Raw genomic sequence first — 107,917 nt, forward strand, 5'->3', positions numbered from 1 at the left:
GACACCTACGTATACAGCACCGACTGAACAAAAAAATACGGCTGATTTTGATGCACTCATGAATACTGCTGCTCCATCCGGGACAGCAAATAATGTATCTTTCGATCAGTTGCAGCAAGAATCTTATTCGGCCAAAACAGAAGCAGCTGAAGAAATTCAGCCCTTAGATTTCAATACCCTTTCCTTAGATACAACAATCAAAGCAGAAGTACCTGCCGCTCCTATTGAAGAAATCAAGCCTTTAGACTTCAGTACATTCTCTTTAGACCCGAGTCCTGCGGCAACCGCTCCCAAGCAAGAAGCGACTCCAGTAGCAGAGGAAATCAAGCCTTTAGATTTTTCTTTTAGTTTAGATAATCCGGCAGCAGAACAAAGCACAACAGCTGATGCAGCGGTTACGGCTAAACCTGTGCTTGATGAGAAGCCTGAATTTAATTTTGATTTCTCGGCTGCAGAAACTGTTGCAGCGCCTGAAGCAAAAATTACAGTCGAAGAAACCAAGCCAAGTTTAGATTTAGACTTTAATTTAGAACCCGTAACGAGAACTGAACAACAACCTGTAGAACCCGTTCCAGCAAAAGCTGCCGGTGTGAGTTTTGATATTAGTAATATCAGCCCATCTGCATCTAAAGCAGATCAAAATGATCCGCTGGTTCAATCCTTCCCGGAACTGATTGAAGTCAATGAAATCAGCCTGAATTTAGATCTTGCACAGCAATACATCCAATTGGGTGCTTTTGAGTCGGCACGTGAATTATTGGCAGAACACGAAGCTGAATATACAGCTGAACAACGCCAGCAAGCCGATCAGTTGCGCAATCAGATAGCTTCTTAAGCTATTTCGCTCTACTATAAAGCAGTCATCCTTGGCTGCTTTTTTTATGATGAAAAAAATAGCGTTAATTTATATGGGCGGTACATTTGGCTGCATTGGCGAGCCATTGAGTCCCATGCCTGCTGAAAATTTTATTCCCCAGTTACAACGCGTTCTTCCTTTGCATCTTGATATCGAATGTTTTGTTGCGCCCAGCATAAAAGACAGCAGTGCAAGTACTGCAACTGACTGGCTGCAACTGATTCAGTTGATTCAAAGCCTACAACTTAAAAATTATCAACATTTCGTCGTGATTCACGGCACTGATACCCTCAGCTATGCCAGTGCAATAGTTGCACGATTTCTGGGACAATCCGCACATGTTGTACTCACCGGTAGTCAATATCCTTTATTGAATGTAAGTGGAAGCAATACCCGTGAATTTACCGATGCTATCGATAACCTTAATTTTGCCCTCGATGCGGTGGCAACATGTTCTGTCGGTGTATATTTAGCTTTTCATCACCAGCTTATTCATGCCCAAACAGCGCTGAAACAACATACGACTGCATTAGATGCATTTGCTGGAATAAACGCTAAAGAAAACCTCATCACCCATCAGCAAAGCTATGTCCTCCATGAATCTGATATTGAGAAGGCACGCTCATTTAACTGCTTAAGTTTAATGGCACAGCCAATAGATATAGAACAGCAAATTAAAAACCTGAAAAATTTACAGCAACATCCCCCTCACGTTCTAATCTTACAGGGCTTTGGTACGGGCAATTTGGCGGTCAACGAAGAATTCATTGCTACGCTTCAGGATCTACACGCTCAAGGCTGTGCCATTATTCTCACCACCCAAGTGCCTTTTGGCACGATTGATCAACGCTATGCGATAAATGAATGGATACCACATGCCAATATTATGATGAGTGATTGTCTAGGTCATGCAGATCTTTATGCAAAAGCACTGAAAATGTATTTACAATACGACAGCGTAGACCAGTGGCAGGCCCACTGGCATGATTCAGTATAAATAGAGGTAAATATGCAGCGTCTTGCGGTCGGTATTGAGTTTTCTGGAGTTGAGTATCGAGGATGGCAAACCCAGCAAACTGGCGTGCGTAGCGTGCAAGAAACGATTGAAACCGTCCTCAGCAAAATTGCCAACGAACCCATTATTTTACATGGCGCTGGACGTACTGATGCTGGTGTACATGCCACCAATATGGTTGCACATTTTGACACCTCTGCCATTCGTCCATTGCGTGGCTGGCTGATGGGCGCAAATAGCACTTTACCCAAAGACATTGCCATCCAGTGGATTAAACAGATGGATACGGATTTCCATGCCCGTTTTAAAGCGCAATCACGTCGTTATCGCTATGTCGTCTACAATTCACCGAGTCGCCCTGCACTGCTCTATAAACAAGTCACCCACGTCTATTATCCGCTTGATGTAGACAAGATGATTGAGGCTGCAAAGAAATTTGAAGGCACACATAACTTTGAGAGCTTTCGTGCTGCATCCTGTCAATCGAATCAACCGGTTCGTCATGTCAGCCATTGCCGTTTAATCCGTCACGGCTGTTATTTGGTATTAGATATTCAGGCAGACGGTTTTTTACATCATATGGTACGCAACATTATGGGATGCTTGCTTGAAATCGGTCAGAGCATGTATGAAATTGACCATATTGACCAGATTTTTGCAGCTGAAGACCGTAAAGCTGCGGGGATTACCGCGCCGCCCGATGGCTTATATTTTATTCATGCTGACTATCCGGCGCAGTTTGAATTACCTGCGTTGCCCTTAGGACCGCATTGGCTGAATATGCCGGAATAATGCTTAGCTTACATTTTTTTAAAATATATACCTCCCCTAACCCCTCCTGAAAGGAGGGGAATTCCTCTCTTTTAAAAAGGTAGGTTAGGAGGATTCTTTTAAATATTAATCTTAACGCTGCTTACGCTTTCTATATTCCACTGGCGTTTCATTGGTCCAGCGCTTAAAGGCACGATAAAAAGTACTTGGCTCGGAAAAACCGGTGAGATATACAATCCGTTCTACACTTTCCGCTGTATTGGCCAACAATTTTTTTGCCAAACGACAGCGATAATCAGACAAGATTTGCTGGAAACTGGTATTGGCCTCAGACAGCTGAGTACGCAAACGGCGCGGCGTAATATTCAAATGCGTCGCAACGGTTTCTAAAGTCGTTTCACCACTTTCTAGTGTTGAACCGATGGCACGGCGAACCTCACCGACCAAGTCATAACGTGCGAGTTCTTGCAGCTTTTCAAGCGCCAGTTGCTCATGTAACTGTAATAACTCAGGTTCTGCTTGCCATAACTGATAATCCAAAATGGCAGGATCAAAATATAAACGTGTTTCCTTTTGCCCTAAACTGACCGGACATTCGTAAACCCGAAAATATTCCTCATCAAACGCACCCTGGCTAAAATTGAAGTCGATATAAATCGGCTGAAAACGGCCTTCGGTAATAAATTTAAAGAAGCGCAATACCCCAGACATCGCACATTCAGAAAAATGACGATTGACCAAATTGTCCGACCAGGCACCCTGCTCCCCATTGGTGAGATAGCAACGGTCATCTTCAATAATCAGTTTGGCATGAAATGCATCACTGATCAGTCGTTGATAGGCCAAGGCCCGTTTTAGCCCTTCACCAAAGTTTTCACTCGAAATAAATAGGTGTTCAATCACCTGCCCACGATATAAAGGCAGGTGTTCACCTAAATGCAAACCGATGTCAGGATCTTTACTCACCTCCTCTGCAGCCACCCAAAACGCATATTGGGCACTGAGCGGCGTACGATCATTGGTTTCGACCTGATTTAAGGCCACACCAGCTTTCGTTAAAATTTCTTCAGTTGGCAAACCTGAACGACGAATGGCCTGGTAGCCCAATCGCAAAATAACCGATGCATCAGTTAACTGACCCACGCAAAGACCTTCCTTATATATTATTCATTTATACTTAAAAAGATTAATTTTAGATTAACTGCGATTGACCAAACTGACAACAGAACAATACGATTTTTTGTAGAAAAAATTTATACCCATGGTTCGCTTATTTAACTGACAGATGATCGAGCAAAGCCGCATTGTGCCTTGTTTTATGCAAAAAAATTGACTATAATTTGCGCCTTTCCAATTTATTCATTCAGGTAGGCTATGGCCAATAAAGAGGAACTCATCGAGTTCGAAGGCGTTGTCACCGAGACGCTTCCTAATACTATGTTCCGTGTACGTTTAGAAAACGGTCATGAAGTGATTGCTCACATCTCTGGTAAAATGCGTAAACACTATATTCGTATTTTAACTGGCGACAGTGTTAAAGTAGAAATGACTCCTTATGATTTGACCAAGGGTCGTATTACTTATCGTGCACGCTAAGTTTTAGCGAAAGCAAAAGCCACTTTACAGTGGCTTTTTTATTATCTGCAAAACGCAATCTTGACTCAAAAATCGACTTAAAAATTGACTTTAAATACAGATCCAATCTATAAGTAAATGGATTAAAACCTATTAGAAATTTAAAAATATCACTATAAAATGACATTTAATAGAAAACATCTTTCTCTAGCCAATATGCTCGCCTGTCTAATTTTTCTCATGGCATGTTCGACAGGTGGCAATCATCGTCTTGATCAGTCTCTACAACACTATGGGGGTCAAATTGCAGATCAAGTTCGCAGCCAGCTTGACCTGAATAAATGGGATTTAAGGCCACGCAAGAACCGACTCAGACAGCAGAATTGCTCAGCTACACCATTGTTCGTGATATGAATATCCGATGGGTACGCCCAATATTAGCCCCAGCATCTCGATGGGTGCACCGATGCCGCCCCCTCAAATGGGGGGTTATAATCTCGAGATGAAATGTCAGATAGGGTTTGCTCTAAAAGAAGGAATTGTTCAATCCATTGGTTATGCTGGTAGAGCGTGCTAATGCCAGAGTACAGCCTAAAGCCTGTGTCAGGTTTTAGATAATAGGCTTTGATCTCCAGTCCCCCATCTGTACCGTGTATCAAATAACAACGTTCATTGACAGTTTATCCATCTAAAATAAAGTTTTATTCAATGGAGAAAGCCATGTCATTTCTTCCCTCCGTTGGTCTGTTTACCACGCTTTGCTTATTGTATGGATGTGCTACCTCCCCAATCACCACCGCACAACAACGTGAAGCTTACTTGCAGCAATTCATTGGGCAGACCAGCCAAAGTATTCAAGCCAACCTGGATTTGAGCAGTATCGATTATCAGCAAGTACAATCACCTGCCCTAGATAATCAGACACTCACTTATACCGTGATTCGTCCTATCACCATTCCTGCACCCATGGCACAAAATCCTGCTGACATCGATTCTGGTGCAGTCCCCATACAAATCACGCCTCGAGCGCAAAGCTATGATGTGAACTTGCAATGCAAAATTATCTTCCGTTTAGAAAACAACATTGCCAAGTCTGTTCATTACTCAGGACGAACCTGCTAAATCAGGCCAAAATATCCATAAAAAACGCAGCTCTTTGGCTGCGTTTTTTTATTTAGATCTTGATGGCTTAGTTCAGAGCTGTAACCACAGCTTGACCCATTTCAACAGTACCCACTTTGCTCATGCCTTCAGACATAATATCTGCTGTACGCAAACCTTGGTCTAATACATTACCTACAGCATCTTCAATGGCTTGTGCAGCAGTTTCTTCACGGAAAGTATAACGAAGCATCATGGCAACCGAAAGAATGGTTGCAAGTGGATTTGCCAGGTTTTGACCTGCGATGTCTGGTGCCGAACCGTGGCAAGGTTCATACATGCCCTTACCATTTTCATCTAAAGATGCAGATGGCAACATACCAATTGAACCGGTTAACATTGCCGCTTCATCCGACAGGATATCACCGAACAAGTTAGACGTTACAATCACGTCAAACTGTTTAGGCGCACGTACCAATTGCATAGCGGCATTGTCCACATACATGTGTGACAGGTTGATCTCTGGATATTCTGCTTCTTTCATTGCAGTAACTGTTTGTTTCCAAAGCTCAGTCACTTCAAGGACATTGGCTTTATCGACAGAACATACTTTACCACCACGTAAGCCTGCAAGCTCAAATGCTACTTTGGCAATACGCTTGATTTCAGATTCTGAATAAACGTCAGTGTTAAAGCCTTGTTTTTCACCGTTTTCGAGTTCACGAATACCGCGTGGTTGACCGAAGTAGATACCACCGGTCAATTCGCGAACGATGAGAATATCTAAGCCAGATACGATTTCCGGTTTTAAGCTTGAAGCATCTGCCAATTGTGGATACAAGATTGCAGGACGCAAGTTAGCAAAAAGATTGAGTTCACTACGTAATTTTAATAGACCACGTTCCGGGCGAATTGAGCGTTCGATCGCGTCCCATTTAGGACCACCGACCGCACCCAGTAAAATTGCGTCTGCTTTTTTTGCCTGTTCAGATGTTTGTTCAGGATATGGAGCACCATACGCATCAATCGCGGCACCACCCAATAAACCTTGTTCCCAAGTCAAACCTAAATTGAATTTTTCATTTACGCGTGTGAGTACTTGCTCTGCGGCTTTAACAATTTCAGGACCGATGCCGTCACCAGCTAAAATCAAAATATGTTTAGACATGAGATTTTCCATTTTTCAATTCAGTCATTTGACTGATGGGGATTTTAAATTTTTTTGTTCTACAAACTCGCCTAAGCCATTCAGGACATTATAAGGTTTGCAGAAACGCCGAATGGTCATTTGCTCTTGCTGAAGCTCAACACAGAGTGGATCAGGTGCAGAGGCATTCAACAAATTACCTTTATGATGGGTTCGGTCACGATACATCTTAAAGGTATAGTGTTTTTGCGACATGAAATTGTGGAATACATGCAAAGTTTCAGCGCGGTCTGTCGAGATCGGATAGAAGCGAATCACCAATTCATGCGGTCCTTTCGGTACAGACAAAAACAAGGGATTAGCGTCATTTAATGACTTCTCTTTTAAACGGACAATCCCTTGCTGAATGGCTTCACGACCCACCCGATGACTTTGAGCATCGACAATGTGAATCTGATCCAAACGTTCAAATTCACATTGTTCTGTACCGCTACAGAAGATCAAGGCATTCAATTCTGTCGATTTTGTTTCTTTCACATGTTTAATGCGTACGGTATCAATGCTTTGGCATGCACTTAAGGATGCGACCATAAGACCAAGTACCGCAAGCTGACCATAAACTTTTGCCACTGTTCGAGCCCCCTCACCAATTAAAGCCAACGAGATATTTTTATGGACTCGATATTAGCAAGAGTTAAGCTCCGATACTACTAGCGCTGAAAATTCAAACAATTAACTGCGAATTTCCTGAAATACCCAAGGACGCGATTGCTTGGTTTTCTCTTCATAGACACGAATATCATCTGCGGCTTGAAGAGTTAAACCAATATCGTCCAAACCATTCAATAAACAATGTTTACGAAATGGGTCAACTTCAAATTTAAAGCTTTCGCCCGATGGTGTACGTACTTCTTGGGCTTCAAGATCAATAGTTAACTGGTAACCTTCAGTCGCAAAGCATTCTTTAAATAATTGATCCACAATCTGTTCAGATAAGATCACCGGCAACATGCCGTTTTTAAAGCTGTTGTTAAAGAAGATGTCTGCATAACTTGGTGCAATCACGGTACGGAAACCGTATTCTTCCAATGCCCACGGTGCATGTTCACGACTTGAACCACAACCGAAGTTGGCACGAGAAATCAAGATTGAAGCGCCTTGATAACGCGGTTGGTTCAACGCAAAATCAGGATTTTTTGGGCGTTTTGAGTTATCTAAACCCAAATAACCTTCATCCAAATAACGCAATTCATCAAACAGGTTTTCACCGAAACCGGTACGTTTAATCGATTTCAAAAACTGTTTTGGAATAATTAAATCTGTATCGACATTGGCACGGTCTAATGGTGCAACGATACCTTGTTCAACGGTATATTTTTTCATGTTGTTTACTCCTATTAGCCGAAATTAGAATGAACGTACGTCAACGAAATGACCTGCAATTGCAGCTGCTGCCGCCATGGCTGGACTCACCAAGTGCGTACGACCGCCATTACCCTGACGACCTTCGAAGTTACGGTTAGAGGTTGAGGCACAGTGCTCGCCCGGTTGCAATTTGTCAGCATTCATCGCCAAGCACATAGAACAGCCTGGTTCACGCCATTCAAAGCCAGCTTCCAAGAATACTTGATCCAAACCTTCCGCTTCGGCTTGCTGTTTCACCAAACCAGAACCCGGAACCACCATCGCCTGTTTAATTGAAGATGCAACTTTACGGCCTTTAATCACTTCCGCAGCAGCGCGAATATCTTCAATACGCGAGTTGGTGCACGAACCAATAAATACGCGGTCTAACTGAATGTCAGCCAATGCCTGACCTGCATTTAAACCCATATATTGATAAGCACGAGTCCAGTCCTTGCGTTGCACGTCGTCTTTGGCTTGCTCTAAAGTCGGCACGGCTTCAGACACCGGAATCACCATTTCAGGCGATGTTCCCCAAGACACTTGCGGTTCAATTTCTTCACCTTGCAACACCACGACAGTGTCAAAGTGTGCGCCCTCGTCCGAATGCAAGGTATTCCAGTATTCAACGGCTTGATCCCACTGCTCAGCTTTTGGTGCGTAGTTACGACCTTTGACATATTCAATCGTTTTGTCATCGACAGCGACCATACCCACACGTGCACCGGCTTCAATCGCCATGTTACACACAGTCATACGACCTTCGATCGACATGTCACGGAAGACCTGACCACCGAATTCAATCGCATGACCTGTACCACCCGCCGTACCAATTTTACCAATGATCGCTAACACCACATCTTTTGAAGTGACGCCTTGACCTAATACGCCATCCACACGCACTAACATGTTCTTCATTTTCTTTTGAATTAAGCATTGAGTCGCCAATACATGTTCAACTTCTGAAGTACCAATCCCGTGTGCCAAGCAACCAAATGCACCATGCGTCGCCGTATGTGAATCACCGCATACCACGGTCATACCCGGCAAAGTCAAACCCTGTTCAGGTCCAACCACGTGCGCGATCCCTTGACGGATATCATTGATTTTAAATTCAACGATATTGAAAGCTTCACAGTTGTCATCCAAAGTTTGAACCTGGATTCGTGAAGTTTCATCTTCAATACCTGCAATACCTTGATCACGTTCAGCTTTTGAGGTCGGCACATTATGGTCTGGAGTAGCGATATTGGCACTTAAACGCCAAGGTTTACGACCGGCAAGCTGTAAACCTTCAAAAGCTTGGGGTGAGGTTACTTCATGCAATAAATGACGATCGATATAAAGTAAGGCTGAGCCATCATCTCGTTGTTTTACTAAATGGTCATCCCACAATTTGTCATATAAAGTCTTTGCTTTTTGGGTATTGCCTGCCATGTCGACGCGCTCCATAGAACTGGGTAATGCTTTTATTAACTTCGATTATAACCACGTATTCGCATAAATCTAATTTATCATTTTTATTAGTTTGAAAACTTTTTGGAATTAGTTATTAGTCTATCTAAAGCTGCACTTTTGCAAAATTTTATCTGCATACTTTTCAAATCAAGACGCTATTTACGCATGGTTTTTGAACCCATCAAAATCGATTATTTCGTTACCGAGCAGCCTCAACTTTGCATAAAATGATCGAGTCTATGCTGCATAGGCAACTTCAATTTACCTACACACTGAATGATTTCAAAACTTGTCAGTAACTAACCAAGCACCTATTTCGCAGAATACTCTTTACTCTGTGCCAGTTGCTCAATCGCCTTGATTAATTCAGCCCTGGCCTGATTACACTCAGCAGCGGCTCTGTTTTCATCACCTTCATCGTCTGCAAGCTCGTAGACACCCATCCTTTTTTCGACCGCTTCTTCGAATATATCCAACAAGTATTTAATATGTTTAATGTCCATGATTTATCTCCTGCTAGAAATGCATCAGTAATTGATACCGTGCACTTGTTTTTATAATTGACCCACTTTCCAATTCGTAAAACCGATTTAAAAATACAATATATTCGTTTTTACAAATTAAATAAGACTGATTATCATTTAGCCATATCCCGAGTAAAGATTGAGGACTTAGCCCATGGCTCATATTCAAAAATTCGTTGACAACAACCAGCGTATGTTTAAGAAAACCTTTAGCTATTACATTATGCACATCACCATTGCCATGTTGGTAGGCTATTTCGTGACAGGAAGTATCTGGATGGCTTTAACCCTAAGCTTACTTGAGCCCACCATTCAGGCCTTTGCCTTCTTTTTCCATGAAAAAGTGTGGGAAGCAAAAGCAGCTAAAAATACCCGACAGCAAGAATATAACCAGTTAAACGCAAGTTAAACTATATGAGTCTTGGGTTTAGGTGTGCTCTTCTTTATTAAAATCACTCTCCTTTATAGAGTGATTTTTTATTTCCATGATTCAAATTTACATCTTTATACATTTTTATGTATATATTTTAGGATTAGATTCACTATTAATATAATAATATTTTATAATTATCTTAATATTGTATAACCAGACTATTACTATGAATCTTGCTGCTTTTGAAGCGTTTGTTAAAGTCATGGAAACCGGCTCTATTTCACTGGCTGCCGATCTGTTATTTATTACCCAACCGGCAGTGACTAAACGAATTCATAGTCTAGAAGAATATTTTGGAGTGAAACTTTTTGAATCTGCAGGTCGTGGCGTTCAAGCGACCCATGCCGCACATTCGCTGCTACCCAAAGTTAAAAACTGGTTAAATGAACTGGGTGATATTCACCACACCCTCAGTCATGAACAGGGACAAGTTCAGGGCAAACTCAAAATTGGCACCAGTCATCATATCGGCTTGCATCATTTACCCAGTCACCTGCGTAATTATGTTCAGGAATTTCCGAATGTAACCTTGGATGTGCATTTTGTCGATTCTGAACAGGCGCATGAAAAAGTGCTTGCCGGTGAATTGGAACTGGCATTTTTAACGCTTCCCCCACAGGGCGATGATCGCCTGCGTTATGTCACCATCTGGAATGATCCTTTGGTGTTTGTGGCTGCGCCTTTTCATCCTCTAGCCAATCAGAAAGATTTGCAACTGGAAGATCTGACGCTCTATCCAAGTTTATTGCCCGCTGCCCAGACCTATACCAGTCAAATCACCTTGGCTGAATTTGAAAAACGCGGTCTGAAACCAAAAATTAGCATGAGCAATAACCCGCTCGAATCCATCCGGATGCTGGCTTCCATTGGTCTGGGCTGGTCGGTATTGCCCAAGACTTTACTGAATCAAGATTTACAACAGCTCGATATTAATTTTGAGATGAACCGTCAATTGGGTATGGTCTGGCATCCTGGACGCACTCAGTCTAAAGCCGTTTTAGAACTGATTAAAATGATGAACGGATAAAAACAAAAAGCCGTCTTAGCGACGGCTTTTTCATATTAAACCAGCGAGTTCATCGTTAATTGCTGATTTCAAGTTGAGGCAAAACTCATTTGTATCTTTCACCTCAACATAAAACTATTTCTTAACTGAATCTTCATGTAAAGATTCATTCAACTGATCGACAACAATAGCCCAAGAGCCATCGGATTTAAGTTTTTCCGATAATAACTGGTGTTGTGATTCGGTCCAGAAACCCGCTTCGGTAATTTTGGTCTCGGCAGGAAGCTGATGTGCGGCAATGAACTGTGCAATGGCCTCATCACTTGAGTCTAGTCCGAGTTGCTCAAAAAGGTTGGTCATTCGTGGTCTTACATTACTCATTATCATCCCTCTACGGATCATTAATCACTGATATCAGCATAGCATCATTCAAAACCTTTAAAAGCATCCGAGACGATTTAAAAATCTATAACATCGCAGCAGGTTTGATAAAAAAAGCCTGACTGATCTTTTAATCAGTCAGGCTTTAAGTCTTTATTTAAAAAAGATTTAAAGTTGAATTAAATCGACCAGTCCTGAATTTCCCAATCTTGTTCTTTGGCAAGAGCTGCTAAACGTTCATCCGGATTCACCGCAACCGCATGGTCGGCATACTCCAACAAGAAACGGTCATTGATTGAATCTGAATAAGCCCAAGATTCTTCCACCTTTCGCCCCGAAAGCCATTGTTCCAAACGGATCAGTTTACCTTTTTGGTAACATGCGGTATTGATGACTTTGCCGGTATATTTACCGTCAATGACTTCTGCATTGGTGGCAATAATTTCAGTAATGCCAAACTCATGAAAAATCGGTGCAGTAATAAAATCAGAAGTGGCGGTAATGCCGACCAGCTCATGCCCCGCCTGTTTATGTTTTTGAATCGCGGCAAAACCTTCGGGACGCATTTGTGGGCGAATCACTTTTTTCATGAATAATTCATGTAATTCAGCCAAATAATCATGGTCATGCTGGGTTAAAAATTCAAATACAAATTCGTTATAAGCAATCGGGTCCAGTTGCCCGGCTTTATAGTCTTCATAAAACTTGTTATTCATTTGGCGATGTCGGATCGGATCGACTAAACCTTCGTTAACTAAAAACTCACCCCATGAATAATCCGAATCGGTGTTTAGCAAGGTGTGATCGAGGTCAAATAAAGCCAATTTCATGAAAATACTCGTAAAAACTGCAATTTAAGAAAAAAATTGTAAATCTATCTCCGCTAGTCGATAGAAATTCGTTAAGATCATAGCAATTTTTAACATTTAAGCTGTGCTTTTTTTCGAGATGGATATAGAAATAATAATCCCCGAACAAAAAGCTACACATTAAACATGATTTAGGTAGCCAAATGATCGACTCAGAAGGTTTCCGACCGAATGTCGGGATCATTTTGGCAAACGACGTTGGACAGGTTTTATGGGCAAAACGCATTGGACACAATGCTTGGCAATTTCCACAAGGAGGTATCCAGTATGGAGAAACCCCTGAACAGGCACTTTATCGTGAGCTGAGAGAAGAAGTTGGCTTATTGCCCGAACATGTTCAAATCGTAGCGCAAACAAAAGGTTGGCTACGTTATCGTTTGCCTCAACGGTATATACGCTCGGATTCAGACCCGGTATGTATTGGTCAAAAACAAAAGTGGTTCTTGCTCAAACTGACGGCTTCAGCAAAAAATATTCAGCTGGATTTGTCTGATCCACCCGAGTTTGACCAGTGGCAATGGGTAAGTTACTGGTATCCATTAGGACAGGTCGTGAATTTTAAGCGCGATGTATACCGAAAAGCGATGGTGGAACTGTGTAACCAGTTACCGTCTATATAAGCATAAAAAAATCGCATGAAAATGCAGATTTTTTAGTAGCATGTTGTTATAAATAAAATAGATTTATACTTTTTTTGGAGCAGATTTTATGTCGAATATGCAACTGGACACCTTAAGACGCATCGTGCAGGAAATCAATGCGTCCACCAGTTTGCATGAATCACTCGACATTATGGTCAATCAGGTGGCAAATGCCATGCATGTTGATGTCTGCTCCATTTACCTGCTTGACGAACGTAACCAGCGTTATCTGCTCATGGCTTCTAAAGGTTTAAAAGCGGAAGCTGTAGGCCACGTTTCCCTGCATACAGGTGAAGGCTTGGTCGGTCTGGTCGGGCAACGTGAAGAAATCGTCAATCTGGACAATGCACCCAAGCATGAACGCTTTATCTATCTTCCGGAAACCGGTGAAGAGATTTACAACTCTTTTCTTGGCGTTCCGGTGATGTACCGTCGTAAGGTGATGGGTGTACTGGTCGTTCAAAATAAAGAATCCCAAGACTTTAGCGAAGCGGCAGAATCTTTTCTGGTCACCTTATGTGCCCAGCTTTCTGGGGTGATTGCCCACGCACATGCGGTCGGAAATATTGATGTTTTCCGTAAACCCAACAACCTGCCCGCGTATAAAACCTTCCAAGGCGTGTCTGGTTCTGGAGGCATTGCCTTAGGCCGCGCCGTGATCCTGTATCCCCCTGCGGATTTGGCTTCTGTACCGGACCGTGAAGCAGATGATATCAGTGAAGAACTGGAACTGCTGGATCATGCAATTAATTCGGTTCGTGAAGAAATCAAATCTCTTGATGAAAAAATGCAAGATGCCTTGATGGCGGATGAACGTGCGCTATTTAGTGTGTTTCTACGCATGCTGGATGAAAATGCACTTCCTGCCGAAATTAAGGCCGAGATTCGCGATGGCAACTGGGCACAAGGTGCGGTTCGTATTGTGATCGACAAGCATATTGCCCTGTTTGCGCAAATGGAAGATGGCTATTTACGTGAACGCGTTTCCGACCTTAAAGATCTGGGGCGCCGTATTTTAGCCTTCTTGCAAGAAGCAGATGCCAGCCATCGGGAACTGACCGATGAAAGCATTCTGATTGGTGAAGAAATTTCCACGGCGGCACTGGTAGAATTGCCGGTAGATAAAATTGCCGCGATTGTCACCACTGAAGGTGCGATGAACTCGCACATGGTGATTGTGGCACGTGCACTTGGTATTCCAACTGTAGTGGGTGTCACTGAACTGCCGATTAATACCCTGGATGATGTCGAGATGATTGTCGATGCGCATCAGGGTCGGATTTTTATTAATCCACCACGTCGCTTACGTAGCCGCTATAAAGAAATTCAAAAAGAAGAAGAACAACTGGCCAAAGATTTAAAACAGTATGAAACCAAAGATGCCATTACCCCGGATGGTGTTGCGGTTAAACTGTTCGTCAATACCGGCTTAATGATTGATGTGGTCCGTGGCGTACAACGGGGTGCCAAAGGCGTCGGCTTATACCGCTCTGAAATTCCATTTATGCTACGTGACCGCTTCCCTGGCGAAGAAGAACAGCGTGCCATTTACCGTCAGCAGCTGAGCCACTTTGCCAATAAACCAGTGGTGATGCGGACTTTGGATATTGGTGCAGATAAGGATCTGCCTTATTTCTCGATTGAAGAAGATAACTCGGCACTCGGCTGGCGCGGTATCCGCTTTACCCTGGATCATCCTGAAATTTTCTCATCACAAATTCGTGCCATGTTAAAAGCCAGTATCGGTCTAAATAACCTGCACATCTTGTTGCCGATGGTGACCAGTGTCAGTGAAGTTGAAGAAGCTTTATATTTGCTGGAACGCGACTGGACAGCGGTGCAAGAAGAAGAACAGGTTAAAATCACCAAGCCGAAAATAGGCATTATGGTTGAAGTACCCAGCGTACTTTTACAAATTGAAGAATTTTCAGAGTTAGTCGATTTCTTCTCGGTCGGTTCCAATGACTTGACCCAATATTTACTGGCGGTTGACCGTAATAATCCACGGGTTGCCAATGTCTATTCGCACTTCCATCCGGCGGTATTACGTGCCTTAACCCGTCTGGTTAAAGAATGTCATAAGTATGATAAACCGGTCAGCATTTGTGGTGAGATGGCAGGTGATCCATTAGCGGCAATATTATTGATGGCAATGGGCTTTAATACCCTGTCGATGAGTTCGAGCAATATTTTGCGGGTACGTAAAGCGATTTGTCATGTGCCGATGAGCGAGGCACTGCAACAACTGGAACATGTTTTAAAAATGGATAATCCATTGATTGTGAAAAGCTGGATGGAATATTACTTTAAGACCCATGGTCTGGCGGATATGGTGAAATCTGCAACACGCATTGTCGGTGCTTAAGCTCACATTCAAATAAAATTCAAAGCAGAGAAACTAAAAGGGCGATAATCATCAGAATATCGCCCTTGCTTATGTTTGCTATAACCACGTTTTGCATTTTTCTTTCGGTCTACAAACACTTGGCTTTTGTTGACCTCATGCATGTGTTTTGCCACAAAGTTGTTGATCACAACCTCTGGCTGTTGCTTTTGTTTCGCCATTTTATTCACCTTTTAAGTCAAGATTTTTTGTACTCTTTTCCACCAATTACGTGGGAAAGTGATCATATACCTTTTAGAACAGTTTACAAGCATATTTATGGGGATGGGTTTAGAGATTTAAAGGTTAATTAAAAATCCTCTCCCTTGCATAGCAAGACTGCTCAACTCTCACAGAGAGAAAACTTCATTACTAATTCAATCCTTGATTCTCTAACTTAATATTCTCTCTCCTGTGAGGAGATGAAGAATCTCAAAATATATTTTGATTCCTCAAGGCAAAGGCTCATTAAACCCAAGCTTATAAATACCCTCCCTCTGAGGGAACATTTCATTTTTAAATCAGGGCTGAGAAAGAAATTATAAATGGAAAGTTCCCCCTCTCCTTTTAGAAGAGGGCTAGTGAGAGATCAATTCAGAAACAGACCTATAAATGCTTACCCTGCATTGCGGAATATATTCCTCATTTCCGAGGGTACACGGATTTAAATGATGCTCTACAAATTTAAAAAGTGTCCTTCTCTTTTTTCAGGAGAGTAACAGCATTGCCACGTCAGGGAACGCGTGAAAGTCAAATTAAGATGCGAATGCCCTTTGCAGCAACTGTTCCACATCCACATCTCTAGAGTTCAGCATACCGACCACTTGTCCATGAAAAGCTCGATAGCGGGACTGGATAAATCCGTGAGCAACAAAATCAGGCGCATGACGCTTCAATAAAACCGCTTGTGCCAAAATCACCAGACGGCTGACCAGACTGCGGCCCATAAACTGTAAATCTTCTGGTGATTGCTGGAACAATTTAAACAGGCTTTGTAATTCATTTTGCAAGGTTTCATCCTGCAGCGCAGTAGATGCCAAATCTTGAAACAGCACCTCGATGGATTCAGGTTCACGCTGAATGGCACGCAGTACATCCAGACACATCACATTGCCCGAACCTTCCCAGATCGTATTGACTGGCGCTTCTTTGAAAATACGCGCCATGATGCCGTTATCGACATAGCCATTGCCGCCAAAGACTTCCATCATCTCACCGGACAGCTCGACTGCACGCTTGCAAATCCAGAACTTGGAGGCTGGCGTCATAATCCGTTTCCAGGCTTGAGATAAGGCATCTTCAGATTCATAGCAATGTGCCAAATGAAAACTTAAATGCATGGCTGCTTCGGTTTCCAAAGCTAAATCGGCCAGTACAGCGCGCATCAAAGGCTGTTCGGCCAAGTGTTTACCAAAAGCCTTGCGCTGACGGGTATAGGCAATACATTGCACCAAAGCCTGACGCAGCATGGCTGTACTGCCAACTGAACAGGTCAGGCGAGTGTAATTGGCCATTTCAATAATGGTCGGAATCCCGCGCCCCGCTTCGCCCATCATCATGCCCCAGGCATTGTGAAACTCGACTTCGGAACTGGAGTTGCTGCGGTTGCCGACTTTGTCTTTAAGCCGCTGAATGTGAATCCTGTTTTTGCTGCCATCTTCCAGCCAGCGCGGTACAAAGAAACAGGCCAAGCCATCCTGCTCTGTTTTGGCAACCACCAAATGCGCATCGCACATCGGTGCCGAGAAAAACCATTTATGTCCGGTCAGCAAATAGGCTTTGCCACGGCCTGACTCAGCCACAGGAACGGCAACAGTTTCATTGGCACGCACATCCGAGCCACCTTGTTTTTCGGTCATGCCCATGCCCAGCCAGATTGATTTTTTCTGGGCAATTGGCAGGTCACGTTCGTCATATTCACTGGACAGCAGTTTTGCGCCAATTTTGCTCCACAGTTCAGGTTCACGCTGAATTAAGGGAATACTTCCAAGCGTCATGGAAGTTGGACATAAACTGCCACATTCAACCTGTCCGCTTAAGTAAAAACGGGTCGCCCAGTCGACCCATTTGCTAGAGAGTTCAGGCGCTACAAAAGGATGGGCATAGGTATTAAATTCACGGTTGAGCCTCATCCACTGATGCCACGATGGATGAAATTCGACAAAGTCTTTACGGCGGCCTCGCGCATCAAAGGCATGCAAAATCGGCGTGTGATGATTGGCAAGGTCTGCATATTGATAATATTCAGATGAACCGGCCACTTTGCCCATTTGCGCCAGGCTTGCCTGATCCTGGCTGCCATAACGGGACAGGATTTCCTGCAACACCTGATCGGTTTCAAACAGGTTGTAGTCTTGCAGTTCATCAAACTGGTTGCTGATCTGATGGGTCGTCCATGCCTGATTCGATATATGCATCGTCTAAATTTCCTGCTTGTTGTTCTGGGCGTTTCACTTCAGTATAGAGAAAAAATAGCCACAGGATGTTCGGCTTTCTTATATGAAAATTTCAGCAGTCCAAGCACGTCGAAAGCCGCGTCAATCCAGAGCAAAGCTGACTCAGGAAGCCTTGCAGGAAAGTTTTGTTCGGCTTTTGTATGAACGCAATGCAGACGAGATTACTATTCGGGAAATTACCGATCTGGCGGGTGTGGGTTTGGGCACTTTCTATGAATATTTTTCAAAAAAGGAAGACTTGATCGCGCTGACCATTCACAGGCAGGTAAAACACAATGCCGAGAACTTAAAAAATTATGCACAAAGTCTGATCAGGTTATCCACAAATTTAAGTCTGGAAGATTATTTAGAGCAGATCGTTCATTTTCAGATTCAGCAGATTCAGGCTCAGCAATTTTTATGGGCGCAGACATTTTTACTGGAACGGCAAGTGTCGAGTCAGGATGCCTATCAAAAACATTATCAGCTGATGACAGAACTCTGGAATGACATTCTGAAACCTTTTATTCAACAAGAACAGCTCCGACAACGTAGCGCATTAAACCTGCATCGCATCAGTTATGGATTCATTTCTCAAACACTGCTTGTCAATTGTCATTTCAAAGACTGGGAGGGTTTAACCCAAGATATTTTAGCCGCTGCGCAATCTTTCGTCGGCAATCTGAATCCGGCTGTGATTTCTCATGAGGTGAGCAGAAAGCCAGATATTTGAATGATCGAATATTCCTTTTAGCAACAGCAGATTAATCCATTTGTTTTTATTGAGGCTGCGCTTTACAGTCTTTAACCATCAAGAACGTTGTTTATCGCTACTCATTTCCTGTTTAAGCTTTTAATTTTCATGGAAAATGAATGTATTGGCAAATGACAGATGAACTGAAATGGCTATGCTGTAAGTCTGGATAAATAAAACGGTTAATCACAGCGTTGAAATTCCATAACGCGACCGGCTTCCCCCTTGCTGCTCCTACTGGAGAAATACAATGAGCCAAGACCCTAAAAAATGTCCCGTCTCCCACCTCACCACTGCTTTTGGCGCGCCGGTTACGGACAACCAGAATAGTTTGACGGCAGGTGCACGTGGTCCGCTACTTGCCCAAGATTTATGGCTGAATGAAAAACTGGCGAACTTTGTCCGTGAAGTGATTCCAGAGCGCCGTATGCATGCCAAAGGTTCAGGTGCATTTGGTACTTTTACCGTAACGCATGACATTACCCCATATACCCGCGCGAAAATTTTCTCTGAAATTGGTAAAAAAACCGAAATGTTCGCCCGTTTCACCACCGTTGCAGGCGAACGTGGTGCAGCCGATGCTGAACGTGACATCCGTGGTTTTTCTTTAAAATTTTATACTGAAGAAGGCAACTGGGACTTGGTCGGTAACAATACCCCGGTGTTCTTCTTGCGTGATCCACGCAAATTTCCCGACTTGAACAAAGCGGTGAAACGCGACCCGAAAACCAATTTACGCAGTGCCACCAATAACTGGGATTTCTGGACCTTGCTGCCAGAAGCCTTGCACCAAGTGACCATTGTGATGTCAGACCGCGGTATTCCAAAGTCTTACCGTCATATGCATGGTTTTGGTAGCCATACTTACAGTTTCATTAATGCCAATAATGAACGTTTCTGGGTCAAATTCCATTTCCGTACTCAACAAGGTATTCAGAACCTGACCGATACAGAAGCGGCAGCCGTCGTTGCAGCAGACCGTGAAAGCAACCAGCGTGATTTGTTTGATGCCATTGAAAAGGGTGATTTCCCGAAATGGAAACTGCAAGTTCAAATCATGCCGGAAACCGATGCTGAAAAAGTGCCGTATCATCCGTTTGATTTAACCAAAGTCTGGCCACATGGGGACTATCCGCTGATTGATGTCGGTGAGTTTGAATTAAACCGCAATCCGGAAAATTTCTTCCTGGATGTTGAACAGTCGGCATTTGCGCCAAGCAACCTGATTCCGGGGATTAGTGCTTCTCCAGACCGTATGTTGCAGGCACGCTTGTTTAACTATGCCGATGCGCAGCGTTACCGTTTGGGTGTGAATTATCAACAAATTCCAGTCAATGCCGCGCGTTGCCCGGTTCATTCTAACCATCGTGATGGTCAAGGGCGTGTCGATGCCAACTATGGCGGTTTGCCGCACTACGAACCAAACAGCTTTAGCCAATGGCAGGAACAGGCTGAATACAAAGAACCGCCTTTGAAAATTTCCGGCGATGCAGCACATTGGGACTTCCGCGCAGATGATGCGGATTATTTCAGCCAGCCACGTGCCCTGTTTAATTTAATGACCCCTGAACAACAGCAGGCATTGTTTAACAACACCGCGGGTGCGATGGGCGATGCGCTAGATTTCATCAAATACCGTCATATCCGCAACTGTTATGCCTGTGATCCTGCCTATGGCGAAGGCGTAGCAAAAGCTTTGGGCATGACTGTTGCTGATGCTCAAGCTGCGCGCGCAACTGATCCAGGTCAAAACAATCCGGGCTGGCTTTAATCCTTTAATTTAAGCTCATGAAGAAACCGCCTTCGGGTGGTTTTTTTATTCATTTAAAAAGATATATTAAAGAGAACTCAAAAAAAGAAGTATTAAAAATGGAGCAGAAAATTGAAGATATCATTCAGCAATATGACATTATTTTGTTTGATGCCATTTGCGTGATTTGTAATGGGTGGGCCAAATTTTTAATCAAATACGATAAACCTGCAAAATTTAAACTGGTTTCCGCACAATCCCCTTTAGGTGAGGCAATCCTAAAATATTATGCGATGTCGACCGAGCATTACAGCACGATGCTGGTGATTAAAGATGGGCAACTTTATACGGAATCCACTGCGCTGCTTAAAGTCATGCAGCATCTCGGACTGCCATTTTCCCTCATGAATTCAGGTTATCTGATACCGCGTTTTATCCGGGATTTTCTTTACAGACGTGTGGCATTAAATCGCTATCAACTTTTTGGAACCACCGATAACTGCCTGCTTCCATCCGCTGAAAATAAAAGTCATTTTCTGGATTATGCCATCCGTGAATCATAAGCTTCAGTTAGATCAGCCCCTTCGGCTGATTCAAATCACACTGGCTGGACTTTGGATTTATCAGGGATTAATCCCTAAAATACTGTTTCAGTCGACTGCGGAAATCACCATTTGGCAGAACATGGGCCTAGAGCTGCCTCTGGCAAAAATGTGTGTTGCTCTATCTGGCCTGATTGAAATCATGTTTGGCTGTACTTTTCTGATTTGGCAAAGAGCAGTCTTCCTCCATCAGCTGAACATTGTCGGCTTGAGTGGATTATTACTGCTGATTATGCTTACAGATCCCATACAGCTCAGCACTGCATTTAATCCAGTGGTGATGAATACTGCCATGATCGTCATTTCAATGCTTGCCATTCAACTTTTCAAGCTTAGCCAACAGCAAGCTTAAAAAAAATCAGACCACCAAACGCCGTCCTTCACGAATACAGACAAAAGGATTCATCAGCTTTGAGCTGTTCTTCATTGCCACTTTTAAATCGATTTCCGGTTGTTCACGACTTTCATCGGTCAGTTGAAAGGTTCGATAATGAATCGCCAGCGAACATTTTGAATGTAAATCCTGATGCGCCTGAAAAGCTTCCTGCGGATTCATATGCATATAGCTCATCAGTTCACGCGGTTCATAAGCACCTATTGGTAACAATGAAATACGCGGTGCACCCAAACGGTTTTGAATTTCCTTAAAATGCGGTGCATAGCCAGTATCTCCGGCAAAGAAACAATGATCTTTTCCAGCAAGCACTGAAAAACCGCCCCACAGTGCCCGATTATGATCACGCAAGCCTCGGCCGGAAAAATGTTGTGCCGGGGTATAAATAATTTTTAAGTCATGCAATAAAGACGATTGCCACCAGTCCATTTCCAGCACGTGGAAACTTTTTGGTAAATACCATGAATTGCCCAGTCCGGTATAAATCGGCATGGCAAATTTGTCATGCAACCAGTTTAAGGTAGCCAGATCCATATGGTCATAATGGTTATGACTGAGCAGCACCGCATGGATGGTCGGCAGCTCTTCTAAAGCTATCCCGGCAGGGATGACCCGTTTCGGACCCTTGCCCTGCTTGGGACTGACATATTCGCACCACACCGGATCGGTGAGCAGGTTATACGGACCAATCTGTAGCAGCACCGTGGCATGCCCAACAAACCACACTTGCCAGTCATCAATACTGGCCTCGGGACGGTCTTGCGGAATCGCCCGTTTAGTGGCATGGAATTCGGCATATTCTTTATCAATATCCACATTCCAGGTCGATGACTTACGGGTGAGCAGCCATTTGATCAGGTCTGCACGGCCACGCCCCGAAGGACGTGGTAATGCATTAAAGAATCGATCACCATCATGATGATTCGAATGCATAAATTGAAATGAAGGCTGACGCCAGGTATGTGACCAGCATTCTTTAGTCGGGAGTCGAAAGTGTAATTGCTCGGGCTTTTGCTTCATGTACATTCAATTTCTTAGTGTGACGTAAATATTCAAAATCCGATATTTTGAATATTGCGCCATATATATCACGTTTTTTATTCCAAACGTCCTTTCATACGTTCCAACCACACTTTTTTAGTTTGCGGTTTAATAAACAATGCCACAATTTCAGGATGAATCTGTTTAATTTTCGCTTCAATTCTGTTGACGCAGGCTTCGATGTCATCTGAACTTAAATTGTCTTCAAATTCCAGACTGAGCGATGCAATCACCTGATGGGCGCCCATCTGCTCGGTCAGCACGCCATTGGCAGAGAGTACAGCGACATCTTCCTGGGCAATCAGCAAGATATTATTACGTAACTCAGGAGCCGCCGTTTCACCCAGTAACAAGCCCTTGGTTTCCCGTCCCAGCAAAATCGCCGAAACCGCCAATACAATCCCAATCAGGATGGAAGCAACCCCATCCAACTCTGGCATATTTAACTTGTGGGCTAAATAAATCCCGATCAAGGCAATGAACAGGCCACATAAAGCTGCGGTATCTTCAAACAATACGGTAAATGTGGTCGGATCTTTACTGCGTCGAAAAGCCTCGAAATATCCCTCCTTGCCTTTCACTTTACGAAAAGCTTTTAAGGCAACCAGCCAGGAAGCCCCTTCACAAAGAATCGCGACAATTAACACCACATAATTAATGGTGGGATTGAGCATTTCTTCAGGATGGCGCACATGTTGTATGCCCTGATAAATAGACACGATTGCACCCAGTGCAAACACCATCAGCGCCACAATAAACGCCCAGAAATACAGTTCACGCCCATAACCAAAGGGGTGTTTAACATCCCCCGGCTGTTGTGATTTTTTCATGCCATAGAGCAATAAAATTTCATTTAGCGTATCAACCACCGAGTGAATGGCTTCACTGAGCATGGCCGAACTATTGGTAATATATGCAGCAATGAACTTGACCAAGGCAATCGCCAAATTGCCTGCCAGCGCAGCATAGACCACCACTTTATTCGAATCAGACATTCAAATTTGTCCTAAATTTATTGTTATCAAATAGATCTATTTGATTTTTCTGTATATCCAATTTTCATATTAACTAAACTACGCTGATAAATTCTTTACATTTTGTTGTTGCCTGCTTTAAATGGCGAATCGTTAGGCAAGGCGCATCGGCATATCCCGGCCATGAATCATGACATCAGATTTAGCCATTCAATTTTTAAGACGAAGAACCACTGTAAAGCCGATCGCGAATAGAATCCCTACCCGATTTTACATTTCGAATTTAAGAATCAAAGAAGGAAGCCAAGTTTCCTTTCATGTTCAAATTCCCGATTTAAAGTTTGGAAAAATACTGCTCGCGCCATTCTTTCCAGAAATACATCACAATCCCGAACATCACCACTGCAATGCCGAGGAAAGCATTCGGACTGATATGTTCATGATTTAAAGTTGCACCCAGTACCAGCGCAATGATGGGCGTCATCACGTTACTCAGCGACACGGTAGAGGCTGCCAGACGGTGAATCAGCCAGAAGTAACACAGCATCGCCACAATGGATGACATGATCATGGTAAACACAAAACCAATCATGGTTTGCATACCCGGCATCTGAGTCGGCATGTGCTGCCAGATAAAGGGCAATAAACACAAGGAGCCGAGCGCTGAAATGATCAAAGAGCCGGTGGCTTGTGACATTGGACTTAAAGGCGCATTAATCTGCTTTACCCAAAAGATCGAGCTGATATAGGACACCATACTGATCAGCATTAACACCACACCAATCGGATTGATCTTGCTGTCTGCTGAATCGGCAAAAACGAAGCTTAAACCGGAAACGGCAATCGCCATACCCAGCCATTGCAACCCGATCAGCTTTTGGGTTTTTAAAATGACGTGTCCAATTAAACCGGCAATTAAAGGTGAAAAACCGAAAATCAGTGCCATTAAACCTGAGGTCAGATAATTGGCTGCAAGATAGATAAATAGCTGTGCGCCAATTAAATTTAAGCTGCCTGCCAGATAGCTTTTCATCGAGGTATGATCGAATGGCAAGGGATCACGCATCAGCTTGAGTAAAAACAGCGCAATGATGGATGCCCCGAAGTAACGGATGATCAACACCCACATCGGGTGAATTTCCTGCACACTCCAGACAATCGCCAGTGGCGTCGTCGCCCAAATCAAGACCAGTAAAGCGTAGATACTTGCCGTGACCAGCATGGAAGATGAATTTGAATTCATAAATAACTCAATTAAATTTTATTAGGGAGAGTTGAACTAAATTCTTGTTCAAATCCACTATCAACAATACTAAGGGCGACAGGAATGTCGCTGCTAAACGGGGATATAGGAACATCTTGCGAAGTAGTACTTCTCATCATCTTCGAAAAGTAAAAAACACCTGCGCAAAGGTATTTAAATTCATAATGTGATTTATGGTTGTGATCTCAATATTATAACAACCATAAAAAAACAGACCTATGCAAAGCACAGGTCTGTCCATAAATAGTTCAGCAAGATTTAAGCAATTTTGCGTAAGTCTTGTGCCAAATCTAAATGCTTTTCAGCTTCAAAAGCGGTATTTTTGCTGATCATTTTTTTCAAATGACGCATTTCTTTCGCAGCATTAACAGTAATACCGGCAACAATTTGACCATCAGTCACACCGTACATCACGAATGAATTGTCTGCACCTTTGGCTACATCCATTTCACCGCGAACCAGCCATTGCGCCGCTGCCATATCACCGACGAACTGGAAGTTGATATCCAGTTGATCTGTCCAGAACCACGCTGGATTGGCTTTTGGATGTTCAACGCCCATCACGTGACGCGCAAAAATACCGGCTTGCAGATTGGCATTTTCCCAAGTTTCGACACGGCGGTGATTACCACAGTCACGAATTTGGGTGGCTACATCGCCTGCTGCATAAATATCAGCATTTGAGGTCTGGCAGTTCTCGTTGACTTTAACCGCAACATCAACGTCAAGACCCGCATCGACTGCAAGCTGAGCATTGGGTACGATCCCAATACCGTAAACCACAGCATCAGCACGAAGTTCTTCGCCATCAGCCAAAGTTACCACCACTTCTTCGCCATCAAGTCGGCAACCGGCAATCTGGGTTGAAAGACGAACATCTACACCTTTGGCACGGTGCTGTTCAAGCAAAAATTCGCTCAGGATCCGTGGTGAACAACGGCCCATCACCATTGGACCCATTTCAATCACAGTCACATCACAATCTTTGAAACGTGCAGATGATGCAAGTTCAAGACCGATCACACCACCGCCAATCAAAATTAAACGACGACCGGCTTGAAGTACAGGAACCAGCGCTTGAGAATCTTCAAGGTTACGCAAGGTGTAAACGTGTTTACCCAAAGCATCGAAGTTTGGCAAACGACGCGCTGCACCACCGGTTGCAAGAAGCAATTTGTCGTAGGCAACCACTTCACCATTTTTTAGAACCACGTTGTGATCTTCAGCGTTGATTTTCACCACGCCATTGCCACGAATCACGTCAACATTCAAATCAGCCAGTTTTTGTTCTGACAGGATTTCAATTTTGGTATCTTCAGGTTTAAGAATCACATCTTTAGATAACGGCGGACGTTCATAAGGCAGATGAGTTTCATCGCCTACAAGAATAATTTTGCCTTCGTACTTGTTGCCACGAAGTTCTAAAATAGCGCTGGCACCGGCTTGACCTGCACCTACAATAACGATGGTTTCGATGTTACTCATGTGCTTTACCCTTTTAATTCTGCAGATACAATGCCGAAGCCTGCAATCCATTCACTGATTGCTTCATAGACCTGGGTGGTCATTTCGTATTCGCCCAATTCAGACAGTGCTGCAAATGCGGCAATCCATGAACGAACTTCCTGACCACCACGGCCACCTTCACGGCGAATGTCTGCTTCAGTCATGGCTTCAATTGCTGCGAAATCGGCATTCTTGAAGGTTTCAAGCAATGCAATATCCCATTCAGCATTTAAAGGCACGGCTACAGAGGTATCCCCTGCTGCCAGCTTTTGACCGACTGCAATAATTTTTTCCTGACGTGCTGTACGTGCTTCAGGACTAGGATTACGGCCACAAATCAGGAATTCTTCCACTGCAGGTGGAACTGAACCCATTTGCGGTGTCGGTGGATCATGTGAAAGACCACCTGTTCCTAAAATAAGAACACGTTCATTTTCAAGATTTAAAGATTTGATAAACTGGCCAATCGCACGACCTAAAGCTACGGTACGCTTGGTGGTTGGCATAGGCGCTGCGGCACCATTAATAAAGACCGGAATCGTTGGATAACGATCGAGTTGACCACTGCACAGGAAATGCAAAGGTTGAGTCACGCCATGGTCGGCCTGCATGCGGTAAGAGTAAGCAACATCTACACCTTCATCCAATACGCGGCGCACCAGGGCAAGCGCAGTATCTTCAGGCACGTTAATCTTGTTGTTCTCTGCACCATAATTCCAGTCCCCTGCGGCTGTGGCACGAATACCCACGCAGAAACTTGGCATTAAGTCGTAAAAGAAACCGTTAAAATGGTCGGGTCCAAAAGTAATAATTAAAGTTGGATCAAAGGCTTTGACTTCAGCTGCCATTTTTTCAAACGCGGCACGAACATTGGTTTCCTGTTCTGCACGTTGTGGCGAAGCAAATTCCATTAATGGGCTGTGTGAAGCACAAATAAGTTTAACGGCCATGTTTGACTCCTAAACGGAAGGCAGCCAAAAGGCTGCCGAGTATAGTTCTTTGTATTTAAACGCTTTAATCTTTTAAAGACCTAGTCTTCAAAGAAGCCTGCGCGCGGCTGACGTAAACCGCGAATACCCAAACCACATTCAGCGTTAATTAAAACACCAGTCAGCGGACGGTTATTGGCACGAGACGCCAGCAATACATAAGAACCAGTCATATCTTCAGGTTCTGGTAAGAAATTCAGTGGCATGCCACGGGCAATTTTCTCAGGATCACGTGCATCAAGCAGACCAAGATTTTCCTGACCGAGTGACGCCGCACCTTTGATATTCACATTCATGCCAGATGGCGCAACTGCATTGACCCGCACTTTCGGTGCAAGCTCGTAGGCAAGCTCTTTCATGATGCCCACACCGGCATGTTTAGATGCGGTGTAAACTGGACCACCACCTGCTGAATACAACGCAGAGTTAGACAAGGTGAAGATGATTGAACCTTCAGATTTCACTAACTCGTCCAGCGCAGCTTTGGCACCAAGAATAAGAGACTTGGTGTTAATGCCCATGATTTCATCAAAGGCTTTTTCCAGCTGCTCGCCAGAGGTATTCACGATATCAGCGTAATGATCCCAGATGCCTGCATTACCCACGAAACAGTCAAGTTTACCAAAACGCTCAACGGTGGCTTGAACAGCACGGACATTGTCTTCATAGTTGGCAACATCACCAGCGATCGCAAGAACTCGACCACCAAAGTGTTCATTTAAAGCATCGACTTTCGATTGTGAACGCTGAAGAACCGCAACTTGTGCCCCTTCTTCAAGAAAACGTTCAACCAAAGCCCAGCCTAAGCCTGAACCGCCCCCGGTAATAAGTGCAACTTCGCCTTGTAGCCAGCCCATGATTACTCTCCTGCCATTTCTACGAACAATTGACCATCTTCAACAATCACAGGGAAAGTCTTGATTGGATCAGTTGCAGGTAGACATAAAGCTTCACCTGTTTTCAAGCAGAAACGTGCTGAATGCAATGGGCATTCAACCGTACCATCATCTTCAAGATAACCTTCAGACATAGAAGCATTACCATGTGAACAACGGTCATTCATGGCGAAGAATTCTCCGCCATTGTTGAACACTGCAAGCGCTTCAATACCATTTACGCCGCAATCTACTTTTAGCGCTTCGCCTTCGTCCAATTCGTCAACTTGGCAAACAAAAATCTTATTCATTAGAAAAATACACTCAGGTTATGTGAGTTATAGGTCACTTGATCTAACGTAATTTTACGGTTGAAGATCTGGAAGCCCAAATCAGTTTCAACTTTACGGATCTTGTCGTGACGCTTACCACAGTAAATCGTTACGTCTTTCTCTTTTTGCGTACGGTATAACAAATACGTTACGTACACGTCATATTCGCCTTCAACTTCAGTCGGCTCTACAATCACGTTGCTCACCATGTGAGTGGTACGTGATGGAGGCTCTTCAGCCCAGGCCATACCGGTTTCTAGACGCGCAACACGACGTTCGAGCAAGTCTTTGGTGTCGTTAAATACCCAAGTCGTCGGTGGCTCAATTGAACGGCGACGGTCACGGGTTTGTGCATTTGGCGTGGTACGTAGCGTGTAAGAGATGTCTTCTGCCAACATGTCCAGCCAATCGCGGAATTTCCAGTCGTCTAGTGCTTTGCCTTCACGATAGAGAAACTGACTAATTTGATGATGAAGTTCTAAACTGATCTGACTCATTTCATTAGCTCCTTCTCGTATTCGTCAGCGGCTTTCTCTACGTCTTCCCATTTTTCATGGATCAACAGGTCTGCCCAACGGCGGTATAGGCCACGTGCTGCAGTTTCAGAAAAAATGTAGTTGGTAATCCCCGGGATACCATCTTCACGTTTTTTCTCGTTACCCAAGCCCATTTCCATAATCAGTTTGTTGTTACGCGCTTTATAACCACGTAATACTTTTTGAATCTCAATCCAGTTCTCAGAGTCATCTTGCTCAAGGAAACCGGCAGGACCGAAGGCGCGGGTTGCAGAACGTTCAAACGCTTCTTTCACTTCTTGAGACGCTTCAGCATCGGCAATACAGAATGCCCACACTTCAGTTTTGTTTGGACCACGTGGGTGCCATACGCGAAGTGTTGCTGTACCGTTCAACCAAGACATGGTCGGGAACATGTTGTTATGACCTGCAAGACGTAAAGCACGTGTTTCGCCTAGACGCTCTTTTACTTCCTCGTAAGTTTCACGGAAGTAGTTGGCAACTTCACCATCAACCCATACGTTTGCATCTGGTTTTTCAGTAAAGAAGAAGCCTGAACCATGACCACGTGAACCGTACTGGATCGCGTCTTTAGCGGTTTCCCAAACTGGACGGGCAGTTTGAGCAGCACCTAATTTCTTAGAGCCTTCGTCATCTGGTTTTGCACCCAAAACCTGGATCGCAGATGCGTGAGAGAACAATGCGTGATACTGGTCAGATGCAAACTGTTCAGCTGCAAATTTCCAGTTACATTCGATTTCCCACTTGTGCACACCACCGATGATTTCAGTACCACCCGGACGACGGTCTAATACGCCATCAAGATACCAGGCGATATCACCCATGTATTCGATTAAATCTGGTGTGGTTTCATCCCAACAAGCAAAGATCAAGCCTTTGTAAGATTCAACGCGGTTAACTTCAACCAGACCCCATTTTTCTTTGCATGCGCCTTGCGGGAATGCACGCTCTTCTAATGGAATGTCTTTGAGTGAACCGTCAATACCGTAAGACCAGCCGTGGTATGGGCAAGTGAATGCACGCGTATTACCACAGTCTGCGAAGCTCACACGCATAGAGCGGTGACGGCACTGGTTTAAAAATGCTTTGATTGAGCCATCTTTTTGACGGGCTACAATAATTGGGTCTTCACCCATATAGGTATTGAAGAAGTCGCCCGCTTTAGGAATTTGGCTTTCATGACAAAGGAATAACCAAGTACGGCCAAAAACGCGTTCAAGCTCTAATTCATATAAATCTGGATCTGTGTAGATATATGGCGAGATACGACCATTTTGTGCATCGACCAAAGCGTCGATTTCGCGCACATCAATTTTTCCACTCATGAGAAGCTCTCCTGTGACGTACTCTGTCACAAAGTAAATAGACTCAACTTTTAGTGGATGATGGTTTTATAGCGGCTTTTAGTGAAATATTTTTTTTGTTTCAATTAAGATATTTTAGAGATTATTAGCAGCCATTTTTCTTATATTAAAATGTTCATGAAAAATGCAAGACCATTTATTTTCTAAATGGCAGAATCATCTTCACGGAATAGTTGTTTATAGATTATACTCTCATCAAATTATAGTAAGACATTTTTTGGATTACTCATGGGACTGGTTATATGGAATTACGACATCTTCGATATTTTGTCACCGTTGCAGAAGAACTGAACTTTAGTAAAGCTGCGTTAAAGCTCTATACCGCCCAACCCTCTTTAAGTCAGCAAATCAAAGACCTTGAAGAAGATGTAGGCGTGCAGCTGCTCTATCGTACCAAGCGAAAAGTTGAACTCACGGAAGAAGGTGCAGTATTTCTAGAACAGGCCCGTTTGACCTTGGCACAGGCAGACAAAGCCATTGCCATGGCGCGTCAAGTCTCGCAAGCCAAACAGCAAATGCTGCGTATTGGCTTTGTACCTGTGGCGGAAATGAAGATTTTTCCCTATGTACTCCCGAACTTACGTGTACAAAACCCTGATTTAAAAATTGAATTGCTCAGCTTAAACAATACTGAGCAAATGAAAATGTTGAAAAAAGGTGAACTGGATGTCACCTTTACCCGCCACAACTCCAATAGTGATGAAATAGAAAGTTTATTTGTTTTACGTGAACCACTTATCTTTATTTTGCCGGAAAACCACCCTTTGGCGAAGTATGAACGCATTCCGGTGAAGGCATTAAATGGCATCGATTTTATTATTCCTGCTGCCGAACAGTCTCTGACGCTACACAATGCGATTCTGGATTTTGCCAAAGCCAATGGGATTGAATTTAACATTGTGCAAAAAGCCGACAATATTCTGTTTAATATCAACTCGATTGGTATGGGCTTAGGTTGCACGATCTTACCGGGCTATGTTGCTCCATTGACCACAAGTAATTCTGTCATTCGCACGCTAGATGTTGAGCTTCCTTACCTCGACCTCTATGTCAGTTACCATAAAAACAGCAGTTCTGTGGCTGTGCAGAAATTTATTGAATTACTGACCCGTGTGTTTTATCTGAATATCAATCGCGATTGATCATTTTTTTACAACTTTAGCTTTCCAATTGAACACACCATTATTTTCTTGGTAAATAGTAGTGTGTTTTTTTGGTCCATTTTGATTATTTTTCTACCACATTAGACTGAAGTCTTATAAAAAATCACCATTTTAAAGCCGCTCATGATGGGAAATAACGTATAACTTATATTTTTATCATTTATAAAAATATCTCATAATCAAAAAATTACAACTTAAGTCTAATAAGTCCCGCCCAATCTTTCTAAAATATTTGTAAAAAATAATAACCAAATAATGACTATAGGCAAGATTATGCAAATTCAGCCGCTGCATCGGATAAAAACCGGTGTCCGATATCACCCCTATTTCTTTTTTATCTTCCCGGCAATCGCTGTTTTCTATTATTTTTTTCATTTGCTCACCCCATGGAGCTGGTCTACCTGTCTTTTAATCAGCTGGAATATCGCGATCTATGGCTATTTATTGCTAACCCTAAGAAAACTGTGGCGTACAGAGCACGACCATATTTTGCAGCGCGCGCAACAACAGGATGCCAGCAAATGGCTGATTCTATTTTTAGTGATCCTGACCTTAGTCATCTGCTTCATTGCCATCGTGATTGAAATTAATCATTTGCCCAAAGATTCTGCCATTCCAATCGGTCAGTTAAGCTTGTCCATTCTGACCCTGATTGCGGCCTGGTTTTTTATGCATACCATCTTTGCCATTCACTATGCGCATGACTTTTATCTGGCATTGGAAAAAGACAAAGATGGCGGCCTGGATTTCCCCAAGACCTCACACCCGACTTATCCGGATTTTATTTATTTTAGTTACGTGGTCGGAACCTCGGCGCAAACCGCAGATGTATCTACCACCTCCCGCCCTATGCGGGTGTTACTTACTTTACATCTGCTATTGGCCTATGGATTTAATACCACTATTTTAGCCATCAGCATCAATGTGACGGCTAACTTTATTAGTCCTTAACGATTAGCCCTTAACTATTCATCCTTGATTATGAGTCTTTAATCCTTAATTAAAGACATAAAAAAAGGATGACTTTCGTCACCCTCTTTTCATTTTATTTGGGCAGCTGGATTAAACACCACGAGCTGTTAAATAATTTTTAATTACAGTATTAAATTCTTCAGATTTTTCAACTTGAGACCAGTGACCACATTGGCTGAAGATGTGTGCATCAGCATGTGGAACAATGTTCAAGATATCCCATGAACGAGATACAGGAATGACCACGTCTTGTACGCCATGAATCAAAAGTACAGGAACCTTGATTTCTTTCATTTTTTCGAAATCAAGCGGGAATTCGAAACGGTCACGGTCACGTGCGCCAACCACATCCATCAAACGGTTTGATGCGTAGTCATTTGCTGCAGAATCAAAACGTACTTTCACCAGTTCATCGGTGATCAAGTCTTTATTCACGACAAACATAGACAGGGTTTTCTTGATCCCTTCTTCAGTAAGCACAGGATTTGCATGCGCTTTAAGTGCAGCAGTCTGTTTCGCACCGCCAGTACCCATAGACACGATACCCAAAACACGTTCAGGGTAATCAAGTACCATCTGGAATGCTAACCAGCCACCCAAAGAGTTACCTACGACCCAAGTTTTTTCGATACCTAAAGCATCTAAAGTACGGATTGCGTGATCAACCCAAGCACGGATACCGTAAGCAGTGTTTGGCGCAACCACACTTTGACCATAACCAATGGTGTCAATTGCGATACAACGCGCTTGCTCACCAATTTGTGGCAAGTTTAACCACCAGTTTGCAGCAGCAGATACGCCTGTACCTGAACCGTGTAAAAATAGAATAGGTGTACCTTCACCAATTTCGTGGTAATGCGTCAACTCGCCTTCAGCGGTTTCAATCCATTTGTCTTCTAAGCCAAAGAATGGATCTGTTTGATAGTCAGGGATTTGAACAGTGCTCATATTGATTCCTCTTACAGTCTTTAGCTTGCGTGTCCCTCTATTACAAGAATTCGACGTCAAGTTGACTCATTAAAATGACTTTTTACAGCTTTATATTAACCGTTCAAGACCTGCAAACTGATACAAATTTACGATCAAACCCTATAAAAAAACGATTATTTATGTCTTTGTTTTTATACAATTAAAATAAAATCATACCCATAATTTGCTTAAGGTATTTCAAGCCAAAATATTGTGAGCTCAAAAAAAAGAGCGACTGATCAACAGGCGCTCTTTTTTGATTCAATGATTTAGAACTTATAGGTATAGGTTGTCGCTACACGATATTCCTTAAGGTCAGATTTATAATCGAAGTCAGCATCGATATACATCGCCTGGAAGCCTAAACCTTTCAACTGACCTTCAGGCACTGTGTAGTTCACGATTAGATTAAGCTCATCCGAATCCTGGTTTTCCTTGCCATTTGTGTCAGCATCAAAGCCCATCATGTAGACTGCAGTCGCATTTAAACCTTTTGCACCCAGTTCAGAGAAGTCATAACCGTAAGTTAAGCCTACTGATTTCTCATCAACAGCAGTGAAAGTTGCTACCCCCCAGTTTACAAGATAAGGCTGTGGTACCCAGCCGCCCAATGTAGGGAATGCTGAATCACCAAACATTTGCTGATAACCCAAACCTACTGTGTGTGGGCCATAATTGACTTTTGCGCCTGCAGATAATGCCTGGTTATCAATGTCGCCATATAATTTGTTGCCTGATTCTGAGTTATCAAAGTAACGTGCATGGCTGGTGAGTTTGGTTTTTTCACCTAATGTTGTGCTGTGATTTAAACCCACATAGTGTTGCTGGTAAATATCTTGAACATTTGCATACCAGTAACTTGCACCAATCTCTTTATTGAATTGATGATCTACTCCGGCAATCCACATACCGTCAGATGCTGGACCATTATCAAAATGCCCCATTTTATTATTTGGCAGTTGTTTATTTGGTGCAGTAAATAAAGTCAAATCACGAAACTGGTTGTCATAGCGGTTATTGATCTTATCAATATAAGCCAAGGTCAATTTAGTATCTTTAATGTCTTTAGACTCTAACCACGCACCGCTGAAAGTCGTCAGCAACTGACGCGATGGATCGAAGACCAATACCGGAGATACCGGTAATAACTCACCCACTTTCAATTCAGTTTGTGAAACTTTGGCTTTTAAAGTCGCGCCCACTTTACCAAAATTATCTTTTTGCCCTTTGCCCGGTCCTTCATGCGGTAAAACCCAGTCAGGATTATTGTCACGGCCATTCAATTTAAATGCATGCTGTACCAAAAGGTCTGCACCCACCTGAATGCCAGCGCCGATATCCTGATAACCCGATTTTGCATCCAGGGTAATGCCTTGTGACCATGAACCCCAGTTATTTTGTGGAAGATCCGCATACTGACGGTCTAAATAAAAGTTTTTAAATTTTAATTGGACATTACTGTCGTCGATAAATTCTGCATTCGTTGCAGTTGTACCTAATGCTAGAGTTACAGCACAGATGGCTTTCCATAAAGTTTGACGACGCATGGCCTATTCCCAGTAATCAAATTAAGCTATGACGCCATCATGCTCAACAATACAGCCAAAAAAAATCAGACCAGAGTATTAAGATTTAGTACATTCATCAGGCTTTTTTGTTTTTTAAGATTCACCATCAACTCTTGTTAAGAACTTTAAACAATAAGATATTTGCGCTTTATTTTATGGCATTATTTTTAAGCCCTTGTTGCAGTGCTTATTTTTAAGAAAATTTCACTTTTTTGGATTTAAATTATTTTTATTAATCGTTTTTAGGTTTAAGCAGCTTTTAAGGCATCTTAAATAATTGATTATTTTGATATATTTTAAATATCACATGATCTTTTTTATCTATAAATACAACTGTTTAGCCATAAAAAAAGCACCCTCAATGGGATGCTTTTTTAAAACTTAATTTAAAAGAAGACTTTAAAATTAAGCTTGTAGCTCACGTGCTTTAGACATGGTTAATGCCAAGTCTTCAATCATGTCTTCCTGACCGCCAACTGTACCACGGCGACCCAATTCCATCAGAATTTCACGTGCAGACACACCATATTTCGCTTCAGCGCGTTTAGCAAACAACAGGAACGATGAGTAAACACCGGCATAACCTAAAGTTGCTGCATCACGGTCGGCACGAATCGGTTGCTGCATCATTGGAACAATCAGTTCTTCAGCAATATCCTGAACTTTGAACAAGTCCACACCGGTTTCCATTTGCATACGGTTCGCCACCGCAACAAACAATTCAAGTGGTGTATTACCTGCGCCTGCGCCTAAACCGGCAGAAGCCAAATCGACACGCGTTGCACCGGCTTGAACCGCTGAAACAGAGTTGGCAACGCCCATACCCAAGTTATGGTGACCATGGAAACCGATTTCGATCTCTGAAGCCAAGTTGGCACGTAAAATACCCACGCGGTCAGTTACGTCATTCGGCAACATATAGCCCGCAGAGTCAGTCACATAGATACAGTTTGCACCGTATGACACCATTTTATTGGCTTCTTCCAAAAGTTTTTCTGGAGTCGCCATGTGAGCCATCATCAAGAAGCCCACAGTGTCCATACCCAGTTTGCGCGCAGCAGTAATGTGCTGTTCAGAAACGTCTGCTTCTGTAGAGTGAGTTGCAACACGAATTGTTGCCACACCTACATCGTGCGCCATTTTTAAATGGTCAACCGTACCAATACCCGGAATTAAAAGCGCAGATACTTTTGCCTGTTTAAGCTTTGGAATAACCGCGGTTAAATATTCTTCGTCTGTTGCAGCTGCAAAACCGTAGTTCACAGAGTTACCGCCTAAGCCGTCACCATGTGTCACTTCGATTAAAGGCACACCAGCATCATCAAGTGCAGTGGCAATCGCAACCATTTGCTCTGGTGTAGTTTGATGGCGCATTGGGTGCATACCATCACGTAACGTCATATCATTAATAATAATTTTTGACATGGTCTGCTCCTTAAGCTTCTGCTTCAGCTTGCGCTGCTTGGTTCGCGATGAGACGTTCTGCAAACATTTCTGCAGTACGTGCAGCAGCTGCAGTCATAATGTCCAGGTTACCGGCATATTTAGGCAAGTAATCGCCTAGGCCTTCCACTTCCAGGAACATTGAAACACGGTTGCCGTCAAATACTGGACCATTTACAAGTTTGTAACCTGGTACGTATTTTTGGACTTCCTTGATCATGGCATGTACAGATGCTGTGATGGCAGCCTGATCCGGCGTACCTTCAACCAGACAGTGCACAGTGTCACGCATCATCAGTGGTGGCTCAGCAGGGTTGATAATGATGATGGCTTTACCTTGTTTCGCGCCGCCCACCTGCTCGATTGCACCGGCAGTGGTACGTGTAAATTCATCAATGTTTTTACGTGTACCCGGACCAACAGACTTAGTTGATACCGTTGCGATGATTTCACCGTAGTTCACAGCTTGAACACGTGAAATCGCTGCCACCATAGGAATGGTTGCCTGGCCGCCACATGTCACCATGTTAACGTTTGGCAATTCACCCTGTTCAAGCAAAGCTTCCAGGTTTACCGGCGGTACGCAGAATGGACCAATCGCTGCAGGCGTCAAGTCAATCATCTGTACGCCAAGCTCATTTAACTTGCGGCTATTTTCAGCATGTACATAAGCAGAAGTTGCATCAAAAGCAATTTGAATATTGTCTGCTAAAACGTGCGGCAATAAACCGTCTACGCCTTCAGCAGTGGTTTTTAAACCCATTTTCGCTGCACGCGCCAAACCTTCAGAGGTTGGGTCAATCCCCACCATCCATACAGGTTCTAAAACTTCACTACGTTGAAGTTTGTAAAGCAAATCTGTACCGATATTACCCGGACCGATTAATGCACATTTAATCTTTTTCATTAACGTACTCTCTTAAAATACAGACTTATTCAGCAGCAAATGCAGCAACAACAGAACCAAAGCCTTCAATTTCAACTTTGAATTCATCACCCGGATGTGCAACAACCATAGGACCCAATGCACCGGTCAATACGATGTCACCCGCCAACAGTGGACGACCACGGCGAACCATTTCATCCGCCAGCCAAACTGCAGCGTTGAGCGGGTTTGCGAGGCAGGCTTTACCTACACCAGTGGATACCACTTCATCACCACGGGTCATGGTCATTTTGCAGTTCACCAAATCCAGGTTTTCAAGTTTCACCGGTTTTGAACCCAAAACGAAAGCTGCAGAAGATGCGTTATCGGCAACGGTATCAATCAAGGTAATTTTCCAGTTTTCGATACGGCTATCCACCACTTCTACCGCTGGCAAGGCATATTCAGTCGCACTGATAATGTCTGCATAGGTATGATGTTCTTTGGTCAGATCTTTGTTGATGATTAATGCGATTTCTGCTTCAACTTTAGGCTGAATCAATAGACCTGCCGGGATAGCTTCGCCATCACCATACGACATGTCTGCAAACAGCATACCGAAGTCAGGCTGATCTACACCAAGTTGAGCTTGTACAACTTTTGAAGTCAAACCAATTTTGCGGCCAGCTAAACGACGTCCTTCGCTTAAGGCACGTTGGGTATTTAATTCTTGAACTGCGTAAGCAATATCTACATCAGCACTTTCACCACCCAACTGTGGGCGAACCGGTGCAATCGCAGTTTGTGACAACTCAGCTTCTCTAAGCGCCAATGCGACTGATTTAACAACAGCAGAATTCGACATCAATGTTTCCTTAAACTGCAAAAAATTGGACTTATACCGTGATCGATGGAAATGGAATGAACAATCAGAAAAATTCTATGCAAATGATCAAACCCATCAGCAAATGGGTGCTGCCCATCTTGGGAAAACGTGTATATGTATAAACTGATTTAGAATCTAAAAAATGCGGTTTTTATGCCAATACTTATTTTATTTTTTACAATAGCTATTAGCTATAAATGGCATTCTATTTTTTAAGTGAAACAAAGCACTTAGCCTAGATATTTCATGATATCCGAGTAATCAACTCTGCAATACAAGCGATTCATTTTAACAATCAATCACGCCTACGACTAAAAGATGAGATGACAATTATATTTTGAGTAAAAACAATATATTCATTGCTCAATCAACATGATATTTTTAAATAATTAAAAACAAGGACTTAAAATATTAGCAATGAAAATTAAAACCCTGATATTGATGGCTTTACTGAGCACCTTATGTAGTACAAGCTTTGCACAAAGTTATCAAAACCAACTTAAAAACAAATATCTCATTTTAAATGGCGCAAGTTGTGCCGGACTAAAATTTAATCCTCAAGCGACCGCTGCTGCCTGGCAAAATGAAATGGACTGTAGCCGTGGCGACTCCAATAGCGATGCATGGCGCATTACCTGGATTACACCAGAGATTTTTATGATGACTGAAGTCATTCGTCCCAATGAAATTTCACCGCCACGTAATAATCTTTATAAAATCATGAGCATTGAAAATAAAACCGTCACTGTAGTCAATTACTGGACTGGTTGGGACAACCACAAACCTGATCTGCAAAAATTTAGAATCCAGTAAGTCAATTTAGAACTTAATACGTATAAAAAAAGGGCGATTTTAAATCACCCTTTTAGCATCAGATATCTCTTAAACCGCCTGTTTCAAATTCACCTGATTTAATAATAGCTGGTGCAGACTTGCGACATCCTCAGCAATGGCAATTGGATGAAACTGTGCCAGCGTTTCAGGTGTATGCACGCCATAACTCACCCCAATACGTGGCATGGCAATGTTCTGCGCCATTTCCAGGTCATAGGAGGTATCACCGACCATAATCGCATTTTCAGCATTGACACCGGTAAGGTGCAAAATCTCTGCGAGCATCAGTGGATCAGGTTTGGATTTGGTTTCACTTGCCGCACGGGTCACGACAAAAAGCGCATGACTCTGGGTTTGACTTAATACCCGGTCCAAACCTTTACGGCTTTTTCCGGTTGCCACTGCAAGTTTGATGCCTTCAGCTTTTAATGTTTGCAGCATCTCAGCTACACCTTCAAACCATGCATCACTTTTCGAATTTTCAACATAGTGCGTCGCATAGCATTGCAAAATATCAGCGTGCAATTCCGGCACCTCTGGAAATAACACTTGCGCGACTTCCGGCAAACCCAAACCAATAATGCTTTTTGCAGCGTCTTCGGTTAAAGGTTGCTGATATTCTTTGGCAGCAAATTGCAGGCTTTGAACAATCTGCCCGACTGAATCAAATAAAGTACCATCCCAATCAAAGATAATAAGTTCTAAAGTTTTTTTCATGAATTAATCCAATATTTGATTCAGGGTGAATAACAATTTGAAATTGACCTCTCCCTTGCGAACTCAGAATATATTCTGAGGATTCTCATCTCCTAAGACGAGGGAGTTTCTATTATTTTTCAAGCTCAAGGAACGAATTAAATATGGTGAGATAAGTTTAGCAAAATTTAATTTATTCCTCTCATTCGTTATCGTGACATTCCCTCTCCTGTAAGGAGATGAGCAGCGCAAGGGAGAGGTCAAAGTTATTCATCAAATAGTCCCGCTACTTGAGAGAAGACTATTCAGTCTTCATCACGATCAGTTAAAACCGGTTCTTTATCTTTCTTCTGTGCACGCAACTGTGCCACCAGACTTTGCATGTCTTCAGGCAAAGGCGCTTCAATGGTTTCATAACCTGGAATTTCCAGACGCAGTGCATGCAAACATAAACGACGTGCTTTCGGACCTTTGTATGCAGTTTCATGACCATATTTTTCATCGCCAATTAAAGGATGACCAATACTTAAACCGTGTACACGAATCTGATGGGTACGGCCTGAAAGCGGTGAGGCATATACAAGCGTTGCATGCATAAAGCGCTCAGCCACATTCCACTGCGTCTTAGACTCTTTACCTTCTTTCGGTGATACGCATACACGACGCTCACCATTGGCCAGCTCATAACGGTGTAAAGGTGCATCAATCAGTTGACGATCGATCACGACATTGCCTTTCACAATCGCCGCATAGGTTTTTTTGATCTTGTGTTCACGCAATAAATCTTGCAGGGTTTTTAAGGTGCTGCGTTTTTTACTGATCATCACCAGACCGGAAGTATCACGGTCAATACGATGAATCAGTTCCAGATATTTCTTCCCGGTTGCTGCGCGTAAGCCTTCAATCAGGCCATACGCCACGCCACTGCCACCATGCACGGCAATCCCTGAAGGTTTATTCACCACCATCAAGCCTTCATCTTCATAAATCACACGGCTGAGCAGGCTTTGAGCGACTTTGTCCGACACCGGTACTGGCGTTTCATCTTTAGGCTCATAACGAATCGGCGCAACGCGAATCTGGTCGCCAATGGCCAGTTTGGTTTCCGCTTTGATCCGCTTTTTATTAACTCGAACTTGCCCTTCACGCATCAAACGATAAATACGACTTTTAGGCACGCCTTTAAGTCGAGAAAATAAAAAATTATCGATGCGCTGGCCTGATTGATGCTCGTCAACTTCAAACCAAGTGACACTTTGCCATTCTTGCGTAGAATTCATACAGTTACGATGACCCAAAAAATACTAAAATTGATTAAAAACTGATCACTTAGGCTATGCTTTACACAAGAAACATAAGCTTAACCCATAGGCAGATGATGCAAGGTTTGATATAGTCAGCGCACGGATACCACCGTTAGTGTGAAAAAATTTAATCACTTCAATATTTTTGAAGCTGAATATTAAATTTGACTATTCACATTAAACACGGAAAGGTCCCTAAAGAATATGCCGACGCCGAAGGCTTATTATATCGGCAAAAAAGCAAACTGTTGCGTTTAATTGTACTTATGTACATAAATCAGTCTGCCCTAAAAAATATGTCGCCAACTTAAAGTTGGTTTTTAAACGTAAACTGATACACATCAGATTAGTCGCACCCTGAAGTCGCATTCAGGCTACAACGTTGATGCATTGGATCTGCACATAAAGCAAAGATACGATGATAATTCCGTATCAAGACGCTCTATCTTAATGAAGGGATGATCTTCAAGCTGCATGACAGTGAAAGTTACTCACATCCAATGCACCGTTTGTCCGCCAGTGAAGCGCTCAGGTGACTTTAATCGTTTAAGGATTGAAGCCGTATTGCCATCATCAATACGTGAATCAAACACCGAAGCCCAAAAAAAGGCCGGTAAAAAAGCTCAGACCACAAGCGTTTATTTGAGATCTGGGTATTGATCCGTAATGTGTGATGTTCGCTACGTGAATAGCGATGTTTTGTTGTGTATCACTATTAGGTGTTACACCCATGAAACGTATGTTGATTAATGCAACACATGCCGAAGAGATTCGCGTTGCACTTGTCACTGGTCAGCGTCTTTACGATTTTGATTTAGAAAATCGTACCCGTGAACAAAAGAAATCCAATATCTATAAAGGTCACGTAACTCGCGTTGAACCTTCTCTAGAAGCTGTATTTGTTGAGTATGGTGCAGGTCGTCAAGGCTTCCTGTCTATGCGTGAAATCGCAAACTCATACTACAAGGCAGACCCTCGCCAAACTTCGAATATCCGCGAATTGATCACTGAAGGCACAGAACTTCTTGTTCAGGTGGAAAAAGAAGAACGTGGCAATAAAGGCGCGGCCCTTTCTACCTTTATCTCGCTTGCCGGTCGTTATTTGGTGCTTATGCCAAATAACCCTAAAGGTGGCGGTATCAGTCGTCAAATTTCAGGTTCAGTTCGTGAAGAATTGAAAGAAATGTTGTCGTCACTGAATATTCCGCGTGGCATGAGCGTGATTGTTCGTACTGCCGGTATTGGCCGTTCACAAGAAGAATTGCAACTTGACTTGCAACATCTGATGGATCTTTGGGCACAAATCCAAACCACAGCAAGTTCTGGTCCATCACCAATGCTGGTGCATCAGGAAGCGGGCGTGGTGACTCGTGCGATTCGTGACTATTTACGTGACGATGTTGCAGAAATTTTAATTGACTCTGAGCAAGCCTATACCGAAGCCTATAACTTCGTGAAAGCCGTGATGCCGCGTCAGTTAGACAAACTTAAAACCTATACGTTAAATGAGCCATTATTTGCTCACTTTGCCATTGAAAGCCAAATTCAAACAGCTTATGAACGTGAAGTAAAACTTCCTTCTGGCGGTTCAATCGTAATCGACCAAACCGAAGCTTTAGTGTCAATCGACATTAACTCGGCGAAATCGACCCGTGGTCATGATGTTGAAGACACCGCTTTAAATACCAACCTGGAAGCTGCTGAAGAAATTGCACGTCAACTGCGTTTACGTGATATCGGTGGTTTGGTAGTGATCGATTTCATCGACATGACCAAAGACCGCAACCAGCGCATGGTTGAAGCAAAACTTCGTGAAGCAACCCAAAGCGACCGCGCACGTATCCAGTTCGGTCAATTGTCACGTTTTGGCTTGATGGAAATGAGCCGTCAACGCTTACGTCCATCGCTAGAAGAAGCAACAGGTTATGTATGCCCACGCTGTCATGGTACCGGCATGGTACGTGACTTGCGCTCTTTATCCCTTTCAATCATGCGTAAAGTGGAAGAAATTGCACTGCGTGAACGTCAAGGTGAAGTTCAGGTCGAAGTTCCGGTTGAAATCGCAGCATTCATGTTGAATGAAAAGCGTCATACCTTGGTGTATTTAGAACAAACTTCAAATGTCCGTGTAACCGTGTTGCCCCATCCGCACCTGGAAACACCCCATTACGAAATTACTTTTAATGCTGAAGGTTTTGCGCCAACCAGCTACGAACGTACCGAAGCAACCCGTTCAAGTGAAAAAGAGCTGGGTTACGAATCTTCTGACTGGCATTTGGAAGGTGAGCAACAGGCTGCTCAAGCTGCTGCACAGCAGGCACCTGCTCAGCAACAGGCTAAAAACCAGAACAACAAGCCACAACGTCGTCCACAACAAGCGGCTCAAGACGTACAGCAAGCACAGCCAGCTCAAGTTGCGCCTGCTGCTCAAGCTTCAGCAAGCCCATGTGCATGGCTAGAAAACCTGTTTGTGCAAAAGCAAGCTAAAACCGTTGATCAGGCACGTACTGCAAACAATGCTGCTGCTGCCATTGAACAAATGGTCAATGGTGGTGCTGTGAGCCGTGGCCAATTCGGTCAGGTTGCAACAGCTGCACCAGTTGTAAGCGAACCGGTGGCGACTACAAACAACAATATTTATTTAACACCAAGTGCGCCTGTAGCAGCAAAACAGGAACAGCATGAAGTTGCGGATAAGTATTCTGACCGTGAAGAAAAAGCGCAACGTCACAATAAAAAGCGTACGACAAAGCCGAAAGAGCAACGTGAACAAGTTCAGCACGACAATCAACAAAATCAAGTGCATGAAGAAATTGTTCAAGTTCCTCGTCATGAGCAGCGCCAAGAAGCACGTCAAGAACCGCGCCAAGAAACACGTCAAGAACCGCGCCAAGATCAACGTCACGAGCAGCGTCAAGATCAGCGTGACAACAAGCGCCCGACTCGACGCCAACACGTTGAACAACAAGCCTCTGAAACTCAACCAGAGCAAAATGCTGTTCCACGCCGTGACCGCAATAGCCCACAACGTCCAAACCGCCCAAATCGCCACCGCGATCAAAGCGTATTGAACGAACAGGCTGCTCCTCAGCAAGCCATTGCTGCTCCTGTAGTGAGCGAACAACAACCTAAAGTCGAAGTGATTGATACGCCTCGTCAGGAAGTTATTCCAACTGCACTAGTGGTAAATGTCGATCAGGCGAAAAGTGAAATTGTGGCGTTAAATGCACCAGCAGCTGTTGTTGAAGCACCAATCGCTCAAACTGCACCTGTCGCTGTAGCAGAAATCAAAGCCGCTGTGGTTGAGAAACCGGTTGCTGCGAAAGAAGAAAAACCTGCCGCAACGCCTGAAACCCGCGAGCCACAGCAACCGCGTTCTGCTGACCAACGTGCCAGCAACGATCCGCGTATGCACCGTCGTCAAAAACGTGAAGCTCAGGCCAAACAGGCTCAAAATCCAAAGTTGAACCCATCTCAGGTTCCAACTTTGGGTCAATATACCGTGGGTAGCCTGATTCGCCATGTCTATGGTGAAGATTGTTCAGTCTTAATCGAACAATTTGGTTTAATCCCGACGTTCAACCGTGCATTGGTGAAATTCACTGAGCAATATGCGGCAACTCTCGTGCATCAGGCAACTGAAGCCGAAGCACCAGCACAGCCAGTGACCCGTGATGTTGCGGTAGCTAAAGCTGCACCGGAGGCTGAACCGGCACCTGTGTTGGCCTTGACCCCACCGGCTGCTGTTTCGGACACCCGTGTTGCCAATGATCCACGTGAACGTCGTCGTTTGGCCAAACTTGCTGCGGAACAGGCTTTAGAGCAAGCCAAAAAGGCACAACATAGCGAACCTGAAGCTGCAAAAGAAGTTGTTGAAACGACAGCGACTGAAGCTGCTCCGGTTAAACAAGCAGAAGCTGTGATTGAGCAAGCGCCCGTAGCGGAAGTGACTGAAGTCACAGCCGCTCCAAAAGTGGTTGCCGAGCCAGTCAAGCCAGCTAAAGCCGCTCCTGTTGAAAAGGCAGCAAAGCCAAAACCTGCCCCGACAGAGGTCGCTCAAGACGTACAGGCACTGGCTGAGCCAAAAGCTGATACGGATACCCCGGATGCTGATGATGACGCAGACAAACCTGTCCGTCCCCGTCGCCCTCGCGGTCGCCCTCCAAAGAAAGTAACTCCTGCAAATGAGTCATAATTAGCTCTAATGCAGCGAATAAAAAAAACCTAGTCATTTCGGTGACTAGGTTTTTTTTGATACTTTTGTCAAATTAGGTTGATTGCACTAGGATTAAACGATTAAAAAGACACCTGTACAGATGACCGCAAACAAATAGACATATTGGATTATGAAAAAATAAATAGGATTCTTATGAACCACAACACACAGAGCGATCTTATTGGTCTTGCTGATGTCGCAGCAAAATTACCCAAATTTATGAGCAAAGTCCCTCATCTATTGAGTGGTCTGAAACAAGCCTATTTACGCACATCCAACACACCTGCGGGCTTGGGCATTGCCTTTGAAAAAGCAGTCAAACGCAATCCTCACGGTACAGCGCTATTATTCGAAGATCAGAAATTCAGTTATCAAGAGCTGAATGAATGGGCCAACCAAATCGGGCACTTTTATCTGTCGCTTGGCGCGCGTAAAGGCGATGTGATTGCGGTGATGGTAGAAAACCGCCCTGAACTGGTGGCAACAGTTGTAGCTTTAGCGAAAATTGGCGTAACTTCGGCTTTGGTCAACACATCGCAAACCGCTAAGGCACTGACGCACAGTATTAATCTGGTTAAACCGATTGCAGTCATTGTCGGTGAAGAATGCCGTCACGCGGTAGAAGAAGTCCGTCCAGACTTAACAGTTGCAGCAGACCGTTTTCACTGGTTTGCAGATCAGGCCACTCAAATTGATGCAGGTACAGCACCGAAAGACTGGGCAAATCTTGCAGATAAAATCGATCATTTTCCCAAATTCAACACACCGACCACGCATAGCATTCAGGGTAAAGACGGCTTATTTTATATCTACACCTCGGGTACCACCGGTTTACCCAAAGCGGTCATTTTCACGCATAGCCGCTGGACTTTGGCCTATGGCACCTATGGGCATGTGTTAAACCTGAATAAAGACGACGTCATGTATGTGACCTTGCCGCTCTATCATGCCACAGGGATTGTAGTCTGTTGGTGCGGTGTCATTGCCGGCGGTGCCACATTGGCATTACGACGTAAATACTCCACCTCTGCTTTCTGGAAAGATGTGCAAAAATTCGATGTCTCGGCGATTGGCTATGTCGGTGAATTATGCCGTTACCTCATGGATGCGCCTGTCTCTGAACTTGAATACGGTCATCGTGTCAAAAAGATGATCGGTAATGGCATGCGCCCAAATATCTGGGACAAATTCAAGCAGCGTTTTGGAGTCGAAGAAATTCTTGAGCTGTATGCTTCAAGCGAAGGCAATGTCGGTTTCAGTAACGTGTTCAACTTTGACAACACCGTCGGCTTTTCCCCTACTCCCTATGCCATTGTTGAGTTTGATAAAGAAAGCAATGCACCGGTGAAAGATGCCAAAGGCTGGTGCAAGAAGGTTAAAAAGGGCGAAGTCGGTTTATTGATTGGTAAAATTACCCGTCGCTCACCTTTTGATGGCTATACCGACCCGGAAAAGAATCAATCCGTGATTATGAAAGACGTGTTTAAACCGGGTGATGCCTTCTTTAACACTGGTGACCTGGTACGCGATATCGGCTTCCGTCATGCCCAATTCGTGGACCGCCTGGGTGATACATTCCGCTGGAAAGGTGAAAATGTATCCACCACTGAAGTAGAAAATGCAGTCAGTGAATATGAAAAAATTGCTGAAGCTGTAGTTTATGGCGTAGAAATCCCCAATACCAACGGTCGTGCCGGTATGGCAGCAATTACGCTGGCAGCGGGTACAGAATTAACAGCACAAGATTTAAAGCAAATGGCAACCGAGTTTAAAAAATGCTTGCCTGCTTATGCTGTTCCTGTGTTCTTGCGTGTTCAGGTACAAGTCGAAACTACCGGTACGTTTAAATACCAAAAGAACAAGTTAAAAGAACAGGCTTTTGATCCGAATAAAAATGATGAACGCTTGCTGGTTTTACTGCCGAATGCCACGGAATATTGTGATTTAACAGTCGAAATATTCAACAATATTCAAGCTTATCAGTACCGTTTCTAACTCAAAACGTATGTTTTTTGAGTAGATATAGCAAATTTGTTGCATTTATAATCAAACATCAACAAGTTTGCTATTTTTTACTTGCGCTCGTTTGATAACTTGCTACAATACGCCCATCAAAACGAAGTGGTGTTTAGAAAGTTCTTTTATTTTCTTACACTGTGCATCCAAGCAATGCTTGAATGTTGGTTAAGGGCCGTTAGCTCAGTTGGTAGAGCAGTGGACTTTTAATCCATTGGTCCCGCGTTCGAGTCGCGGACGGCCCACCACTTATTTTGATTATCTTGGGCCGTTAGCTCAGTTGGTAGAGCAGTGGACTTTTAATCCATTGGTCCCGCGTTCGAGTCGCGGACGGCCCACCAAGATTCTAAAGAGCTTCTCTACAGGGAAGCTTTTTTACTTCTCAGATATTTTCTTCTGAAAATATGGGCCGTTAGCTCAGTTGGTAGAGCAGTGGACTTTTAATCCATTGGTCCCGCGTTCGAGTCGCGGACGGCCCACCATATCTTTCTTAAGGCTTCTTTCTAGACTACAATAGAAACGAAACCTGCAAATATTCCGACCAAGACAAACCATACCCCTTTCGGTAGATTCGCCATTCTCGAAATTTTGCTTCATCTTGTAATTCATTTAAAACAGAGTTTTTAAATGCATTCTGGGTTGTTAGCTCAGTTGGTAGAGCAGTAGACTCTTAATCTATTGGTCGAGGGTTCGAGCCCCTCACAACCCACCAAATTTAATGATCATAATTGCAATAAATTTCAATTTTATTGAATAAAAAATACTCCACATTGGGAGTATTTTTTTTGCTTAAATTTTAGGATTCGCTGGATTTTACTGGAGTACTTTCTTTGACTAAGCAATAGGCCTGCTGAGGAAATGGATTACCATCAGCAAAATATTGTTCGTTTCGCTCCGATGCATGGGCAATTTTATCTAAATCCATGACCAGGTTCTGGTCTTGATCGATGTTATAAAAGAAATCGACTCCATTCGATCGATGCACAATCACTTGATGATGTGCGGAATCATAAGACCAATAATCCTGACGACGGTAAAGGTTCGAAGCAAAGGTAATTTTGCCAAAATGAATAATAGTGCGATATGCCCTGCCATCCTGCAATAAATTAATAACCAAATCGGCAGTTCCCTCTTTGCATTTCATCAAAGGATCAGTACAGCTAATCGAACTACGATAACGCCCCACATAAGGTTCATCACTTTCTGGAATTTTTTTCCGGGTATCGGTTGTTTTATCCACTGGCGGTAGTGTGGCCTGCCCGGCTACCTGGGTCAGTTTGTTGCCTTCAGTATCTGGACTGCTAGAGTTGACTGCCTGATTTTCCAATTCCATTTGTTCAGCCACAGGCTCTTCTAGCAGCTGATTACAGCCCACAAGTCCCAATAAAACAGCCACAAGCATACATTTACGATAATCTGTTTTTAGAAACACCCACTTACCCCTAAATTTTAGATTTTCTTTGTTTCGTTGTGCATTCAATTATTTATTAGATAAGTTATCTGGTTTTATTCTCATTTCCCTATAAGACAGTTCAGATATTGAGTTGATTTTCATTGATATAAATCAACATTCTTAAGATATAAGCTAAATATAGCTTATAACGCACTCTGGTAAATAAGGCATAGCCAGTTACATAACTTAACGATTTACTATTCCCCATTACTTTAAAAAGTCTTTTTCATCACCATTTTCTAATTATGGATAAGTTGTTTTAACTTCATATCTTTTCTAATTTTAAGGAGACCTAGATGGCCAATGTTGGTTTATATCGCTCTAACCGACAGAACATGATTGCAGGTGTGATGGGTGGTATTGCTGAACGATTTGGTTGGAATGCAAATTTACTCCGCATTATATTTGTCATTGTTTCTATTATGAGCGCAGCATTTCCAGGGATTTTAGTCTATCTGGTTTTATGGCTGATTATGCCGAAAAAACAGTTTCAAATAGATGCTGGCTCAGGCTATCAGAATCCGGTTCGTACGGTAAATCGGGACTCGAATCCATACCGTTAAAACTTTAACTGTGAACAGTTTAGCTTTTTATGCTACGGCTCTTACCCCAATGAGCCGTAGCTTTTTTTTGCCTGATTTTTGCCTTATGCAGCCACATTCAACTGCTGGTTCAATGCCGCAATCATATCGGCACGGCTAATAATCCCGACCATTTTCTGCTTTTCTACTACTGGAATGTAATTAAATGAACGTTCCACAAAATACGGCACCAAATCCTGAATCGGTTGCTCCGCTTTTACCGTAACCACTTGACGCACCATAATGTCCTTAACCTGACGCTGCCATGTGGTTCTTAAATCGGTCGCACGCTTAAACCATTCCACCACTTCATACAAAGCCAGTGTTCCCACCAATTGATGCTGATCATCGATCACAGGCAGGCTCATTAAATTCATGTGCTTGAATTTATCCAAAGCCGAATGGATATCATCGTTTTCATTCAGGCTAATGACATCTTTGGTCATAATGTCCTGACACTTAAACTGGCTCACTCCCCTCGCATTGGCTTTTTCCTGCGCTGCTAAAATAATTTTTTGTAAATCATATTCACTGATATCTAACAGCTCGGTTTGCTGATCCAGAGTGGCTTGAATATCTTGCGGTTGAATGGTGACTTTTTGGGTCGGCGTCGGGTCTTTAGAACGCTGATTGATTTGCGCAACTTGCGGATATTGTTTGCCCAGCATGCGATTAAACACGATCGCAATCATCAGCAATAAAAGTGAATTCAATAAAACCGGATAGAAAATAAAGTTGTATCCCAGCTGGTGTACTGCTTCCCCGCCCAAAACCGCAGTAATAGCCACTGCCCCACTGGGTGGATGCAAGGAATCTGTAGTCATCATTAAGACAATCGACAGGCCCACCGCAACACTAAAGGCTTCGGTCAAGTTAGGAATATACATTGCACAGGTCACGCCAATAATGCCTGCAATACTATTTCCGACCACCATATTCCACGGTTGAGCCAATGGACTGGCAGGTACGGCAAACAGCAACACCGATGATGCACCCATTGGCGCGATATACCAGGCATTGATATCGCCCAAGACCCACCAGCTGATCAGCGATGAAAGTGCAAGTCCCAGCAATGCGCCTATGCCACACAGCAGGCGGTCTTTGAGCGGCAGGACTTTGAAATTGGGTTTTAAGGTATTGAGCCATTCAAGTTGCGGATGAAACACAGCGCGCCTTTTTTTATTTTCGAATTGAAGCTGTGAATTATAGAATGATGCTGTGCGAAGATGTATTCATTTTATATCTTTTTATTATCAATTTTTTGATGATTCTCCAAGTAAAAATGTCCCCCCATTATTTGGAGCAGTCATGACGATTTTTCAAAATTTATCATGTATTATCCACGGCGTTTTAACCCACGGCACGATCCTCGGTTGACGCTAGACATTGCTTTAAAATCATTATGGTGAGTGACACTTTTGATCCCTTTTAAGGATGACTAGCCATCCAGCTCATCGGTAATTATCGGCTCAATTTTTATCAGCTCAATCTCGCCATAGTAGGTGGAAAATGCAACATCTCCGGCATCAATACCGGTGGCAATACGAACCATATTTTCAACAGGCGCCAGTCGCGTCGGGTCAAACAACACCCATCCACCTTCTAAATAGGCTTCAAAAATCGCGTGAAAATCGGGTAGAAATTTTTCAATTTCGACATAACCAACCACCATGCGTGCCGGAATGCCTAAAGCACGGCACAGCGCAATGCCCAAATGGGCAAAGTCACGGCACACCCCAGCCCGATGGATGAGTACATCTGTCGCTGTAGTAAACTGGTCCGAGCTGCCAGAAACATAAAAAATATTGTTATAAATCCACTGTTCAATGGCTTTAACGCGGCTATAACCCGGCTCCATCCAGGCAAATGAGCGGTTTGCCATGTCGACCAGCAGGTCTGAATTACAATAGCGACTAGCCAATAAATAAGGCAGCACTTCATCGGGTAAATCGGAAATAACCACTTCATTCAGGTTTTGCTGATGATCGAGATTGATGGCAGGATGACGTTCAACTATCGCGCTATAGTTCACTTCAAAATGATCACACGGCTCTACACTCAGGCGAATATGACGATTTTGATGGCTTGAATCTTGAAATTCGCGCCATGCGATGGGTGGATTAAATGTCAGTTGTTCTTCAATAATCGTTTGATCAGGATGATGGGCAACTTGAATCAGAAAAACAAATTCTGTGGCTTGGACAATCTTGTATTTTAAATAGCACTGAATTTTACAAGTTGTCATGATCTTCCTTATTTTTAAGCGTTATTTTACTGTATGTAGATTAAACCAGTTTCATGCAAGCAATCGTATAAGATCAGTTTATCTTTATCACAATTTCATTGATCTGCTGAAATAGAGGAATGCAATCTATCCGATTTATTGTTGGTTTTTAGCTCAGCATAAAGTACTCATAAAAGACCAAATTGCACGGCTGAAATAGAGGACTGTGATCTTTTCAGGGCATTGTGGTTTTTTTCAAAAAAGTATCGATGCATTAACCCTTTGCCACTCCTCGACAAAATCCTTATAATTGAGCACAATTTTTCTCTAATTTTAAGTGGATGACCATGAGTCGCGCCATATCGCATATTGATACCTTCCAAGGCTTAATTCTTGCCTTACAAACTTACTGGGCTGAACAAGGTTGTGTCATTTTACAACCTTACGATATGGAAATGGGCGCAGGCACATTCCACACTGCAACCTTCCTTCGAGCACTCGGGCCTGAAACATGGAATGCAGCATATGTTCAGCCGTCACGTCGTCCGAAAGACGGTCGTTATGGTGAAAATCCGAACCGTTTGCAACATTACTACCAGTTCCAGGTGGTGCTTAAACCAAACCCGGACAACATCCAGCAATTATATCTAGACTCGCTTAAAGCGATCGGTATTGACCCGCTGGTACACGACATTCGTTTCGTGGAAGACAACTGGGAATCGCCAACACTTGGTGCATGGGGCTTGGGTTGGGAAGTTTGGCTCAACGGTATGGAAGTAACTCAGTTCACTTACTTCCAGCAAGTCGGTGGTGTTGAATGCTACCCTGTGACTGGCGAAATCACTTACGGTCTTGAACGTCTTGCCATGTACCTGCAAGGTGTAGATTCGGTTTACGATCTGGTTTGGACCAAAGGCCAGTTCGGTACAGTGACTTATGGCGATGTGTTCCATCAAAACGAAGTGGAACAATCGACCTATAACTTCGAATATGCCAACGTTGAAAAAATGTTTGAGTTGTTCGATTTTTATGAAGCTGAAGCGACTCGCTTAATTGAAGCTGAACTTCCACTGCCTGCTTATGAACAAGTGATTAAAGCGTCACATAGCTTTAACTTGTTAGATGCGCGTGGCGCGATTTCGGTGACTGAACGTCAGCGTTATATCTTACGTGTACGTACTTTGGCACGTTCAATTGCACAAAGTTATGTGGCAGCACGTGCCAAGCTTGGCTTCCCGATGGCTGAACCAGCTCTACGTGATGAAGTTCTTGCTCAGTTAAAAGCACAAGTTGAAGCAGAAGCGACTCAAGCAGAAAAAGCAGCGGAGAAGAAATAATGTCTAAACATACCGTATTGTTCGAATTGGGTTGTGAAGAACTTCCGCCAAAAAGCTTAAAAAAATTACGTGACGCGCTACATGCTGAAACCATTAAAGGCTTAAAAGATGCAGGCTTGGCTTTCGATTCTATCGAAGCTTATGCAGCACCACGCCGTTTAGCATTGAAAATCGTTAATGTTGAAGGCGCACAAGCCGATACACAAAAACGTTTTGATGGCCCTGCTGTTCAAGCCGCTTATGATGCGGAAGGCAAACCAACACGCGCGCTTGAAGGTTTTATGCGTGGTCAAGGCATCACTGCAGATCAAGTATCGACTTTTAAAGCTGGCAAAGTTGAAAAAGTTTGCTATTTGAAAGATGTCAAAGGTCAAAGCCTTGACGCGCTTTTACCACAAATTTTGCAAGCAGCGTTGGACAACCTGCCAATTGCAAAACGTATGCGTTCTGCGGCAAGCCGTACTGAATTTGTACGTCCGGTAAAATGGGTTGTGTTGTTGAAAGACAATGATGTGATTGATGCAACCATTCAGGATCACAAAGCAGGTACCGTGACTTATGGTCACCGTTTCCATGCACCTGAAGCGATTACTTTGACACATGCTGACGAATACTTAGCGAAATTAAAAGCGGCTCATGTTGTGGCTTCTTTTGAAGAACGCCAAGCGATCATTGACCAGCAAGTGAAAGCCTTGGCTGATGAAGTCAATGCGATTGCGATTGTCCCTGCGGACTTACGTGACGAAGTAACTGCACTGGTTGAATGGCCTGTTGCGCTTCGTGCCAGCTTTGAAGAACGCTTCCTTGCGGTTCCTCAAGAAGCGTTGATTACCACAATGCAGGACAACCAAAAGTACTTCTGCCTAGTCAATAGCGAGAATAAACTTCAGCCTTACTTCATTACCGTTTCAAACATTGAGTCTAAAGATCCGACTCAAATTATTGAAGGTAACGAGAAAGTGGTTCGTCCACGTTTGTCTGATGCGGAATTCTTCTTCTTGCAAGACCAAAAGCAACCGCTTGCATCGCGTAAAGAGAAACTGGCAAACATGGTATTCCAGGCACAATTGGGTACTTTGTGGGACAAATCGACTCGTATTGCAAAACTCGCTGTAGCACTTGCGCCAATTACAGGTGCTGCGCCTTCTGATGCTGAAAAAGCTGCGCTTCTTGCAAAATGCGATTTAACTTCTGAATTGGTGGGTGAATTCCCTGAACTTCAAGGGATTGCGGGTACTTACTACGCACGTATTGAAGGCGAAAATGATGAAGTGGCCGAGTCTTTAGGTGAGCAGTATTTACCTAAATTCGCAGGTGACGTTTTACCGAAAACCAAAACAGGTACAACCATTGCCCTTGCAGATCGTTTAGATACTTTGACGGGTATTTTCGGGATCGGTCAAGCACCTACAGGTTCGAAAGACCCGTTTGCACTGCGTCGTTCTGCAATTGGTATTTTGCGTCTTGTGACCGAAAACGAGCTTGATGTTTCAATTGAAGATTTGATCAAGTTAGCACTTGCTGCGCATGGCGATGTATTGAAAGATCACGACAAGACTTTAAATGATGCTGTTGCATTCCTTGAAGGTCGTTACCGTGCGAAATACGAAGACCAAGGCGTTGCTGTTGATGTGATTCAAGCGGTTCAAGCATTGTCTCCAAAATCTCCACTTGATTTTGACAAGCGTGTAAATGCGGTCAATCACTTCCGTGCATTGCCTGAAGCGGCTGCACTTGCTGCTGCCAACAAGCGTGTTGCAAACATTCTTGCAAAAGAAGCGACACCTGAAGGTGCTGTGGTTGAAGCGAACCTGGTTGAAGATGCTGAAAAAGCATTATTCGCTGAACTTGCGAAAATCACACCTGTGGTTGAGCCGTTATTTGCTGCGAAAGATTACACTGCTGCGTTGTCTGCTCTTGCTGCTCTTCGTGCGCCAGTAGATGCATTCTTTGACGGTGTAATGGTGATGGCTGATGATGCTAACCTTAAAGCAAACCGTTTACGTCTGCTTGCGCAACTGCGTGACCTGTTTACGAAAGTGGCTGACATTTCAGTATTACAGCACTAAGCCTTAAACAATTGTAATTTAAGAAAAACCCCGCTATAAGTTAGTGGGGTTTTTATTTACCCCTATAAAAGATATAAAATATTGTAGGGGGATAACAATGAGTGTAATTATTAAAGAACTGAAAATAAAAAATTTTAGATCATGTATAGAGTCACATGTAATTTTAAATAATTTTACTGCTCTTATTGGTTATAACAATGCTGGAAAATCTAATCTTATTCTTGCTATTAAATTTTTACTTGAAGGCACTATAAAAACTTTTAATTATTCAACTAATGCTAATAATTTAGAAGAACCTATTGAAGTATCAGGTATATTTGAAAATGTAAAAGAAGAATTTTTGACACTATTAGATACCGATCATGCTAATAAATTGCGACCTTTCATTTTTGATGAACAATTACAATTTAAACGCACAACGTACCTCACTGATAAACAAAAAATTGAAGTAAAATTATTTAATGGTGAAGTTTGGAAACCTATTGCTTCAGGTATTGAGCAATCAATAATAAAAATATTTCCGAAATTTATTCATATTGAAGCAATGTCAGATGCACAAAAAGACTCAACTAAAAACACAAGCGGCACAGCTATATCTAAACTTTTAGATCTAATTTCTTTAGAAATTCAAGAAAACTACCAGAAACAATTTAGCAATAGTCTATCTGCTGTGTCAGATTTATTATCACATAATGGAGAACAAAGAATATCTGCATTATCTGAGGTAGATACAGGTATAAATAATATTCTTAACAACTTTTTCCCAGATATATCAGTCAAACTTCATTTTCCTACACCGACCATTGATGAGATTTTTAAAAATGGAACTATAAAGATTTTTGAAGATCAAAGTACTGAAAGGGATTTTTCTAATTTTGGACATGGAACACAGCGCTCAATTCAAATGGCGTTAATTCGCTATTTAGCAAATGTACAGCAAAATACTCCTACTTTAAAAAGATCAAATACTATTATTTGTATCGATGAACCAGAATTATATTTACATCCAACAACTATTGAATTAGTTCGTGATGCTTTGATGTTTCTAAGCAATTCAGGTTTTCAAATCGTATTTTCAACCCACTCAGCAAGTTTATTATCATCGGAGCAGGCTATTAATGCTTTGCAAATTTTCAAAACACAGCAGTCAGGCACACAAGCTAGAAAACCGATATCACAGATAATTAATGAACTGAATAATCGATATCCAAGCCAGTTCAATGAAGTATTTAAATTAAATAATGCTTCCCAAATTTTCTTTAGTGATGAAGTACTTTTAGTTGAAGGTAAAACTGAATTACGTGTCCTACCCAATATTTTTTCAAAAATTAAAAATACCCCATTTCATTTAATGAAGTTAGCATTAGTATCTGCTGATAGTAAAACTAGCCTATTCCCCATACAAAAAGTACTGAATTCACTAGGAATTCCCTCAAGAATTCTAACCGATTTAGATTTTATTGGTAATTGTAGTGATTGGGATTTAATAGACGAAAGTAATTCAATATATTTTGAAGAATTTAGAAAGCTATTAGAAGCAAATAAAGACCATCCTGAATTAAGTTTAAATACAGATCACGTAAAGGATTGTTCGTCTTTAAAACAGATAGGAGCAAAAAAATTTAGATTCATTGCATCCCTTCCTAATGCTCTTCCTATTATTCAAAATATTCACAATTCGTTGAAAGAAAAAAATATCTATATTTGGAAGAATGGTGATATCGAATCTGTATATGGATTTACTTCAAAAAAAGAAGCTGAATGGAAAAAATTCAATTCGGCATTAATAAGTAATGAAAATCCAATAGAAAATTTAGTGCATGATTTCAAACAACTTCAAGATGCTATTGAATGGATAAATTCAACCAAACAAATATAGGCATTTTACGTTCAATTTCATATACTCAAACCAACAACACTCAACAAGAAAGAATCATATGAAATTTAAAGCTCTTATTTTGACTGGTCTTGCGGGTATTGCTCTTTCAGCGTGTACATCTGCACCCACAATTCCACAGCTTGAAACGGGTGTATTACAGGAAGTTCAAAACTTGGAAGTCTATCCGGACACGACCAATAATAAAGCCAAAATCACTAAATTTCCTGGAAAATGCGTGATTGAGTTTACCGGTAATCTGGAAGCAGGGAAATCGGTAGAACAGTGGGCATTTAAAGGCTTAACCCTTATTTCAGGTGGCTCAGCAACTTTTGCCAAAGATGGTACAAGTACAGCAAATAACTTTGACCTGAATGCGCCAGAAGTGCAAAAAAACTTCCTTGCACTACGTAATCATTTTCATGAAGACGCTTTAGCTCAATGTAACTGATCCCTCGGAATCACTGACTCAACATTGATTCAGTGATTCTTCTCCCCTCTTTCATATAAAACTATCTATTCTTTGAATTTCCAGTCAAATACCGTTTATCGATATTTAATTTAAAATGTCACATATCAATACTTTGTATCCAAGCCCAATTTTGTTTTTTGAAAAATAATTAAAATTCAAAAACTAAAAAATAAAAGCTAAAAATCACGTTCACATATCGATCCAGATTGTTCATTCGATGTTATTAAAACGTTTGAATTTATGCTCAAGTTAATGATTTATCTATTAAACCGAATATGATGTTTGAGTCTGAGAACTCGACCTCCATCGGTTTTTTCATATAGGATAAATCGCGCTATGAAAAACATGAAAGTAAAATTAACCGTAGCGATCCTTTTAAGCACTTTTTTCGTTTTCGCAAATACTGCCGTGCAGGCGGCGAAGGATGAGAAAGCAGAACCAAGTACCCAAAAAGTCGATAAGGCTGGAGAAAAAGCTAGCGATAAAACTCAAGCTGGCAAAAGCACTTCAGGAAATAGTAAACACGCAGCCAGTGAAGACCTTCAAAGCAACGATGAGACCAGTTCACATCCCAGCAATATGGATATCAACGGCAAAACCCATGCTGAGTTGAATAATCTGGCTGGAAGACCGCATACACCCTCTTCCGATGAAGCCCTAGTTGCTGATGAAAACTAGAATCCTGTGTTTAAGCCCTATATTGAAGAAAGCCCATTTTTATGGGCTTTTTCTTTAGTTATGTAGCAAGAATTTATTTTTAATGTTATGAATCTGTAGCCATTTCATCAAACTTCATATTTCCAGCAAAATTAGCCTTTAGAATAAAATTAAATAGAGATGAAATGACTCGAAACGAGCTTTAAAACAGGAATAAAACCCACAATGAAAAAGATGAAAGCTGCATTAATTAACAGCACAATAATTACCAGCGCAATTTTAGCTTCGACGCCACTTTTTGCCCAAACGACGACAACCACCACAACCGAAACAGCGACTTCAACACAGCAAGCTGCACCTTATGGTGATAACCCGAATATCTTTAAAGTACTCACCCAGAAGGCTCAAACAGCGGTGCAAAACACGGCTGAAAGAGTTGACCATGCAGCGCAAAAGGGAATCACCAAAGTAAAACCTAAGGTTGAAAATGCCTGGGAAGAAACCAAAGATTTTGCCAGTGAAAAATCAGTGATTGCGATAGAAAAGACTCAAAATACGGCAGTAAAAGTGAACAAGAAACTGAATGAAACCAAAGATGGACTGATTGGCAGTCCAAAAGATCAGCCTGCACCTATTGTTTCGCATCCTTTGAGTCAGTCATCAACTGGAGTTGAGTCTGCACCTGTTCAACAAATACTGCCTAATCAAATACAGCCGGTACAAGATAATGGAAGCACAAAATTATAATTGATCTGCCTATTGGCAAAAGGCGAAAGTGACAGTCCGTTAATTCACTTGTCGAATCGGCTGTCCCGCTTTAAATGCTGCAACATTGTCTAGCATCTGCTGCACAATACGTTGCCGCGCATCAACACTGCCCCACGCACTATGTGGGCTAATAATCAGGTTTGGAATATCATCAGCCAACAACACATTACCATCCTTTGGCGGTTCAACCGTGAGTACATCGGTTGCAGCCCCGGCAATTTTGCCTTGGCGTAACGCATCGGCAAGTGCTTGTTCATTGACGATACCGCCGCGCGCACAGTTAATTAAAAATGCCGTAGGTTTCATCGCATCAAAAGCTTGGGTATCTATCAAATCACGGGTATCGTCGGTTAATGGGCAATGCAGGGTCAGGAAATCGACTTGTGGCAGTAAATCTGCAAAAGGGATACGACTGGCATCCGATGGACGATTTGGCAATGATCCAACCAATATTTTCATGCCAAATGCTTCAGCCAGTTTCGCAACCGCCCGTCCCAATTCACCATAACCAAGAATACCTAAAGTCTTGCCTTCCAGTTCAATAATAGGGAAATCCAGTAAACAAAATTGTGAAGCTTTATTCCATTCACCTTGCTTCACGGCACGGTCATATTTCAATAGTGAAGTGGCCAAAGCCAACATTAAAGCCAAGCTATGCTGTGCTACAGCAGACGTACCATAACCCTGACAATTACACACCACAACGTTTTGTTCACGCGCTTGAATCAGGTCAATATTGTTGGTACCTGTCGCAGAAATTAAAATCAGTTTTAAATTTGGGCATTGCTGGATCGTTGCTGCATCCACCAGCACTTTATTGCTGATGATGACATCGGCATGCTGCACACGCTCTAAAACCTGTGCGGGGCTCGTGCTTGGAAATAAAGTTAACTCATCAAAAGCCGCTTCGAGTGCACTAAAATCTAAATCATTTTTATCGAGCGATTCATAATCTAAAAATACGGCTTTCATCATGCATTCCTTGGCTGGTTTAAATAGGTACTGAAATTACTTCCCCAGATATTAAAATCCAAATTTGCGTGCTTTTTCAACTAAATTTCGGCATGAGATATGAAAAACCCACTATTTAGTGGGTTTATTGATATGAACTTGAATCGACTTGCGGATTTCACAAAACACATAGATTGCCAGGGCAAAAACCACCAGCAATCCCCCGCCCATAATCATATAAGTCGGATATAGACTGTGGGCAAAAGCAGAGGAAGGGATCGATATAGAAATGATGGTTAAAAGTACAGCCGGTATAAAATCACGTTTCATCCTTACGCACCCTGTAATGTTTATTTGTTTATTCTTCAATTTTTAGCAAATTTAACTTGCCTTATATTTTCTATCTTAGCCCGATTAAAATATAAAGCAAGCGTTCAAAAATCAGACCAAAGTCAAGTTTATTTTAAACAGTTACAGGCGGTTCACTCCTGCTCAAGGCAGTTCGGGCTGGGTGATAAATTGAGCAGTTTCCGATGTGTCTTCAATAAAATCTTGGCTGCCAAATTCATTGGTACTTAAGTTTAACTGCTTATAACTGAGCAAATAAAAATCGCTATATTTCTTGATCACAATGGGATGCATGCCCGCCGTTAAAGGCTCCTGTTCCTTAAACAGCTTCATGACCTGCCGATCATTCATTGCCACCACATAGCGCTCATCATTTAAATTAATCTGCACCAGACCACTGCCCTTGGCAAAAATCGGGATCAGGAATTTATGGTTTAAGGCAATTGCACCGGCTGCATAGCTTTCAATTTTTTGGCTGATGACATTGAACACCAGACCATGACCGAAACAGTCCAATAAATGACTGCGGTTTTCCTGTGGCAAATTCACCTGAATCCCGAGTTTCAGTAAATCCTGCTGACTGACCTGCTTGTTACTCAGCAATTCTCGCAGTAAATTCTGTTTCAACTTCGCATCAAAAAACTGGTTATCTAGCTGCAAGTCATTGTTGATTAAAATCGAACCCAAGGCATTGCGGTGGCGCGGCAATAAGTTTTCAATCACTTTACGATAATAAAATTTGCTGCTCTTTTTCACCTGACGAATTTTTTTATAGAAATAGCTTTCATCAAACTCATGCATTAAAAAGTCATGCAGTAATTCTGAACTGGCCAAAACCGCGATCGCATCGTGTCCGGTAAAGGGTAAATTCAAGGTCTGAATTTTCGGCACAACCTGTTCCAGTTTGAGATATTGCGCGCGGTCTTCGGTACAGTAAGGATCATAAACCACAATGTATTCACGCTCGGCTGAAACATCTTGAGGCCGCACCTGCATGTTGGCATTTAATTCCGCATGGAAAAACATGTTGTAGCGCGGGTCTTCAACATCTTCAGGATTGATTGAATACTGCGGCACCAAGGCAACCACACGTTTTAAGTCGAGCAAGTTGGAATACTTGATGGCGGCATAGCCACCCATTGAACCGCCATAGCCAATCCGGGTTTTAAACGGCGCAATCAGTTCCTGAATCTCGGCAAACATCTGCCGCATTGAGCTTTCAGGAAACCACGATTTCAGCTTCGGCATAATCCCAATGACATTAAAATCATGTTTATGCAGCGATTTTTCGGCATTAATTGACAGTCCCTTGGCGCGGGTAATTAAATCGCCAAAAGAGAAAATCAGCTCATCCGATGAGCCTTTTAAGAATATTGCACGAATTTGTTCGTCTTCAAAAATAATGTGTTTATCCATTTCCACACCGAAGCAAATCGGCCCTTGTTTTTTACAGTCAATAGAACAAATAGACACCTTGCCTATTTACGAAAAGCGACTATGGTATTTTATAGATGCCAAGAATATTAAAAAGCGCAAAATATGACACAATCACTTCATCCAGCCGCTCAAAAAGGCTTTAGTTCTGCTGCAGAACTTTATCAGCAGGTTCGTCCGGATTATCCACAAGACATCGTGAACTGGCTGCAACATCAGCTGCAACTGGGTGAAAAATCGCAGGTCATCGATCTGGGTTCCGGCACTGGCAAATTCTTACCCTACTTACAGCAAATTACTTCCCACATCACCGCGATTGAACCGATTGCGGAAATGCTTGCACAGCTGCAACATGCCTATCCTGAGATTCAGACCCTGCAAGCTACGAGTGAAGATTTGCCTGTCACTGCAAATAGCATGGATGCCGTGATCTGTGCGCAATCCTTCCACTGGTTTGCCAATCTGGAGACTTTACAGCAAATTCATCAAGTCCTGAAACCCTCAGGACATTTGGCACTGATCTGGAATCAACGCGATATAACCGTTGAATGGGTCAAAGCACTGGCAGATCTGATTGAACCTTTGGAGGGTAACACACCTCGTTATCATAGTGAAAAGTGGAAAAATGTGTTCGAGCAGCAATCATTATTTCAGTTAGAAAATGTCCAGACTTTTCAGCAGCAGCATGTGGGTACAGTAGAAAATGTGGTGTCTAAACGTCTGCTTTCTACCAGTTTTATTGCAGCCCTGCCCGAGCAGGAACAACAGCAATTAAAAAGCCTATTTGAACAGATTGTCTTCAGCTACACTGGTCATTATCCGCAAGATGAAATCGCTTTCCCTTATCTCACCCATGCTTATGATTTTAAAAAAATTGATCAAAAATAAGGAATGATCATGAAAAAACCTCAACTGAAACAACTTGGTCTGTCTGTTTTATTGTGTTCGGCTGTATTCCTGAGTGCCTGTGATAATAGCAAAAATAGCGCCACTCAAAACGATAAAATTCAGCCTGAAGATAAAGTCATGCAGGAGTTAATTACCGAACCGGTCAAATCTTTTGAAAAAACCCCAGATGATCAGCATGACATTGCCTTACTCACCGACTTCGATAAGCGCTTCAGCCAAATGAGTGACGAGATGGAAGATGAACTGATCAAAATGGAAGATGAAGGCTCGCTGACCGATGAATTTGCGCAGAACCGTAAACGTGACAATATTCGCTCGGCTTTAAACATGCTTAAAGAACTGGATTTAAAAACCGAACAAGGCCGCTATATTCAGGGCCTGATTGCAGAATATTGGCAAAATCAAGCCAGACTGTATGATGGGCGCAAAGATAACAAAGCAGAACCCGTGAAGAACTCGGCAGACAAGGTCAAAGGCCTAGGCGAGTTTTTGCATGCCCAAGAACAACTGGAACATTGGCAGTCACAATATCCTGAAACGAGCCAAGCTGCGACCACAAAAACGGCCTCATAAAGAAGGATGACTTGATCCCTTCATCTTTGTTGGAGTGACTTAGGCTCGCTCGTCATATTGTGGCAGGCCATCGCAAATGCTATCCCACTCTGCCTTTGAGGCAGCAAAGATATGCTGGGTCGGCTTTTGCTGAAGTGGTGTATCCAGGCTGCCAATTCTCAAACGATACAGATCCGGTGTTTCAGCTTTAATACTGATAATCGGTGAGCCACAATCGGCACAAAAACAGCGCTGAGTCGTTTCACTCGATTGAAACTTTTTCAGTAAATGCTCACCTTGCACAATTTTAAAATCTGCTTTTTGAATGGGAGCATTGCTGGCAAAAGCTGTGCCATTGGCTTTACGGCATTTTTGGCAATGACACTGCACGATGTCACCAATTTCGCCATGAATTTCATAGCGTAAACCGCCACATAAACAGCTTCCGCTATACAGGTTTTGTTTAGACATAACAGCCGCATTTTTTATAATGATTGAACTTTTAGCCTAGCATGCTTCAAATCACAGTTCAAAATTTTCCCTGCTCTATTTTTGCAGCCAGATAATCATGCACCCCTTCACCTGCGGCACGGCCTGTGGCAAAACATGCTGTCAATAAATAACCGCCAGTTGGCGCATCCCAATCCAGCATCTCGCCACAACAAAACACATACGGATTTGACTTCAACTGGAGCTGTTCAGACAGGACGTCTCGCTTGATGCCACCAGCACAGCTAATCGCTTCTTCGATCGGACGGAAGCCCGTTAAAGCAATAGCCAAATGCTTAACCTGCTGGGCTAAAGCCAGTGGATCATTCCATAGATCTTTAGCCACCAATTCACGCACTAAACTGGCTTTGGCATGGTCTAGACCTGCTTTACGCCAGACATTACTTAAAGACTGCTTTTTACTCGGTTTTAATTTTTGCGCGAGCTGCTCAACCGTCTGATCTGGAATTAAATCCAGATAGAGTTGCATGGTTTGACCATTTTTAACCTGCTGACGTAGCGCGCGACCCTGTTTATAAATCAGGCCGCTTTCCAAGCCATAATGGCTAATTACAATATCACCCATGGTTTTGGCTTGACCTTCTACCCATGCTTCAACGCGCTTTAAAGGCTGGCCAAATACCGGTTGCATAAACTTGGACCAAGTTCGTTCTACGCCGGCATTACTGGCTTGAAAGGCTTCAATTTCATCCTGAGATAACCATTGTTGCCATGCCCCGTCACTGCCGAGTTGTGACCAAGATACCGCACCACAGGCCATCACAATGGCATCAAACTGCTGGGTTTCAACCTGTTCCTTGATCAGGTTTTTAAACTGTAATTCGGAACTGCTCAGCTTCAGACATTGATGACGATAATGAAAAATTACTCCATGCTCGACCAATCGTTTTAACCAAGCGCGCAGTAATGGCGCAGCTTTCATCTCAACAGGAAATACCCGACAAGATGAACCGATATAAGATTCAATCCCTAAGTCCTTCATCCATTGTTGAATCCAGTTTGCATCCCACTGTTTTATCCAAGCTGCCAGCCAGTCTGCTTGATCATAACGCTGTATAAACTGTGCTACAGGCTCGGCATGGGAAATATTTAATCCAGTTTTTCCAGCCATTAAAAATTTGCGTGCGGCCGAGGGCTTCTGTTCATAAACATGCACGTCATAATCGTACCGGGTTAAAACTTCTGCCGCCATCAGCCCCGCAGGACCTGCCCCAATAATTGCAACACGTTTTTTCATAGCAAACTTATTCAGCATCTTTGGGATTGGTTTCTGATGCAGTTTCGATCACCGCATTTTGACCTTGCAGCGGCATAAAATCATCAAAACGGGTGCTGTAGCCTTCTGGCTTGGTGATGATCAATTGCTGACAGAGTTCACCGCGTTGCAAATATTTAATTTCAAAATGGGTACGTGCCGAAGTAACTGGAATCACTTCTTTAACAAAGGGTAATTTCCAAGTTTCAATCAGCTGCTGTTGCGCTTCTGCTATATATTCAGGAATATTGCTGGCTAAAGTCAGCGTTCCAGCAACTTTTAAGCGTGACAGTAAAAATTCAAAAAACGGCATATTCAACCAGCGCTGGGCCGGATTATGCGGTTCAGGATTGGGATACAAAATAAAAAATTGCTGCACTTGCGCGGGCAATAAAGCATGCACAATCCATGGCATGGCATCGGCATGAACCGCCTGTAAATTACCTTGTCCTTCTAAGGCATGCTGTTTTTGCATCGCCAAATATTTTTCACGGGTGCGTTCAATGGCAATCAATTTATGTTCAGGATGCTGACTCGAAAAAAGCAAGGCATGTTTACCTTTACCTGCACCAATTTCCACACAAATTGGCTCTGGGCGAATCATTTGAAAATCACGAGGCGCATGCATACGCTGTGCTTGAAATTGACGAATTGGCATAATCAGATCAAACTAACAAAAATCAGCTCAAGTCTAGCAAGAGCGCTTGAGTTTGACTAATCGAATCATCATTTTTATCCGGAGAATAAGATGCCTCGCACTTTTCCTTGCCCGCGTTGTGGCAAACCTTCGACTTGGGAAGGCAACGAGTTCCGTCCTTTTTGTTCAGAACGCTGCAAGATGATTGATCTGGGCGCTTGGGCAAATGATGAATATAAACTGCCTACTCAGGATGCACCGCAAGCGGATGGTGGTCGTGAAGAAGATGAGTTTTAATTATTTCAAAAAATTGCATATATAAAAAAGTCTGCATCTGCAGACTTTTTTTACAACAAAATTTCAAACATTAACCCGCTTTACCCGCAACAAAGGGATTATGCTGTTTTTCAAAACCAATGCTACTGATTGGACCATGACCTGAAATAAATTGAGTTTCATCTGGCAGGCTAAAACATTCACGCTGAATTGAATCTAACAGTTGTTGATGATTGCCGCGTGGAAAGTCGGTACGCCCGATAGAGCCTTTAAACAGTACGTCACCCGTCCACAACAGACCATAATTTTTGTTATAGAACATCACGTGACCCGGAGTATGACCGGGCGCGAAACGTACTTCAAATTCCTCATCGCCCAGCTTTAACACTTCTCTACCTTCAAGCCATTGGGTAACGTCCACTTTTTCTGGAATAGGAAAGCCATAACGTTGCGATACTTCCTGAATCATGTCCAGCCAGAAAGCATCTTCTTTATGCGGACCAATCACCGGAACATTCCACACTTGGGTTAATGCGCCCACTGCACCGGCATGATCCAGATGACCATGGGTCAACCATAAAGCTTTCACGGTCAAACCAAGTGCTTCAACTTCAGCTGCCAATTTTTCAGGCTCACCACCCGCATCAATCAAAACTGCTTCTTTAGTTTCTGAATCCCAAACAATTGAACAGTTTTGCTGAAATGCCGTGACAGGAACAATTTTGACTTGCAACATAATGGTGAAACCTCGGTGAAATTAGCGGGCGAATGTCTGCGTTAATGCATCAAGATTAGCTTGAAGCAAGGTGATGAGCAATGCGATATGATCTGTACGGGCATTTAATGCAGGAATATAGGCATAGTGTTCACCCCCTGCTGACTTAAAGGTTTCAGCATTTTGCAAAGCCAGTTCCTCTAAAGTCTCAAGACAATCTGCGGAAAATGCCGGGCTCATAATCTGCACCGATTTTACTCCTTGCTCTGCCCAGTCTTTTAACAGCTGATCGGTATAAGGTTTAATCCATTCCTGTTTTCCAAAACGCGACTGGAAACTCATTCCCCATTGATCATCCTGCAAACCCAAAGCCTTTGCCACAAGTTGCCCGGTCATACGGCAACGGTCTGCATAGGGATCACCCTTATCTGCATAAGGCTGTGGAATGCCATGGAATGACATCAACAGTTTTTCAGCAACGCCGTGTTCAGCTTGATAGTCGCGCACACTTTGCGCCAAAGCCTGAATATATAAAGGATGCTGATAATAATCACGAACAATCGACAAGCCCGGTAAATTGCGCTGGGTCAGGATCCACTTTGCGATTGCATCATACAGTGGAGCGGTCGAGGTTGCCGAATATTGAGGAAACAGCGGAAGTAAAATAATGTGATCTTGCGGATTTAGACTTAATTTTTGCAGCAATTCCTGAATGCCCGGATTACCATAGCTCATGGCCGGGACAATATTTAATTCAAACTGTGGATAATGCTCAATTAACTGCTGTTGAACCGCTTGAACCTGTTCCAAGACAATTTCACGCATCGGTGAATCTTGCCCCCAGACCATTGCATAAGCATGGGTCACCCGTTTAGGACGAAACGGCAAAATAAACAGTCTTAAAATGATTTGCCAAATGGGTTTTGGAATTTCAATGACCCGCTGATCAGATAAAAACTGTTTCAGAAAACGGCGCACTGCAGGAACAGTGGGTTCGTCCGGCGTACCCAAATTGGCTAAAATAATCGTGACTTTCGCTTTAGGTGCAGAAAACATCAAACCCTTTTCCAACATATATAAACTGCTTTACTTTAACAGTTTTCTGCACTTTCTCTATATAGATTAATATTGTGATTTAAATTGAAAAACACGATTATTATCCAGCAAATTACTTTCCAAAAGCTTTTGTCCTTTGGAGGTGATTTGCCACAACATACGCTGACGGTCGTCACGTCCAGATTGCACAATCCAGTCATTTTGACGCATTTGCATTTTAATACTGTGCAAAGCACGAATATTGATTTGTGCACGTGCCACTGCATGTGCACGCGGCATTTCTACACGCGCATCTTCTAGGCCGGTATCATTTAAATAATCATTCATATATTTAGAAAAATATTCTTCTGGTGTCGGATTGACAAACATGCTGCCTAAAATATTCAGTAATTGCGCCCAGGTCAGTTTCTTTTGAATTTTCAGCTCTTTGAAATTACCGTCCTGATAAGCATGCATCCGGTATTCAAAAGAAAATAATTCATGCATGGAAACTTTGGGTAAAGATAAGAATGGATCGACTTCTCGCTTGCCCACTTCAGTTTCAAGCTGCTCAATTTTAGCTTTGAGCTGATCAATTTCATCATGCAAGGATTGCGTGTTCTGCGGTCGAACCCAACCTGAAACAGGATAGCGTTCCAGCATTTGTGGCATGTTAAAGCGCACTGCCATTTCCAGATCACGAATGCTACGGTAAGTAAAAATCTGATCTGCTTCTTGTTGTAATAATTTACGGAATTCCAAGAATTTTTCGCGAAGCTCCGGTTTTTGATCCTGCAAAGTCGAGTCCCGGGACGCCGGATCTTCATGCATAAAGACAATAATCGGTTTCTGTTTGGTGACTGCATAAATGTATTCGAGATGCATATACCCGACACCTGACACCGATTGCTCACCGTATTGGCTGCCCAAAAGAATCACCACATAGTCGCAGTCATCAATTTGACGACGTGCAAATGCCGTACTCAAGGGGGTGCGTTGCTCTAATCCCCAAGAAAAGAACCCCATTCCCACCAGAGTCTGAGCTAAAACGATACGTTCGGGCTGCATCTCACTGCCAGACGTAGAAATAAAAACCTGATAACGCTTATCGAGCATTGGTTATCCTCTTCCAATTGCACATTACATCCCTAACTGTAGCCATGCTGATCAGTTCGGCTGTAATCGACCACCCCAATTTAAATTTAATTTTTCTACTATATTTCAAAAGACTAGCTACGTTTCTTTGCTTATTCAACACTAATGTTGCGAATATCCCAAGTTAAATTCTCTTGAATCAGGCACTGCAACACAGTTTTTAAATTTTCTGCATTATTGCCACTGACATGACATTCAATTCTTAAGCTGTCTTTTTGATCTTGTTCAAATAATAACTCATTTTTAATCAAAATTCGGGCTGTTTGTCGCGCAACTGGTACACCAGAGTCAATTAATGTCAGTTTCTGACCAAAAATCGATTCAATTGCAGGTTTGAGGAAGGGATAGTGGGTACATCCCAAGACTAAATAATCTGCGCCTTGGTCGACTACGGGTTGTAATATCTCTTTTAAGGTCGCTAAGCATTCCGTGCTCATCTGCGCACCACTTTCTACAAAGGGCACCAAATCCAGACAGGTCACGGGGATGACATTTACATGGGCAGGCAGGGCAAAACGCTGCATTACATCTTGAATCAGTTTGCCCCGAAAAGTCGCTGGCGTTGCCAGAACAGCCACCGTTTTGGATTTGGTTTGTAATACAGCAGGTTTTAATGCAGGCACTAAACCGATAATCGGAAAGTTTTCACCATAATGATCACGCAAATAATCCAGGCTAAAAGCAGAAGCGGTATTGCAGGCCACCACTGCCACTTTACAGCCTTGACGATACAACCATTCAATTGCATAAGCGGTGAGCTCACGAATATTTTGGTCTTCACGCGGTCCATAAGGCACATTTGCAGTGTCTGCATAATAAAGGATGCGTTCTTTGGGCAAGTAATTCGCAATGTCCTGAGCGATAGACAATCCACCTATTCCAGAGTCAAAAATCCCAATCGGTGCATCAGGTTGCGCCTTGGGCATTTGATTTGTTAAAGGATAAATAGGGTGAATGGCTGTCATAGTTTCACTTTCAGCAGTTCAGGAAATCGGAAGCACAAAGCTTAAACCTCAGGTGCCTAATTGCAAGTGAAAATCACCACTTTGTAAGCTTAAAATGGTTTCATTTTTGTCATTTTCAAGTAGCTCTCCCATTTCAATTAAATGAAAAAAAGCAGAACGTTGAATTAAGGCATTGATGCCAAAACGGACATATACATAAGGACGTAATTCACCTGAATATTCACGCATAAAAACTGGATGTTCCTGATCCACAATCACCACATCCTGGGTTGTAGTGGTAAGTTGAATATAGCGTTTACCCTCAACTTCGACCTGATCCACCTGATTGACGAATAAAGGTTCATCTTCAACTTCTATTTCAATTTTCTCAACCGGCGTCTTTAAATAGAACTTGCCATCTTCTTTCCAGAGTACCGTAGAGAACAAGTCAATCAAGGCTTGTCGTTTGATCAATTGACCTTCGTGCCACCATTCTCCATTGGCTTTTACCTTTAAATCCATTGCACCGCAATGCTTTGGGTTAAATTGGTCCAAGGGAGGGATTGACCTTTTGTGACCGGTCTGTGCATCTTTTAAGTATTGTGTAATACCCATTAAATTTTTATCATCAGGAATAGTGACATTTTTCGTCTGATTTGGTGCATTATTTTGATTAGCCATACGGAATACCCCTGCTGACGGAAAAATAATATGATTCAGCCAATTGGCTAGATCAAGCTTTAAAACTATACTAGCCCACAATATAAAAGACATGATAATAAAATTGTGTCTGGGCATTAAGAACACTCATGGCAGCACCGGGTGAAATCACCACGGTTGCCCCCTTCAAATCATATGAGGAGTCCTACATGGAACACATCGAACGTGAATCGATGGAGTTTGACGTCGTCATCGTTGGCGCAGGACCTGCCGGTCTATCTGCAGCGATCAAGATCCGTCAACTTGCAATTGAAAACAACCTGAATGATCTGTCCGTTTGTGTCGTGGAAAAGGGCTCCGAAGTCGGTGCACACATCTTGTCGGGTGCGGTGCTTGAACCGCGTGCCATGAACGAGCTGTTCCCGGACTGGAAAGAACAAGGTGCGCCTCTAAACGTTCCGGTGACTGAAGATAAAACCTTCTTCTTGCTTTCTGATGAAAAATCACAGGAAGCGCCGCACTGGATGGTGCCAAAAACCATGCACAATGACGGCAACTATGTCATCTCCCTTGGCAACGTGGTGCGCTGGTTAGGCAGCAAAGCCGAAGAGCTGGAAGTGTCGATCTTCCCGGGCTTTGCCGCTGCTGAAATCCTTTACCATGCAGATGGTACGGTAAAAGGCATCCAGACCGGTGACATGGGCATTGGTAAGGATGGCGAACCGACGCATAACTTTACTCCAGGTTATGAACTGCATGCCAAATACACCATTTTTGCTGAAGGCTGCCGCGGTCATCTCGGCAAGCGTCTGATTGAACAGTTCAATCTGGCCAAAGATGCCGATCCGCAGCATTACGGCATCGGGATTAAAGAGCTTTGGGAAATCGATCCTGCCAAGCACAAACCGGGCTTAGTGATGCACGGTGCCGGCTGGCCTTTATCTGAAACTGGTTCTTCAGGTGGCTGGTGGCTGTATCATGCGGAAAACAACCAGGTGACCTTGGGCATGATCGTTGATCTTTCCTACACCAACCCGCATATGTATCCGTTTATGGAAATGCAGCGCTGGAAAACCCATCCTTTAATCAAGCAGTATCTGGAAGGCGGCAAGCGTATTTCCTATGGCGCGCGTGCCGTAACCAAAGGCGGCTTTAATTCCTTGCCTAAATTTACCTTCCCGGGCGGCTCTCTCATTGGTGATGACGCAGGCTTCCTGAACTTTGCCAAGATCAAGGGTTCTCATACTGCAATGAAATCCGGCATGCTCTGCGGTGAAGCGGTGTTTGAAGCGATATCTGCCGGTGTTGCAAAAGGCGGTGACCTGGCGGTTGCCCGTGTGGTTGAAGGCGAAGATTTCTTTGTCAAAGAATTGACGGCTTATACCGAAAAGTTCAACAACAGCTGGCTGAAAGAAGAGCTGTATAACAGCCGCAACTTTGGTCCGGCGATGCACAAGTTTGGCCAGTGGATCGGTGGCGCGTTTAACTTTATTGACCAGAACGTATTTAAGGTACCGTTCACCCTGCATGACCTGGTACAGGATCATGCTGCATTGAAAACCCAGGCTGCTGAAACCTTTAAGCCGAACTATCCGAAACCGGATGGCAAGCTGACTTTTGACCGCCTGTCTTCGGTGTTTGTATCGAATACCGTGCATGAAGAAAACCAGCCGGCGCACTTGAAGCTGACCGATGCCTCGATTCCGGTTGAAGTGAACTTGCCGCAATGGGATGAGCCTGCACAGCGTTACTGCCCGGCCGGGGTCTATGAAATCATGGAAAATAATGACGGTTCCAAGCGTTTCCAGATCAATGCAGCCAACTGTGTGCACTGCAAGACCTGCGACATCAAGGATCCGTCTCAGAACATCACCTGGGTAACGCCGGAAGGCGGCGGTGGTCCGAACTATCCAAACATGTAATGTCCTTGCGGCAGGTTAAAACAGTGTTTTTCCTGCCTCCTCTTGCGAATGAGGAATATATTCCGCAAGTTCTCATCTCCGAATATGGAATAAAAATCCCCCTCACTGGAGGGGATTTTTTTATGTCATCTTAAAATGAACAACAGAATATTCTAACTTAGCCTTTCTTGACCAAATAATGAAACTCTTTATTGCCCGCTTCATCCAGTACTTCTTCTTGTAATAATAATTCATGACCCAAATGCATACAGAATTTTGGAATATCCCAAGACGTCGAATTATCCGTGGCAAACACTTCCACCACATCACCCGATTTTGATTTACGAATCGCTTGATGCAACATCATTACAGGTTCGGGACAACGTAGTCCTCGTGTATTCAGCTGAATAGTGGGAGTAACAAGCGGTTCAGACATTCTTAAACTCGGTATCAAAAAATCATTGCCATTTTAACATAAACTCAAATGCTGTCTTTTGCTTTCAAAGCCCGTATCCAAATGATAGAAAATGATGACTCATGCATTCATGAAATACAGCAATTTTATAGATAGACATCTATATTTTCTCGAGTATGATAAAATTTGTTTTTTTAGATATTAAGAGTCTTTAGGAAAGATCATGCACGAGGAATCAGGCCCGTCGTGGGGCATGCGTGGCTTACGTAAATGGTTAAGCACTGCACCCGAAACTCGCGACGAACTGCTAAAATTAGTACAAGATTCACGTCGTTTTTTAGAACCCGATACTGTTGCAATGCTTGAAGGCGTACTTGACCTTCCTGCGACAAAAGTCCGTGAGGTTATGACCCCACGTACCTCAATGATTAGCCTGCAAGAAGATGATCAGTTACTCGACATCTTGCATACCCTTATAGAGTCTGCGCATTCTCGCTTTCCGGTATTTTCGTCCGATCAGCCCGACAATGTAGTCGGAATTTTATTGGCCAAGGATTTACTGCCATTTCTAACCGAACGGAGCAATAAAGTCGATATTCGCATGCTTATGCGTCAACCGATCTTTGTCCCGGAAAGTGCCCGATCTGACCAAGTGCTTCGCATGTTAAAGAACACTCAAACCCATATCGCGGTGGTCATTGATGAATATGGCACAACATCCGGTCTGGTGACTTTAGAAGACATTTTAGAAGAAATTGTCGGTGAAATTGAAGACGAACATGATAAGGTCGATGAAGAGGCCCAATTCATTATTCCAGATAATGATCCTCAAACGGCGAATACCTGGCTTGTTCAAGCGCTTACACCAATTGAACATTTTAACAATGTTTTAGATGCTGATTTTTCCGATGATGAAGTAGAAACTGTCGGCGGTTTATTGCTTCAAGAAATGGGTTTAGTCAGCGATTTACAAGGTCAAATCATTGAACTTGAAAATTGGGAATTCACCATTGTAGAAGCAGATGCACGCACTATTCATCTGATTCGAGCTGTACGTAAATGAGAACATACTTTGATAAGCTGTTAAATTCCGCTCAACAAAAAAATCAGCTCCCGTTTATTTATCCTTTTTTAATTTCATTATTTTCAGGCGCCATGTTCAGTTTTGCGCTGGCACCTTATTATTACTGGTGGCTTGCACTGCTGTCCCCTGCCTTGCTCTATGTATCACTGCGTAAACGTTCGGCACGACAAGCCTTTGGCATTGGCTGGGCTTACGGCTTTGGTTTATGGTTTGTCGGTGCATTCTGGCTCTATACCTCAATCCATGTTTATGGTGATACCAGTGCCTTTTTAAGTGTACTGATGATCGCCTTTATGGCATTGGTAATGGGACTATTTACCGCCTTACAAACCTGGATTTACCGTCGATTCTTTCCTGAAACGCCACTGACTTTTGCACCACTTTGGGTGTTCTTTGAGTGGGCAAAAACCTGGGTATTTACCGGCTTTCCATGGTTATTTGTTGGATATGCCTTCACTGAACGTTTCCTGGATGGCTACGCGCCTTTGTTTGGGATATTCGGCGTATCGTTTGTAGTGATCATACTGGCCTGTGCACTGGTTGAAATTCTGAATAAACGTGTATTTTGGATTGTCCCTTCCGCGATCTTATTGCTCGGGGCTTGGGGAGCGTCATACCTCAACTTTGTTGAAAAGAAGGATGAGAAACCACTTTCAGTTTCGCTGATTCAAGGCAATATTCCGCAAGACCTTAAATGGCTGACCGAATATCAAGTCAAAACCTTGATGATCTATGCCAGTTTAAGTCGTACTGAATGGGGCCGTGATCTGATTATTTGGCCTGAATCTTCAATTCCGATGTTTCAGACCGATATCGAACCTTTCCTTGATGCCATGAAAGTTCAGGCAGAAAAATCTGGAACGGCATGGGTCACCGGTCTTCCTTATTGGGATTTGAAAGAATCAAAAATCGAACAGCAGCCGATGTACTACAACAGCATTATGGCGACAGGTGATGAGACTGAAGGCTTGTATAAAAAGCAACGTTTAGTCCCGTTTGGTGAATATATTCCTTTATCTGGCTGGCTCAGCTGGGTATTGCCCGCATTGCAAAATGATCCATCGATGAGTGGTTTCTCTCGTGGTGCACGTGATCAAAAACCATTGAATGTGAAAAACCATGCGCTAGGTGCGGCTATTTGCTATGAAGTGGCTTATCCAAACCTGACGCGTCGTAATGCCAGTCAAAGCGATTATCTGGTCACGGTATCCAATGATGCCTGGTTCACCGGAACTGCAGGACCGTGGCAACATTTACAAATGGTGCAAATGCGCGCTAAAGAAAATGGCCGCTGGTTTATTCGTGCCACCAATACCGGTGTAACTGCCTTTATTGACCACAACGGGCATATCGTGAAACAGGCACCTACTGATCAAACAGCAGTGCTTCGTGGTGATGTTCCAGCGATGCAAGGTGAAACCTTATATATGCGTCTGAGTGACTGGCCAATTCTAGGTTTTTCATTGTTGTTGTTGATTCTGGGCTGGATTTATCGCCCACGTAAGGTAGATGTGTCGTTTAAATCACGACGTTAAGCATTACGGTGTTCCCTCTACTGAACGAGCTTTAAAGCATTGCTTTTAAAGCGAAGTGCATGTGAAGGAAGGTAGGGATAGGATTTAAACTCCTCTCATCCTAAGCTTCGCCCAGAGGGAGAAGGCATAAAAAGGCTATAAAAAAAACCGAGGTCAATGCCTCGGTTTTTTATGCAATTGATTTTAAAACTGGGTCACTAAATAAGACATCATGGCTGCTAAAAACAGCATTGGGATATAACGATAAACATTCACTAAACTTTGTTCTAAAGCTGAAATCTGTTGTTGTTTTAAGCTGAGTACAGTCGCTTTTAATGCAGACCAAAAGCACAATATAAATAGTGCACTGAATAAACTGATGGCAAAAAAGCCGACCATAATCTGGCTACTTCCTTGCGTCGCATTCCATAAAGTTAAAATACCCTGACTTATGGGAAGCAAACTCAAAATTAAAAGAACAGACTTGAGCATTACCCCATGAAACTGGTTAATTTCATCCGATATGATTAATGCTTTCATTCGATTCTCCCCGGCAAAAACGTTGCCATTCAGAGCATTATGCAAGCTTTTTAATAAATAGAAAGTCTATTTATATTCACATTCAACGATTAATGTAACCATCAAACATGGTAATAATTCTTATTATAAATCTCAAACAGTCTTCATTATATAAATTTATTTTAATTCAATAACTTAATATATATTTTATAATTAAGATTTATTATCACTTCACTTAGCATTGAACAGGCAGATGAAGTGAAGTGATATATTCTACAGCTTTGAAATAAATAATGATTCTCAATTAAGGCTGATAATAAATATCGGCATCTGTACCTTCGCCGCCCTCTTTACCATCGGCGCCAAAAGAATATAAATCGAATGCACGACCTTCGGCACCTGGAATCACATATTGAATGTCATTTTCCCAACTGTCTTTTGGATAGCCACCTTTGACATAACCACCCTGCATCCAGTTTTTTGCAGAGGCAGGCTGATTCACCAGAGCATCTAAACCACCATCTTGCATGGATGGATATTTACCATTATCCAGCTTGTACTGATCTAAAGCGCCCGCCACACCTTTTAAGGTAATGGCAGAAGTATCAACTTTAGCTTTTTCACCACGTCCCATGACATTTGGAACAATCAGCGCAGCCAAGACACCTAAAATCACAATCACGACCATGACTTCAATCAGGGTAAAGCCTGAGGCACGATTCAGTCGAGTAACACTCGACCGTGCCGCAAGTCCGAAAGCTATGCTTGAGGAGGTTTGAACATCATTCACAACAATCTCTTTCTGGCGCATTTTAGCTTTATTCATATTCATCTCTTTCACGCAATTTTATTAAATCATATTATTCATATTCACAATCGGCAGCATCACCGCAATCACAATCACCAACACAATACTGGCCATTAACACCAGCATTAAGGGTTCAAGCAGTGCCAGCAAGGTGGAAATCAGTGTAGTCACTTCACGATCTTGCATGGTCGAGGCACGCTCCAGCATACGATCCAGCTCGCCTGATGCTTCACCACTTTTGATCATTTGTACCATCATCGGCGGGAAATAACCACTGCGCTCCAGTTGCGTTGCAAGGTTGCTACCTTCGGTGACTCTCTCTGCTGCGACATTGACTGAATCCCGAATCACCCAGTTATTACTCACCGCAGCACCAATTTTAAGTGCATCCACCAATGGCACGCCGGACTGGGTCAAAATAGATAAAGTACTGGCAAAGCGTGCTGCATTTATACCACGCGATAATTTACCAAATAATGGCAATTTGAGCGTTAACCGGTCAAATGCATAGTGCCCGGCCGAGGTTCTTAAAAAGCGGACTAAAGCTGTAAAACCAACGATACTTGCGACCAACAGAAATGGCCATGCCACACGAATAAAGTCACTGGTTTTCATCAGTGCCACGGTAATCCAGGGCAATGCATCTTTATTTTGATCAAAAGTTTTTACAATATCTGGAACCACATAGGTCATCAGTCCCATCACAATTGCAAAGGACATCAGCATGAGAATAATCGGATAAATCATCGCGCCCTGCACTTTCTTTTGCATGGCAAAGCGGTTTTCAGTGTAATCTGACAACTGATCCAGAATTAAATCGAGATGTCCCGAGCGTTCACCCGCGGCAATGGTGGCAATATATAAATCCGGTAAACGCCCGGCTTGCTGCAAGGCATTGGCCAGTGAATGCCCTTCCATCACTTTTGAGCGCACTGACATCAACAAATTTTGTACATGGGCCTTTTCACTTTGTTTGCCCACTGCACGCAGCGCTTCTTCTAAAGGAATCCCTGCTGCAACCAGAACTGAAAGCTGGCGGGTAAACAAGGCCAAATCATAAGCGGTGATTTTTTTCTGAAACCAGCGTTCTGAGTTATGCTTATCTTTTTGCTCAACAGGATCAACCGTCACAGGAATGAGCTCTTTGTCTCTTAACTGTTGACGAATCTGACGTGCTGAATCCCCTTCTAACACGCCTTTTTGCTGCTTCCCTGAAGCATCAATGGCAGTAAATTGATATGCAGGCATTGTGATGCTCTAATTTTCCAAAATTTCCTTCAGCGCTGTTGCGTCTGACCACCAAAATCATTCATATTCTTAGATATTCATGATTTGCTCACTCTAACATAACTCTATCTTTAGCACGACGAAATTTGATCAGGACGCTTTAACCCTTATTTATGCCAAATACACCATCGACTCCATCCGACATTTATCGCATCCGTGTTGCAGTGCCTGTACATATCTATGACTGCTTTGATTACATGCTCAGCGCTGAACAATACCAGCAAGCTGAAGTTGGGGCACGTGTTGCCGTGTCGTTTGGACGTCAGAATCTGGTCGGCATTATTGTTGAAAAATTAACAAGTGATACTCCGATTGATCCGCGTTTTAAGCTTAAAGCCATTAGCGAACTGCTGGATGAGCATGCCCTTTTAGATCAGAAAAGCTTAAATTTACTCACCTGGTCGGCTCAATATTACCAATTTCCAATTGGCGAAGTTTTCCAGAGTGCCTTACCGACCTTCTTGCGTCAGGGCAAACCGTATAATTTATTGGCGCGGATGTGGAAAGTTCTGGATTTGGCTGCTGAAGCAAAAGTAAAACGCTCTGAAAAACAGCAACAAGCCTATAAAGTACTGAAATTACACCCTCAGGGAACCACGGAAAATATTTTAAATCTGGCCGGCATTGAAACAGCGACGATCAAGGCTTTAGAGAAAAAAGAGATTATTGAATGTGTTCTGGAAAATCAGGATTTCAGTCCACAGCCGGTCACATTGGCGCAAATGCCATTAACGGCGAATGAAGACCAAAAGAAAGCAGTACAACAGGTGCTTAAAGCACAGAAAAAATATCAGGCTTTTTTACTGGATGGCTTAACCGGTAGTGGCAAGACCGAAGTCTATTTACAGATCATGCAAGAGGTGCTGAAACAAGGTAAGCAGGTACTGGTGCTGGTTCCTGAAATTGGTTTAACCCCACAAACCATTAGCCGTTTTCAGTCACGTTTCCATGGCAATATTGTGCTGCTGCATTCAGGTCTAAATGATTCAAAACGCTTGCAGGCATGGCAAGCCGCTCAAACCGGTAAAGCCTCGATTATTCTGGGAACCCGTTCTGCCATTTACACCCCCCTGCCGAATTTAGGTCTAATCATTCTCGATGAAGAACACGACCTCTCGTTTAAACAGCAGGAAGGTTTTCGCTATCACGCCCGTGATGTCGCGATGTATCGAGCGCATCTAGAAAGCTGTCCAATTATTTTGGGTACAGCCACACCAAGTATTGAAAGTTATGCACTAGCTGATTCAGGAAAAATGACACGTTTGGAATTGAATCAGCGTGCAGGTATCGCGCTGATGCCAAAGATACATCTGATTGACCTGAAAATTGCGCAAAAGCAGAATGGCATCAGTCAAAGCCTGATTGATGAAATACAAAAACGTCTGGATAAAAAAGAACAGGTGTTGGTGTTTTTAAACCGCCGTGGTTATGCACCGGTGCTGATTTGCGAGAGCTGTGCCTGGCAGGCCAAATGTCCGCATTGTGACGCCAACTTTACCGTGCATCGACAGCCGTATCAGCATTTGCATTGTCACCACTGTGGCAGCATTCACCGCCTTCCGGAACAATGCCCGCAGTGCAAACATAGCGAATTGAAACCGATTGGTCTGGGCACGGCTAAAGTTGAAGAAAATTTACAAGTCTTGTTTCCGAATTTTGAGGTGATTCGGGTGGACCGTGACTCCACCAGTCGGGTCGGCAGCTGGCAAAAAATTTATGACAAAATTCAGAAAAGTGAACCGATTATTTTGCTCGGCACCCAGATGCTGGCCAAAGGCCACCACTTCCCTTATGTCACCCTGGTCGCCATTTTAGATATTGATTCAGGACTGCTTAGTGTTGACTTCCGCGCGACCGAACGCACGGCACAACTGATTGTCCAAGTTGCGGGTCGTGCCGGTCGTGGAGAACGTAAAGGTGAAGTCTATTTACAAACCCTGAGACCGGATCATCCTTTACTCAACACTTTAATTGACAAAGATTACCGGCATTTTGCCAAACAGACCTTGAAAGAACGCCAAGCTGCATTACTTCCACCTTTTCGTTATGGGGCACTCATTCGCTGTGAATCGAAAAGTCAGGAACAGAACCAAGAGTTCTTGCAGCTACACGCCCAAGCCCTAAGACAGGTTTCTGAAAACCTGATTGATATTTGGGGACCGATTCCAGCCCCAATGGAACGCAAAGCCGGACGTTATCAGGCGCATATGGTGCTGTTGTCACAAGATCGTGCCCGATTACACTTTTATATTCGTGCCTGGTGGCAAAATATGTTGCATCAAAAGCCCTCAACCATGAAACTTACACTCGATATAGACCCTCAGGAATTAAGCTAAGTCAAAGCGGATGCTTTGCTTAAAATTTTTGGATTTAAAATAAATTCTAGGACAGGCCAATGTCGCTGCTATTACAAATTACGATTTTTCTTGGAGCTTCCTTACTCTTGGTTCCTCTGGCCAAGCGCTTTGGCATCGCCACCGTACTCGGCTATTTGTTTACAGGCATTTTGCTTGGTCCCAGCGCATTCAATCTTGCCAGCGACCCTGAAGCGATTCAGGAACTGGCCGAATTTGGCGTCATTTTATTGATGTTCATTATTGGCTTGGAGCTACGTCCACAACGACTGTGGGAAATGCGTAAATCCATCTTTTTGATGGGCAGCCTACAAGTCGGCATTACCGGTGTTATTCTGGCTATTATCATCTTTTTTGCCTTAAACCAAAGCCTTTCTGCCAGCTTTGTGATTGGAGCTGCGCTGGCTTTATCCTCTACCGCCTTTGTCCTGCAACTGCTTTCTGAAAAACAACAACTGAATACCACCTTCGGGCAGCAATCTTTTTCGATTTTATTATTTCAAGATATTGCCGCCATTCCCTTGCTGGCGATTATCCCCTTATTGGCCGGCACTGAATCGACCCATCATGGCGTTGCCTACTTTGCCGCAATCATTGCGACCTTTAGCGGCCTGTTCCTGTTTAGCCGCTATATGATGCGTCCTTTTTTCCGCTTTGTGGCTAAAAGTGGTGCACATGAACTGATTACTGCAGTGGGTTTGTTTATTGTCCTGGGCGTGGTTGCACTGATGGATGTACTCGGGATCAGCACGACTTTGGGGGCTTTCTTAACCGGGGTTTTACTTGCCGATTCTGAATTCCGCCATGAACTTGAAGCCAGCATTGCCCCCTTCAAAGGACTGTTACTCGGTCTATTCTTTATGACGGTCGGCATGACCACACAATTGTCTCTCCTGGTCGATATGCCCTGGATGATTATCGGTGGTGCACTCATTTTAATGCTGGTCAAAAGCCTGACCCTCACTGCAATTGCGCGTTATTTAAAATATTCATGGCGTAACAGCTTGCTGCTTGCGACCTGTTTATCTCAAGGAGGTGAGTTTGCTTTTGTGGTGCTCAAAGTGGCGGGGAGTGAAAAAGTCATCACCCAAGCGATTCTTGAGCCTTTAACATTGATTGTTACACTTTCAATGGTGCTCACTCCAATGTTGTATTGGATGATTAGCAGCTGGATTATTCCATTGATTGATAAAGAAAAAACTCCAGTCTACGATGAAATTCCAGATACCCATAACCCGATGATTATTGCCGGATTTGGGCGTTTTGGTCAGATCATTGCCCGTATTGCGCATTTACAGCATCAGTCCTTCACCGCAATTGACAGCAATCTGGAAAAAGTCGATTTCGTGCGCAATTATGGCGGTACGGTATACTATGGTGATGCCACACAACCGGATATCCTACGTTCTGCAGGTGTTGAACACGCCAAAGTTTTTGTTCTGGCGATTGACGATATTGAAGACTCGATGAATGTCGCACGCCATATTCGCTTAAACTATCCAAACCTGAAACTTTTGGTGCGTGCACGTGATCGTCATCATGTACATTTACTGCGAGATTTAGGGGTAGAACATATCTGGCGTGAAACCTATTTATCGTCTATGGGTATGGCCTATCGCGCTTTGCGTGAACTGGATATCAGTGAAGAAGATGCTTATAAAAGCATTGAATTGTTTCGTGATTACGATGAAAAATTACTGCTTCAGCAACAACGGGTCTATACCGATGAACAAAAGATTTATGAAACGCATCGTAATGCTTTAGCCGAGCTGGAACACTTATTTGAAAGTGATGCTCAAATTCGTCAAGAACCGACTGGCGTCAATTTGCAACGTGGCCTAGAACATCAGCGTATTGATGTCACAAGAGATGATAGTAACTAGCTTGTGTTTTACAATGTAGACACCATTAACACGGGCTATTGGAGAAATTTATGTCTGAATTACGTCAACGCTTTTATATTGAAAATTGCCCGATTCGGGGTGAAGTGGTGCATCTCGAAAAAGTTTTGCAAACCATTCTGGCCCAACGCGACTATCCGCAAGCGCTTCAAATCCTTTTGGGTGAAATGCTCAGTGCGACCGCCCTACTGGCCAGCACCCTTAAAATTAAAGGACGTATTAGCCTGCAAATTCAGGCAGCGGGCACATTTAAATGGGCCATGGCGGAATGCAACCATTTAGGTGAATTACGTGCTTCCGCTGACTACGAAGAAGATCCGCGCTTTTTTCAGGCACAAGACAGCAGTACGGTTTTCAAAGCGTTGGTCAGCCCGGTACTGTTTATTAATATTGAACCTGAATTTGGTGAACGCTATCAAGGTATTGTTCCTATTGAACACGACACGCTAGCCGGCTGTTTGATGCAGTATTATGATTTATCTGCACAAATTCCAACAAAAATCACGTTGGCCAGCACCACCGAACGTTCTGGCGGTTTACTCATTCAACTGTTGCCGCGCATTAGTGAAGAAGAGCAGCAACTTGTCGATGATGATCTCTGGCCACGCCTGACCATGCTGACTGACACATTAAAGCCAGAAGAACTGACCGACCTCGAAGCCACAGAAATTCTCTATCGTTTGTATAACGAAGAAGATGTTCGGTTACCCGAAGTTGAACAGTTAAGCTTTGGCTGTACCTGTTCTAAAGAGCGTTGTGCCAATGCACTGATTCAAATTGGGGTTGAAGCGGTACGTGAAACCTTGGAGTTTCAAAACCCGATTACCATGGACTGCCAATTCTGCAGTACGCATTATACCTTTACGGCTGAAGAAGCCTTTGGATTATTTGGTCAACATCTGAGTTAATTCAACTTCAAGTCCATACAAAGAGTAGCACTATCGCTGCTCTTTTTTATGCCTAAATTTAATGCCCCGTCTGTCTGCCAACCTGTTTAGATCTAGGTTAGTGACTTGTAATTTGGTTATTTTTAAGTAAAATTCCATACCGAAATAAAGCAAATAATCTCAATAAAGCTTTTATTTTTCATACATAAAAATAAATTAATGACTGGAATGTTTACATGAACACAAAAATAATTTTGAGTGGATTGGTGCTTCTTGCCAGCAGTATTCTTCATGCGGAAACGCCTGACTTAACCGGCACATGGAAAACCATTGATGACAAAACCGGATATGCACGTGCAGATGTTTTAATCACCCAGCAAAAGAATGGAACTTACCTGGGAAAAATTGTCAAAGTTCATGCCATTCCAAACCGCCCTGCCATTGATCATTGTAAAAAATGTAAAGGAGCATTAAAAAATGCACCACTGATTGACCTCCCCATCCTTTCAGGCTTTAAGCAGAACCCCAAGAACAAAGATGAATTTATTGATGGCCATGTTCTAGATCCACTTTCAGGTCATGTCTACCAAGGCAAAGGACGCCTGAATGCACGCGGAAATGTGCTTACCTTACGTGGATTTGTTGGCACCAGCCTGTTAGGTCGAACCGTGTCATGGATTAAGGTTAATTAAACTTATCTTCAGTCATCACAGGTTTTCATAAAAAACTTGTGATTTTATCTAGAGCATTTCTTAATTTATTTTTACGACCTTATTCACATAATAAAGTTATTAATTTTTATTTATTTAACTGGTAATACCCAGTTAAATTCGTTATAAATAAAACCATAATTTTTTTATGCCTTTATTGTGTTAGGTATTCTTTCTCTCATTTTTCTTGGGGTTAAACGGTTTATGAACTCAAAATTACGTACGTCTCTTTTTATGTTATTCACTGTAACCGTCAGCTGTTCTGGCTTTGCCTCTAGCGATCCTTTAATTGGCCAATGGAAAACCATTGATGACCGAACTGGCTACTCGTTATCGGATGTGATCATTCAAAAAGATAAGAGTAATCATTATTCCGCTAAAATTATTGATGTTCGCGCGGTACCTGGAGCCTATCTAAATACGGTTTGCGAAAAATGTAGTGGTACAAATAAAAATAAACCTCTTGTGGGCATGACCACGCTGTCTGGCTTAACCCTCAATCCGGAGAAGAATAATGAATTTATTGACGGTACTTTTCTAGATCCTGTTACCGGACAGCAATACCCTGCTCGTGCCCGACTGGGCAATCATGGAAAACATTTAATCATTCGTAGCTCTAAAGATGGCTCAGCGGTCGGCCGAAACATCACCTGGGTCAAAAATTAAATTTTCTAAAAGCCCTTTCTGGGCTTTTTTAATATCTAATGATCCAAAATACTAAATTAACAAGCATAATCCGTTATTTTTGTGAAATATTTGGCTTTTTATTTGTTTGATTTTTCAAGCAATTATCGTTATAAATTAGGCGTTTTACTCTAAAACTAAAAATATTTCATTTTAAGGGGGATTAATGCAGAATTTATATAAAGGCATTTTCGCAGGGGCAATATTGGCCACACTTTCTTGCTTCAGTTTTGCTGAAAACGGAACTGATCCTTTGGTCGGCAAATGGAAAACGATTGATGACCGTACGGGTTATTCGCGTGCCGATGTTGAAATTAGTAAAAAGCCAGATGGTAGCTACGAAGGCGTTATTGTAGCCACCCGCAATATTCCGGGAACCGAAAAAATGGTGATCTGTTCTAACTGTCCGGGTCACTTAAAAAATAAACCTTTTCTCGGTTTACCTTTTATCTGGGGATTTAAACAAAATCCGGATAACCCGCGTGAATTTAATTCTGGCCGGGTACTCGATCCTATTGGCGGTAAAATCTACAAAGGTAAGGCACGCCTAAGTGCAAGTGGCAAGCATTTAAATCTTCGTGGCTATGTTGGGGTATCCGTGATTGGACGCAGTGTAACCTGGATTAAATATTGATCTTGTTCAGTATTTCCAAAGGCTCCTGAAAGGGAGCTTTTTTTTCGTCATAATTTGAAACAATAAGGTACAGATCTACACTGTTTCAGTTTTATGAAAGGCACAATAATGATTAAAACCTAGCCAATTTTAGCTTCTTATTTTATGTCTAAAAGTCATTATGAAGTTCTTGGCATTACGCGTAATGCTACCCCAGATCAAATAAAGAAAGCCTATCGGAAACTGGCTCGAAAATATCATCCCGATGTAAGTAAGGAAGCGGATGCGGAAGAAAAAATGCAAGCAGTTAACGTGGCTTATGACACGTTAAGCCATGAAGAGAAAAAAGCTGAATATGATTTTCAGCTCGATCATCCTGAAGCTTTTTATCAGTCTGGGGCAAATACGGGAACAGGTGGCTTTGATAACGCACACTTCTACCGCCAGGGATTTGACCAGCAGGGCCATTCAGACTTTAGTGGCTTTGAAGATCTTTTCGGACGTTTCGGTTCAGGCTTTGGTGGAGGCAATTATCAATATCAAAAGCAGCAAAGACAGCAGCAGCGCAGTTATCAAGGGGAAGACCAGCATGCCAGTATCGAAGTCGATGTTACAGTTGCATACCATGGGTCAACCCAACAGATTACCTTGCAAATTCCGACTTTAAATGCTTTGGGAGAGCCTGAAGTTCAGCGTAAAACTTTACAGGTCAAAATTCCGAAAGGGATGAAGGAAGGTCAGCATATCCGTCTTGCAGGACAAGGTCAGACAGGAGTGAATGGCGGGAAAAATGGCGATCTTTATATTGAAATTCATTATAAAGATACCGAGAAAGTTCGAGTTGAAGGCGCCGATATTTACTACACCGTCAATGTTGCCCCCTGGGAAGCAGCACTAGGACAAAGTATTGAAACGTCAACGCCTGAAGGGAATAAGGTTCAGGTGAATCTGCCTAAAAATGCCAAGACCGGTCAGCAGCTTCGGCTAAAAGATAAAGGGATTCCCGGCAAAACACCAGGTCATCTATTCCTGGTTTTAAATATCGTGTATCCAGCTGCACAAAATGAACATGAACAGCAGGCTTATCAAGCTTTTGCGGAAGCTTTTTCAGCGTTTAAGCCTCGCAATGCTTAAGGAGAGAATCATGACCACTATTCATTATCGTGAAATTGTATGTGATGGGTCTCATCATGCCGAAGTTATTGATGAGCATCATAGTTTTGATTTAAAGCACTTTGCTGATGCCTGCGGACAAAGTCCGGAATGGGTTTTACAACTGCTCGAATACGATATTTTAGATACCCGCCCAGAAGAACGTATTCACCAGTTCTTTGGTGATGATGTTTCTCGTGCACGTCGGGCTTACCGTTTACAACGCGACTTTGATGCCAGCTTTTCTGCGGTGGCGATGATGCTAGATTTAATAGATGAAGTGCAAAAATTACGCAAGCAAGTTAAGCACATGAATGTAAAAGGTTCTTGATTGAGCCTTTTAAACTGGATCGTACTGTTCAATATGGCCAAGTACGTGATGGTTATTTTTATCCTAAAAACCCACTTTGTGAGAATAATCTAGGCTTATGAAAACCAAAGAATGCAATAAAAAAGTGAAAAAGATGTTTCCAGAACATCAGGAACTCATCCATAAACTACGTCATGATGACCCTCATTTTGCAAAAATATTTGAGAGTCATCAGGAACTGGATAAGGAAATCACTCAACTTGAACTCAATCCGGTCAATCTGATTAATGATGATATTGAGTCAATGAAGCGCAAAAAACTAAAAATAAAAGATGAGATATATAAAATACTGACGCGAACTGCTCAAGTGGTTGGTCTTTCTTAGCTTTCAATCTTAAAAAGTAAAGACAGATCATTCCACTTATCTGATTTCAAGTTTAGAGCAAGCTCTCTTGTTGCGCTTAAAAATAGGATTTCTTTTTATAAAAAGCGATTTATAAAAAGCAAAGCTCTATTTTAACTTGGTCAGTTTTTCAACTTCTTTCATGGTTTCTTTAACCGATTGCTTGATCGGCTCATAATCCAGGAACCAGAACAGATTCACGCGCTGATCTTTATGTTGTTGTGCCAACAGATCAATCACGCTCCTTTCCCCTCGCCCAACCAAATGTCTGCGATAAAAATAATAGACCAACAATACAGTAGTGATGAGCATGACGACCAGCATGCTCCAGAACCCGGTAGGTGATTTTAAACCTGGAATAAACTCAAAGTTCATTCCATAAATTCCGGTCAATAAAGTTAGCGGTGCAAAAATGGCGGTAATAATCGCCAAGATACGCATATTTTCATTGGTCTGGTTGGCGATGGCTGAAAAATGCAAGTCTATTGCAGCCTGAATAGAAGCACGCAGACGAACCGTATGTTTTTGAATTCTCTCCACATGGCTGACCAAATCATTCATGCGAACCAGCATAATATCCTGTCGTTCAGACCTCTTCTTGCCTTTTAAATGCGGGTAATTATCGACAATTTCATCGCGCAGTTCTTGTAAAGCATCAATCTGTTCTTCACAGAGATTTTCCACCTGTTGAAAAGACATGCTTTCCTGTAATAACTGATTCCACTTGGTAAACCGGCGATGGCCTTGCAACAATTCCTGCTGCCAAAACTCCACCCGTCGGGTCAACGGCACACGTAAATCCAGATAACCATCCACCATACTGTTTAGCAAGCGCAAGGATAAATCGAGCGGTGTAATCGGAAGTTTTCGTGACTTATTTTGTTCCTGAGTAGAACGGATAAAATTCATTTCAATACGGGAAATATAATTTTCCACCGCTTTATTGCCTTGCTCACGCACCGTAATCAGCACCTGAGGTGTCATGATAAAACTAATCGGTGTGGTGGCTAAGCCAAACGTGTTTTCATGCTGTTCAAGCGCCTGTTCACCGGTTTCTATGTCATCATCTGGGGTAATCAGTTTACGAAAAATAAGTAAATCATATTCGTCCATGGTATCAAATGCGCATGGATGCTCTAAATTGAGAATATCCTTGACATGAAATTCGTTTAAGCACACAGGCGTATGCTGATCTATTTCTTTTTGCCACGCCTCCGCACGATTGACCACATCAGCCCGAGTACAATCAATCCAGATAAATTCAGGCTCGGCTTCAGCATTTAGCTGTTTTTGTACAAAAATATGATGTTCTGTCGGATGTTGGTAGAAATAATAAACCTGCATTAAAACAATTCTCTATTCACAATTCTGCTTTTTTGTTGTTACTCGATAAGAACTTGGCTCATTCAATCTATCGGTCTTAAAATTATGAGCTGAGCCGAAGACTTAAGCAATCAAATAAGATTTTATTTCCAAATGTCCTGCTCAGTTAAACTGCAAAAAAAAGCCCTGAGCCAGCCAAAGTGATGACTTTGACGAAGCTCAAGGCTTTTCATGAATTTGCATTCACATGAGCTAACTCATGTGAATATTCAAACAATTATACTTGTTCGATGTCTTTCATTGTTAACTTGATACGACCACGGTTATCAACATCAGCAACTTGTACTTTAATTTCCTGACCTTCTGTCAATACGTCTGCAACATTGGCAATACGTTCGTTAGAAATTTGAGAAATATGAAGTAAACCGTCAGTACCTGGCATAATGTTTACAAACGCACCGAATTCAACAATACGAATCACTTTGCCCATGTAAATTGTACCTGGTTCGATTTCAGCAGTAAGCGCCTGGATTTTAGCAACCGCAGCAGCTGCAGCCGCTTTAGTTTCACCAAATACGCGAACTGTACCGTTATCTTCGATATCAATCGCTGCTTTAGTTTCTTCAGTGATTGCACGAATAGTCGCGCCGCCTTTACCGATCACATCACGGATTTTATCCGGGTTGATGGTGATCACTTGGAATGTAGGCGCATGCATAGAAATTTCAGGACGAGCGCGTGAAATCACTTGGTTCATGGCGTTCAGGATGTGCATACGACCCGCATAAGCCTGGTTCAATGCAGCTTCCATGATTTCTTCAGTGATACCTTCAATCTTGATATCCATTTGAAGCGCAGTAATACCGTTTGCAGAACCGGCTACTTTAAAGTCCATGTCACCTAAGTGATCTTCATCACCCAAGATGTCAGAAAGAACTGCGAAACGTTCGCCTTCTTTCACTAGACCCATTGCGATACCCGCAACTGGCGCTTTCAATGGAACACCTGCATCCATAAGTGATAATGAAGCACCACATACAGAAGCCATTGAAGATGAACCGTTAGATTCAGTGATGTCAGATACAATACGGATTACGTACGGGAAGCGGTCAGCTGGTGGAAGCACGGCTTGAACACCACGGCGCGCCAAACGGCCATGACCGATTTCACGACGTTTAGGACCAGATTCACGACCTGTTTCACCTACAGAGTATGCAGGGAAGTTGTAATGCAACATGAAGTTGTCAGTTTTAGTCCCTGACAAAGTATCAACCATCAATGCATCACGTGTGTTACCCAAAGTCGTTGTTACCAACGCCTGAGTTTCACCACGTGTGAATAATGCTGAACCGTGTGCACGGTCAAGAACACCAACCTGTACATCTAGACCACGAACAGTTTTCGTGTCACGACCATCAATACGCGGTTTACCAGACAAGATGTTGTCACGAACGGTACGGTATTTAAGGTCTTCGAATAATTCGTTCACTTCGTCAGCAATACCCGTTTCGTCATTTTCTGGAACGAACTGTGCAACTGCTTCAGCATAAAGTGCATCAAGCGCCGCATAACGGTCTTGTTTAACTGCAATTGTGTATGCTTCAGAGATTTTCGCTTCGAATGCTTCTTTAAGTTTGCCAAGAAGTTCTTCGTTCTTGGTTGGAGCAACCCAAGTTGATTCAACCGCGCCTGCTGCTGCAGCAAACTCTTTAATCGCTTGAATCGCGATTTGCATTTCGTCATGACCGAAAAGCACAGCACCTAGCATTTGGTCTTCTGAAAGCTCTTTCGCTTCAGATTCAACCATAAGCACTGCAGCTTCAGTACCTGCCACAACAAGATCAAGATCAGATTCTTTCAATTGTTCATGGTTCGGGTTAAGGATGTATTCGCCGTTGATTAGACCAACACGCGCGCCCGCGATTGGACCACGGAATGGAACACCTGCAATTGACATTGCAGCTGAAGTACCGAGCATTGCAGCAATATCAGCATCCATGGTTTTGTCAGACGAAATTACAGTGGCTGTTACTTGGATTTCGTTATAGAAACCTTCTGGGAACAACGGACGAATTGGACGGTCAATCAAACGTGAAATTAAAGTTTCAGCTTCAGACTGACGGCCTTCACGTTTACCATAACCACCTGGAATACGACCAGCAGCATATTGTTTTTCTTGATAATTAACAGTCAGCGGGAAAAAGTCCTGACCTGCTTTTGCTTTAGGCTGAGCTACGATTGCAACCAATACCGTTACGCCGCCCATAGTAATGACAACCGTGTTTGCTTGACGCGCAACACGACCTGTTTCAAGTACAACCTGGTGCTGACCGTATTGGAATTCTTTACGAATAATATTAAACATCGACATGTATTTATATTTCCTAGTTCTTGTGAACAACTATTCTAGTGGAGACCCCTAAGGTTTGGCATTCACATTACTCAACTGTAAGTATAAATGACAAAGCTTAGAAGCCGACCTCACCAGATTTTCAAAACACTAATTTAAGACACAAAGAAGGAGCGAAACAATCGCCCCTTCCCCTTACCTGGTTGGAGCCAGGTAGACTTTCTTTTTCAGTCTGACAGCATTCAAAATGCAATAGTCCGAAAAATAAGTTTAATCGAATTAACGACGTAAACCTAAAGCAGCGATCAAAGCGCTGTAACGAGTAGTATCTTTACCTTTAAGGTAGTCAAGAAGCTTACGACGTTGGTTAACCATACGGATAAGACCGCGACGGCTATGGTGGTCGTGTTTGTGTTCTTTAAAGTGACCTTGCAAATCATTGATTTGTGCAGTCAACAAAGCTACTTGTACTTCAGGTGAACCAGTGTCGTTTTCAGCGCGAGCATATTTAGCAACGATCTCTGCGCGATCTGCGTTTGTTAAAGCCATTCGATTTCTCCGAGATGCTTAAAAAATTACATATGATAGGAATCAATCGATCACTCAATTGACTGCCGTGCATCACTACAGCAAGTGCGCTATTTTAAGGGAAAAGTCAGGTGATTGCAAAAATAGAAACATGTTTTCATCTTTTTATTTCAATTCGCTGATCAATTACAGTTTTTCTTGTTCTATCTTTAAATTTAACTTAGCAATCCAGTCATAAAATTACGCCTCGCATATCCTTTGTTTTTTGTTATTTTCAATAAATATCATCTTAATCATGCTTAGTTATTATATACATCATAACAGTACAGGATAAAAAAAAAGCCCAAGCTAGGCTTGGGCTTTTTTGCGCTGTAGTTTCTTATGTTTTAATAATTATTATTTTATTTATAGTAATAATTTTCGCTTTTTCGTGGTTATTATTATAAACAATCCTTGTGTAACTGATCTTCCCTGTGTGATTGATTTTGCCATAAAGCTTTATGTAAAGAAGTCGCCTTTTACGTATCTATTTGTAAGCTTTTACGTACATTAGTTAGCTTTTCAGTACCATTTCAATGTGACTTTTTTAATAAATTTATTTAAATACAACAACTAATTTATAATTTAACATCTATTCAATACAAACCCTGACATTACAGCTTTTTTAAAATAAATTGCCGAGTCTGGTTATTATCCATGACAGATTAAGCAAATCATTTTGTGAAAAAGCCTAATGTTTTGCATATAAAAAAGCCCTGTAGTCTCTCCCAAAACTACAAGGCTTAGCGGCTGTAAGTTTCCTCTTTTTCCTTACTTCACTGTAAGTTCGCTGTCTTTCGACATTATTATTATATTTTATGGCGATTTTACCCAACTTTCCGTGTTGAGCTTTTTATGTGCAGCCATCATCTCAAAAACATTCATAAAGCTCTATGCGCCAATTTCTCGAATCGATGTAAGCCATTTCGTACAAAAGCACAGATTATTTATTTATCGTTAATAATTCCGGGAATAACCCAGCAAATTATTAACCTGCTCTAATACCCCGCTTTTTCTCATGGTTTTAACGGTTAAAGATTGTACTAAAGCATCTGGATCTGCCAAAAGACTCACCACCTTTTTGGCACGGGTAATTGCGGTATACAGTAATTCTTTACTTAATAAATCCTGTGCCATTTCATCCAAAACCACGGCAGTATGGGTAAATTCCGAACCCTGTGATTTATGAATCGTCAGCACAAATGCCGTTTCAATGCTCTTCGGTAAGCGGGTCGCAGGTACCCATTTTTCCAGACTGGGAAAATAAACCTCAAACTGAGACTGCCCATCACGACTGCGTTTAAAACAGATCCCGATATCACCATTCGACAAACCCAGCTGGTAATCGTTATAGGTCATCATTACGGGACGACCGACATACCAATCCCCTTGCTTGTTCATCTGTAGGGATAAAGCATCCAGTAAGCGCTGTTCGACTTGCAAATTCAGCTGGGTCAAGCCCAAAGCGCCATGTCGAATGGGAGTCAAAATTCGATAATCATCAAAAACTTTGACGACTTGTGGCACCCAAAGTTCAGGTTCATCGACCGTTAAATAGCTTTTCAAGACTTCAATATAATGCTGATAACCCAGCATCAGCTTGTCGTAATAGGGGCTTCGATCAAATTGCTTGGACATATGCTGTGGCAGATATTCCAGTTGAATTTGGTCATCCATTTCTGGGTGCAAAGATACCGATTTGATTTCACCTGAACGCACCACTTGCTCGGCAAACTTTTCTAACAACGCTGCAGCATTTTGACTGGGTGGTTGTGCTTGGATAAATTTCGCCATTTGCCCAATCAGAGCACCCTCTTTAAAACGGCGACTGGTGAGCAAATTCACCCGATTCTCGGCTAAAGCGGGAACTTGCTGCAAATCTGCCAGCACCGAACCGACATCAACTGCCGCCAGTTGATCAGCATCGCCCAATAAAATTAACCGTGCATGATCAGGCACCGCAGACAACAACATATTGGCCAGACTGAGATCCAGCATCGAGGCTTCATCGACCACAATCACGTCATAAGGCAAAGGTTGTTTGGCATGAAAGCGTGGCTGATAAGTCGTTCCCAGCCCCAATAAACGGTGAATGGTAATTGGATTGAGTTGTTTTAAATCATCAGTGACCAAGTCTTGCAATTTTTCATCATTCAGCGAGTTTTGCAGCGCCTCTTTCATCCGCTGAGCAGCTTTACCGGTCGGTGCTGCCATGGCAATGCGGATATTCGGCATCGCCTGATTCAGTACGGCAATAATACGTGCCAGCGTATAGGTTTTCCCGGTTCCCGGTCCGCCGGTAATAATGTTCAGCGCTTGCTTCGCCACCATACTTAAGGCTTGAATTTGGTGTTCATCAGTCAACAAATCGGGATAAGCCGAAATATCGACGGCTTCAATCTCTTGCTGTTTTAAGCGTACCACTTGCTGAGCCAAAGACTGTTCCAATGCCCAATAGCGATATAAATACAAACGGTTGTCTTCATAAACAAAGGGAGCAATCTGTTTCTGGATGTTGGAGACCGAAACCACTAAATCATGCAGGGTATCGGCTTGCGCTTGGGTTGCAGAAATACAACTGTCGCCTTGTTGAATCGCGCCTAGAACTTGCTCGATAATGTCGCTGCTATTTTCCTGCTGTGATGTATGACTAAAGGGCTTCTGGCGAATAAACTGACTCCAAGTGCTGATCCATGCAGCGCTTTGATCATCTTTATATTGTTTATTTTCCACACAGTTATCCTCAAAGTTATCCACAGCTTAATCTATTGTTTAAAATCTACTAATTTCTACAAATTAGGAAATTTTGCTGCTTTTATCTTCAGCAAAGTAGCCCAAAATAGCATCAAGACGCAGGACAAATTCGGCATCCGGTTTCCAGTGATAAAAACCGTGTTCAGCTTGCCCATTCATGCCGCGCAGATACAAATAACTTGCCCCACCCAAGTGCTGCTCAATGTCATAGTCCTGCATTTGCACACTTAAATAACGGTGCAACGCCACCAGATACAAGCCTGCCTGCAACCAGTAACTGGCTTGCGACATGCTCTGCCTGATTTCCGCTTCGACATAATGCGATTGATCGGTGCCTAAAAAGTTACTTTTATAATCGGCAATGTGATATTGCTGACCATCAAAATAAACCAGATCGATTGAACCGGTTAAATAGCGTGCAGAATTGGCCTGATTAAAATCCAGCATGTCTATGCCATATTCTGCGTACAGTTGATGAATACGCTGAATCGCCAAGACATGATCGGATAAAGACAAATAAAATGGAAACTCGGCCAGATGTTCATGCTCAGTCAGGTGATTCAGCTGAAAATCCTGATGCAAAGGCGTGACTAAAACCTGCTGCAACCATTCACCCATCCAGGCAATCAGCTGTTCTTCATCCTGCTGCTGGAACTCTTGCTCGTATTTACTTGAAAGTTCCAACCATAAACTCGGGTAGTCATTTTTGAAACGGCGGCGAATCTCCAATGGCCAGTCCTGCTGATTCTTGAAATCGATATGTTCAAAAATTTCATGCAGGAAGGTTCCCGCAACGGTACCCATCGGAAAATTACGCTTGATCCATGACAATGGTTGGTTTGAAACAGTTTCAATCGGTTCAAACAGATGGATTTCGTCAGCAGCACTCAGCAGCTGTTCGGTATTGACTGCCAAGGCATCCATCACTTGTTTACGCGTTAAATGCTGTGCCAATGCACTGAAACTGGTTTTGGACCGTGGATAAAACCGCTGCTTAGGAAATTCTAATGCCTGTAAAGGTAAAGCTTCTTGCTGTTGTTTGGCCTGCAGCCTGATCGGCTTTTCAGTCAGCAAAGATTCTTCTGTACTGGCAATATGGGTGAAAATTTCAGGAGCTTGTCCACGCCAAAAAGCTAAAGCATGATTTGATTTGCCGTCCTGATCCTGCAGCATGGCATAGACCCGATGACTGGCTCGGGTCAATGCCACATACCAAAGCCGATGTTGCTCTGCGATTGCACGGGCATTGTGCTGATCAATTGCATCTTGTGGCAGCAAGTTCTTGTCATTCACCGCCACCACACGCTGCACTTCAACTTTACCTGTCACCGGATGCACATGATCTACGGTGGAAAAATTCAGGGTTTTGTTCATTTCCTTGAAGTCTTTATCAGCACCCAATAAAAAGACAATTTTAAACTCCAGTCCTTTGGACTGATGAATGGTCATCAATTGCACTCCTGCCTCATTCGACAGTTTGCGTTCAAGTTCCCACTCCCGTTCTGCTGGAGATTGCAGTTGCTTCAAATACCAGTGATAGAGCTTTTGTGCGCCTTGATATTGCTCACTGTGCTGACTGAGTAATTCAGTCAGATGGCGCAAATTCACTACTGTGCGCTCATTATCCCTGCTTTGCGTTGCGACCAGATTTTTCCAGACCTGAAATAAATTCAGACAATACTGCCATGCCGTTAAAAAGCCCTTTTCCAGCCACATTTCTCGAATGCAGTCAAAGTCATAAATGAACTGGCTCAAACCATCTGCCTGGGCTTCAAGTTGCATCAGTTGCTGTAAATTAAAACCCAGTAATCGGCTGAGTAAAGCCCGTTTAATTTTGCCTTCATCATAGGGATGCATGATCGCAGTCAGCATCGCCCCGACATCTTTTGCGACCTGATGATCAAATACGCTACGCTTGGAGGGGCGATTAACCCGAATGCCTAAACGCTCTAATTCATATTGGACTTTATCCAGACCATCATGGTTTTTCGATAAAATCGCGATGTCATTTTCGATCAGATATCTCGGTCCAGTTTTTTCGGCCAGATAGAGTTTTTCTTCAATGCCCTGATTGAGTAAATCGCGAATTTTCCACGCCACCTGAATCGGTTCGGCTTTTTTATCACTTAATTGCAACCAGCGTAAGGGTTGGTGATTCTCACCCTGCGCATCAATAAGCGGAGGATGCGCACGAGCACCTGCCTCAACCGGACTGTAAAAGACTTCTTCACCAAAATCCATCTGGCGCTGAAATAAAGCATCCACAACTTCCACCAACGCTTTAACAGAACGATGATTGTGTCGCAAACTGTATTCCTGACCTTGTTTGGAAAGTACATCGGCACGGGCCTTGTTATAAGTCAGCATGTCGCCACCACGGAAGCCGTAAATCGCCTGTTTCGGGTCACCGACCATGATCATGCAGCCTTGCATATAGCGCTTCTGATCCCGCCAGATTCGCGCCAGCATATCATCTTGGTCCTGATTGGTATCCTGAAATTCATCCACTAAAATCAAGGGATAATGAGCCTGTACAAACTTGGCAAAACGCAGTCCTTGCTCGCCTTGCAAGGCTTCCGACAAAGTTCTAATCTGCTGGGCAAAGGTGGTTTCACTTTTCTGCTGCAGCACTTGCGGCAAGCGTTTTTTCACTTCACGGCTTAAATAAAATTTTAAATAAGCATCCAGTAAATCCAGATCCATGCTGAGTTTGGATAGAGCCTCACAGAAACTTTTCAGCGATTGAATCACCACATGCTGCTCGAACTGGTTCAGTACGTCTTCAGCACATTTATTCAGGACTTTTTTCGTCGCCAGATCGGTCAGATTTTTTAAGGTCTTTTCAAAATGCGGTGCAAATAAAGCATAGCTGTGCTGTTCAGCCAAAGCCTGAATAAAAGCCGGCAAATCATCACATAGCGTGCGTTGCATCAAGCCATCGGTGCGCCATTTTTTAGCAATCACCGAATGATATTGGCCATCTGCCAAATAATATTCGCTCAGGGTTGGAATCAGGCTTAAATCCAGCTGAATAAAGTTATCCACCAGCTGTTCAAACTGGTTTAAATCCAGTTCTGGCGCAGTCACTTCCTGAAACTGTGCCGAGGCAAAATTCAGGGTATTTTCCACTACAGGAACATAGGCATCCTGTGATTTTAACTTTTGATTGAGCAGCAGATAATTGACCACATTTTGCGGTTGCAACTGAATCCATTCACGCAAGACATCATGAATCAGCTGATGGGTATAACTCTTGGCATCATCGGTAATATCAGCGCGTTCAATCTTGCCGCTTTCAAATGAAAACTCGCGCAATAATTTCTGACTGAAACTGTCCAAGGTACCGACAAACAGTTCATCCAGCTGATCAATTACCAGCTTTAAACGTTCACGGGCAAAATCCACGCGCGTTGCATAATCAGTCAGCACTTTTTGAAATAAGGGATCGGTTTCAGCCGCAATTTTGGCCTGAATATCAGCCTCGGTCAGGGTTTGGCAACTTTCAAAATAACGTAAAGTTTCAACCAGACGCAGCCGAATCCGGTTTTTCAGTTCTGCTGCAGCGGCACGGGTAAACGTCGTCGCAATCACCTGATTCGGCAGATACTGATTCAGGAATATCCGTACCATTAGACTCGACAGGGTAAAGGTTTTACCTGTGCCGGCCGAAGCCTCAATCCAGTGCAAACCTTTGAACTGCATATCCGCAATCGGGTTAAAGGATATCTTTCTTAAGCTTTGAGGATGATTCATTTATTATTCCTCAATCACTTGTTGATGCATAAATACCGGCTGATAAAGACGATAAGAGAATTGCGCGCAGGCATCTTCTAATAAAGCGGTGGCATCCTGTTCCTGTAATATAAACTGCCAGTCCCGGTGCATTTTAGTGGCTTCATTATCGGCAACCGAAAAACCCGTGAACTTGCCATCTTCATGCCAGTCTTTATAGATCACATCCATATCATCAATGCACATCTGGTTCTGTTCATTGGCTTGCCAGTCATGCTCTTTGTCCTTTTCAGCAATTTTCAGCAGCAATGCCGCAGGTAAAACCAGCGGTTGGCTTTGCCCGTATTTCCAGGCCGCCAGCCAATGGTCTAGCCACTCGCGCGCTTTATTGGAGGTCACACCATGGCATAAAATAGTCCGGTCACTGAACACCACAATCCGTGTCAATTTTTCGCCACCCTCACCCATATTCAGATAAGCCAGCCAGAGCAGATATTCCAGCCAGACTTTGGCGCGACGCTTGGCACGTGCACTCGATGCTTCCAGGCTGACCCATTTTTCCGCGCTATTTTTAGGCAGATTAATGTTCATATAAACATGATCATTGACCTTCCAAACCTGCTGCGTAGTCGGGGTCACTTCAGTGGCATATTTTAGCAATCGCGCTTTTAAGCGTTCTTGCTCCACCACACTCATCTGCCAGCTGCTTTGCTGCAGTTTGCCAATCGGCAATTGATCCATCAATAATTCAGGCTGTGCGGCACCCTCCTGCTTTTGCAAGAACTGGCGCACGGCATAACGTCCCAAGCCATCGAGTAACAAGGGTTCCTGTACCGCGGGTAAATCTTCAGGACGCAAGTTTTCCACGCCTAAGGTTTTTAAATATAGGCGTGCCGGGAAAGTCACATCCTGAATCCATTGATGGCTGTCCAGTATCTGAACATCTAGCTGCAGGTTTTGATACGGCGTATTCACCCAAGACGAGCGCTGTCCGGTAGCATGTCGAAGCTGCCCGGCCACGCAGAACCATTGATCCTGATAACGCACCGGTCGATCAGTTTCAAATCCCACAGGGTCGAAAGGCAATAAAGGATGCACATGATAAAGCGACTGCAGTTGTTCAGGCACTTCCACGCCATTGATCTCCACGGTTGCATCCGCTTCTGTATCGGGCTGTTTACTCTGCACAATAAAGGCCAGATGCTGAATCAATTCCTGTAGCACGGTTGATGGATCACGCATTTCACCATCACTGATATCAAAGCCGTTATAAAACAGCCACAGGTTATCCTGCGCCAACAGCAGATTATCTAAAAATGCCCCCTGATCATCTTCCAGGCGTGAACGATCACCCAACTGCGGTTTCAGTAAATCCATCAAATCGAAAGGTAAATGCTGGGTACGATTCGGAAACTTGCCGCTATCGAGTCCGAGCATCACAATCAATTTATACGGCACAGGACGGATCTGCCCAATCTGGCTAAAGGTAATTTGCCCGGTCGGTTCGGCATGATCCAGCTGTGCTTCCAAGGTGGTATTAATTTCCGCCAGCAAATATGGCAACGGTAAACTTAAACTGCGCAGTGCATGATGATCATGTTCATCATAGAAACTGGCCAGTGTCAGCATCCGTTCCTGTTTTTTAATAATTTTATAAACCGCGGTTAAGGATTCAACACCCGCCTCTTCAAACTCGGCAATGTCCTGCATCAGGCGTTTTAGCCACTGCTCCACAGGCACAGTTTGACCTTGCTCATGCGCAATCATCCAGTCACGGCGTGCATCAAAATCCTGATAAATCTGAATCAGCTTGGCAATCAATTCAAAATCGCTGGGCAATACTTTGGCAAAACTCAGCGTGCCTTGAAACAGGGTATGTTCGGGAATGGCAATGCCCAAAGCCAGACGGTCAAGCGCAAATTTAAAACTAAAACGGTAGTCTTCATCGCCCTCACACAGGCTGCGTTTTAAATGTTGGGCATCCAGTCCACGTTTAAAACCGGCATCAATCAGCAACTGCGTCATCCGTTCAATCGAATTGACTTCTAAACCGTAGAGTTGCTGGGTGGCACTTAGACTGAGCCAGTCAGCAAAATCTTCAATGCTAAAACGCCTTTGAATCAGCTCAATTCGTCCCAGCACAGCTTTCCAGGCGTTCAGCGCATCGAGCTGGGTCACGCCGGCAATTTTAATCGGCAAATACACACTGTCTTTTGACAGTTGATGACTGCTGCCCGCTTTTTGCTGAATCAGATCACGTTCACTCGGTGGTGGCGCAAATACACTGCGAATTAAAGGTTCAAGTTCACTCAGACTTGGGCTTAAAACCAAGATGTCACTTGGCCTGCGTGGCGCATCTTTTGTGCCTTGTGCCAGCCAGTGAATCAGTTGTTCCTTTAAAACTTCCAGCTGGCGCAAACTGGAATGACAGACATGAATCTGAATTGAATCATCCTGTTCATCCAAAGCATATTGATGCTTTTCAGGCTCGACCAGATACAAAACATCCGACTGAATTTTACCGAGCAGGTTATCTTTATATTCATCCACAAAGGCATCTGCCCAGACCCCATCTTCGCCTGAAGACAAGTTGGACAACAAAGAAAAATGATCACGTGCTTGTTTACCAAAACGGGTCAGTAAGGGATGGCGTGACTCACGCTGTTCGGCATTAAAATTTAAGGTAAATTCCTGAAAGAACTTTTCAATATCGGCATCACTGGCTTTCGGGTTTCTGGCAATAAAACGTTCTTTGACCCGCACGTCGTAACGCGCTTTCCAGTTCGGATCGACGCTGTCTGCCCAATATTCCTGTGAGGGGTTGTAATGCAAAATATAGATATCAATGTACTGCCCCAAACGGCGTAAAAACTCCAGTTGCATCGGCGGCAAATCGAGCAAGGTAAAAATTACCAATTGTCGCGGCAGTTTTTTTAAAGCTGCTTTACGGGTTTCCGGATTATTCAGAATTTCCCAGAACATGGCATCAATACTGAGCATTTGTTCAAAGTCTTGATGAAACACTTCCTGCCACAACCAGCGCTGCCACGCTTCCAGTTCGCGTGCCTGATTCAGGGTAAATTCAGAAATTTCAGTATTGGTTTTAAAGAACATATCTTCAATGGCAAGTTCTTTATTTTGTCCCCAAGCCTGTAACCAGTTGGTCTGGCAATTGCACATATTAGCTGGACAGTTTTTCTGGCAATGCCCGCGATATTCCATGTAGTGGCTAAACAGGCGTGATACCTGTTCCGCTACCCAATACAACATGCCCTGCTTTTTTAGCTGTTTCTCTATGCCTTGTTCCAGACGGTCGGCACTGTCATAAATCCGCTGCACAATAGAATGTAAAGGGTGATCGAGCGCTAAAGGATTTTGTTCGGACTGAATAAAGCTTTTTAGCGCCTGAAATACGCGCCACTTAATAATAATGCGCGGGATATTGGCCTTACGGACTTGTTCTTTTTGCTCGACCAGTACCCATTGATAGGCTGACCATTGAAAACCACGAATACGGTGATGGAACTGGGTATTGGCACTGATACCTTTTTGTTCTGCCAGTTTTTGAGTCAGCCATGCTTCCATCGCATGCGAGGGCACAATAAAATGCTGGGTTTGCAGGACCTGAAAAGGAGTTGTCGCAGGCACATTCACCGTCGTCAGCATCGCATGTACAAGTACATCAATACGCTGACTTTGAATCACATGAATGGCCATGAATTACCTACCCCTTTATTTTTCAAAAATGAAATGCCTACAAAATCATAAAGATTATTTACTATACATCTGCGTCTGTCTATGTCACTTTTAGATTTCGGTTCGACTCAAAAATGCTTTGAAATTCGTACCTTAATAATGATTGAATAGAAAAAACCAACACCAAGTTCAAGGTATTTACATTATGAAAATAGATAAAATTCCAGACTCAATAGACCCCGCATTAAATTTGGATGCCATTCGTGCAGAATGCTTAGAACTTGTCAAAAAACGTGCTTATTTTTCTGCAGGTGCTGCCGTCGTGCCTGTTCCATTTCTGGACGTTGTCATCGACGTTGGGATTTTGTCACAACTGATTCCAGAAGTGAATGCACGTTTTGGTTTAGCGCCTGAACAAATCAGTGTCTATGACCCAAAAACCAAACAGGTCCAGTGGAATGAACTGCGTAAACGCGGGGTGGAATTTTCTGGTTTGGTGGTTGCCCGTACCGCGGTCAAAAAATCCCTCAACAATGTGGCAGCCAAGGTCATCACCAAACAGGTGACTAAATTTATTCCTTTAGGCGGACAACTTATTGCGGCAAGTTTAGGTTATTTTGTGATGAAAAAAGTCGCCGAAGCGCATGTAGAAGAATGTTACAAAATTGCCAAAGGTATTCAACAAAAACAAAAAGCACATCTGGTGAATTAAAGCCGCTGTGCGAAATGTTGCATAATCAAGGCAGCTTATAATCAAAAACAATCTCTAAGCTGAGGGCTTATTCTGCACTCAGCTGTTTTAAAATGGCACGCAACACTTCTAGACGCGCCGTATTTTTATCATTATTGGCAATAATATACCAAGGTGCATAGGCTGTACTGGTTCTTTCAAACATATCGGCCGCGGCATTTAAGTATTCATTCCATTTTTCACGGTTACGCCAATCATCATCAGTAATTTTAAAGCGTTTATGTGGAGTATCTTCACGTGCCTTAAAGCGCGCTGCTTGTTCATCTTTGCTAATCGCCAGCCACAATTTAATCACCACCGTTTGAGTGTTGACTAAATCTTTTTCAAATCGGTTAATTTCATCATAAGCACGTTGCCACTCGACCTGATTGGCAAAGCCTTCTACGCGTTCGACCAATACCCGCCCATACCAGGAGCGGTCAAAAATCGTAATATCCTCATCAGTCTGTAATTTGTTCCAGAAACGCCACAAATACGGGTGACGCAATTCATATTTTTCAGGCGCGGCAATGGTGTGAATATCATATTCACGTGGATCGAGATTTTTGACAATGCGTTTTATCGCTCCACCTTTACCTGCCGCATCCATGCCTTCAAAGACAATAATGGCTTCACGATCATCCAGGCGCAGCGCTTCGGCCACTTTCAGCGACAGTTTTTTTAACTCTTTTTTATAGTCTTCATTACTTGCCAGCTGATTTTTTGGATGCAATAAAGCCTCTGGAATAACGGCCTGTTTCCACTTTTCTTTGCTTTGACTTAAATGCTCTGGACAATGTTCCAAGGCAGCCAGAATGGTTTGTGCAAATTGTTGATCGCGCGCTTTTTCATCTTCACATTCAATCACCGTCCAGTCATCGGTGAAGCGCTGACGCAGTTTTTGCACATTGTCATATTGTTTTTTATTGCGCCAATCCAGACCATGCAATTTATGCCAGTGCACTTCACTTGGGCCCATATTGTCCAGCCGTTTTTGCAAGGATTTCCATGACAGGTCAAACCAGACTTTAACCACGTCGACATGATTGTTTTTTAAATCCTGTTCAAAAGCACGCATATCTTGAATGTAGGCATCAAACACTGTTTCAGTGAGGGGCTTGGACACATGCAAGGCGGTGACCAGCAAATCGCTGTACCAATTGCCAAACATCACCATGATCTGCCCTTCAGCAGGAATGGAGGATGCATAAGGCTGCCAAAAAGTTTGTTTCTGATCCAGCATCATCGGTGGATCTGCCTTGACTCGCAAATAACGTGGATCGACCCATTCACGCAGTTGCTTGACTGACTCGCCTTTTCCCGCCAGCTCGATTCCATTGACTAAAACTAGCACGCTTTTAGCATTGTTCTGATCACGGGTATTTTTTAAAAAATATTGCGCTTCAATCAGATTCAAGGAGAGTTCATTTTCATCCAGCAGCTGCATTTCTCTTTTTTCTGAAGGCATATTATTCTCAAAGCTATTGTTCTTGATTTTAGTATAGCGAAGCTCAAAACCGCACAACAGAGCAAGATGTGCAGTTTATGTTGCTTAAAATTGTTTATTTCCAGATCAAACTGACCTATTTAAAGTCATTTTTTCATCACTTTGTCATAGCGGCTTGGTCCATCTCCCTCTAAGATTTACCCATCTGAAAAATAATAGAGACGCATGATGTCGAAACTGGCTGCACTGGATGACTTGTTAGAGTTGTACTATCAATTGAAATATCATCAAAATCCTGAAATTTTCCAACGTCTTCAAGATGTGCAAGCCTGGCAAAAACAGCGCATGCAAAACACGCATGTGCAACAGTTTGCAGAAAAACAGAATATTTTAATGTCTGAATATTTTCTGAATCGACTGTATGGCGGTCCGGATTTTGACGCTTTAGCAGGGCAAATTGCGCGTTTAAGCAAATATGCCCATAAAGCAGAAAAGTTGATTCCGGAAAATGCCATTAAAACCGGTACCTCTGGGGTGGAACTGGCAATTTTGGCGGTGCAACTGGATGAACAAGTGGCGATGCAACTGCTTGAGGATTACCATCCCTATGAAACTTTAAACGATGAGATGATGCGTCTCACGTATCTTAAATTGGATCAAGTGCAACGACGCGTAAAACAACTGGATTTGCTGGATCAACTCGGCTTCAGTTTAGATAAATATATGCGCTCATTTATGGTCTACACGGCATTTAAAATGTGTAAAGGCGCAGCCCATAAATACAATTTTCAGGTGATGTATGAGTTTATGCAGGATGGCTTTTTAGCGATGAAACCGTTAAAGTCGGCAGAGAAGTTTGTCAAAGATTTTACTGCGGTTGAACGTCAAATCATTCATAAAGTTCATGCCGGTGATCCCAATCCCTTTTAATAACTTCATGCTGTGATGGAAATAATAATGAGCCGCGAATAAAAATACAGGACAGATTTCTGTATATTATTCATAACAATTGCATGCGGATTACTGTACAACGTCTTAGAATCTGTCATCATGCAAGCACTGCAACATTAACCCTATTTTTATGTTAGGAGTGACTCTATGTCTAATGAAAATCAAACGCCTGCCTCTACAGCCGAGTCGGCACAAAATACAGACAAAGTGAGTCCATTCTTAACTGAACCCTTACCGCAAGGCACAGCACAAGGTCAGCAACGCAGCTTACAACAACAGTTGACCGATACGCCTGTCACCGGTTCAGTACCTAAATACAATCTGCCACGTGGTGCAAACACAGGCAATGTGGGCGAAACCACACACTTTGGTTTTCAAACGGTAAATAGCCAAGACAAAGCACAAAAAGTCGCTGAAGTGTTCCACTCTGTCGCGAGTAAATACGACATCATGAATGACTTGATGTCATTTGGTATTCACCGTTTATGGAAACGCTTTGCCATTAACATGTCTGGCGTACGTCGTGGTCAGCATGTACTGGATATTGCAGGCGGTACAGGTGACCTGGCTAAAGTCTTCAGTCGTGAAGTCGGCCCTACCGGTCATGTCGTATTATCAGACATTAACGAATCGATGCTCAATGTCGGTCGTGACCGTTTAATCGATGCCGGCTGCACCAATGTCGATTTCGTTTTAGCCAATGCTGAAACTTTAGAGCCATTTGCAGACAACAGTTTTGACCTGCTGACCATCAGCTTCGGTTTACGTAACGTGACCGATAAAGATGCTGCTCTCGCTGCGATGTACCGCGTACTTAAGCCAGGTGGCCGCTTGTTGGTGCTTGAATTCTCTAAACCTGTGTTTGAGCCATTCTCTAAACTGTATGACCTGTATTCATTTACTGCTTTACCAATCATGGGCAAAATCATTGCCAATGATTCAGAAAGTTATAAATACCTGGCCGAATCCATCCGTATGCACCCAGACCAGCGTACCCTTAAAGGTATGATGGAAAATGCGGGCTTCCAGAACTGTGATTACCACAACTTAACCGGTGGTATTGTGGCGGTTCACCGCGGCTTTAAACTTTAAGGTTTTACGCTATGTGGTCGATTCTGGCACTTGGTGCAGTTGAACGATTAATTCATCATGTCATTGATCTGGATGCGATCACCCGCATCCAATTGAATGAGCTGCAAGGCAAAATGTTGCGGGTGGTGATTGAGTCACCGCAACTGTCTGTCGATGTATTCTTTGACCAGAACAAAGTTCGCTTAGAACCCACTATCACTGGTCAAAGTGAGACACCATCCATCTTCGAACAACGTCCATTCGATAAAAATGAACAGATTTCTGAAGCAACCGCGACTTTGCAGGTTAAAAATGTGGTCGAGCTTTTGAAGCTGTTACTGGCGGATGATGTCGGCAATATTCCCCTTCAAGGTGACTATCACCTGTTGCAGGATATTCAGCACATCATGCAACAGGCTGAACCCGATTTGGCTGCACATTTAAGTCCGTGGATTGGTCCGAGTCTGGCACATGAACTGGGTAAGATTCAACTTGCACCGAAACATTTAAAACGCACGTTTGAAAGCTATGCATTCTTTGCTGAAGATGCATTAAAAGAAGATACAGGTCTGTTTGCCCCACGCTGGCAAATGGATGATTTAAACCATGACACTCGAATTTTTAATCAAAATTTAGATCGTGCTGAAGCTAAAATTCAGCAGCTTCAGACACAGATTGATTCAACTCAAGATTAGGCACACGCATTTATGATTCCGCACGTTTCACGTTTACTTGAACTTTGGCGCATCGCCGCGCACTATAGACTCGACACGTTGTTTCCTGCGGAAGAATTACCTGAAAAATCCCGTCATATTTTAAGCCTGATTCGCATGCACCCTGCTGCATGGTCCAGCCGTGAACGTAAAAACCCACTGAAGCTGAAAGAAGCTTTAGAGGATATGGGACCGTTAGCGATCAAGCTTGGACAATTACTCTCGACCCGCCGCGACCTAATTCCACCAGAAGTTTTACAACAACTGGTCCTGCTACAAGATCAAGTTAAACCTTTTGACAACAATGTTGCCAAAATGCGTATTCAGGAATCATTGAAAGCCGATGTAAACACCCTGTTTGCCCGTTTCGACACACAACCGCTTGCTGCGGCTTCCATTGCTCAGGTGCATACTGCGGCCTTGCATGATGGCCGTGAAGTAGTGGTGAAAGTCACCCGCCCCAATATTCGTCAGCAAATTTTACAAGATTTTGAGATTCTCGACTGGTTAGGTGCGGCTTTAGAAAAACGTCTGGAAGCGGCACGTGCATTACATCTTTCTGAAATTATTCAGGACTATCGTCAAATTATTTTGAATGAACTAGATCTGACTTTAGAAGCGGACAACACCCGTCGTATGCGCCATTACTTTACTGGCTCAAGCATGATGTATGTGCCGGAAGTGTATATGGACAGCAAAGATGTGATGGTGGCTGAACGCATCACAGGTGTACCGATTTCAGACATCGCGACTTTTGATCGCATGGGCATGAATCGTGCGGACTTGGCAGAGAAAGGCTTAACCATTTTCTTTACCCAAGTATTCCGTGACAATTTTTTCCATGCCGACATGCATCCGGGTAATGTGTTTGTCGAAACCATTAATCCAGCCAATCCACGCTTTATTGCGCTGGATTGCGCGATTATGGGCGAGCTGTCTAAACATGATCAAATGACTGTGGCACGAATGTTACTGGCGGTGATGAACAGTGACTTTATGCAGCTTATTCTGGTGGTGCATCAAGCTGGCTGGATTCCACCGGGTACAGACCAGGATGCTTTAGCACGTGAAATGCGTCGTACTGTGGGGCCCATGGTATCAAAACCGATGCATGAGCTGGATTTTGCCGGCATTCTGATTCAAGTGATGGATATTGCCCGTCGTTTCCATCTGGAAATTCCACCACAGTTAATGCTGTTGCTGAAAACACTGGTACATGTCGAAGGTTTAGGAACAGACCTCTATCCCGAATTGGACATTTGGAAACTAGCCAAACCAATCCTCACCGATTGGATTAAAGCGCAAATGAATCCGCAGAAAAACCTGAAGGAATTGGGACAAAAAATTCCGGATCTTCTTCTAGGTGCACAGGATTTACCAAGTTTGATGATCGACAGTTTAAATGGTCTAAAAAATCAATCGGCTTGGCATTCCAAGCAGTTGCATGAACTGCAAAGCATGCGTTTGCAAATGGAAAACCAGCAAAAACGCAGCTGGATTTTCGGCAGCCTGATGGCAATTTTCTTATCCATCGCAATTATTGCACCCTGGTATGTCTCAATTCTTCTGATTGCATTCTCAAGTTTGCTTGCTGTTTGGAGAGTGTTCAAATAAAGGTAATTTAGATTAACTCTTTTAAAATTAAATATATTCTTATTTAAGGCTACTTCGATACAAGGATCGAAATAGCCTTTTATTTTAGTATATGGATATTATTCAAATTATTTACAGTAACCTGAATCGCGGATAAGAAATTGACTTGAAAAATAAGAAGACTAGAGCCATCAGTTGAGTTACCACACCAAACTCACAACTCTAGTCCTCATGTTCAATAGTACCGAATTATTCTGCATCATTGATGATTTCTTTCTTAAATTTGAAGCAACTTATTGGAAATTTCTCAAACAATGC

At 43.0% G+C, this 107,917-nt stretch carries 96 protein-coding genes, 4 tRNA genes and 2 pseudogenes (1 of these 102 only partly in view); 50 read left to right on the plus strand and 52 right to left on the minus strand.

The window, feature by feature from the left end:
- The 3 genes in view from E0H81_RS01800 to truA are tightly spaced (at most 46 nt apart) and all read left to right on the plus strand, a layout consistent with a single transcriptional unit that may run on beyond the window.
- On the plus strand, positions 1–835 hold the 3' portion of the coding sequence (locus E0H81_RS01800; RefSeq protein ID WP_131316039.1) for a T4P machinery localization factor FimV. It extends 497 nt beyond the left edge of the window; only the last 835 of its 1,332 coding nucleotides appear in the window; the start codon falls outside the window, past its left edge; it ends in the stop codon at positions 833–835.
- A 46-nt stretch (positions 836–881) separates the two neighbouring features.
- Positions 882–1,853, plus strand: coding sequence for an asparaginase (locus tag E0H81_RS01805; RefSeq protein WP_131316041.1), 972 nt, complete (start codon positions 882–884; stop codon positions 1,851–1,853).
- A 12-nt stretch (positions 1,854–1,865) separates the two neighbouring features.
- Positions 1,866–2,663, plus strand: coding sequence for a tRNA pseudouridine(38-40) synthase TruA (truA, locus tag E0H81_RS01810; protein WP_131316043.1), 798 nt, complete (start codon positions 1,866–1,868; stop codon positions 2,661–2,663).
- 111 nt (positions 2,664–2,774) lie between these two features.
- Here the strand turns inward: truA and E0H81_RS01815 are convergent, their stop codons facing one another.
- A complete protein-coding gene (locus E0H81_RS01815; RefSeq protein ID WP_131267178.1) occupies positions 2,775–3,785 on the minus strand; it encodes an AraC family transcriptional regulator in 1,011 nt (336 codons plus the stop codon).
- 231 nt (positions 3,786–4,016) lie between these two features.
- Between E0H81_RS01815 and infA the strand changes: the two genes are divergently transcribed.
- From infA to E0H81_RS01830, 3 genes and pseudogenes are all read left to right on the plus strand, one after another.
- Entirely contained in the window at positions 4,017–4,238 is a 222-nt protein-coding gene (gene infA, locus E0H81_RS01820; RefSeq protein WP_001284370.1) for a translation initiation factor IF-1, read from the plus strand.
- Between the two features lie 195 nt (positions 4,239–4,433).
- A pseudogene (locus E0H81_RS16345) lies at positions 4,434–4,794 on the plus strand (hypothetical protein).
- Positions 4,795–4,937: 143 nt separating this feature from the next.
- On the plus strand, positions 4,938–5,339 hold the full coding sequence (locus E0H81_RS01830) for a hypothetical protein (RefSeq protein ID WP_131316045.1): 402 nt from the start codon (positions 4,938–4,940) through the stop codon (positions 5,337–5,339).
- Between the two features lie 67 nt (positions 5,340–5,406).
- On the opposite strand, the gene leuB is transcribed toward E0H81_RS01830, so the two are convergent.
- The 5 genes from leuB to E0H81_RS01855 all read right to left on the minus strand — a co-directional run bounded on the left by leuB (position 5,407) and on the right by E0H81_RS01855 (position 9,830).
- A complete protein-coding gene (gene leuB, locus E0H81_RS01835; protein ID WP_131316047.1) occupies positions 5,407–6,486 on the minus strand; it encodes a 3-isopropylmalate dehydrogenase in 1,080 nt (359 codons plus the stop codon).
- Positions 6,487–6,510: 24 nt separating this feature from the next.
- Positions 6,511–7,056 carry a hypothetical protein gene (locus tag E0H81_RS01840; RefSeq protein ID WP_378235407.1) on the minus strand — a complete coding sequence of 182 codons (546 nt, stop codon included), beginning with the start codon at positions 7,054–7,056 and terminating at the stop codon, positions 6,511–6,513.
- Between the two features lie 141 nt (positions 7,057–7,197).
- The gene (gene leuD / locus E0H81_RS01845) at positions 7,198–7,848 is read right to left on the minus strand and encodes a 3-isopropylmalate dehydratase small subunit (RefSeq protein ID WP_131316051.1); all 651 of its coding nucleotides are present in this window, start codon (positions 7,846–7,848) and stop codon (positions 7,198–7,200) included.
- A gap of 24 nt (positions 7,849–7,872) precedes the next feature.
- Positions 7,873–9,306, minus strand: coding sequence for a 3-isopropylmalate dehydratase large subunit (leuC, locus tag E0H81_RS01850; protein ID WP_131316053.1), 1,434 nt, complete (start codon positions 9,304–9,306; stop codon positions 7,873–7,875).
- A gap of 332 nt (positions 9,307–9,638) precedes the next feature.
- Positions 9,639–9,830 (minus strand): hypothetical protein, encoded by a 192-nt coding sequence (locus E0H81_RS01855; RefSeq protein ID WP_131316055.1) that lies wholly within the window; start codon positions 9,828–9,830, stop codon positions 9,639–9,641.
- Positions 9,831–10,005: 175 nt separating this feature from the next.
- Here E0H81_RS01855 and E0H81_RS01860 point away from each other — a divergent pair, with 175 nt between their 5' ends.
- Complete coding sequence (locus E0H81_RS01860; RefSeq protein WP_131267185.1) at positions 10,006–10,260, plus strand: DUF2061 domain-containing protein; 255 nt, start codon at positions 10,006–10,008, stop codon at positions 10,258–10,260.
- Positions 10,261–10,450: 190 nt separating this feature from the next.
- Positions 10,451–11,311, plus strand: a complete 861-nt coding sequence (locus E0H81_RS01865; protein WP_131316057.1) for a LysR family transcriptional regulator — start codon at positions 10,451–10,453, stop codon at positions 11,309–11,311.
- A gap of 114 nt (positions 11,312–11,425) precedes the next feature.
- Here E0H81_RS01865 and E0H81_RS01870 read toward each other — a convergent pair whose 3' ends face one another.
- On the minus strand, positions 11,426–11,671 hold the full coding sequence (locus E0H81_RS01870; protein ID WP_131267187.1) for a DUF2789 domain-containing protein: 246 nt from the start codon (positions 11,669–11,671) through the stop codon (positions 11,426–11,428).
- A gap of 179 nt (positions 11,672–11,850) precedes the next feature.
- Positions 11,851–12,501 carry an HAD family hydrolase gene (locus E0H81_RS01875; protein WP_131316059.1) on the minus strand — a complete coding sequence of 217 codons (651 nt, stop codon included), beginning with the start codon at positions 12,499–12,501 and terminating at the stop codon, positions 11,851–11,853.
- 182 nt (positions 12,502–12,683) lie between these two features.
- Here E0H81_RS01875 and E0H81_RS01880 point away from each other — a divergent pair, with 182 nt between their 5' ends.
- On the plus strand, positions 12,684–13,160 hold the full coding sequence (locus E0H81_RS01880) for an RNA pyrophosphohydrolase (protein WP_131267189.1): 477 nt from the start codon (positions 12,684–12,686) through the stop codon (positions 13,158–13,160).
- An 88-nt stretch (positions 13,161–13,248) separates the two neighbouring features.
- Positions 13,249–15,546: a phosphoenolpyruvate--protein phosphotransferase gene (gene ptsP, locus E0H81_RS01885; RefSeq protein ID WP_131316061.1), complete on the plus strand. Its 2,298-nt coding sequence runs from the start codon at positions 13,249–13,251 to the stop codon at positions 15,544–15,546.
- Positions 15,547–15,554: 8 nt separating this feature from the next.
- Here ptsP and E0H81_RS01890 read toward each other — a convergent pair whose 3' ends face one another.
- Both E0H81_RS01890 and E0H81_RS01895 read right to left on the minus strand, forming a co-directional pair.
- Positions 15,555–15,746, minus strand: coding sequence for a DUF7230 family protein (locus tag E0H81_RS01890; RefSeq protein ID WP_131316063.1), 192 nt, complete (start codon positions 15,744–15,746; stop codon positions 15,555–15,557).
- Positions 15,747–16,319: 573 nt separating this feature from the next.
- The gene (locus tag E0H81_RS01895; RefSeq protein ID WP_131316065.1) at positions 16,320–17,981 is read right to left on the minus strand and encodes an acyl-CoA dehydrogenase family protein; all 1,662 of its coding nucleotides are present in this window, start codon (positions 17,979–17,981) and stop codon (positions 16,320–16,322) included.
- A gap of 82 nt (positions 17,982–18,063) precedes the next feature.
- Here E0H81_RS01895 and E0H81_RS01900 point away from each other — a divergent pair, with 82 nt between their 5' ends.
- The 4 genes from E0H81_RS01900 to E0H81_RS01915 all read left to right on the plus strand — a co-directional run bounded on the left by E0H81_RS01900 (position 18,064) and on the right by E0H81_RS01915 (position 21,457).
- Positions 18,064–18,732, plus strand: a complete 669-nt coding sequence (locus E0H81_RS01900) for a TetR/AcrR family transcriptional regulator (protein ID WP_131316066.1) — start codon at positions 18,064–18,066, stop codon at positions 18,730–18,732.
- A 271-nt stretch (positions 18,733–19,003) separates the two neighbouring features.
- A complete protein-coding gene (locus tag E0H81_RS01905; protein WP_131316067.1) occupies positions 19,004–20,524 on the plus strand; it encodes a catalase in 1,521 nt (506 codons plus the stop codon).
- A 98-nt stretch (positions 20,525–20,622) separates the two neighbouring features.
- Positions 20,623–21,066: a thiol-disulfide oxidoreductase DCC family protein gene (locus E0H81_RS01910; RefSeq protein WP_131316069.1), complete on the plus strand. Its 444-nt coding sequence runs from the start codon at positions 20,623–20,625 to the stop codon at positions 21,064–21,066.
- Entirely contained in the window at positions 21,056–21,457 is a 402-nt protein-coding gene (locus E0H81_RS01915) for a DoxX-like family protein (RefSeq protein ID WP_244926485.1), read from the plus strand. Before E0H81_RS01910 ends, E0H81_RS01915 begins: the two co-directional genes overlap by 11 nt.
- A gap of 6 nt (positions 21,458–21,463) precedes the next feature.
- On the opposite strand, the gene E0H81_RS01920 is transcribed toward E0H81_RS01915, so the two are convergent.
- The 9 genes from E0H81_RS01920 to hcaE all read right to left on the minus strand — a co-directional run bounded on the left by E0H81_RS01920 (position 21,464) and on the right by hcaE (position 30,341).
- On the minus strand, positions 21,464–22,519 hold the full coding sequence (locus E0H81_RS01920) for an MBL fold metallo-hydrolase (protein ID WP_131316073.1): 1,056 nt from the start codon (positions 22,517–22,519) through the stop codon (positions 21,464–21,466).
- 77 nt (positions 22,520–22,596) lie between these two features.
- Positions 22,597–23,535: a cation diffusion facilitator family transporter gene (locus E0H81_RS01925; RefSeq protein ID WP_131316075.1), complete on the minus strand. Its 939-nt coding sequence runs from the start codon at positions 23,533–23,535 to the stop codon at positions 22,597–22,599.
- Positions 23,536–23,848: 313 nt separating this feature from the next.
- A complete protein-coding gene (locus E0H81_RS01930) occupies positions 23,849–24,757 on the minus strand; it encodes a DMT family transporter (RefSeq protein ID WP_131316077.1) in 909 nt (302 codons plus the stop codon).
- Positions 24,758–25,036: 279 nt separating this feature from the next.
- The gene (gene hcaD, locus E0H81_RS01935; protein ID WP_131316079.1) at positions 25,037–26,263 is read right to left on the minus strand and encodes a 3-phenylpropionate/cinnamic acid dioxygenase ferredoxin--NAD(+) reductase subunit; all 1,227 of its coding nucleotides are present in this window, start codon (positions 26,261–26,263) and stop codon (positions 25,037–25,039) included.
- 5 nt (positions 26,264–26,268) lie between these two features.
- Complete coding sequence (locus tag E0H81_RS01940) at positions 26,269–27,234, minus strand: 3-carboxyethylcatechol 2,3-dioxygenase (protein ID WP_131316081.1); 966 nt, start codon at positions 27,232–27,234, stop codon at positions 26,269–26,271.
- A gap of 80 nt (positions 27,235–27,314) precedes the next feature.
- Complete coding sequence (gene hcaB / locus E0H81_RS01945; protein WP_131316083.1) at positions 27,315–28,130, minus strand: 3-phenylpropionate-dihydrodiol/cinnamic acid-dihydrodiol dehydrogenase; 816 nt, start codon at positions 28,128–28,130, stop codon at positions 27,315–27,317.
- Between the two features lie 2 nt (positions 28,131–28,132).
- A complete protein-coding gene (gene hcaC / locus E0H81_RS01950) occupies positions 28,133–28,459 on the minus strand; it encodes a 3-phenylpropionate/cinnamic acid dioxygenase ferredoxin subunit (RefSeq protein WP_067722172.1) in 327 nt (108 codons plus the stop codon).
- Positions 28,459–28,977 carry a 3-phenylpropionate/cinnamic acid dioxygenase subunit beta gene (gene hcaF, locus E0H81_RS01955; RefSeq protein WP_131316085.1) on the minus strand — a complete coding sequence of 173 codons (519 nt, stop codon included), beginning with the start codon at positions 28,975–28,977 and terminating at the stop codon, positions 28,459–28,461. The genes hcaC and hcaF overlap by 1 nt, the downstream gene beginning before the upstream one ends.
- A complete protein-coding gene (gene hcaE, locus E0H81_RS01960; protein ID WP_131267203.1) occupies positions 28,974–30,341 on the minus strand; it encodes a 3-phenylpropionate/cinnamic acid dioxygenase subunit alpha in 1,368 nt (455 codons plus the stop codon). Before hcaE ends, hcaF begins: the two co-directional genes overlap by 4 nt.
- 281 nt (positions 30,342–30,622) lie before the next feature.
- Here hcaE and hcaR point away from each other — a divergent pair, with 281 nt between their 5' ends.
- Both hcaR and E0H81_RS01970 read left to right on the plus strand, forming a co-directional pair.
- The gene (gene hcaR, locus E0H81_RS01965; RefSeq protein WP_131267204.1) at positions 30,623–31,522 is read left to right on the plus strand and encodes a DNA-binding transcriptional regulator HcaR; all 900 of its coding nucleotides are present in this window, start codon (positions 30,623–30,625) and stop codon (positions 31,520–31,522) included.
- A gap of 294 nt (positions 31,523–31,816) precedes the next feature.
- On the plus strand, positions 31,817–32,494 hold the full coding sequence (locus E0H81_RS01970; protein ID WP_131316087.1) for a DUF1345 domain-containing protein: 678 nt from the start codon (positions 31,817–31,819) through the stop codon (positions 32,492–32,494).
- Positions 32,495–32,605: 111 nt separating this feature from the next.
- On the opposite strand, the gene E0H81_RS01975 is transcribed toward E0H81_RS01970, so the two are convergent.
- The 5 genes from E0H81_RS01975 to E0H81_RS01995 form a co-directional block, all read right to left on the minus strand.
- A complete protein-coding gene (locus tag E0H81_RS01975) occupies positions 32,606–33,463 on the minus strand; it encodes an alpha/beta fold hydrolase (RefSeq protein ID WP_131316089.1) in 858 nt (285 codons plus the stop codon).
- A gap of 290 nt (positions 33,464–33,753) precedes the next feature.
- On the minus strand, positions 33,754–35,031 hold the full coding sequence (locus E0H81_RS01980; RefSeq protein WP_131316091.1) for an OprD family outer membrane porin: 1,278 nt from the start codon (positions 35,029–35,031) through the stop codon (positions 33,754–33,756).
- A gap of 426 nt (positions 35,032–35,457) precedes the next feature.
- Positions 35,458–36,477: a 4-hydroxy-2-oxovalerate aldolase gene (gene dmpG, locus E0H81_RS01985; protein WP_131316093.1), complete on the minus strand. Its 1,020-nt coding sequence runs from the start codon at positions 36,475–36,477 to the stop codon at positions 35,458–35,460.
- Between the two features lie 10 nt (positions 36,478–36,487).
- On the minus strand, positions 36,488–37,402 hold the full coding sequence (locus E0H81_RS01990) for an acetaldehyde dehydrogenase (acetylating) (protein ID WP_131316095.1): 915 nt from the start codon (positions 37,400–37,402) through the stop codon (positions 36,488–36,490).
- Positions 37,403–37,427: 25 nt separating this feature from the next.
- The gene (locus E0H81_RS01995) at positions 37,428–38,225 is read right to left on the minus strand and encodes a fumarylacetoacetate hydrolase family protein (RefSeq protein WP_131316097.1); all 798 of its coding nucleotides are present in this window, start codon (positions 38,223–38,225) and stop codon (positions 37,428–37,430) included.
- Positions 38,226–38,663: 438 nt separating this feature from the next.
- Between E0H81_RS01995 and E0H81_RS02000 the strand changes: the two genes are divergently transcribed.
- Positions 38,664–39,059, plus strand: coding sequence for a hypothetical protein (locus E0H81_RS02000; RefSeq protein ID WP_131316099.1), 396 nt, complete (start codon positions 38,664–38,666; stop codon positions 39,057–39,059).
- A 69-nt stretch (positions 39,060–39,128) separates the two neighbouring features.
- Here E0H81_RS02000 and E0H81_RS02005 read toward each other — a convergent pair whose 3' ends face one another.
- From E0H81_RS02005 to E0H81_RS16370, 3 genes and pseudogenes are all read right to left on the minus strand, one after another.
- The gene (locus E0H81_RS02005; protein WP_131316102.1) at positions 39,129–39,797 is read right to left on the minus strand and encodes an HAD-IA family hydrolase; all 669 of its coding nucleotides are present in this window, start codon (positions 39,795–39,797) and stop codon (positions 39,129–39,131) included.
- Between the two features lie 284 nt (positions 39,798–40,081).
- Positions 40,082–41,056, minus strand: a complete 975-nt coding sequence (locus E0H81_RS02010) for an RluA family pseudouridine synthase (RefSeq protein ID WP_131316103.1) — start codon at positions 41,054–41,056, stop codon at positions 40,082–40,084.
- A gap of 54 nt (positions 41,057–41,110) precedes the next feature.
- Positions 41,111–41,449, minus strand: a pseudogene (locus E0H81_RS16370) (hypothetical protein).
- A gap of 361 nt (positions 41,450–41,810) precedes the next feature.
- Here E0H81_RS16370 and E0H81_RS02015 point away from each other — a divergent pair.
- From E0H81_RS02015 to E0H81_RS02040, 6 genes are all read left to right on the plus strand, one after another.
- On the plus strand, positions 41,811–45,275 hold the full coding sequence (locus E0H81_RS02015) for an Rne/Rng family ribonuclease (protein WP_131316105.1): 3,465 nt from the start codon (positions 41,811–41,813) through the stop codon (positions 45,273–45,275).
- Positions 45,276–45,449: 174 nt separating this feature from the next.
- The gene (locus E0H81_RS02020; protein WP_131316107.1) at positions 45,450–47,291 is read left to right on the plus strand and encodes a long-chain-acyl-CoA synthetase; all 1,842 of its coding nucleotides are present in this window, start codon (positions 45,450–45,452) and stop codon (positions 47,289–47,291) included.
- Positions 47,292–47,484: 193 nt separating this feature from the next.
- A tRNA-Lys gene (locus E0H81_RS02025) sits at positions 47,485–47,560 on the plus strand.
- A 17-nt stretch (positions 47,561–47,577) separates the two neighbouring features.
- Positions 47,578–47,653 (plus strand) — tRNA-Lys (locus E0H81_RS02030).
- 65 nt (positions 47,654–47,718) lie between these two features.
- A tRNA-Lys gene (locus E0H81_RS02035) sits at positions 47,719–47,794 on the plus strand.
- Between the two features lie 154 nt (positions 47,795–47,948).
- Positions 47,949–48,024, plus strand: a tRNA-Lys gene (locus E0H81_RS02040).
- Between the two features lie 84 nt (positions 48,025–48,108).
- Here the strand turns inward: E0H81_RS02040 and E0H81_RS02045 are convergent.
- A complete protein-coding gene (locus E0H81_RS02045; protein WP_131316109.1) occupies positions 48,109–48,744 on the minus strand; it encodes a hypothetical protein in 636 nt (211 codons plus the stop codon).
- Between the two features lie 317 nt (positions 48,745–49,061).
- Here E0H81_RS02045 and E0H81_RS02050 point away from each other — a divergent pair, with 317 nt between their 5' ends.
- On the plus strand, positions 49,062–49,328 hold the full coding sequence (locus E0H81_RS02050) for a PspC domain-containing protein (protein ID WP_131316111.1): 267 nt from the start codon (positions 49,062–49,064) through the stop codon (positions 49,326–49,328).
- A gap of 83 nt (positions 49,329–49,411) precedes the next feature.
- Here E0H81_RS02050 and E0H81_RS02055 read toward each other — a convergent pair whose 3' ends face one another.
- Together E0H81_RS02055 and E0H81_RS02060 are read right to left on the minus strand one after the other, a co-directional pair.
- A complete protein-coding gene (locus E0H81_RS02055; protein WP_131316113.1) occupies positions 49,412–50,512 on the minus strand; it encodes an HPP family protein in 1,101 nt (366 codons plus the stop codon).
- Between the two features lie 272 nt (positions 50,513–50,784).
- Positions 50,785–51,591, minus strand: a complete 807-nt coding sequence (locus E0H81_RS02060) for a transglutaminase-like domain-containing protein (protein WP_131316115.1) — start codon at positions 51,589–51,591, stop codon at positions 50,785–50,787.
- 326 nt (positions 51,592–51,917) lie between these two features.
- Here E0H81_RS02060 and glyQ point away from each other — a divergent pair, with 326 nt between their 5' ends.
- From glyQ to E0H81_RS02090, 6 genes are all read left to right on the plus strand, one after another.
- Positions 51,918–52,907 (plus strand): glycine--tRNA ligase subunit alpha, encoded by a 990-nt coding sequence (glyQ, locus tag E0H81_RS02065; RefSeq protein WP_131316117.1) that lies wholly within the window; start codon positions 51,918–51,920, stop codon positions 52,905–52,907.
- Positions 52,907–54,976 carry a glycine--tRNA ligase subunit beta gene (gene glyS, locus E0H81_RS02070; protein WP_131316119.1) on the plus strand — a complete coding sequence of 690 codons (2,070 nt, stop codon included), beginning with the start codon at positions 52,907–52,909 and terminating at the stop codon, positions 54,974–54,976. Before glyQ ends, glyS begins: the two co-directional genes overlap by 1 nt.
- Before the next feature lie 97 nt (positions 54,977–55,073).
- A complete protein-coding gene (locus E0H81_RS02075; protein WP_131316121.1) occupies positions 55,074–56,855 on the plus strand; it encodes an AAA family ATPase in 1,782 nt (593 codons plus the stop codon).
- Positions 56,856–56,913: 58 nt separating this feature from the next.
- Positions 56,914–57,303, plus strand: a complete 390-nt coding sequence (locus E0H81_RS02080; RefSeq protein ID WP_131316123.1) for a hypothetical protein — start codon at positions 56,914–56,916, stop codon at positions 57,301–57,303.
- Positions 57,304–57,660: 357 nt separating this feature from the next.
- On the plus strand, positions 57,661–58,002 hold the full coding sequence (locus tag E0H81_RS02085; RefSeq protein ID WP_131316125.1) for a hypothetical protein: 342 nt from the start codon (positions 57,661–57,663) through the stop codon (positions 58,000–58,002).
- A 204-nt stretch (positions 58,003–58,206) separates the two neighbouring features.
- Positions 58,207–58,728, plus strand: coding sequence for a hypothetical protein (locus tag E0H81_RS02090; RefSeq protein ID WP_131316127.1), 522 nt, complete (start codon positions 58,207–58,209; stop codon positions 58,726–58,728).
- Between the two features lie 39 nt (positions 58,729–58,767).
- On the opposite strand, the gene E0H81_RS02095 is transcribed toward E0H81_RS02090, so the two are convergent.
- The 3 genes from E0H81_RS02095 to E0H81_RS02105 form a co-directional block, all read right to left on the minus strand.
- Positions 58,768–59,721 carry a 2-hydroxyacid dehydrogenase gene (locus E0H81_RS02095; protein WP_131316129.1) on the minus strand — a complete coding sequence of 318 codons (954 nt, stop codon included), beginning with the start codon at positions 59,719–59,721 and terminating at the stop codon, positions 58,768–58,770.
- Between the two features lie 111 nt (positions 59,722–59,832).
- Positions 59,833–60,030, minus strand: a complete 198-nt coding sequence (locus E0H81_RS02100) for a hypothetical protein (protein WP_131316131.1) — start codon at positions 60,028–60,030, stop codon at positions 59,833–59,835.
- A 162-nt stretch (positions 60,031–60,192) separates the two neighbouring features.
- Complete coding sequence (locus E0H81_RS02105) at positions 60,193–61,464, minus strand: hypothetical protein (RefSeq protein WP_131316133.1); 1,272 nt, start codon at positions 61,462–61,464, stop codon at positions 60,193–60,195.
- Positions 61,465–61,587: 123 nt separating this feature from the next.
- Between E0H81_RS02105 and E0H81_RS02110 the strand changes: the two genes are divergently transcribed.
- Both E0H81_RS02110 and E0H81_RS02115 read left to right on the plus strand, forming a co-directional pair.
- Positions 61,588–62,370: a class I SAM-dependent methyltransferase gene (locus tag E0H81_RS02110; RefSeq protein WP_131316135.1), complete on the plus strand. Its 783-nt coding sequence runs from the start codon at positions 61,588–61,590 to the stop codon at positions 62,368–62,370.
- A 9-nt stretch (positions 62,371–62,379) separates the two neighbouring features.
- The gene (locus E0H81_RS02115; protein ID WP_131316137.1) at positions 62,380–62,964 is read left to right on the plus strand and encodes a hypothetical protein; all 585 of its coding nucleotides are present in this window, start codon (positions 62,380–62,382) and stop codon (positions 62,962–62,964) included.
- Between the two features lie 39 nt (positions 62,965–63,003).
- Here the strand turns inward: E0H81_RS02115 and E0H81_RS02120 are convergent, their stop codons facing one another.
- From E0H81_RS02120 to E0H81_RS02130, 3 genes are read right to left on the minus strand one after another with little or no spacing between them, the layout of a single operon-like run.
- Positions 63,004–63,414, minus strand: coding sequence for a GFA family protein (locus E0H81_RS02120; protein ID WP_131316139.1), 411 nt, complete (start codon positions 63,412–63,414; stop codon positions 63,004–63,006).
- 58 nt (positions 63,415–63,472) lie between these two features.
- Positions 63,473–64,690 (minus strand): TIGR03862 family flavoprotein, encoded by a 1,218-nt coding sequence (locus E0H81_RS02125; RefSeq protein WP_131316141.1) that lies wholly within the window; start codon positions 64,688–64,690, stop codon positions 63,473–63,475.
- Between the two features lie 7 nt (positions 64,691–64,697).
- A complete protein-coding gene (locus E0H81_RS02130; protein WP_171458414.1) occupies positions 64,698–65,372 on the minus strand; it encodes a class I SAM-dependent methyltransferase in 675 nt (224 codons plus the stop codon).
- An 84-nt stretch (positions 65,373–65,456) separates the two neighbouring features.
- Between E0H81_RS02130 and E0H81_RS02135 the strand changes: the two genes are divergently transcribed.
- Positions 65,457–65,642 carry a DNA gyrase inhibitor YacG gene (locus E0H81_RS02135; RefSeq protein ID WP_067722232.1) on the plus strand — a complete coding sequence of 62 codons (186 nt, stop codon included), beginning with the start codon at positions 65,457–65,459 and terminating at the stop codon, positions 65,640–65,642.
- Between the two features lie 70 nt (positions 65,643–65,712).
- Here the strand turns inward: E0H81_RS02135 and E0H81_RS02140 are convergent, their stop codons facing one another.
- The 5 genes from E0H81_RS02140 to E0H81_RS02160 form a co-directional block, all read right to left on the minus strand.
- Complete coding sequence (locus E0H81_RS02140; RefSeq protein WP_131316143.1) at positions 65,713–66,357, minus strand: MBL fold metallo-hydrolase; 645 nt, start codon at positions 66,355–66,357, stop codon at positions 65,713–65,715.
- A gap of 21 nt (positions 66,358–66,378) precedes the next feature.
- A complete protein-coding gene (hemH, locus tag E0H81_RS02145; RefSeq protein ID WP_131316207.1) occupies positions 66,379–67,392 on the minus strand; it encodes a ferrochelatase in 1,014 nt (337 codons plus the stop codon).
- Between the two features lie 66 nt (positions 67,393–67,458).
- The gene (locus E0H81_RS02150) at positions 67,459–68,487 is read right to left on the minus strand and encodes a DUF4062 domain-containing protein (RefSeq protein ID WP_131316145.1); all 1,029 of its coding nucleotides are present in this window, start codon (positions 68,485–68,487) and stop codon (positions 67,459–67,461) included.
- Positions 68,488–68,618: 131 nt separating this feature from the next.
- Entirely contained in the window at positions 68,619–69,491 is an 873-nt protein-coding gene (gene murI / locus E0H81_RS02155; RefSeq protein WP_131316147.1) for a glutamate racemase, read from the minus strand.
- 48 nt (positions 69,492–69,539) lie between these two features.
- Positions 69,540–70,151, minus strand: coding sequence for a DUF1285 domain-containing protein (locus tag E0H81_RS02160; RefSeq protein WP_131316153.1), 612 nt, complete (start codon positions 70,149–70,151; stop codon positions 69,540–69,542).
- Between the two features lie 188 nt (positions 70,152–70,339).
- Here E0H81_RS02160 and E0H81_RS02165 point away from each other — a divergent pair, with 188 nt between their 5' ends.
- A complete protein-coding gene (locus E0H81_RS02165; protein ID WP_131316155.1) occupies positions 70,340–72,052 on the plus strand; it encodes an electron transfer flavoprotein-ubiquinone oxidoreductase in 1,713 nt (570 codons plus the stop codon).
- A 157-nt stretch (positions 72,053–72,209) separates the two neighbouring features.
- Here the strand turns inward: E0H81_RS02165 and tusA are convergent, their stop codons facing one another.
- A complete protein-coding gene (tusA, locus tag E0H81_RS02170; RefSeq protein ID WP_004649978.1) occupies positions 72,210–72,467 on the minus strand; it encodes a sulfurtransferase TusA in 258 nt (85 codons plus the stop codon).
- 202 nt (positions 72,468–72,669) lie between these two features.
- On the opposite strand from tusA, the gene E0H81_RS02175 reads away from it, so the two are divergent.
- Together E0H81_RS02175 and lnt are read left to right on the plus strand one after the other, a co-directional pair.
- Complete coding sequence (locus E0H81_RS02175; RefSeq protein ID WP_131316157.1) at positions 72,670–73,509, plus strand: CorC family transporter; 840 nt, start codon at positions 72,670–72,672, stop codon at positions 73,507–73,509.
- Positions 73,506–75,065: an apolipoprotein N-acyltransferase gene (gene lnt / locus E0H81_RS02180; RefSeq protein ID WP_131316159.1), complete on the plus strand. Its 1,560-nt coding sequence runs from the start codon at positions 73,506–73,508 to the stop codon at positions 75,063–75,065. Before E0H81_RS02175 ends, lnt begins: the two co-directional genes overlap by 4 nt.
- A gap of 183 nt (positions 75,066–75,248) precedes the next feature.
- Here lnt and E0H81_RS02185 read toward each other — a convergent pair whose 3' ends face one another.
- The 3 genes from E0H81_RS02185 to gspF all read right to left on the minus strand — a co-directional run bounded on the left by E0H81_RS02185 (position 75,249) and on the right by gspF (position 77,619).
- Positions 75,249–75,584 carry a hypothetical protein gene (locus E0H81_RS02185; RefSeq protein ID WP_131316161.1) on the minus strand — a complete coding sequence of 112 codons (336 nt, stop codon included), beginning with the start codon at positions 75,582–75,584 and terminating at the stop codon, positions 75,249–75,251.
- Between the two features lie 283 nt (positions 75,585–75,867).
- The gene (gene gspG / locus E0H81_RS02190) at positions 75,868–76,374 is read right to left on the minus strand and encodes a type II secretion system major pseudopilin GspG (RefSeq protein ID WP_280526097.1); all 507 of its coding nucleotides are present in this window, start codon (positions 76,372–76,374) and stop codon (positions 75,868–75,870) included.
- Positions 76,375–76,413: 39 nt separating this feature from the next.
- A complete protein-coding gene (gspF, locus tag E0H81_RS02195) occupies positions 76,414–77,619 on the minus strand; it encodes a type II secretion system inner membrane protein GspF (protein ID WP_131316165.1) in 1,206 nt (401 codons plus the stop codon).
- A 152-nt stretch (positions 77,620–77,771) separates the two neighbouring features.
- Between gspF and E0H81_RS02200 the strand changes: the two genes are divergently transcribed.
- The 9 genes from E0H81_RS02200 (at position 77,772) to E0H81_RS02240 (ending at position 86,654) form a co-directional block, all read left to right on the plus strand.
- On the plus strand, positions 77,772–79,994 hold the full coding sequence (locus E0H81_RS02200) for a primosomal protein N' (protein WP_131316167.1): 2,223 nt from the start codon (positions 77,772–77,774) through the stop codon (positions 79,992–79,994).
- A gap of 59 nt (positions 79,995–80,053) precedes the next feature.
- Entirely contained in the window at positions 80,054–81,895 is a 1,842-nt protein-coding gene (locus tag E0H81_RS02205; RefSeq protein ID WP_131316169.1) for a monovalent cation:proton antiporter-2 (CPA2) family protein, read from the plus strand.
- 50 nt (positions 81,896–81,945) lie between these two features.
- Positions 81,946–82,821 (plus strand): Hsp33 family molecular chaperone HslO, encoded by an 876-nt coding sequence (gene hslO / locus E0H81_RS02210; RefSeq protein ID WP_131316171.1) that lies wholly within the window; start codon positions 81,946–81,948, stop codon positions 82,819–82,821.
- A gap of 215 nt (positions 82,822–83,036) precedes the next feature.
- Positions 83,037–83,492: a DUF2147 domain-containing protein gene (locus E0H81_RS02215; protein WP_131316173.1), complete on the plus strand. Its 456-nt coding sequence runs from the start codon at positions 83,037–83,039 to the stop codon at positions 83,490–83,492.
- A 222-nt stretch (positions 83,493–83,714) separates the two neighbouring features.
- Complete coding sequence (locus E0H81_RS02220; protein ID WP_131316175.1) at positions 83,715–84,176, plus strand: DUF2147 domain-containing protein; 462 nt, start codon at positions 83,715–83,717, stop codon at positions 84,174–84,176.
- A gap of 184 nt (positions 84,177–84,360) precedes the next feature.
- Complete coding sequence (locus E0H81_RS02225; RefSeq protein ID WP_131267910.1) at positions 84,361–84,828, plus strand: DUF2147 domain-containing protein; 468 nt, start codon at positions 84,361–84,363, stop codon at positions 84,826–84,828.
- A 144-nt stretch (positions 84,829–84,972) separates the two neighbouring features.
- Positions 84,973–85,941 (plus strand): DnaJ C-terminal domain-containing protein, encoded by a 969-nt coding sequence (locus tag E0H81_RS02230; RefSeq protein WP_131316177.1) that lies wholly within the window; start codon positions 84,973–84,975, stop codon positions 85,939–85,941.
- Positions 85,942–85,951: 10 nt separating this feature from the next.
- A complete protein-coding gene (locus tag E0H81_RS02235; RefSeq protein ID WP_131316180.1) occupies positions 85,952–86,290 on the plus strand; it encodes a chaperone modulator CbpM in 339 nt (112 codons plus the stop codon).
- Between the two features lie 97 nt (positions 86,291–86,387).
- Positions 86,388–86,654, plus strand: a complete 267-nt coding sequence (locus E0H81_RS02240; RefSeq protein WP_131316182.1) for an HP1242/YdcH family protein — start codon at positions 86,388–86,390, stop codon at positions 86,652–86,654.
- Between the two features lie 126 nt (positions 86,655–86,780).
- On the opposite strand, the gene E0H81_RS02245 is transcribed toward E0H81_RS02240, so the two are convergent.
- From E0H81_RS02245 to E0H81_RS02270, 6 genes are all read right to left on the minus strand, one after another.
- The gene (locus E0H81_RS02245) at positions 86,781–88,016 is read right to left on the minus strand and encodes a magnesium transporter CorA family protein (RefSeq protein WP_131316184.1); all 1,236 of its coding nucleotides are present in this window, start codon (positions 88,014–88,016) and stop codon (positions 86,781–86,783) included.
- A gap of 256 nt (positions 88,017–88,272) precedes the next feature.
- Positions 88,273–90,360, minus strand: a complete 2,088-nt coding sequence (gene pnp / locus E0H81_RS02250) for a polyribonucleotide nucleotidyltransferase (RefSeq protein ID WP_171458560.1) — start codon at positions 90,358–90,360, stop codon at positions 88,273–88,275.
- Between the two features lie 264 nt (positions 90,361–90,624).
- A complete protein-coding gene (gene rpsO / locus E0H81_RS02255) occupies positions 90,625–90,894 on the minus strand; it encodes a 30S ribosomal protein S15 (RefSeq protein ID WP_067722305.1) in 270 nt (89 codons plus the stop codon).
- A gap of 975 nt (positions 90,895–91,869) precedes the next feature.
- Complete coding sequence (gene recD, locus E0H81_RS02260; protein ID WP_171458556.1) at positions 91,870–93,645, minus strand: exodeoxyribonuclease V subunit alpha; 1,776 nt, start codon at positions 93,643–93,645, stop codon at positions 91,870–91,872.
- A 63-nt stretch (positions 93,646–93,708) separates the two neighbouring features.
- On the minus strand, positions 93,709–97,419 hold the full coding sequence (locus E0H81_RS02265; RefSeq protein ID WP_131316190.1) for a UvrD-helicase domain-containing protein: 3,711 nt from the start codon (positions 97,417–97,419) through the stop codon (positions 93,709–93,711).
- Positions 97,420–97,422: 3 nt separating this feature from the next.
- The gene (locus E0H81_RS02270) at positions 97,423–101,115 is read right to left on the minus strand and encodes an exodeoxyribonuclease V subunit gamma (RefSeq protein ID WP_131316192.1); all 3,693 of its coding nucleotides are present in this window, start codon (positions 101,113–101,115) and stop codon (positions 97,423–97,425) included.
- A 184-nt stretch (positions 101,116–101,299) separates the two neighbouring features.
- Between E0H81_RS02270 and E0H81_RS02275 the strand changes: the two genes are divergently transcribed.
- A complete protein-coding gene (locus E0H81_RS02275; protein WP_131267918.1) occupies positions 101,300–101,806 on the plus strand; it encodes a hypothetical protein in 507 nt (168 codons plus the stop codon).
- A 67-nt stretch (positions 101,807–101,873) separates the two neighbouring features.
- Here the strand turns inward: E0H81_RS02275 and pap are convergent, their stop codons facing one another.
- A complete protein-coding gene (gene pap, locus E0H81_RS02280) occupies positions 101,874–103,292 on the minus strand; it encodes a polyphosphate:AMP phosphotransferase (RefSeq protein WP_131316194.1) in 1,419 nt (472 codons plus the stop codon).
- A gap of 207 nt (positions 103,293–103,499) precedes the next feature.
- Between pap and E0H81_RS02285 the strand changes: the two genes are divergently transcribed.
- From E0H81_RS02285 to E0H81_RS02300, 4 genes are all read left to right on the plus strand, one after another.
- Entirely contained in the window at positions 103,500–104,201 is a 702-nt protein-coding gene (locus tag E0H81_RS02285) for a DUF8198 family protein (RefSeq protein WP_131316209.1), read from the plus strand.
- Between the two features lie 168 nt (positions 104,202–104,369).
- The gene (gene ubiE / locus E0H81_RS02290) at positions 104,370–105,314 is read left to right on the plus strand and encodes a bifunctional demethylmenaquinone methyltransferase/2-methoxy-6-polyprenyl-1,4-benzoquinol methylase UbiE (protein ID WP_131316196.1); all 945 of its coding nucleotides are present in this window, start codon (positions 104,370–104,372) and stop codon (positions 105,312–105,314) included.
- 11 nt (positions 105,315–105,325) lie between these two features.
- The gene (locus tag E0H81_RS02295; RefSeq protein ID WP_131316198.1) at positions 105,326–105,988 is read left to right on the plus strand and encodes a ubiquinone biosynthesis accessory factor UbiJ; all 663 of its coding nucleotides are present in this window, start codon (positions 105,326–105,328) and stop codon (positions 105,986–105,988) included.
- 12 nt (positions 105,989–106,000) lie between these two features.
- Positions 106,001–107,620 (plus strand): ABC1 kinase family protein, encoded by a 1,620-nt coding sequence (locus tag E0H81_RS02300; RefSeq protein WP_131316200.1) that lies wholly within the window; start codon positions 106,001–106,003, stop codon positions 107,618–107,620.
- Positions 107,621–107,917: the final 297 nt, after the last annotated feature.

Origin of the sequence: Acinetobacter terrestris (assembly GCF_004331155.1) — a bacterium.
GTDB classification, from domain to species: Bacteria; Pseudomonadota; Gammaproteobacteria; order Pseudomonadales; family Moraxellaceae; genus Acinetobacter; species Acinetobacter terrestris.

Coding starts and splice junctions, on each gene's coding strand:
- E0H81_RS01805 (WP_131316041.1), top strand. CDS start 882: ATGATGAAAAAAATAGCGTTAATTTATATGGGCGGTACATTTGGCTGC.
- truA (WP_131316043.1), top strand. CDS start 1,866: ATGCAGCGTCTTGCGGTCGGTATTGAGTTTTCTGGAGTTGAGTATCGA.
- infA (WP_001284370.1), top strand. CDS start 4,017: ATGGCCAATAAAGAGGAACTCATCGAGTTCGAAGGCGTTGTCACCGAG.
- E0H81_RS01830 (WP_131316045.1), top strand. CDS start 4,938: ATGTCATTTCTTCCCTCCGTTGGTCTGTTTACCACGCTTTGCTTATTG.
- leuB (WP_131316047.1), bottom strand. CDS start 6,486: ATGTCTAAACATATTTTGATTTTAGCTGGTGACGGCATCGGTCCTGAA.
- E0H81_RS01840 (WP_378235407.1), bottom strand. CDS start 7,056: ATGGTCGCATCCTTAAGTGCATGCCAAAGCATTGATACCGTACGCATT.
- leuD (WP_131316051.1), bottom strand. CDS start 7,848: ATGAAAAAATATACCGTTGAACAAGGTATCGTTGCACCATTAGACCGT.
- leuC (WP_131316053.1), bottom strand. CDS start 9,306: ATGGCAGGCAATACCCAAAAAGCAAAGACTTTATATGACAAATTGTGG.
- E0H81_RS01855 (WP_131316055.1), bottom strand. CDS start 9,830: ATGGACATTAAACATATTAAATACTTGTTGGATATATTCGAAGAAGCG.
- E0H81_RS01860 (WP_131267185.1), top strand. CDS start 10,006: ATGGCTCATATTCAAAAATTCGTTGACAACAACCAGCGTATGTTTAAG.
- E0H81_RS01865 (WP_131316057.1), top strand. CDS start 10,451: ATGAATCTTGCTGCTTTTGAAGCGTTTGTTAAAGTCATGGAAACCGGC.
- E0H81_RS01870 (WP_131267187.1), bottom strand. CDS start 11,671: ATGAGTAATGTAAGACCACGAATGACCAACCTTTTTGAGCAACTCGGA.
- E0H81_RS01875 (WP_131316059.1), bottom strand. CDS start 12,501: ATGAAATTGGCTTTATTTGACCTCGATCACACCTTGCTAAACACCGAT.
- E0H81_RS01880 (WP_131267189.1), top strand. CDS start 12,684: ATGATCGACTCAGAAGGTTTCCGACCGAATGTCGGGATCATTTTGGCA.
- ptsP (WP_131316061.1), top strand. CDS start 13,249: ATGTCGAATATGCAACTGGACACCTTAAGACGCATCGTGCAGGAAATC.
- E0H81_RS01890 (WP_131316063.1), bottom strand. CDS start 15,746: ATGGCGAAACAAAAGCAACAGCCAGAGGTTGTGATCAACAACTTTGTG.
- E0H81_RS01895 (WP_131316065.1), bottom strand. CDS start 17,981: ATGCATATATCGAATCAGGCATGGACGACCCATCAGATCAGCAACCAG.
- E0H81_RS01900 (WP_131316066.1), top strand. CDS start 18,064: ATGAAAATTTCAGCAGTCCAAGCACGTCGAAAGCCGCGTCAATCCAGA.
- E0H81_RS01905 (WP_131316067.1), top strand. CDS start 19,004: ATGAGCCAAGACCCTAAAAAATGTCCCGTCTCCCACCTCACCACTGCT.
- E0H81_RS01910 (WP_131316069.1), top strand. CDS start 20,623: ATGGAGCAGAAAATTGAAGATATCATTCAGCAATATGACATTATTTTG.
- E0H81_RS01920 (WP_131316073.1), bottom strand. CDS start 22,519: ATGAAGCAAAAGCCCGAGCAATTACACTTTCGACTCCCGACTAAAGAA.
- E0H81_RS01925 (WP_131316075.1), bottom strand. CDS start 23,535: ATGTCTGATTCGAATAAAGTGGTGGTCTATGCTGCGCTGGCAGGCAAT.
- E0H81_RS01930 (WP_131316077.1), bottom strand. CDS start 24,757: ATGAATTCAAATTCATCTTCCATGCTGGTCACGGCAAGTATCTACGCT.
- hcaD (WP_131316079.1), bottom strand. CDS start 26,263: ATGAGTAACATCGAAACCATCGTTATTGTAGGTGCAGGTCAAGCCGGT.
- E0H81_RS01940 (WP_131316081.1), bottom strand. CDS start 27,234: ATGGCCGTTAAACTTATTTGTGCTTCACACAGCCCATTAATGGAATTT.
- hcaB (WP_131316083.1), bottom strand. CDS start 28,130: ATGGGCTGGCTACAAGGCGAAGTTGCACTTATTACCGGGGGCGGTTCA.
- hcaC (WP_067722172.1), bottom strand. CDS start 28,459: ATGAATAAGATTTTTGTTTGCCAAGTTGACGAATTGGACGAAGGCGAA.
- hcaF (WP_131316085.1), bottom strand. CDS start 28,977: ATGAGTCAGATCAGTTTAGAACTTCATCATCAAATTAGTCAGTTTCTC.
- hcaE (WP_131267203.1), bottom strand. CDS start 30,341: ATGAGTGGAAAAATTGATGTGCGCGAAATCGACGCTTTGGTCGATGCA.
- hcaR (WP_131267204.1), top strand. CDS start 30,623: ATGGAATTACGACATCTTCGATATTTTGTCACCGTTGCAGAAGAACTG.
- E0H81_RS01970 (WP_131316087.1), top strand. CDS start 31,817: ATGCAAATTCAGCCGCTGCATCGGATAAAAACCGGTGTCCGATATCAC.
- E0H81_RS01975 (WP_131316089.1), bottom strand. CDS start 33,463: ATGAGCACTGTTCAAATCCCTGACTATCAAACAGATCCATTCTTTGGC.
- E0H81_RS01980 (WP_131316091.1), bottom strand. CDS start 35,031: ATGCGTCGTCAAACTTTATGGAAAGCCATCTGTGCTGTAACTCTAGCA.
- dmpG (WP_131316093.1), bottom strand. CDS start 36,477: ATGTCAAAAATTATTATTAATGATATGACGTTACGTGATGGTATGCAC.
- E0H81_RS01990 (WP_131316095.1), bottom strand. CDS start 37,402: ATGAAAAAGATTAAATGTGCATTAATCGGTCCGGGTAATATCGGTACA.
- E0H81_RS01995 (WP_131316097.1), bottom strand. CDS start 38,225: ATGTCGAATTCTGCTGTTGTTAAATCAGTCGCATTGGCGCTTAGAGAA.
- E0H81_RS02000 (WP_131316099.1), top strand. CDS start 38,664: ATGAAAATTAAAACCCTGATATTGATGGCTTTACTGAGCACCTTATGT.
- E0H81_RS02005 (WP_131316102.1), bottom strand. CDS start 39,797: ATGAAAAAAACTTTAGAACTTATTATCTTTGATTGGGATGGTACTTTA.
- E0H81_RS02010 (WP_131316103.1), bottom strand. CDS start 41,056: ATGAATTCTACGCAAGAATGGCAAAGTGTCACTTGGTTTGAAGTTGAC.
- E0H81_RS02015 (WP_131316105.1), top strand. CDS start 41,811: ATGAAACGTATGTTGATTAATGCAACACATGCCGAAGAGATTCGCGTT.
- E0H81_RS02020 (WP_131316107.1), top strand. CDS start 45,450: ATGAACCACAACACACAGAGCGATCTTATTGGTCTTGCTGATGTCGCA.
- E0H81_RS02050 (WP_131316111.1), top strand. CDS start 49,062: ATGGCCAATGTTGGTTTATATCGCTCTAACCGACAGAACATGATTGCA.
- E0H81_RS02060 (WP_131316115.1), bottom strand. CDS start 51,591: ATGACAACTTGTAAAATTCAGTGCTATTTAAAATACAAGATTGTCCAA.
- glyQ (WP_131316117.1), top strand. CDS start 51,918: ATGAGTCGCGCCATATCGCATATTGATACCTTCCAAGGCTTAATTCTT.
- glyS (WP_131316119.1), top strand. CDS start 52,907: ATGTCTAAACATACCGTATTGTTCGAATTGGGTTGTGAAGAACTTCCG.
- E0H81_RS02075 (WP_131316121.1), top strand. CDS start 55,074: ATGAGTGTAATTATTAAAGAACTGAAAATAAAAAATTTTAGATCATGT.
- E0H81_RS02080 (WP_131316123.1), top strand. CDS start 56,914: ATGAAATTTAAAGCTCTTATTTTGACTGGTCTTGCGGGTATTGCTCTT.
- E0H81_RS02085 (WP_131316125.1), top strand. CDS start 57,661: ATGAAAAACATGAAAGTAAAATTAACCGTAGCGATCCTTTTAAGCACT.
- E0H81_RS02090 (WP_131316127.1), top strand. CDS start 58,207: ATGAAAAAGATGAAAGCTGCATTAATTAACAGCACAATAATTACCAGC.
- E0H81_RS02095 (WP_131316129.1), bottom strand. CDS start 59,721: ATGAAAGCCGTATTTTTAGATTATGAATCGCTCGATAAAAATGATTTA.
- E0H81_RS02100 (WP_131316131.1), bottom strand. CDS start 60,030: ATGAAACGTGATTTTATACCGGCTGTACTTTTAACCATCATTTCTATA.
- E0H81_RS02105 (WP_131316133.1), bottom strand. CDS start 61,464: ATGGATAAACACATTATTTTTGAAGACGAACAAATTCGTGCAATATTC.
- E0H81_RS02110 (WP_131316135.1), top strand. CDS start 61,588: ATGACACAATCACTTCATCCAGCCGCTCAAAAAGGCTTTAGTTCTGCT.
- E0H81_RS02115 (WP_131316137.1), top strand. CDS start 62,380: ATGAAAAAACCTCAACTGAAACAACTTGGTCTGTCTGTTTTATTGTGT.
- E0H81_RS02120 (WP_131316139.1), bottom strand. CDS start 63,414: ATGTCTAAACAAAACCTGTATAGCGGAAGCTGTTTATGTGGCGGTTTA.
- E0H81_RS02125 (WP_131316141.1), bottom strand. CDS start 64,690: ATGAAAAAACGTGTTGCAATTATTGGGGCAGGTCCTGCGGGGCTGATG.
- E0H81_RS02135 (WP_067722232.1), top strand. CDS start 65,457: ATGCCTCGCACTTTTCCTTGCCCGCGTTGTGGCAAACCTTCGACTTGG.
- E0H81_RS02140 (WP_131316143.1), bottom strand. CDS start 66,357: ATGTTGCAAGTCAAAATTGTTCCTGTCACGGCATTTCAGCAAAACTGT.
- hemH (WP_131316207.1), bottom strand. CDS start 67,392: ATGTTTTCTGCACCTAAAGCGAAAGTCACGATTATTTTAGCCAATTTG.
- E0H81_RS02150 (WP_131316145.1), bottom strand. CDS start 68,487: ATGCTCGATAAGCGTTATCAGGTTTTTATTTCTACGTCTGGCAGTGAG.
- murI (WP_131316147.1), bottom strand. CDS start 69,491: ATGACAGCCATTCACCCTATTTATCCTTTAACAAATCAAATGCCCAAG.
- E0H81_RS02160 (WP_131316153.1), bottom strand. CDS start 70,151: ATGGCTAATCAAAATAATGCACCAAATCAGACGAAAAATGTCACTATT.
- E0H81_RS02165 (WP_131316155.1), top strand. CDS start 70,340: ATGGAACACATCGAACGTGAATCGATGGAGTTTGACGTCGTCATCGTT.
- tusA (WP_004649978.1), bottom strand. CDS start 72,467: ATGTCTGAACCGCTTGTTACTCCCACTATTCAGCTGAATACACGAGGA.
- E0H81_RS02175 (WP_131316157.1), top strand. CDS start 72,670: ATGCACGAGGAATCAGGCCCGTCGTGGGGCATGCGTGGCTTACGTAAA.
- lnt (WP_131316159.1), top strand. CDS start 73,506: ATGAGAACATACTTTGATAAGCTGTTAAATTCCGCTCAACAAAAAAAT.
- E0H81_RS02185 (WP_131316161.1), bottom strand. CDS start 75,584: ATGAAAGCATTAATCATATCGGATGAAATTAACCAGTTTCATGGGGTA.
- gspG (WP_280526097.1), bottom strand. CDS start 76,374: ATGCGCCAGAAAGAGATTGTTGTGAATGATGTTCAAACCTCCTCAAGC.
- gspF (WP_131316165.1), bottom strand. CDS start 77,619: ATGCCTGCATATCAATTTACTGCCATTGATGCTTCAGGGAAGCAGCAA.
- E0H81_RS02200 (WP_131316167.1), top strand. CDS start 77,772: ATGCCAAATACACCATCGACTCCATCCGACATTTATCGCATCCGTGTT.
- E0H81_RS02205 (WP_131316169.1), top strand. CDS start 80,054: ATGTCGCTGCTATTACAAATTACGATTTTTCTTGGAGCTTCCTTACTC.
- hslO (WP_131316171.1), top strand. CDS start 81,946: ATGTCTGAATTACGTCAACGCTTTTATATTGAAAATTGCCCGATTCGG.
- E0H81_RS02215 (WP_131316173.1), top strand. CDS start 83,037: ATGAACACAAAAATAATTTTGAGTGGATTGGTGCTTCTTGCCAGCAGT.
- E0H81_RS02220 (WP_131316175.1), top strand. CDS start 83,715: ATGAACTCAAAATTACGTACGTCTCTTTTTATGTTATTCACTGTAACC.
- E0H81_RS02225 (WP_131267910.1), top strand. CDS start 84,361: ATGCAGAATTTATATAAAGGCATTTTCGCAGGGGCAATATTGGCCACA.
- E0H81_RS02230 (WP_131316177.1), top strand. CDS start 84,973: ATGTCTAAAAGTCATTATGAAGTTCTTGGCATTACGCGTAATGCTACC.
- E0H81_RS02235 (WP_131316180.1), top strand. CDS start 85,952: ATGACCACTATTCATTATCGTGAAATTGTATGTGATGGGTCTCATCAT.
- E0H81_RS02240 (WP_131316182.1), top strand. CDS start 86,388: ATGAAAACCAAAGAATGCAATAAAAAAGTGAAAAAGATGTTTCCAGAA.
- E0H81_RS02245 (WP_131316184.1), bottom strand. CDS start 88,016: ATGCAGGTTTATTATTTCTACCAACATCCGACAGAACATCATATTTTT.
- pnp (WP_171458560.1), bottom strand. CDS start 90,360: ATGTTTAATATTATTCGTAAAGAATTCCAATACGGTCAGCACCAGGTT.
- rpsO (WP_067722305.1), bottom strand. CDS start 90,894: ATGGCTTTAACAAACGCAGATCGCGCAGAGATCGTTGCTAAATATGCT.
- E0H81_RS02265 (WP_131316190.1), bottom strand. CDS start 97,419: ATGAATCATCCTCAAAGCTTAAGAAAGATATCCTTTAACCCGATTGCG.
- E0H81_RS02270 (WP_131316192.1), bottom strand. CDS start 101,115: ATGGCCATTCATGTGATTCAAAGTCAGCGTATTGATGTACTTGTACAT.
- E0H81_RS02275 (WP_131267918.1), top strand. CDS start 101,300: ATGAAAATAGATAAAATTCCAGACTCAATAGACCCCGCATTAAATTTG.
- pap (WP_131316194.1), bottom strand. CDS start 103,292: ATGCCTTCAGAAAAAAGAGAAATGCAGCTGCTGGATGAAAATGAACTC.
- E0H81_RS02285 (WP_131316209.1), top strand. CDS start 103,500: ATGTCGAAACTGGCTGCACTGGATGACTTGTTAGAGTTGTACTATCAA.
- ubiE (WP_131316196.1), top strand. CDS start 104,370: ATGTCTAATGAAAATCAAACGCCTGCCTCTACAGCCGAGTCGGCACAA.
- E0H81_RS02295 (WP_131316198.1), top strand. CDS start 105,326: ATGTGGTCGATTCTGGCACTTGGTGCAGTTGAACGATTAATTCATCAT.
- E0H81_RS02300 (WP_131316200.1), top strand. CDS start 106,001: ATGATTCCGCACGTTTCACGTTTACTTGAACTTTGGCGCATCGCCGCG.